This window comes from Micromonospora sp. WMMA1947, from assembly GCF_027497355.1.
Classification (GTDB): Bacteria; Actinomycetota; Actinomycetes; order Mycobacteriales; family Micromonosporaceae; genus Micromonospora.
Map to the genome: position 1 here is coordinate 513616 of NZ_CP114909.1, position 112482 is coordinate 626097.

Genomic DNA, 112482 nt, shown 5'->3' on the forward strand with positions numbered 1-112482 from the left:
CCACCGCCGACTTGATCGTGCCCTGGAACGCCGGGCCGGCCTCGGTGACGCCGAGGTGCAGTGGGTAGTCGCACTGCTCGGCCAGCTGCCGGTACGCCCGGATCATCACCACCGGGTCGTTGTGCTTGACCGAGATCTTGATGTCCCGGAAGCCGTGCTCCTCGAACAGCGAGCACTCCCACAGCGCCGACTCCACCAGCGCCTCGGCGGTGGCCTTGCCGTACTTGGCCAGCAGGCGCTTGTCCAGCGAGCCCGCGTTCACGCCGATCCGGATCGGCACGCCCGCGTCGCCGGCGGCCCGCGCGATCTCCTTGACCTTGTCGTCGAACTGCCGGATGTTGCCCGGGTTCACCCGCACCGCGGCGCAGCCGGCGTCGATCGCCGCGAAGACGTACTTGGGCTGGAAGTGGATGTCGGCGATCACCGGGATCTGCGACTTGCGCGCGATCGCGGGCAGCGCCTCCACGTCGTCCTGCGACGGCACGGCGACCCGGACGATCTGGCAGCCGGACGCGGTCAGCTCGGCGATCTGCTGGAGCGTGGCGTTGACGTCGGCGGTGAGGGTGGTGGTCATGGACTGCACCGAGACCGGCGCGCCACCACCGACCGGCACCGAACCGACCATGATCTGGCGGCTGGCCCGGCGCGGGGCCAGCGGCGGCGGCGGTACGGGGGGCATACCGAGACTGACAGCGGTCACTTCAGGCACTCACCTTGAGAAGAGCGTGATGGGGTTGATGACATCGGCGGTGACTGTCAGCAGCGTGAACGCGCCACCGATCAGGATCACCGCGTACGTGAAGGGCATGAGTTTGAGGTAGTCGACCCGGCCGGGGTCCCGGCGGCCGATGCGCGCGTAGAGCCAGGACCGTGCCCGTTCGAACCAGGCGATGGCGATGTGTCCGCCGTCCAGCGGAAGCAGCGGCAGCAGGTTGAACACGCCGATGAAGAAGTTCAGCGACACGAACAGCATGAAGAACACCAGCCAGGCGTTGTTCTCCACGGCCTCGCCGCCGAGCCGGCTGGCGCCGACCACGCTGATCGGGGTGTCCATGTCACGCTCGCCGCCGGTGATCGCGTTCCACAACGCGGGCACCTTCTGCGGGATGCGCTGCATGGCGTGCGCGGTCTGCACCGCCATGGTGCCGGTGAAGTCGGCGGTGGCGCCGAACGCGGCGATCGGGCCGTACTCGACCCGCGGCGGGGTGCTCGGCCGCAGGGCCACGCCGAGCGCGGAGACCGACGAGGTGGCGCCCTTCGGGTCGTCCAGCGGCGGGCGCTGCACGGCGGCCAGGTCGACCCGGGCCTCCTGCGACCGGCCGTCGCGCTCGAAGGTGACGGTGGCCGCGCCGGGCGGGGTGGCCCGGACCACGTCGAGCATGTCGCCCCAGGTGGAGACCGGCTTGCCGTTCACCGCGGTGATCCGGTCGCCGTCCTTGAGCTGGGCCTTCTCGGCCGGGCTGGCCGGGTCGTCGGCCTGGCAGGCGCGGGCCGCGTTCTCCACCACGACACAGGGGGCCAGCGCGATCACAGCGGGCTCCGCCTTGAAGCCGTCCTCGGTGGAGGGGAACTTCGGGTTCGGCAGGCCGGCGGTGATCGCGATGATCCAGAGCGCGATCAGGGCCAGCGCGAAATGGGTGATCGAGCCGGCGGACATCACGATCGTCCGCTTCCAGACCGGGTAGCGCCACATCGCGCGCTTCTCGTCCCCGGGCTCGACGTCGTCGTCCTGCGGCGTCATGCCGACGATCTTGCAGAAGCCGCCGAGCGGAATGCCCTTGATGCCGTACTCGGTCTCGCCCCGCTTGAACGACCACAGCGTCGGGCCGAAGCCGACGAAGTAGCGGGTGACCTTCATCCCGAACGCCTTGGCGGTCAGCATGTGCCCCGCCTCGTGCAGGCTCACCGAGATGAGAATCGCCAGGGCGAACAGCACCACCCCGAGCAGATAGCTCATCGAGCTCCTTCCACCGACCCGACGATGATCTCCTGGGCGTGCGCCCGTGCCCACGACTCGGCGGCGAGCACGTCCTCGACGGTACCTGGTTCGTCGAAATCGGGTGCGTCCTCCAGCACCCGCTGGAGGGTGTCGACGATCCCGAGGAACGGCAGCCGGCCCGCGACGAACGCGGCCACGCACTCCTCGTTCGCCGCGTTGTAGATCGCCGGGCGGCAGCGTCCCGCCTCACCCGCCGCCTTGGCCAGCGCGACCGCCGGGAACGCCGCGTCGTCCAGCGGGAAGAACTCCCAGGTGTGGGCAGTGGTCCAGTCCACCGCGGCGGCGGCGCCGGGCACGCGGTCCGGCCAGCCGATGCCCAGCGCGATCGGCAGCCGCATGTCCGGCGGGCTGACCTGGGCCAGCGTCGAGCCGTCGGTGAACTCGACCATCGAGTGGATCACCGACTGCGGGTGGACCATCACCTCGATGTCGGCGTACGGCACGTCGAACAGCTCGTGCGCCTCGATCACCTCCAGCGCCTTGTTGACCATCGTGGCGGAGTTGATCGTGACGACCGGGCCCATGTTCCAGGTCGGGTGCGCCAGCGCCTGCTCCGGCGTGACAGCGGTCAGCTCGTCGCGCCGCCGCCCCCGGAACGGGCCGCCGCTGGCGGTGACCACCAGCCGCCGCACCTCGCCCCGGGCGCCGCCGCGCAGGCACTGCGCCAGCGCCGAGTGCTCGGAGTCCACCGGGACGATCTGCCCCGGTCGCGAGACGGCGGCCTTGACCAGCGGGCCGCCGGCGACGAGGGACTCCTTGTTGGCCAGGGCGAGGGTACGCCCGGCGTGCAGCGCGGCCAGCGTCGGCGGCAGGCCCAGCGAGCCGACCACGCCGTTGAGCACCACGTCGCACGGCCACTGCGCCAGCTCGGTCATCGCGTCCGGCCCGGCCACGATCTTGGGCAGTTTGAAGTCACCGCTGGCCCAGCCGCGCTTGCTCGCCTCGGCGTAGAACGCGAGCTGAAGATCCTGCGCGGCGGACGCGCGGGCCACACCGACCGCCTCCACGCCCAGCTCCAGCGCCTGCGCGGCGAGCAACTCCACGTTGCCGCCACCCGCGCCGAGGGCAACCACCCGGAAGCGGTCCGGGTTGCGCTTGACGATGTCGATGGCCTGGGTGCCGATCGAGCCGGTCGAACCGAGCAGCACGAGGTCTCGGGGAGTGGTCACCGGACCATTGTTCCCCAGCGCCTCACCCCGGTTCGTCCCGGAGTGCCCGGCGACATGATCGACTCCACTTCACCGAGGTGACGGCATCCCAGGCGCCGCGATGCCACCACTTCGGCGAACTGGTGTCGATCACGCCTGCGGCGCCTCCTCGTCGAGCAGGTCGGCCGGGTCGACGCTGAACTCGAACGGCTGCCGCATCACGAACGTCGTACCGGCGGCCGCGGCCGCAAGCGGCCGGTACTCGCCGTCGACCAGTTCGTAGAGGGCAAGCGCCGGCACCCGGTTACGCAGGTCGACCCGGAGGAAGTACGGCACACCGGCGGTCGCGTACTCCCGAGGCCTGTCGATCACGCCTGACGGCGCGATCTCCCCCACCAGCAGCGCGTCCTCGATTGTGACGGCGCGGAGACCACCGGCCGGGTGTCGCAGCACCGCCAGATCGGGAATGAACAGGTCGTCAGCGGAGACCAGGTTGACGGACCGGCAGCCCCACCGGCCGGCGGCCCGCGCCGCCCTCCCGATCAGGTACGCGAGATGGAGATGCGCCGTACGCCGGTCGACGCCGCTGCCCGGCGTGACGATCACACAGCCGCGCAGCACCTCGATCCTCGGGCCGTTGTTCTCCGGCAGCAGGTCGAGTGCCGCCGCGGCCGTCCAGGGCTGGTCAAGGCACCCCAAAAGATCCAACGGCTCGGCACCTTGGCGGCGTGCGAGTTCGCCGGCCGGGACGGCAGCCGTGCCGGGCAGGACGGGACTCCGCTCCGCGTCACTCGACGTGCCTCCGCTCACCGAAGACACCCTTTCTCCTCGACCAGGCCGAGCCGGATGCTCGGAGTCGAGCTTCACCCGTTCTCGTGCCGTCGCTCGCACAGATGGTGCGTCCCGGTGGCGAACCGACGCGCTCAGACGAGCAAGGTCCGGTCGTGGAGGAAGGCGAGAACGTCCTGTCTCTGCTGCGGCGTGAGTTCTGCCAAGGGCACGATCAGCGCTCGCCCTCCCGACAGTCGCACCAGCAACTGGCCGTGGACCTGTTCGACGGCGGACACGGCGGACCACCACACCAGCGTGTGGCCCTCCGGGCTCTCGCACCGCAACCCCTCGTCCGAGAGGTTCCAGCGGGCCGCAACGGAGCCCCACTGCCAGGCCGCCCCCACCGCACGGTGCAGCATCACGGCCGGGGCGAGGAACCAGCAGAGCACGGCCCCACCCGCCAGCGCAGCGGCGACGAGGCGGGGCTCCACGACGAGCGTGAAGACCGACAGCAGCGCCAGCGTGCCGCCCACCCATCGATAGGGCAGGACCACGCCCCGCAGGAGCCGGCGCCACGCCACGGTGAACGGCCCCCGCTCGGGCGCGGCCTCGAACTCGATCAGCACGACGTACGGTAAACCGCGCCCACGCCCGGCGATCTCCGCCGAACGGTCAGGCGGGGCTGTCGCTGCGGGATGAGGCTACGGGGACGCGATCGTCCCGTCTGGCGCGGTGAGGTGCTCCAGATGTTCCAACGGCAGGTGCGAGGGCTGCCACTCCAGGAACAGCGCGGTGGCGTCGTCGTCGAGCTGGTCCTGCTGGTAGGCGAGGACGGCGCGCACCAGCCGGCGCATCGTCTCCGGGCTGGGCAGCCGCTCGTTGAGGGCACGCTCGACGAAGTCGACGAGCCGGTCCAGCCCGAACCGTTCCCCGTCGTCGCCCCGGGCGTCGGTGATGCCGTCGGTGTAGGCGAGGATGCGGTCGCCCGGGTGCAGCGCCTCCTCGTGCGCCCGCGGGCGCCGCGTCGACAGGTTGCCCAGCCCGAGCGGCAGCGCGGTCGGTCCGGGCAGTGCCCGGACGGCCTTGCCGTCCCGCAGCAGCATGGCGCCGGGGTGGCCGGCGTTGATGGTCCGCAGCACGCCGGTCCGCCGGTCGAGTTCGGCGAGCAGCGCGGTCGCGAACAGGCCGGGGTGTTCGGAGCGGACCCACCTGTCGATGCTGATCGCCGTGTCGACCAGGTCGAGACCGGTACGCCGGGCGTTGCGGTACGCGCTGACCACGAGCGAGGCCAACGCGCTCGCCTTGATCCCGTGCCCGCAGGTGTCGAAGAGCCCGACGCTGAGCACGTCACCGTTGAGCGCGTAGTCGAAGATGTCCCCGCCGACGTCGTAACACGGTTCGAGGATGGCGGTGATCACCAGCTCGTCCGTCGCGAAGGTCAGCGGCGGCAGCAGCCCCCACACGGTCTCGGCGGCGACCTGCATCGGCAGGCGGCGGCGGATCCGTTCCACGACGTCGCCGTAGAGCCGGCGGTTCACCAGGACCTGAGCGACGGCGACCGCCACCTCCCAGGCCGGCCGGTCCAGCGCGGGGTCGCCGGCGCGCGACGACACGATTTCCAGCGCCCCCAGCCGTTCGCAGCCGAGCAGCAGGGGCACCCAGAGCCGGTCCGGGCGGTCGGGGGCGCGCTGCACCTGCAGGCCGGTGAACGCCCGGCCGGCCAGCGTCGTCTCGATCGTGAGTTCGTCCCGGGGCGCGCCCGCGCCGACCAGGGGTACGAGCGAGGACTGCGTGTAGTCGGCCAGGTAGATCACGATGTCGGTGGCCCCGATGACGGGCGCGACCCGGTTCACCAGGAGCGACAGGTCGTCCGGACCGCCCCGGGCGGCGTGGAGGTGCAGCCAGCGCGCTGCGTCGCCACCATCGACCATCCGTGCCTCCCCCGGGTCCCCACCACCGTAGGAGGCCGAGGGCGAACTGCCAACGGCACGGCTCAGGCCGGACGTTCCAGGACGAACGTTTCAACCTCGGCACCGCCGTACCAGTCGGTGCGCACGCCCACGTGCGTCATGCCGAGGCGCCGGGCCACCGCCATCGACGGGTCATTCCCGGCCATCACCACCGCATACACCCTCGGGGTGCCGGTGGCGAACTCGCGTTCCAGCACCGCGCGGGCCGCCTCGGTGGCGTAGCCGTTGCCCTGGGCGTCGGGGTGCAGGTGCCAGCCGACCTCGATGTCGTCGGTCAGCGTGACGCCGTCGCGTCCCGGCAGCGGCTTGAGCAGGATGCTCCCCGCCACCGGTCCGCCGTCGCGCGGCTCGATCGCCCACAGGCCCCAGCGACCGTCGTACGGCGCCCAGCGTTCGTGCCAGGAGCGGACCCGCTCGAGCGCCTCGGACGGGTCGGTCATCCGCCCCTTGCCGCCGCCCAGCCAGCGCATCACCTCGTCCCGGGAGTAGATGTCGTAGATCCGGGCCAGGTCGTCCGGAGACTCGGTCCAGTCCCGGAGCACCAGCCGGTCGGTCGTGGCGATCGTCATGCCGCCGGATCGTAATGCGTGGCGCGGGGCCGTACGGGGAACGAGAGGGCGATGGGCGACGGGTGGGATCGGACGAAGCGGATCACGGCTGCGGCGTTCCGGCCGGTCCGCGGCCGGGACCTGTCGCTGCACGCCGCCGCGATCACCTTCTACGGCGCGATCGCCGTGGTGCCGGTGGCGCTGCTGGCGATCTGGCTGACCGGACTGCTCGCCGGAGCGGACCGGGTGCGACGGCTGACCGGGTACGCGATCGACACGCTGCCCACCGAGATCGGCGCGCACCGGGCGGCGGCCGCGCTCGTCGAGGCCGGGCTGGGGCTGACGCCGCTGCTGGCGCTGGCCTCGCTGCTGCCCGCGTCCCTCTACGGGGAAGGTCTGCGCCGCGCCTTCGTCTCGGTGGCCGAGCCGCGCGCCGAGTCCGGCGCGCTGGTCGGCTGGCGCGGTCGCCTGCTGCTGCTCCCGCTGCTGGCGCCCGCCCCGGTGCTGCTGCTGTCGATCCTGCTCGGGCTGCCGATGACCACACGGCTGGTACGCCAGGGCGGCTGGGTCGGCGCGCTCGGCGTGGTGCTGTCGTTCCTCGCGGTGTGGCTGGTGCTCACGCCGGTGCTGATCTGGGTGTTCCGGGTGGTCGGCCCGGCCTCCCCGGACTGGCTCGCCACAGTGGCCCTGGGCTCGTTCACGGCGGCGAACCTGTCCGGCTTCGTGCACGGCTTCGTGCTGTTCTGCTCGCTGCCGCTGGACCTGGGCGTGCCGTTCGGTGGGTTCGACGAAATCGGCGGCGGCGTGGCGGTGCTGCTCTGGCTGTACCTGTTCCACGTGATCGTGCTGTCCGGCTACTCGGCCACGCTGGCGGCGAGCCGGTGGCGGGCCACCCGGGAGGCGGCCCGCGCCTGACGGCGGGAGGTCAGCGCCGGAACGGGCCGCGCACCTCGTACGTGATGCCGCCGGTGCCGGCCCGGGCGCCGCTGGTGCCGCGCTGCGAGGAGAAGTAGAGCCGGCTGCCGTCCGGGGAGAACGCCGGTCCGGTGATCTCCGACTCGGACTGCCCGAGCAGCCGCACGAACGGTGCCACCACACCGGCCGGCGTGATCACGTTGATCTCCATGTTGCCGCCGTCCTCGGCCACGTAGAGGTCACCACCGGCGGTACCGGTGATGTTGTCGACGCCGGTCAGCGGGGCGGCACCGGCCGGCACCAGCGAGTCGTCGTACGCGAGGTCGAGCCGCTGGTTCACCGCGTCGTACGCCCACACCCGGTTGTCCCCCTTGGTGGTGAACCAGCAGGTGTCGTCGGCGTACCAGCAGCCCTCGCCGCCGTCGAACGTCTGCGCCGCGGCCACCTGGTAGCGGGTGGGCATCGGGAAGCCGTCGCGGTCCGGCAGGTCCCGCCAGGTCACCGGCCCGGTAACCTGGCCGTCCGGGGCGCAGAGCACCTGCACCTTGCCGGTGCGCAGGTCGCCCCAGGTGTCCGGGACGAACCGGTAGAAGCAGCCGTCGCCCTCGTCCTCGGTCAGATAGACCACCCGCCGCTGCGGGTCGCAGGCCGCCGCCTCGTGCTTGAAGCGGCCCATCCGGGTCCGCTCCTCACCGGCCCGGCCGCCCTCCGGCCACGTCTCGAACACGCGGCCCAGCGGCACCTCCTCGCAGGACAACCAGGTCCCCCACGGGGTCGGGCCCCCGGCGCAGTTGACGTTCGTGCCGCCGAGGATCCGGTACGCGGCGGTGATCGCGCCGTCCGCGGCGAACCGCAACGCCGAGGCGCCACCGACGAGCGGCACCTCCGAGTTGGAGACGTAGGTCCAGCCGTCGCCGGACGGGAAGCAGGCGCCGCCGTCCGGCGCCGGGTGCCAGGTGTACGAGGTGCCGGCGACCCGCTGCCCGGAACGGGCGATCACCCGGCTGGTGAAGCCGGCCGGCAACTGGAGACCGTTGGCGTCGGCGGCCAGCAGGTCGCCGTACGGGCCGGGGCCGGGCTGGGCGGGCTGGGCCGGGGCGGCCGCGGCGGCCCAGAGACCACCGGCGAAAGCGGCGGCGCCACCGACGGCTGTGGCACGCAGGACGGTACGACGGTCCATCGGGGATTACCTCCCGGAGGCGGTGGGTGTCCCGTCGACGGTAGGACGGAAATGCATCGACAACTGCCACTATAGGGTGAACGCCCGGTGACGGCCGTCCGGCGTCAGAGGCCCTCGACGTACCGCTTGGCGTCGGCGAGCGACATGTGCGTGTGCTCCCGTACCACCTTGACCGCCTGGATCTTCTTTCCCCGGTGCAGCAGCCGCGCGGCCTCGGCCCGGACCGCGTCGTCGACGCTCTTTCCCGGTGCCGTAGCGCCCGGCGACAAGGTCCCGCCCGAGGCCAGCGCGTCGACCGCCTGCTTCGCCTCCAGCAGCGACCACCCGGTGTGCTCCCGTAGCAGCTTGACCGCCTCGACCTGACGACCCGCGTGGATCAGGCGGAGCACCTCGGCCTGCCCGCCGCCGGCCGGGCGATCCGGGGCGATCAGGTCCCGGGGACGGTCGCGCCGCAGCACGAGCAGGAGCAGGAACACCACCACGACGAGCGCCACCGCGAGCGCGATCTGGACAGCCGGGGACATGCCCGGAACGGTAGCGCCCCAGGGCGAACCCTCCCGCCGGGGACCGCCCGCCGCTAGGGTCGCGGCATGAGCGAACGCCCCAGGAGCGACGCGAGTGAGCTGCCGTCCCGCGCCGACGTCGTGATCGTCGGCGCCGGGCACAACGGCCTGGTCTCGGCGATCCTGCTGGCCCGCGCCGGCCTGGACGTCCTCGTGCTGGAGGCGTCAGGGGTGATCGGCGGCGCCACGCGCACCGAGAACCCGTTCCCGAAGGTGCCGGGGCTGCGTCACTCCACCGGGTCGTACCTGCTGGGGCTGATGCCGCCGGAGCTGCTGGCCACGCTCGACGTGAGCATCCCGGTGCTGCGCCGCGACCCGCACTACTTCCTGCCCACGCCGGGCGGGCTCGGCTCGCCGTACCTGCTGGCCGGCAGCGACGTGGCGGCGAGCCGGCGGCAGCTCGCGGAGATGTTCTCCCCCGCCGACGTCGCCGCCGACGACGCGCTGCACGCCGAGCTGGCCCAGCTGCGGGAGGATCTCGCCCCGGCGTGGCTGGCCGAGCCGCTGCCGGTCGAGGAGACCGCCGAGCGCTACGTGCGGCCCGCGCTGCGGCAGGTCTTCGTCGACCTGGTGCGCGGCTCGGTCGCCGACCACCTGGCCCGCTTCGACTTCCGCTCCGAGCTGCTGGTCAGCATGTACGCGGTCACCGACGGCCTGTCCGGGCTCAACGCCGGCCCGGACGACCCCGGCACCGGTCACAACTTCCTCGTGCACAACATGTGCCGGCTCCCGGGCGCGGACGGCACCTGGATGATCACTCGGGGCGGCATGGGCACCGTGTCGCGCACGTTCGCCGAGGCCGCCGTGCGCGCCGGGGCGCGGATCGTGGCCGACGCGCCGGTCACCGCGATCCGGCTGGCCGGAGGCGCCGCCGCCGGGGTGACGCTCGCCGACGGCTGGGAGGTGGACGCCCCGGTGATGCTCGGCGCCTGTGACCCGTACCGGCTGATGGAGCTGCTGCCCGACGGCGCGCTGCCGGCGGAACTCGGCGCGCGGATGGCGGCGGTCCGCCGCACCGGCACCACGCTCAAGCTCAACCTGGCGCTGACCGGGCTGCCGCGCTTCTCCTGCCTGCCGGCCGACGCGCCGAGCCCGTTCGGCTCGACCATCCACCTGCTGCCCGGCTCGGCCTCGCTCGTCGGCGACGGCGGCGAGTCCCCGATGGCGGCGCTGCGCGGCATGTGGGCGGACGTGCGGGCCGGGCGGCTGCCGGAGGAGCCGACGATCGAGTGGTACCTGCACACGACTGTCGACCCGTCGCTCTCGGACGATGCGGGGCACCACTCGTCGGCGCTGTTCGTGCAGTCGGTCCCCTACGAACTGGCCGGCACCACCTGGGACGCGGCGCTGCCCGGCTACGTGCAGCGGCTGATCGCAATCTGCGAGCGGTACGCCCCGGGCGCCGGTGACCTCGTCGCGGACGCGGTGCCGCTGCCGCCGCCCGGCATCGAGGCGCACTTCGGCATCACCGGCGGGCACATCCACCACGTCGACAACACGGTGTCGTTCACCGACCGGATGCCGTACGCGACGGGGGTGGACGGGGTGTACGCGGGCAGCGCCGGCTGCCACCCGGCGGGCAGCGTGATCGGCGCCGCCGGGCACAACGCCGCCCGCCGCATCCTCGCCGAGATGTAAGGAAGGGCCCCTTGTTAACGCCTCCGGTAGAGGAAGGGCCCCTTCTTAACAGCCGCTCACGGCGTCTCGGGCGCCTCCTGGCCCGCGGGCGGGAGATCGCCCGGCCCGCGCACCAGGTAGACGCCGACCAGCAGCAGGTACGCCAGCAGGCTCAGCACCGGGTCGACGAACACGATCGCGAACGCGACCAGGTAGAGCAGCGGACCGAGGCGGAACCGCCGGGCCACCGCCCGCGCCAGTCGCGGGTCCAGACCGGGGTGCAGCAGCCCGCGGCGGCGTGCCCACCACCAGCTCAGGTTGAAGAAGAGCGCCTCGCCGAGCACCACACCCGCGTACAACGCGGCGGTCAGCCGCTGGTCGCGGACCGTGCCGCGCAGGTTGTCCGCGAGCAGGTCGGCGGTGAACGGGATCGCCGCCACGAACATCAGCAGCAGCAGGTTCAGCACCAGCAGCATCTGGTCGACCCGGCGGACGTAGCGCCACATGTTGTGGTGGGTCAGCCAGACCTGGCCGACGATGGCGAAGGTGATCACGTACGCCAGGTAGGCCCGCCACTCCTGCACGAGCACCGCGGCCAGCCCGTCGTCCTGCGGCAGGTCCGGGTCGAACGCCAGCAGCTCGACGGCCATCAGGGTGAGCACGATGGCGATCACCGCGTCGCTGAACGCCTCCACCCGCGAGGCGTCGCGCGCCATCTCGCTGCCGCGCCCGAACCGGTACGCCGGTTCCCTGTCCGCACCCGTCACGCCGCCCCCTCACGACCGATGGTCGCGTGCCGGGGGCGGCGGGCGGGGCGGAACTCGTCAGATGGCCGCTTCCCCGGCCGGCGCCGGGGTCTCCGCGTCGGCGCGGTGCGCGCGGATCTTGTGCCCGACGCTGGTCAGGCAGCGCCCGCTGGCCAGGTCGAACTTCCAGCCGTGCAGCTGGCAGGTGAGCTGGTCGCCGTCGACGATGCCGAACCGGCTCAGGTCCGCCTTCAGGTGCGGGCAGCGCCGCTGCACCACCCAGCCGTCGAGCGTGATGTCCTCGGCGTCGACCGCCCGCTCGTGCTCGTCGTACCAGCCCTCGGCGTACTGGAGACGCTCCTCGGACAGGCACTTGAAGAAGGCGTAGACGAACTCGTTGTACTGGCCGATCCGGGCCGCGGAGAAGCGGCAGGACAGGAAGAGCGAGTTGACCCAGTCCACCTCGCCGATGTGCAGCAGGTGCTCGATCAGCGCCCGCTCGGTACGGAAGCGGTAGCGCACCTTCTCGTCCGCGTACGGCCGGACCTCCTTGCCCGGGAAGTCCACCACGATCGACTCGACCTCGGACCCGTCGTAGCCGACCAGGTCGAAGCGGACCGGCCCGCCGACGCCCTTGGCCAGGTAGATCGACTCGTCCAGCAGCGGCTCGATCCGGCGCTTCATCTCGCCCAGCACGTCGACCTCGGGGTGCCGCCAGGACGCCTTCTCCGCCTCGATGACGCCGCGCTTGCGCTCCCGCATCTCCTCCAGGTGGGCGACCTTGTTCGCGAAGAACTCCTCCACCGGCACCGGGTGCGTGGTGGTGGCGCCCTCGGTGGTGATCTCCGAGACGCTGCCCGGCAGCAGCACGATGCCGTTGGTGCCGCCGACCTTGGCGTACTCGGAGAGGAACACCGACTGGTCGGGGAAGATGTTGCCCTCGTCGCCGAAGATGTCGTTGAACTGCCACAGCTCGTCGTCGAGGAAGCACGGCGGGCCGGCGATCGGGAAGACGTGGTCGGCCTTCAGGTCGTCGATGTAGCGCCAGGTGCGGTCGAACTGCCGGTCCCGCTTCTGCTTGCCGAACGCGGTCTTCGCCGCCTGCGGCAGCTCGTAGACCATCGGGTACCAGATCGCGCCGGAGAACTGCAGCATGTGCGCGTGCACGTGGCCCAGCTCGGCGAACACGCTCAGGTCGGTCGGGCGGGCGTCGTTCTGGTTGAGCAGCCGGACGCCGTCGTACTCGACCCAGAGCGAGGAGTCGCCGATCGGGCCGTCGGTCGGGCTGGTCAGCGCCTGGATCATGATCTTCAGGCCGCCGGGCAGCTCCACGACCTGCTCGTTCGGGGCCTTGAGGAACTTGGTGAAGCCCAACTCCCGGAACTCGTCCTCCATCTCCGAGGTGGGGAACTCGGGGAGCAGGACGGTGGCGTCCTTCGACACGAAGTCACGCAGGTGCTTCGCGTCGAAGTGGTCCCGGTGCAGGTGCGACACGTACAGGTAGTCGACCTGGCCGAGGGTCGCCCAGTCGAGCAGGGAGTTGTCCGGGAAGGGGAACCACGAGGCGAAGTAGGCGGGGTTGACCCACGGGTCGCACAGGATGCTGCCCGCAGCCGTGTCGATCCGCATGCTGGCATGCCCCGTACCGGTCACTCGCACCGCAGTCCTCCTCAAAAAGACATCAAGGTGTACGTCAAGACGCTACCGGAGGCAGTGTGCTCGCCGTTCCGCGACGCCGGTAGTGCCCTTCCGCCCCGGCCGCTACGGGACCAACGGCCCGGGCCGGCCGGCGTGCCGCTGTCGCCCGGCCGGGTCATCCCCGGCACAGGAGGTCGGACCCTGCGCCGGGCCCGGTTGGGGGCGTGCCAGACTGATCGGAGATCCGATCGCGAGGGAAGGACCGACAGTGGCAGGAGACGAGCCGGTAACCGCGCCAGATCAGCACAAGCCCGGGCACCGCAAGTCCGGACGGATCGGTGCGGTGCTGTCGGCGGTGGCCTTGGTTCTGATGGCGTTCTGCGGGATCGAGGAGGGCCGGGTGGAGCACCTCTGGCTGTTCGGGATCGCCGGACTGCTGATCGCCATCGTCATCGGCGACGCCGTGCTGCGCCGCAACGGCCTGCGGTCCTGACGCGCGGCGCCCACGGTAGTGCGCGAAGGGCCCGCCCCCTCGTCGGGGGCGGGCCCTTCGTCGTCTCGTGCGGGCGGGGTCAGCGGCCGAGCAGGATGTCCTGCACGTCCTTGAGCGCGGCGTCGACCTCGGCCTCGAAGTAGCCACCGGGCACCAGCCCGAAGCGCAGCGTGTCGAGTTCCTTCGGGTTCACCGGCATCGGGTTGCGCCCCTGCATGCCGCCGAGCAGCGTCTCGAAGAACCGGTCGACCTGGTCCGGGTCGTACCCGCTGCCGAACCGGCGGACCTGGAAGCTGCGGCGGATCTGGTCGACCCGGTGCAGGTCGCTGCCGGGCGGGCCGGCCATCGGCGGCCCCACCATGGGGGGACCGGCGACCGGCGGGCCCACGAGCGGAGGGCCGGTCATCGAGGGGCCCGGGCCGTAGCCCTGGTCCGGCGGCCCGTAGCCCGGGTCCGGCGGACCGTAACCCGGGTCGGGTTGGCCGTAGCCGGGCTCCGGTGCGCCGTAGCCCTGCTGCGGCAACGCCGGCGGACCGCCGGGGCCACGACCGCGCAGCTCGCGGTCGGGCATGCGGATCTCCGCGGTCATGTCGGCACGCCCGCGCCGGCCGGCCTCGAACCCGTCGAAGCGCTCCTCCTGGCCGTACCCGCTGTCCGGTGGGCCGTAGCCACCCGGGCCGCTGTCCGGCGGGCCGTACCCACCGGGACCGTTGTCCGGGCCGTACCCGCCGGGGCCGTTGTCCGGGCCGTAGCCGCCCGGGCCGGGCGGCAGGCCGCGCGGCGGCGGGCCGCCGTGCCCCATCGGCGCGCCCGGGCCCATCGGGCCGGGACCACCCGGGCCGCGCGGGCCGTCGTAGCCGCCGCGCGGGCCGTCGTAGCCACCGGCGAACGCCCCGGTCGGTTCGTCGTAGCGGTTGCCGTAGCGGTCGGCCGGCGGGCCGGGCTGAGGCGGCATCTGCCGGGGCGGCATCGGCGGCTGCGGCACCGGCGACAGGCCCCTGTCGTCGCGCATCGGCGGGCCGAGCCGGTCGGCCATCCGCGGGTCGCCACCGCGCCCGGCGGGTGCGCCACCGCGCTCCTCCAGCTCGGCGAGCTGCCGCTCGACCCGGTCGAGGTGCAGGTCGACCTGCCACTCGTCGTAGCCGTTGAACCGGACCCGGAAGACGACGTCGTGGACCTCCTGGGAGGCCACGGGCGCGCCCACCGGCTGGCCGTCGAGTGTCGCCTCGACCCGGTCCAGGAAGGCGTCGACCTCGTCGACCTTGTAGCCCCGGCGGAGCGCCTTACGCCGGAAACGCTGACCCTGACTCGCCACTATGTCTCCTGGTCTCGTACCGCTACGCCGTTGCCGCGCGTGAGTCGCCGTCCGTGTCCTCGGCGGCGGCGAGCTGCCCACAGGCCCCGTCGATCTCGCGCCCCCGGGTGTCGCGCACCGTGGTCGACACCCCGGCGTCGCGCAACCGCCGGACGAACTCCCGCTCGACCGGCTTCGGGCTGGCGTCCCAGCGGCTGCCCGGAGTCGGGTTGAGCGGGATCAGGTTCACGTGGGCCAGCTTGCCGGCCAGTAGCCGCCCGAGCAGATCGGCTCTCCACGGCTGATCGTTCACGTCCTTGATCATCGCGTATTCGATGGACACGCGACGCCCCGTCGTGGCCGCGTAGTCCCACGCCGCGTCCAGCACCTCGGACACCTTCCAGCGCTGGTTGACCGGGACGAGTTCGTCGCGCAGCTCATCATCGGGGGCGTGCAGCGACAACGCAAGGGTCACCGAGAGGTCTTCGCTGGCCAGTCGGCGGATCGCCGGCACCAGGCCGACCGTCGAGACGGTGATGTGCCGCTGCGACAGCCCCAGCCCTTCCGGCGCCGGGGCGACCAGCCGGCGGATCGCCGCCACCACCCGCGAGTAGTTCGCGAGCGGCTCGCCCATGCCCATGAACACCACGTGCGACAGCCGCGGCGGCGACCCGGCCACCACGCCGGAGGCGGCCACCCCGGCCAGGTAGACCGCCTGGTCGACGATCTCGGCGGTGGACAGGTTGCGGGTCAGCCCGGCCTGGCCGGTGGCGCAGAACGGGCAGGCCATGCCGCAGCCGGCCTGGCTGGAGATGCAGACGGTCACCCGGTCCGGGTAGCCCATCAGCACGCTCTCCACCAGCGAGCCGTCGTGCAGCCGCCAGAGCGCCTTGCGCGTCGCGCCGTCGTCGCAGGCCAGCTCGCGTACCGGGGTCAGCAGGGTGGGCAGCAGCGCACCCGCCAGCCGCTCCCGGGTCGCCGCCGGCAGGTCGGTCATCCGCTCCGGGTCGCGCACCAGGCGGCCGAAGTAGTGGTTGGAGACCTGCTTGGCGCGGAACGCGGGCTCGCCCAGCTCGGCGACGAGCGCCTGCCGGCCCGGCAGGTCCAGGTCAGCGAGGTGGCGGGGAGGCATCGCGGGCTTGCGGCCGCGGGCGTCGGGGTCTACGGAGATCAGCGGGAGGCTCGTCATGGCGCGTCCAGTCTGACACGCTCCCGCCCGGACGCACCCGTCCGTACGTGTCGAATCGCCCCCGGCCGGCCGGGCCGCGTCGGCTCGCCGCCGTGATTCATGCCTCAGCCCACCACCGGGACGAAGACCGCGAGCAGCAGGTACGCCACCGGCACGGCGAACAGGATCGAGTCGAGCCGGTCCATCAGACCGCCGTGCCCGGGCAGCAGGTTACTCATGTCCTTGACGCCGAGATCCCGCTTGATCATCGACTCGGCGAGGTCACCGAGCACCGCCGAGACGGAAATCGCCATCCCGAACAGCGCCCCCCACCAGGGGGCCACGTCGAACAACGCCCACAGCAGCGCCGCGCTGCCCGCCGCCGCGGCGGCCACCGAGCCGGCGAAGCCCTCCCAGGACTTCTTCGGGCTGATCGTGGGCGCCATCGGGTGCTTGCCGAACGACACGCCCGCGGCGTACCCGCCGGTGTCGGAGAGCACCACCGCCGCCAGCGTCACCAGCACACGCAGGTGCCCGTCGCCGGGCGCCGCCGCGAGCATGGCCGCGAACCCGGCGAGGAACGGCACGTACACCGCGATCAGGGTGGCCGCGGTGAGGTCGCGCTGGTAGTTGCCGGGCCCGTCGCCGAGCCGCCAGATCATCGTGCCCAGCACCGTCACCAGCAGGCCGAGGCAGAGCGCGTCGGGGCCCGCGTACCAGGCCAGGCCCACGGTGATCACGCCACCGGCGACCAGCGGCGCCAGCGGCGGGTGGGCACCGCTGCGGCGGACCGCGCGGGCCATCTCCCAGATGCCGATCCCGACAGCGGTCGCCAGCACGGCGAGGAACGCCGGCATGAAGAAGAACAGCGGCACCACGACCGCCGCGCCGAGGGCCACCCCGACGCCGATCGCGGCCGGCAGGTTACGCCCGGCCCGGGACGTCGTCGGCTCGGTGGTCGGCGGACGCTCGGCGCTCGCCCGTCGGCGTCCCGGCCCGCGGCGGCCGGCCGGCGGCTCCGGCGCGGGCTCGTCGCGTACCGCCGGGATCTGCTCGGTGGGCTCGTCGCGCACCGGCGCGATCTGCGCGGTCGGGTACTCGTCGTCGCGGGCCGGCTCACCCCACGGGCCGTCGTGCCGCGGCTCGTCGCGCCGGCCGCGGTCGCCGGCCGGCGGTCCGTCGTACCGGCCCGGGCCGTCGTGGTGCCGCGAGGTCGTCGGGTACGGCCCGGCGTACGTGTCCGGGCCGGCGTACGTGTCCGGGCCTCCGCCGGGGCGGGCGTAGGTGTCCGGCTCGGCGGGGTGGGTGTGCGCGGCCGGGCCGGGCCGCCAGGGGCCGGGCTCCAGGTCGGTGTCCGGCCAGGGCAGGGCCGGGGCGGCCGGGCGGTCCCAGCCACGCGACTCGGTGTTGCCGTAGGGGTCGGGGTGGGACATCACGCACCGGCAGCCGGTACGAGAGCCACCACATGACGCAAGACCAAGACCATCCCCTACCGGCGTGAGACTTCCTGTTTACCGACCGACGGCCGGGCGACTCCCGCCGTTCACCCCGTGGTGGTCGGGAATCGTGCCGAGCCTACTGCACCCGCCGCGACGCCGAGGGTGTGCGCCGCCGGGCACGACGACGGCACCGGGCCGCCGCCCCGGCGGGCGACGGCGCGCGGTGCCGTTCGAGGTACGCGGGTGCTCAGACCTCGAGCAGCTCGCTCTCCTTGTGCTTGACCAGCTCGTCGACTCCGCCGACGAAGCGCTGGGTCAGGTCGTCCAGCTCCTTCTCCGCGCGCCGGCCCTCGTCCTCGCCGACCTCGCCGTCCTTGACCAGGCGGTCCAGCTCTTCCTTGGCCTTGCGGCGGATGTTGCGGACGGCGACCTTGGCCTCCTCGCCCTTCTGCCGGGCGACCTTGATCATGTCGCGGCGCCGCTCCTCGGTCATCTGCGGCAGGACGATGCGGAGCTGGTTGCCCTCGTTGTTCGGGTTGGCCCCGAGGTCCGAGTCGCGGATCGCCTTCTCCATGGCGCCCAGCTGCGAGTTGTCGTACGGCTTGATGATCACCATGCGCGGCTCGGGCACCGCGATGGACGCCATCTGCGGCAGCGGGGTCGGGCTGCCGTAGTAGTCGATCACGATCCGGGAGAACATGGCGGCGTTGGCGCGTCCGGTACGGATACCGCCGAACTCCTCCTTGGCGTGCTCGATGGCACGCTCCATCTTCTCCTCCGCCTCGAGGAGGGTGTCGTCGATCACCGGTCTCCTCGCCTCCTTCTGTCGCTCGTCGGGTGTGGTGCGGGTGCTGCCGTGGCAGAGGGACCGCTGCCGGTCCGGCGGGCCGGTCAGGCGGTGATCAGGGTGCCGATCTTCTCGCCGCCGACGGCCCGGACGATGGTGTCGTCGCCCTGGGCGCCGAAGACCAGCATCGGCAGGCCGTTCTCCATGCAGAGGCTGAACGCGGCGGCGTCAGCCACCCGAAGGTTACGGCGCAGCACCTCGGAGAAGGTGATCGAGTCGAGCTTGCTCGCGGTCGGGTCGATCCGGGGGTCGGCGGTGTAGACCGCGTCCACGCCGTTCTTGCTCATCAGCACCACGTCCGCGCGGATCTCCAGCGCCCGCTGGGCGGCCACCGTGTCGGTGGAGAAGTACGGCATGCCGGCGCCGGCGCCGAAGATGACCACGCGGCCCTTCTCCAGGTGGCGGATCGCGCGCAGCGGGATGTACGGCTCGGCGACCTGGGCCATCGTGATGGCGCTCTGCACCCGGGTCTCGATGCCCTCCTTCTCCAGGAAGTCCTGAAGGGCCAGGCAGTTCATGACCGTGCCGAGCATGCCCATGTAGTCGGCGCGGGCGCGGTCCATGCCCCGCTTCTGCAGCTCGGCGCCGCGGAAGAAGTTGCCGCCGCCGACCACCACCGACACCTGCACGCCGCGGCGTACCACGGTGGCGATCTGGCGGGCGATGCCCTGCACGACGTCGGGGTCGACGCCGATCGCGCCGCCGCCGAAGACCTCACCGGAGAGCTTCAGCACCACCCGGCGGGACCGACCGGGCGGAGGGGCGGTCGGGTCCTCCGCCGCCAGGCTCCGGTCACTCACAACCTGCGTCATCCGCCCCGCCCCTTCTCCCCGCGCATCGCGCGAGCGTCGCGTACGTGCCCCTGCCGACCCTATGTGACGAGGAGGCCGCGGTGCCTGTCGCGTACACCGGCGGCCTCCTCGTCGACGTTCTCCCCTGTGCCCGGGCCGGACGGCCCGGTGCGGCGGCTCAGGCCTGGCCGACCTCGAACCGCAGGAAGCGGGTCACCTCGATGCCGGCGTCGGCCAGCACCTGCTTGACGGTCTTCTTGTTGTCGGCGACCGACGACTGCTCCAGCAGGACGAAGTCCTTGAAGAAGGCGTTGACCCGGCCCTCGACGATCTTCGGCAGCGCCGCCTCGGGCTTGTTCTCCTCGCGGGCGGTCTGCTCGGCGATGCGCCGCTCGGACTCGACGGTCTCGGCCGGCACCTCGTCGCGGGTGAGGTACTTCGGCCGCATCGCGGCGATCTGCATGGCCACGGCGCGGGCGTCGGCGTCGGCCGCCTCGTCCGACTTGCCGGTGAACTCGACCAGCACGCCGACCGCCGGGGGCAGGTCCTGGCTCTTGCGGTGCATGTAGACCGCGGTGGTGCCGTCCAGCTTGGCGAAGCGGTTGAGCACCAGCTTCTCGCCGATCTTGGCGGACTGCTCCTGGATCAGGTCGGCCACGCTCTTGCCGTCGATGGTGCTGGCGAGCAGCTCCTCGGCGTTGGTGGCGCCGCTGGCCACGCCGTGCTCGACCAGCTGCTGGGCCAGCGCGATGAAGGCGTCGTTCTTGGCGACGAAGTCGGTCTCGCAGTTGAGCTCGAGCAGCGCCTGGCCGGAGTGGGCGATCAGGCCGTTGGCGGCGGTGCGCCCGGCCCGCTTGCCGACGTCCTTGGCGCCCTTGACGCGCAGGATCTCGACGGCCTTGTCGAAGTCGCCCTCGGCCTCGGTCAGCGCCTTCTTGGAGTCCATCATGCCGGCGCCGGTGAGGTCGCGGAGCTTCTTGACGTCCGCGGCGGTGAAGTTGGACATGACTCTCTCTTCGGTGTCAGTGAGGTGGTCTGGGGTGCTGGTTACCCGGTTCCGGGCCGGTTCTGCCCGGCGTACCCGTCGCGTCCCCACCGCCGGGAGTCCGGACGGTGGGGACGCGACGGCGAGATCACTCCGCGGAGGCGGTCGCCGGCTGCTCGGCGGCCGGCGCGGCGGCGGGCTGCTCGGCGGCGGCGGGCTGCTCGTCGGCCTTCTTCGGCTCCTCGAGCAGCTCGCGCTCCCACTCGGCCAGCGGCTCGTCGGCGCCGACCTGACCGGCCTCGGGCTTCTCGTCCGCGCCCCGGTTACGGCCGGAACGGGCGATCAGACCGTCGGCGACGGCGGCGGCGACGACCTTGGTCAGCAGCTCGGCCGAGCGGATGGCGTCGTCGTTGCCCGGGATCGGGAAGTCGACCTCGTCCGGGTCGCAGTTGGTGTCGAGCACCGCGATCACCGGGATGCCCAGCTTGCGGGCCTCGTCGACGGCGATGTGCTCCTTCTTGGTGTCGACGATCCAGACCGCGGCCGGGAGCTTCTGCATGTCCCGCAGACCACCGAGGGTCTTGGTGAGCTTGATCTTCTCGCGGGAGAGCTGGAGCGTCTCCTTCTTGGTGTAACCGGCGGCGGTGCCGCTCAGGTCACCCAGGGCCTCCAGCTCCTTCATCCGCTGCAGCCGCTTGTACACGGTCTGGAAGTTGGTCAGCATGCCACCGAGCCAGCGGTGGTTGACGTACGGCTGGCCGACCCGGGTCGCCTGCTCGGCGATGGCCTCCTGGGCCTGCTTCTTGGTGCCGACGAACAGGATGCTGCCGCCACCGGCGACGGTGGTGCGGACGAACTCGTACGCCTTCTCGATGTAGTCGAGCGTCTGGCGCAGGTCGATGATGTAGATACCGTTGCGCTCGGTGAAGATGAAGCGCTTCATCTTCGGGTTCCAGCGCCGGGTCTGGTGCCCGAAGTGCACACCGCTTTCCAGCAGCTGACGCATGGTCACGACGGCCATGGTGGGTTACTCCTACTTTGTCCCTGGTTGTCCGTCCGGCCGGCGGCCGGACGCCTGGCGCCCGATCGCCGGCCAGGGTGGGCCCGATACGTCAGACCGGGACCAGGGAGGCCGTCGCCCCACGGAGAAGACCGTGGAGAGGGCACGCGAGGTCGACCGCGCGAGGCGGTCGCCAGTCGACCAGTGTACGCGCCCTCTCCGCTGTCCGGCCCCCGGGTGCGGAGCACGCCCGCGCGGCTCGGTCAGCCGGCGGCGAGCGCGGCGGCCACGAACAGCACCAGGCCGACGGTCAGGTATGCCGTCGGCGGGCGAAGCCAGCCCCGGCTGCCGTCGGCCAGCGCCAGCCCGCCGGTGCGCAGCCCGTACAGGCCGGTGCCGAAGATCGGCAGCCCCACCACCAGGAACATGCCCACCACGACGTGCGACGTCGACACCGGGTCACCGAACAGGCCGTGCAGCAACACCCGCACCGCCGGCACCTCCAGCACCAGCACCAGCACCGCCAGCAGGATCGCCAGCGCCGGACGACGCGTCCGGTAGACACCGTCGCCGGGCGGCGGCCCGTCCGGACGCGGCAGCACCGCGGGCATCGGACCGGTCGGCATCTCGAGGGGGTTCGGGGTCGCCGCCGGCTGCGCGGGGCCGCCCGGCCGCTCACCGATCCGCAGCGGGGTGGCCTCGCCGGGGTTCAGCCGCGCCGCGGCGGTCGCTTCGGCTCCGCCGTCGATACCCGGCGCCGGCTCGACGACCGGGTAGCCGCCGATCGGGCTGAGCCGGGGCTTGTCGACGCCGCCGACAGTGCTCCGGGCGTCGGCGCCCACGCCGCCGGCCGGGTCGCTGCCGTGAGCGATGAGGCCGTACGGGTCGGCGCCCACCGGTGCGGCGCCGGTCAGCGGGGCGGTCGCCGGCGCACCCAGCGAACTCGACAGCGGGTTGCCGTGCGCGGCGGTGCCGAGCGCGTCCACGCCGCTGCGGGACACCGCGCCGAGCGGGTCGGCCGCCGCCTCGCGCGCCGCGCGACGGCCGGCGCGCGATCCGGGCAGCTCGCCGGAGACCTCCGGGTCGTCCGGCCGCTGCGACCGCCAGCTGCTCGTGTCGTCCACCAGCGGATCGGCGGCGGAGTACCGGCCCGGCTCGGCGTACCGGCTGTCACCGGCGCGCTGCTCGGGGGTGCGGTAGTCGTCGTCGCGGTAGCGGGGCTCGCCCGAAGCGCGCCAGTCCGACTCGTATCCGCGGTCGCCCCATCGCGACCCCTGCTCATCCTCGGAGTAGTTCCGTCGTCCGTCCACGACCGGCACGGTATGCGACGGGCACCAGCCGCGCCATTCGGGTCGCCTGCGGATCGGCCCAGGTCAGCGCCGACATCGCCGGGTCGCCGACGGGACACGGTCAGTAGCCGTACCGGGCCTGTGCGACCACGCCGTCGCGGCGGCGCGTGTTCGGGATACCGTGCTCCGGCTCACCGCACGAGAACGGGGTAATGGCGATGACGGCACGACCCACTACGCGCCTGCTGCTGGCGGCCACGACACTGATCCTGATCGCCGGGTGCGCGCCGGAGCCGGCGACGCGGCCGAAGTCCGGTGCTTCTCCGGTGGGCGCGCCGTCGCCGGTCACCCGCAAACTGCGGATGCCGGAAACGCTGCTCGGCCTGACGAAGAACATGGATCGCGTGGCCATCGAAGGGGCCAAGCGGCACCTCGACACCCTGAAGCGTGAAGTCGACCCGGCCACCAGTGCCGTCGGCTGGGCGTACGGCGGGCACGGCCCGGACGCCGACATGGTGTTCATCACGGGCGTGTCCGGCACCGTCACCGACCAGCAGGGGTTGGTCGAGCGCGCGCTGAGCCCGTACCGCGTCGGTGCCCGCGAAGATGTCGATGCCGGCCGGCTGGGCGGCACGGCCCGCTGCGGCCAGGGGCGGACCGAATTGAAGAGCTACCTCGTCGTCTGCGCCTGGGCCGACCCTCAGACCCTGGGTGTCGTCGCTTTCCTCTCGTCCCGCCCGATCGGCGACCGGACAGCGCAGTTCCTCGACGTGCGCGAAGCGATGACCGAGACCGCCGGGTGAACGGCACGCGCTAACACATCGGACGGGTGATCGCGAGCCCGTCCACAGGCGGCACCTTGTCCACAGGGAGTCCCTTCACGGCGCCCCTGACCCCAGCCTCCGGTCGCATCCTGGCCGGCATGACGAACCGGAACCGAGCCGTCGGGGCGTACGGCGAGCGGTGCGCGCTACGGCACCTGATCGAGACGGGCCTGCGCCCGGTCGCCCGCAACTGGCGCTGCCCCGAGGGCGAGATCGACATCATCGCCTGGGAGGGGCCGGTCCTCGCCATCTGCGAGGTCAAGACCCGCCGCACCGAGCAGTTCGGCTCGCCCGCCGAGGCCGTCGTACCGGCCAAGGCCCGCCGGCTGCGCGGCCTGGCCGCGCGCTGGCTCGCCGAGACCGGAACCACCGCCGACGAGGTCCGCTTCGACGTGCTCTCCGTCCGGCTCCCGCTCACCGGCCCCGCCCGGGTCGAGCACCTCCGCGGCGCGTTCTGACATGGGGTACGCGAAAGTGCTGAGCGTCGGCCTGGCCGGAGTCGCCGGGCATCTCGTCGAGGTCGAGGCCGACCTGGCTCCCGGACTGCCCGCCGTGATCATCTCCGGCCTGCCCGACACCGCCCTGCACGAAGCGCGCGACCGGGTCCGCGCCGCGATCGTCAACTCCGGTCAGAAGTGGCCCAACCGCCGCATCACCCTCAACCTCCTCCCCGCCACCCTGCCCAAGTACGGCTCGGCGTTCGACCTCGCCATCGCGCTCGCCGTCCTGGCCGGGTCGGGTGAGCTGCCACCGGTCGCCCTGGACGCCACAGTGGTGCTCGGCGAACTCGGCCTCGACGGCGCGGTACGCCCCGTCCGCGGCACGCTGCCGATGGTCGCCGCGGCCGCCCGCGCCGGGCACACCCGTGTCGTCGTACCGGCCGGCAACGCCGCCGAGGCGGCGGTCATCCCGGGCGTACGGGTGCACGCGGTCGACACCCTGCACCGGCTCGTCGCCCACGTCCGCGACGGCATCCCGCTGCTCGCCCCACCCGCCCACGTTCCGGCCGACGGGCCGGCCGGGCCTGACCTCGTCGACGTGGCCGGGCAGCCGCTCGGGCGGCGTGCCCTGGAGATCGCCGCCGCCGGTGGCCACCACCTCGCGCTGTTCGGTCCACCCGGCGCCGGCAAGACCATGCTCGCCGAGCGGTTGCCGTCGATCCTGCCCGCACTGGGCGACGAGGCAGCCCTGGAGGTCACCGCGCTGCACTCGATCGCCGGGCTGCTGCCACCCGGCGGCGGGCTGCTGCGCCGTCCCCCGTTCCAGGCGCCGCACCACACCGCCACCGTGCCCGCGCTCGTCGGAGGCGGCTCCGGGCTGGCCCGGCCCGGCGCGGTGTCGCTCGCCCACCGCGGGGTCCTGTTCCTGGACGAGGCGCCCGAGTTCGGCAAGGGCGCGCTGGAGGCGTTGCGGCAGCCGCTGGAGAGCGGCCGGGTCCGGGTGGCGCGAACCCGAGGCGCCACCGAGTATCCGGCCCGCACCCAGCTGGTGCTGGCGGCAAACCCCTGCCCCTGCGCGAAACCCTCCGGTGACGTGGACTGCGAGTGCGCGCCGCTGGCCCGGCGACGCTACCTGGGGCGGTTGTCGGGTCCGCTGCTCGACCGGGTGGACGTGCAGGTCCAGCTGAAGGCGGTGCGCGCGGCGGAGCTGCTGAGCACCGACTCCGCGCACGAGTCCTCGGCCACCGTCGCCGCCCGGGTCGTCGCCGCGCGGCATGCCGCCGCCGATCGCTGGGCTGCCACCGGGCACCGGGTGAACGCCGACGTCCCCGGCCCGTACCTGCGCCGGCCGCCGTGGCACCTGCCCGCCCGGGTCACCCGGGATCTGCGCCACCGGCTCGACACCGGTTCGCTGTCCGCGCGCGGCTACGACCGCGTACTCCGGCTCGCCTGGACCATCGCCGACCTGGACGGGCGGGACCGGCCCGGCCGCGACGACGTCGCGGAGGCCGTCCAGCTCAGGACCGGGGAGGTCGCGTGAGCGCCGACGAGCAGCGGCTGGCGCGGGTCGCGCTCACCTGGCTCGCCGAGCCCGGCACCCGGTCGGTGTACGCCCTGGTCGAGCGGATCGGCCCGGTCGCCGCGCTCGACCTGCTGCTGTCCGGCGAGGCGCCGGAACGGACTCTGCGCTCGGCCGTGGCGGCGCGGGGCGCCTCCGGCGACGCCCGGGCGGTCGCGGCCGACGCGCTGGCCCGTGGCGAACGGCTCGGGGCCCGGCTGGTCACCCCCGACGACGACGAGTGGCCCGCCCAGGTCCGCGACCTGCGCCGCCTGGCGCTGTCAGGGGCCACCCGGCGGGTCGACGTGGAGACCGACCCGCCGCTCTGCTTCTGGGTACGCGGAGCATGGCCGCTCGGTGAGGCGCTGGCGCGCTCGGTGGCGGTGGTCGGCGCCCGGGCGGCCACCCCCTACGGCGCGCACATCGCCACCGAGCTGGGCTACGGCCTGGCCGACCGGGAGTGGACAGTGGTGTCCGGTGGGGCGTTCGGCATCGACGCCGCCGCGCATCGCGGGGCGCTGACGGCGGGCGGGCGCACCGTCGCCGTGCTCGCCTGCGGCGTGGACCGCCCGTACCCGATGGGCAACGCCGCGCTGTTCGACCGGATCGCCGAAACCGGCCTGCTGGTGAGCGAGTGGCTTCCGGGCGCGGAGCCGCTGCGGCCCCGGTTCCTCATCCGCAACCGGGTCATAGCGGCGGCGACGAACGGCACGGTTCTCGTGGAGGCCGCCGCCCGCAGCGGCGCCACCCAGACGCTCAACCGGGCGCTCGGCCTGCGCCGCCCGGCGATGGTGGTGCCCGGGCCGGTCACGTCAGCGATGTCCGTCGGTGGGCACGAGGTGCTGCGGGAACGGCCGGAGGCCCGGCTGGTCACGAACGTCGCACACGTGCTGGAGGAAGTGGGACGCATCGGATACGACCTCGCCCCGCCCGCCCGGGCACCGGAACGCCCCCGGGACCGGCTCGACGAGGAGGCCACCCAGGTGCTGGAGGCGCTGCCCCGCCGCCGGGCCCTCGACCTGGAGAGCATCGCCGCGCGGGCGGGCGTCGACCTGCGTACCGCCATGCGCAAACTGTCCATGCTGGAGGAGCTGGCGATGGTGGTACGCCGCGACGACGGATACGCGCTCGCGCCACCATCACCGACCGCCCGCACGTGAACGCGTCAGTCGCCCTCGAACCGGATCTCGGCGTCGCGGCGCTCGGCACATCGGCGGACGAGCCGGGCCAGCCGGTGGACGTGGTCGACCTCCGCCGGCGCCCGCGCCACCTCCGCCAGGCACCGCAGCTCGGCGAGCAGGTGCGGCATCCGTTCGGCGCCCACGGCCAGCTCACCGAGCGGGTCGACGCGGTCCAGCAGCGGGGTCCGACCCCCGCCGCGGACACGTTTGAGCAGGTCGAGCAGGACATCCTGCGGGTCCGCCACGACCTCGATCGAGACGTACACGGGTCGGCGACGGTGGTCACCCGCCGACACCTGCCGGTAGAGGACGGCGTCCACTCCCACTCTCGGCCCTCCTCGTACCGGGCGTCACCGTCGCGGGGGACGCACTGGCCTGATCGCGGCCGGATCAACCCTCCGTCGGGGCCGGCTCGGCCACGCTGCCCGCCGGTTGCCGCACCGGAGCGTGCCGCAGCACGAGTTTCCCCTGTCCAGACCCGCTTCTGCTACCCCGCTCAGCGCGCCGTCACATATCCCTGGCCGGAACCCAAGCGGCCGACGTGGCCGACGGCACACGGCTGTCGCCGGCCAATGCCCGAAGGCGGAGCGGCGGCCGGACGACGGCACGACCGGGCGACGGCACGACGAGGGCGGCGCGTCGGCGGCGGCACGGCGAGGCGGGGCCGGCGGCACGGCGAACGGCGGCGCTCCGGCCTTACCCTGAGGCGGTGATCGGTGTCCGCCTCCCGCGCCGCGACCGCGTACGCCCGGACCGGGTCCCGCGATGAGCAGGCGGCAGCGCGGCACGCGGGACGCGCACGAGGAGCTACCCGCCTCGATGCGCGAGGCGGTGGACGACTTCGCCGACCACCTGTCGCGGGTCCGCAACCGCTCCGTCCACACCGTCCGGGCGTACGTCACGGATCTGGTGTCGCTGCTCGACCACGCGGTCCGGATGGGCTGTGCCGAGCTGCCCGAGCTGGACCTCGCCGTGGTGCGCAGCTGGCTGGCGAAACAGCGGACCATGGGTGCGGCCCGGACGACGATGGCGCGGCGCGCGGCCGCAGCCCGGACGTTCAGCGCCTGGGCACACCGGACCGGCCTGCTCGCCGACGACGTGGCGGCCCCGCTGGCCAGCCCTCGCGCGCGGCGGGAACTGCCCACGGTGCTGCGCGCCGACCAGGCGGCCGCCCTGGTGGAGGCCCCGTCTCGGCAGCGCCCGGGCCAGCCCGGGGCCGACAGCTCGACGGTCCACCCCGACGGGGCCGGGCTCGGACCCGACCACGGAACGGCCGCCGGACGGGCAGCCGGCGAACGGGCATCCGCCCGCCCGGCCGGCGACGGCCCGCCTGACGCGGTGCTGCTGCGCGACCGGCTGCTGCTCGAACTGCTCTACGGCACCGGGGTACGCATCAGCGAGGCGTGCGGTCTGGACGTCACCGACGTCGACCAGGCCCGCCGGGTGGTACGCGTGCTGGGCAAGGGCGGACGGGAACGCTCGGTGCCCTACGGGGTGCCGGCCCAGCGGGCGCTCGACGCCTGGCTGCGCGACGGACGACCCGCCCTGCTGGCCCCGGGCTCGGGCCGGGCGCTGCTGCTCGGGGCGCGAGGCGGGCGGCTCAACCCGACCACCGCGCGGCGGATCGTGTCCGGGTGGGCCGGGGCCGCCGGGGTGCCGAGGGTGACTCCGCACGGGCTGCGCCACTCGGCCGCGACGCACCTGCTCGAAGGCGGCGCTGACCTGCGCGCCGTGCAGGAGCTGCTGGGGCACTCGTCGCTCGCCAGCACCCAGATCTACACGCACGTCTCGGTCGAGCGGCTCCGCGCCGCGTACCGGCAGGCCCACCCCCGCGCCTGACCGCCACGGGCGCGCAGGCAGCGTCGGTGGAACGGTCAGCGGGCGGAATCCGGCCGGCGCATGATCCATCTCGGGCTAGGATCGGTGGATGACGGTGCCGCAGCCGCCCGAGCCGATTCCCGGGGCTCGGCTGCTCTTCTCCCTCGATCCGTCCGTCAGCCATCTCAACCACGGCTCGTTCGGCGCCGTACCGATCGCCGTGCAGCGTGCCCAGCAGCGCCTGCGTGACGAGATGGAGGCCAACCCGCTGCGGTTCTTCACGCAGGGCCTGGTCGACCGGATCGCCCACGCCCGGCGGCACCTGGCCGCGTTCCTCGGCGCCGACCCGGACGGCACCACGCTCGTCGGCAACGCCACCACCGGTGCGGCGGTGGTGCTGCAGTCGCTGGCGCTGCGCCCCGGCGACGAGATCGTGACCACCGACCACGGGTACGGGGCGGTGGCGCTGTCGGTCGCCCGGGAGTGCGCCCGCACCGGAGCGGTGTCCCGCACCCTGCCGGTGCCGTTGACCGCCACCGACGAGGAGGTGGTCGAGATCGTCCGCGACGGGCTGCGTCCGGGGCGTACCAAGCTGCTGATCGTCGACCAGCTCACCTCGCCGACCGCCCGGCTGTTCCCGACCGCGGCGATCGTCGCGGTGGCCCGGGAGCGGGGCGTGCCGGTGCTGGTGGACGCCGCCCACGCGCCCGGCATGCTGCCCGCCACCGTCGCGTCCGTCGGCGCCGACTTCTGGGTCGGCAACCTGCACAAGTGGGCGTACGCGCCACGCGGCACCGCCGCGCTCGTGGTGGCGCCGCAGTGGCGGGAGAAGATCCAGCCGCTCGTCGTCTCGTGGGAGCAGGACAGCGGCTTCCCGGTCCGGGTCGAGTGGCAGGCGACGCTCGACTACACGGGTTGGCTGGCCGCGCCGGTGGGCCTGTTCACGTTGCGCAGCCTCGGCGTCGACCGGGTACGCGCGCACAACGCGGCGCTGGCCGCGTACGGCCAACGGGTCGTCGGGGACGCGCTCGGTGTGGCGCCGGAGCGGCTGCCGGAGCCCGGCGGACCGGCGGTCGCCATGCGGCTCGTGCCGCTGCCGCCCGGTGTCGCGACGACGCTGGACGCGGCCCGGGAGCTGCGGACCCGGATCGCCGACCGGCTCTCCGCCGAGGTGTCGATCGCCGGTTGGAACGGGCGCGGCTACCTGCGGTTGTGCGGCCAAGTCTACAACACCCCCGACGAGTACGACCGGCTGGCCGTCCGGCTGCCCACGCTGCTCGCCCAGAGCTGAGCCCGCGCGCCGCCGACCGGCGCAGCGGCCGATCAGCCGGCGACAACCGCGGAACTGTCGGGGACGGGGTGCAGCGGCAGCAACCGAACCCGACCGAGCCCGAGCAGGGCCAGCGGGTCGAGGTACTCCGCGTCGCGCCGCAGTCCCCAGTGCAGGCACGCCGCCTCCACGCACCCGGGATGCCCGGCGAGCAGGTCACCGACGGGCGTGCCGGCCTCCACCAGGGCGCCGGCGGTGACCCGGGAGCGGACCGGCTCGTAGGTGGTGCGCAACCCGTCGGGATGGCCGACGGTGAGCACCGGCCGACCGGCGACCGTACCGGCGAACAGGACGATCCCGGCGCCGGCCGCCAGCACCGGCGCACCGGGCGCGGCCGCGAGGTCGACGCCCCGGTGCCCGGACAGCCAGGGCTGCGGCGGCGGGTCGAACCGCCGCACCACCCGGGGCGCACCCGGCAGCGGCCACCGGAATCGCCCACCGGGCGCGGCCCGACGTCCCGCCCCCGAGACACCCGCCATCGGGTCACCGGCGGTCGAGGCACCCCCCGAGGAACCGGGGAACGGCCCGGCCACGGACGAGTAGGCACCTGCCGCAGAACCGGCGAACGGCCCGGCCACGAACGAATGGGCACCGGTCCAGGACGACAGCGGCCCGGCCGAGGACGACAGCACCACCCGGGACGGCGTGGAGGCGCCCGGCAGGCAAGCCGCGAGGAACAGCACCGACAGCACGGCCCGGCCGGCCGGAGAGATCGAGATACGCACGCCGGCCACCCTGCCGGCCCCGGGCACCGTCCCGCGAAGCCCGCACGAGCGCCCTGTGGACGAGGCACCGACTGTGGACGGGCGCCGAAATCGGGGCCGATCTGCTACGGCCGGGACGCCTATGCTGGCCGGGTGACGAAGGACTGGTACGCCTGGCACAGCGACTACGACCAGCCCGAGTCCGCGCTGGCCCGGCGACTCGCCGAGGTGCGGCAGCGTGTCGCCGACGCGCTCGACGCCGCACCACCCGGCCCGCTGCGCGCGCTGAGTCTCTGCGCGGGTCAGGGCCGCGACCTGATTCCGGTGCTGGCCAGCCACCCCCGGGGCGGCGACGTGACCGCCCGCCTGGTCGAGCTGGACGCCCGTAACGCCGACCTGGCCCGCCGTGCCGCCGCCGACGCGGGGCTCACCGGCGTGGAGGTGGTGACCGGGGACGCCTCGCTGACCGACCGCTACGCCGATCTGGCCCCGGCGGATCTGGTGCTGGTCTGCGGCATCTTCGGCAACATCACCGACGACGACATCCGGGCCACGGTGCGGCACTGCGCCTCGCTCTGCGCCACCGGCGGCACGGTGCTGTGGACGCGGCACCGCCGCGAGCCGGACCTCGTGCCGGTCATCTGCGAGTGGTTCGCCGAGGAGGGCTTCGAGCCGGTGGCGGTGAACAGCCCCGCCGACGGGGTGGGCGTCGGCGCGCACCGCTTCACCGGCACGCCCCGCCCGTTGGCGGCGGGGGTGCGGATGTTCACGTTCGTGGGCTACGACGTGCTGGAGCGGACGGAGCAGTCATGACCACAGTGGACGACGTCAGCCGGCCCTCCCGGGTGGCCGGGCCGGACGAGGCGATCAGCACCGAGGAGCTCCAGCTCGCCGCGCGCAACCACGGCATCCCGCTGGAGGCGCTGCGGTACGACGTGACCCCGGCGGGCCTGCACTACCTGCTCATCCACTACGACATCCCGGACGTCGACCCGTCCGCGTACGCACTGAGCGTGTCCGGCGCGGTCGAGCGTCCACTGCGGCTGGACCTGGCGGCGCTGCGCGACCGGCCCCGGGTGACCCACCGCGTGACGTTGGAGTGCGCCGGCAACGGCCGGGCGCTGCTGCACCCCCGTCCGGTCAGCCAGCCCTGGCTGGTGGAGGCGGTGGGCAACGCCGAGTGGACCGGTACGCCGCTGGCACCGCTGCTGCGTGAGGCCGGCCTGTCCGGCGACGCGGTGGACGTGGTGTTCACCGGCGCGGACCACGGGGTGGAGCGCGGCGTCGAGCAGGACTACCAGCGGGCGCTGCCGGTGGCCGACGCGCTGCGCGAGGAGGTGCTGCTGGCGTACGAGATGAACGGCGCTCCCCTGCTGCCGCAGCACGGCGCGCCGCTGCGCCTGATCGTGCCCGGCTGGTACGGCATGGCGCACGTGAAGTGGCTGCGCGACATCACGGTGACGACCGAGCCGTTCGACGGCTACCAGAACGCGGTTGCCTACCGGCTGCGGCGCGACGCCGACGACCCGGGCGTGCCGGTGACCCGGATCGAGCCGCGTGCGCTGGTGCGCCCGCCCGGTTTCCCGGATTTCATGTCCCGCACCCGGGTGCTGCGGCCCGGGCCGTGCACTCTGGACGGCCGGGCCTGGTCCGGCCACGCGCCGGTGACCTCGGTCGAGGTGACGACGGACGGCGGCGAGACGTGGACACCGGCGGTGCTGGACGAGCCGTCCGGGGGCCAGTGGGCCTGGCGCCGGTGGTCGGTGAGCTGGACGGCGACCCCGGGGCGGTACGTGCTGGGCGCCCGGGCGACCGACGCGTCGGGGCGTACCCAGCCGGTCGAGCAGCCGTGGAACCGGGGCGGGTTCGCGAACAACCTGGTGCAGCGGGTCGAGGTGGTAGTGCCGGCGCAGTGATCCGGCGCCCGGTCAGCTCCCGAATCCGGAATCTGCGGGAAGCGAGATGTCGGGCTTTTCGAGCTCTTCCACATTGACGTCCTTGAACGTCATTACTCGAACATTCTTGACGAAACGGGCAGGACGGTACATGTCCCACACCCAGGCGTCGTGCATCTCGACCTCGAAGTAGACCTCGCCGTCGGAGTTGCGCACGTGCAGGTCGACCTGGTTCGCCAGGTAGAAACGGCGCTCGGTCTCCACCACGTAGGAGAACTGGCGGACGATGTCGCGGTACTCCCGGTAGAGCTGCAGCTCCATCTCGGTCTCGTACTTCTCGAGATCTTCCGCGCTCATCGCACTCCGCCTTCCATGACCACATCTTCCCCCACTGACGCCGGAGGTCGCGGCTGCTCGCCCAACGCCACGCCGACGGTACCCCCTGACGCGCCGCAGTGCCCCATCGGCTCGTCCGGGCGCCCGGCGAACGCGCCGGGGCCGAGACCCGGCAGCCCGGCCGCGGGCTCGGGCGGCGCCACGCCGGCGCCGTCGCCCGCCGGGCGGCGGGCGCGGGGAGGCCGACCGTCCCGTCCGGAGACGGCAGCCACGTTCACGTACGAGAAGCGGTGTTCCCGGCAGGGCCCGAGCGCACGCAGGGCCGCGCTGTGCTCGGCGGTGATGTAGCCCTTGTGCTCGGCGAAGCCGTAGCCGGGGAACCGCCCGTCCAGTTCCACCATCATCCGGTCCCGGGTGACCTTCGCCAGCACGCTCGCCGCCGCGACGCACGCGGCCACCCGATCACCCTTCCAGACCGCCAGGCCCGGCACGTCCAGCCCGTCGACGCCGAAGCCGTCGGTCAGCACGTACTCCGGGCGGGTGGTCAGCGAGGCGAGCGCCCGGCGCATCGCGGCGAGGTTGCACACGTGCAGCCCGCGGGCGTCGACCTCCTCGGCCGGGATGACCACCACGGCGTACGCCAGGGCCCGCGCCACCACCTCGTCGTAGACGCGCTCGCGGGCGGCGGCGGTGAGCAGCTTCGAATCGGCCAGCTCGTCGATCTCGCCGCGCCGGCCCTCGGGCAGGATCGCGGCGGCGGCCACGAGCGGCCCGGCGCAGGCGCCCCGGCCGGCCTCGTCGGCGCCCGCCACGTGCCGGAAGCCACGCCGCTGCAGGGCGCGCTCCAGCGCGTAGAGGCCGCCGTCGCGGCGGACCACGGTGCGCGGCGGGGTCAGCATGCGCCGCCTCCCGCCAGCACCGCGCCGAGCCGGCCGGGCAGGTCCGGCGGGTAGTAGCGCTCGGCCGAGGCGGCCAGCTCGGCCACCGGCCACCAGCGGTGCCCGTGCACGCTCGCCCGTTCGACGTCGTTGAAGCCGGCCGTGTCGACCTCCCAGCCCGTCACCCGGACCAGGTAGAACTGCTGCTCCTGGCGGTACCAGACACCGTCGAACGGGAACTCGACCGTGTCCGCCCAGACCGGCGCGCCCAGCTCGGCCGGGGCCAGCCGCAGGCCGGTCTCCTCGGCCAGTTCCCGGGCGGCGCCGTCAGCCGGGGACTCCCCCGGGTCCAGCCCGCCGCCGGGGGTGAACCAGTAGCGGTGACCCGGCCGGGCCGGATCACTGCCCTGGAACAGCAGCACCCGGTCGGACGCGTCGACCAGCAGCACCCGGGCCGCGCGACGAGGGGTGTAGACGGTCACCGCACCAGCCTGCCAGACGCCTGCGACGAACGACCACGCCCTCCCGCCGCCGGCCGGAGCCCGGCGTGCCGGCGCGTGGCGCGGGCCTGCTCAGGGATTGGGGATCCCGTCGAACTGCTCCGGAACGCTGAGCCAGGTCGCGCGGCTGACCGGCCAGAAGATGGTGAAGGCCCGGCCGACGACCTCGCCCTCGGGGATGGTCGCCACGTTGATGTCCTCGCCGGACTGCTGCCAGTGCTCCAGCGAGTCGCCGGACGCCTCCCGGTGGTCACCCATGACCCACAGGCGCCCCTTCGGCACCGTGATGTCGAAGTCCTGGTCGGCGGGCTTGTTGCCGGGGAAGATGAACGGCTCGTCGATCGGCTTGCCGTTGATGACCAGCCGCTCCTGGCCGCTGGTGCGGTCGCAGCAGACCACGTGATCGCCGCCGACGCCGATGACCCGCTTGATGAAGTCCTCGCCGTCGGGGTTGCCGCTCCACTCGGTGGGCGCCTTGAAGACGATCACCTCACCCCGGTGGGGGGAGCGGAAGTCGTAGACCAGCTTGTTGACAAGCACCCGATCGTCGATCTTGAGGGTGTTCTCCATGGACGGCGACGGGATGAAGAAGGTCTGCAGCACGAAGGCACGCACCAGCACCGCGACCAGGATCGCCACGCCCAGGAGGATGGGCAGCTCCTTCCAGAAGGAGCTGCGGGGCTTCTCGGTCTGCTCGTCGATCACGGGTGGAGCCTACGTCGCCGGGTACGGCGCGGTCGCCCCGAACCCGCCAGAACGGTGAGCGTCGCTGCGACCGGGAGGATCAGGACGACGCCGCCGACCGGGTCGGGATCCACCGGCACCGGCACCGCCGGCGCGGCGTCCGAGCGGGGCACGCTGGTGAACGTCTCCGGTACGGGCAGACCGGTCCACCGCTGCGACGGCCAGACGATCATGAAGGCGCGGCCGACCACGTTCTCGATCGGCACCGGCCCCTGACATCGGGCGTCCTGCGAGACCAGCCGGTGGTCGCCCATCACGAAGATCTGCCCGGGCGGCACCACCACCTCGGTGAACTGCCGGGACCGGCACTCCTTGGGATTGGGCGGCAACTCGACCGGGGAGTCCTCGAAGAGGTACGCCTGCTCGTCCAGCGGTACCCCGTTGACCACCACCCGGCCGTCGTCGCAGCACCAGATCTTGTCGCCCGGCACCCCGATGACGCGCTTGATGAAGTCCTTCTCGCCGGGGCGGCTGACGCCCACCAGATCGCCGAGTGTGCGGCCGACCCGCCCGGCGAAGTTGGCCGGCGGCGCGGGCGCCTCCTGGGCGACCCAGCGGTCGGTGCCCCGGAACACCACCACCTCGCCGCGGACCGGGTCGCGGACGTCGTAGACGACCTTGTTGACGAGCACCCGGTCGCCGACGAGCAGCGTGTTCTCCATCGACCCGGAGGGGATGAAGAACGCCTGGAGCAGGAACGTGCGGATCAGCACCGCGAGGCAGAACGCCACGATCAGCAGCAGCGGCAGCTCCTGCCAGAGCGGCATCTGCCGGCGGCCGCGGCGGGCCCGCCGACGCCAGGGATCGACGGTGCCGTCCTCGTCAACCATCTGCACCATGCCACTCTCCGGTCCGCGGAAACGACACTACCGCCCGGGAGTCCCCTCGGAGACCCCACGGGCGGTAGTGGACCGTTTCGCACCGTCCGGCTGCGCCCGTACCGACCAGGGTAGTGCGGTCCGGTCGATACGACATCCGCGCAGCTCGGGCGGCGTGGCGTACGGAATTCAGTTCGCCGGCTGCTTCTCCCGCAGCTCCTTGATCTTGGCCTTCTTGCCGCGCAGCTCGCGCAGGTAGTAGAGCTTGGCGCGACGCACGTCACCGCGGGTCACGACCTCGATCCGGTCGATGCCCGGGCCGTTGAGCGGGTAGGTCCGCTCCACGCCGACACCGAAGCTGACCTTGCGGACCGAGAAGGTCTCGCGCAGGCCGTCACCCTGGCGGCGGATGACGACGCCCTGGAAGATCTGGACCCGGGACCGGTTGCCCTCGACGACCCGCGCGTGCACCTTGACGGTGTCACCGGCACGGAAGTCGGGCAGGTCGGTACGCTTCGACTGGGCGTCAAGGGCGTCCAGGATGTTCATCGCTGCGTCCTCGTGAGGCTCACGGCGCATCGTCAGTCGATGCGCGGATGGGTGATTCTGACCCCCGGGTGGTGACCGGCGTGGCCGGCCCGGTCGAGGGTCCTCGCAGCCGCCCACGGCGCGGACGGATGCGGCAACCCCTCTACTTTGCCACATGCCCCGGTGGCGAGGAAAATCCGCCCCGGTCCAGCGCCGCCCGGTCCCGCTTGTCGAGCGTCTCCGGGGGCAGTGCGGCGATCATGTCGGGACGCCGGGCCGCGGTCCGCAGCAACGACTCGTCCCGCCGCCAGCGATCGATCCTGGCGTGGTCGCCGGAGCGCAGCACCTCGGGCACGTCCAGCTCGCGCCAGCTCGCCGGCTTCGTGTAGAGCGGGGCCTCCAGCAGCCCGTGCGCGTGCGACTCCTCGTCCAGCGACCCGGCGTTGCCGAGCACACCGGGCAGCAGCCGGGTGACCGCCTCCAGGATCACCAGCACGGCCACCTCGCCGCCGAACAGCACGTAGTCACCGAGGGAGACCTCGGTCACCGGCATCCGGGTCGCGGCGTGGTCCAGCACCCGCTGGTCGATGCCCTCGTACCGGCCGCAGGCGAACAGCAGGTGCGACTCGGCGGCCAGCTCGTGCGCGAGGGCCTGGGTGAACGGGACGCCCGCGGGCGACGGTACGAGCAGCCGGGGCAGTGTGTGCCCGTCCGGGCTCAGCTCGTCGGGCGCCAGCGCGTCCAACGCCTCACCCCACGGCTCCGGCCGCATGACCATGCCGGGACCGCCGCCGTAGGGCGTGTCGTCGACGGTGCGGTGCACGTCGTGGGTCCAGGTCCGCAGATCGTGTACGGCCAGCCGCAGCGTGCCGTTCGCCCGGGCCTTGCCGATGAGCGACAGGTCCAGCGGGGCGAAGTACTCGGGGAAGATCGACACGATGTCGACGCGCATGCGACGGCTCCAGCTAGAGGTCGAGCAGGCCGCCGGGCAGGTCGACGACGACGCGACCGCCGGCCAGATCCACCTCGGGCACGATCGCCTTGACGAACGGGACCAGCGCGGTACGCCCCTCGGGGCGCCGCAGCACCAGCATGTCGGACGCGGGCGCGTGGTCGATGCGGGCCACCTCGCCCACGTGCTCGCCGTCGCGGGTGACCACGGCGAGCCCGACCAGCTGGTGGTCGTGGAACTCCTCCGGGTCCTCCGGCGGGGCGACGTCGGCGCTGTCCACGCCGAGCAGCGTGTTGCGCAGCGCCTCGGCGACGTCGCGCTCCAGCACGCCCTCGAAGGCCACCAGCAGGCGGCCCTGGTGCCAGCGGGCCGCCTCGACGGTGAGTGTCGGCGGCACCCGCCAGGCGCCGGGCTCCGACGGGGTGACCCCCGGTTCGGTGGTCAACACCGAACCGGGGGCGAACCGTGCTTCGGGCTCGTCGGTACGCACCTCCACGGTGACCTCACCGCGGATGCCGTGCGGCTTACCGATCCGGCCGACGACGAGAAGCATCAGTACGAGTCGACGATGTCGACGCGTACCCCACGCCCGCCGATGGAGCCGATCACCTGGCGCAGCGCCTTGGCGGTCCGGCCGGACCGCCCGATCACCGTACCGAGGTCCTCGGGGTGCACGCGGACTTCGAGGCGCTTGCCCCGACGGGAGTCGACCATGCGCACCCGGACGTCGTCCGGGTGGTCGACGATGCCCTTGACCAGGTGCTCCAGAGCGGGACGCAGCGGCATGTCAGGCCTGCTCGCCGGACTCGGCACCGGTCTGCTCCTCGGCCTTGGCCTCGGCCTTCGGCTCCTCCGCCTTGGCGGCGGCCTTCTTGGCCGGCTTGGCCGGGGTGTCCGCCACGCCGGCGGCGGCCTTCGCCTCGGCCTCGTACGCCGCCTTGCGGTCGGCCCGCTCGGGGGCGACCTTGAGCGGCGGCGGCGCGGGCAGGCCCTTGAACTTCTGCCAGTCACCGGTCAGCTCCAGCAGGCGCTGCACGGCCTCGCTCGGCTGGGCGCCGACCGAGAGCCAGTACTGGACCCGCTCCGACTTGACCTCGATCACCGAAGGGTCTTCCTTCGGCTGGTACACACCGACGAACTCGATCGCGCGACCGTCACGCTTGGTGCGCGAGTCGGCGACGACGATGCGGTACTGCGGGTTGCGGATCTTGCCCATCCGCAGGAGCCGGATCTTTACGGCCACAGTTGTTTCGCTCCTGTTGCGATCTCACCGGCCCGTACGGGCGGTGTGGCGGGTGAGCGCCGACCGGCACAGTGGGGTTTGGGCCGGAGACTGCTCGGTGAACTGGCGACGCGCCCGGGTTAGAGGGCGCCGGACGCGTGCCGGATACCAGCGAACCATTCTGCCAGATCCGGACCGGAACTCTCACACCGGACCCGGACACCACGCCCGGGCCGGGCCGGGCCGTGACCGACAACACCGCTTCAGCGCACCGGCGGGCGGTCCCACCCCGGCGGAAGTTCGTCCGGTACGTCCCATTCCGCGGGTGGAGTGAAGTCGCACCATGTGCCGTCGAACGGGAACTCCCCCGCCTCCGCGATCCGGATCACCCGCTCGCCCTCGGCGCGTACCGCCTTCTCGTCGGTCACCCAGTAGTGCTCCGGGAACGCCAGCCGCTCGGCGAACTCGTCCTCGTCCTTCCACTCCCAGCTGCGGTCCGGGTACACCACCACGTCGAGGTCCTGGTCGACCATGTCGACGCCGGCCACCGCGCCGTCGTCCCAGCGGACGCCGGGCTCCTCCAGGTTGACGTACCAGTTCTGGAAGCGGCCGGCGGCGTCGCGGAACCACCAGACCGAGTGGGCCGCGCCCGTGGGCAGGAACTTCAGCACCGGCGGCCCGTTCCACAGCCCCTGCGCGAGCCGGTAGGACGACGTCACCCACTCGGCGAACGGCACGGCCCGCATGCCCAGGCCGGCCTCCGTCACCTCGTGCGCGACGGGCGCTGTCCGCGCCACCCAGAGCAGCAGGCCGCGCTCGTCGTCGGAGACCACGCGGGCCGACCGGACCCAGCCGATCCGGCCGTGCCGAACGTTCCGGTGCAGGATCAGCCGCCCCGGCGCGAACCGGCCGGCCGGATCGCCGGGCCGCATCTCAGTACGCGCGGGCGAGGATCGCCACCAGGTCGGGCTCGTCCTCCGAGTCCGGCACCGAGCCGTCGGCGCGTACCAGGCAGCGGACCGTCACGCCCTGGCCGTTCGCCTCGGCCTCGCCCTCGACACCGACCGCCGACCACGGCACCCGCGCCCAGCCGGTGGCGGACGCCTCGATCGCCTCGGCCAGCGTCGACACCTCGACGGTGCGGGACCGGCGGAACTCCAGCGCCTGGTCGTGCAGCGCCCGCTGGTCGGCCTCCAGCGCGGCCAGGACCGCGCCGACCACGTCGGCCACCGGCGTCGGGGCCTTCGAGCCGTCCGTACGCCGGACCACGACCGCGTTGCCGGCGGCCAGGTCACGCGGGCCGACCTCGACGCGGACCGGGTAGCCGCGCAGCTCGGCGTCGACGGCCCGGCGGCCGAACGCGGTGTCGGTCCGGTCGTCCAGCGCCACCCGCACCCCGGCGTCCCGCAGCGCGTCGCACAGCTTGGCCGCCGCCTGGCTCACGCCCTCGCCGTCCTTGACGACCATCACGTACGCCTGGACCGGCGCCAGCTTCGGCGGCACCCGCAGCCCGTTGTCGTCGCCGTGGCACATGATCAGACCACCGAGCATCCGGGTGGAGGTGCCCCAGGACGTGGTCCACGCGTGCTCCCGGCCGCCCTCGGCCGAGGAGTAGCTGATGTCGAACGCCTTGGCGAAGTTCTGGCCCAACTCGTGGCTGGTGCCCAGCTGCAGCGCCTTGCCGTCGCCCATCATGCCCTCGCACGTGTACGTGGCGGTGGCGCCGGCGAAGCGCTCCCGGGCGGTCTTCAGGCCGACCACCACCGGGATGCCGAGCACGTTGACCATCAGGTCCTCGTACGCCTCGTGCAGGATCCGCCGCGCGTAGGCGCGGGCGTCCTCACGGGTCGCGTGCGCGGTGTGCCCCTCCTGCCAGAGGAACTCGCTGGTGCGCAGGAAGATCCGCGGGCGCAGCTCCCACCGGACCACGTTCGCCCACTGGTTGAGCAGCAGCGGCAGGTCACGGTACGAGTCGATCCACTTGGCCATGAACTCGCCGATGACCGTCTCGCTCGTGGGGCGCACCACCACCGGCTCGGCGAGCTGCTTGCCGCCACCGTGCGTGACGACCGCCAGCTCCGGCGAGAAGCCCTCGACGTGCTCGGCCTCCCGCTTGAGGTAGCTCTCCGGGATGAACAGCGGGAAGTACGCGTTCTCCGCGCCGGCCGCCTTGATCCGGGCGTCCATCTCGGCCTGCATCCGCTCCCAGATGGCGTAGCCGGCCGGTCGGATCACCATGGTCCCCCGGACCGGGCCGTTGTCGGCCAGCTTCGCCTTGGCGATCAGGTCCTGGTACCAGCGGGGAAAGTCCTCCGCACGGGGAGTGAGCACGCGTGCCATGACCGCACATCCTATGCGTCCCGTGACGGGTCGGCGCAGCCGGGCGCGCCCGCACTACCATCTGCCGTCATGCTTCCCCCCGACCTCGACCCGGCACCGGCGCTGGCCCCGCTCGCCGCCCGGTGGGTGGCCTGGGTGGCCGCCCACCGGCAGCCGGTCAACCCGCTCAAGGACACCACCGGCCGGCACGGCGGGCGGCACCAGCCCGACGACGTGTGGTTCCTCGCGGGCACGCAGGGCGGAAGGGTCAGCCGGCGCTGCGTGGTGCCGGCGGGTCGCCCCCTGTTCTTCCCGGCGATCTGCTGCTGGACGTTCGGCCGCCGGGACGACCCGGTCCCGCCGATGCCCCACGCCGAGGGGCACGCCGAACTGGACGGGGTCGCGGTGCCGGTGCGGGCGGCGGGCTCCCCCGCCTCGTTCCCCGTCCGGGGGTTCTTCAACAACGTCGTCACCGCGTGGCCGTGGCCGGTGCACGTCTCCTGCTGGGGCCTGTGGGGTCTGGTGCCGCCGCCCGCGCCGGGAACGCACCGCCTGACCTTCGCCGGCCACGACGGCGGACGGCTCCGGGTCGAGGCGGAGTACGAACTCGAGGTGCGCTGAACCGCGACCGTAGACTTCGATCACCATGCCTAAGCCGAGAAACGCCACTCCGGTGCGCGACACGATCGTCGACGCCGCCCGTTCGCTGACCGTCACGACCGGCTGGGCCGGGGTCCGGATGGGTGCGGTCGCGAGCGCGGCGGGGGTGAGCCGGCAGACGGTCTACAACGAGTTCGGCACCAAGGCGGGCCTGGGCGAGGCGCTGGCCCGGTACGAGGTGGACCGGTTCGTCGGCCAGGTCCGGTCCGCGCTCGACGAGCACGACGCCGACGTCCGCGCGGCCGCGTACGCGGCGATCCACCGCACCCTCGCCTCGGCCGCCGAGAACCCGCTGGTGCGGGCGGTCCTGACGAGCACACCGGGCGGCTCGGAGGAGCTGTTGCCCTATCTGACCACCCGGTCCGAGTTGGTGCTCGCCGAGGCCGCGCGGGCGCTGCTGGAGTGGACCGGCGAACGCCTGCCCGGCGCCGATCCGGCAGCCCTGGCGTTCGCGGCGGACAGCGTCGTACGCCTGGTGGTGAGCCACATCGTGTTGCCCGGTGGCCCTGTCGACGAGACCGCCGACCGGCTGGCCGACCTGGCGGTGCGCCTGTTCCTGACGGCGGCGACGGCCCGCTAGACCGATGACCCGCCCGGCTGGCCGCCCGCGATGACGACGGCCGGCCGGCGAGCGACCCGGTCCGTCAGCGGACGACCCGGCCGCGCAGCACGATCCGGCTGGGCGTCCGGACCACGCGCAGGTCGCGGCGCGGGTCCTCGGGGTAGACCACCAGGTCGGCGAGGCCGCCCTCGACCAGGCCGGGGAAGCCGAGCCACTCCCGGGCCCGCCAGGAGGCGGCGGCGAGCACGTCCGGCGCGGACATCCCGGCCTGCTCGTGCAGCAGCAGCATCTCCTCGGCCGCCAGGCCGTGGTCGATACCGCCACCCGCGTCGGTGCCGACGTAGATCGGCACGCCCGCCTCGTGCGCGGCGCGCACCACCTCGGGGAAGCGGTCGCGCAGGGCGAGCATGTGGTCGGCGTACCCGGGGAACTTGGGCCGGGCCTGCTCCGCGATGTGGCCGAACGTCCGGATGTTGATCATGGTGGGGACCAACGCGGTGCCCTGCCGGGCCATCAGGTCGATCAGGTCGAGGCTCAGCCCGGTGCCGTGCTCCACCGAGTCCACCCCGGCCCGCACCATGATCTCCACCGCCGACTCGGAGAACGTGTGCACCGCCGCGCGTACCCCGGCGGCGTGCGCGGCGGCGACCGCCGCGGTCATCGTGTCGGCGTCCCAGGCCGGCGCCAGGTCGCCCACTCCCCTGTCGATCCAGTCGCCGACCAGCTTGACCCAGCCGTTGCCGGCCGCGGCCTGCGCGGCCACCGTCGCGGCGACCTCCGCCGCGCCGACCTCCACGCCGATGTCGCGCAGGTAGCGCTTCGGCGGCGCGACGTGCCGGCCCGCGCGGGCCAGTCGCGGCAGGTCCGGCTCGTCCTCCAGTTCGGGGTACGGGTACGGCGAGCCGGCGTCGCGGATCGCCAGCACGCCCGCGTCCCGGTCGATCCGGGCCAGGTCCCGTGCCTGGTCGAGAGAGGTGATCGGGCTGCCGCCGCGGGCGATGCCGATGTGGCAGTGGGCGTCGGTCAGGCCGGGCAGCACGAAGCCGCCGTCGGCCACCGTCTCGGCGCCGGGCACCGGTTCGAAGGTGACCCGGTCGCCGACCAGCCAGACGTCCCGGACCTCGTCGTCGGGAAGGAACACACCGCGCACGTGCAGAGCCATGTGCACAGTCCTACCCGATCAGCCCTCCTCGCCGGCGAGCAGGTCGTTGCGGCGCGCGGTCAGCGCCGGCAGATCGATCGAGACCTTCCACGGCCGCTCGGTGACGAACACGTCGTCTGTCTGACCGACCTGCTTGTACTCGAGGTTGGCGCCGAGCGCGTACTCGGTCAGCGTGATCTTCTCCTTGATGGGGTCGAGCACCCAGTAGGAGCGGACGCCCGCGTACGCGTAGACCCTGGCCTTGTCGTACATGTCGCGGAAGGTGGAGGTCGGCGAGATGACCTCGACGGCGAGCACCGCGTCCTCGACCGGCAGCGGGCTGCGGTTGGCGTTACCCCGCACGACCGCGACGACGTCCGGCCGGGGCTCGTTCCGGTGGTCGACCCGCATCGACAGGTCGATGCCGACCTGGTACTCCTTCGGGCAGTTCACGCGAAGCGCGAGTAGTAACTCGACACACATGTCCTGGTGCAGCAGAGTGGGCGACGGCACGATCAACCTTCCGTTGATCAGTTCGTACGGAAGGTCCTTGGGCAGCTCGCCCAGGTCGTCGACCGTCCACTCGTGCCGCTCCGGCAGGATCGGGGCCGCGGTCATTGACATCTCCTTCCAGGGGGCGACATCACCCTAAGAGACAGCGATGTCGCCCACCGTCACCGACACGCTAGCGGGAGCCCTTGTCGCCACCCTTGCCCAGCTTGTTGAAGTCGATCTTCGGGAGCTTGAAGCCCGGCGGCAGGCCCTGCCCACCGGCCAGGTCGCCCGGGTCCAGGCCCGGCGGGAGCTGCGGCATGCCGCCCGGGAAGCCGCCCGGCATCCCGGCGCCGGTACGCGGCCGGCCGCCGCCCTTCGTACCCTTGCGCTTGTTCTTCGGCGACTTGGTCGCCTTGCGCCGCCCGCCGCCGGGCAGGCCCATCATGCCGCCCATCTGCTTCATCATCTTCTGCGCGTCGGCGAAGCGGTTGAGCAGCTGGTTGACGTCCATGACGGTGACGCCGGAGCCGTTCGCGATGCGGGCCCGGCGGGAGCCGTTGATGATCTTCGGGTTGGTGCGCTCGGCCGGGGTCATCGACCTGATGATCGCGGTGACCCGGTCGAAGTGCTTGTCGTCCAGCTCGGCGAGCTGGTCCTTCATCTGCCCCATGCCCGGCATCATGGCCAGCACGTTGGCGATCGGACCCATCCGCCGGACCGCGATGAGCTGATCGAGGAAGTCCTCCAGCGTGAAGGTCTCCCCGCCCATCAGCTTGGCGGTCATCTTCTCCTTCTGATCGGAGTCGAAGGCCGCCTCGGCCTGCTCGATCAGAGTGAGGACGTCGCCCATGCCGAGGATCCGGCTGGCCATCCGGTCCGGGTGGAAGACGTCGAAGTCCTCCAGCTTCTCGCCGGTGGAGGCGAACAGGATCGGCTGGCCGGTCACCTCGCGGACGGAGAGCGCGGCACCACCGCGGGCGTCACCGTCGAGCTTGGACAGCACCACGCCGGTGATGCCCACGCCGTCGCGGAACGCCTCGGCGGTGCGCACCGCGTCCTGGCCGACCATGGCGTCGATGACGAAGATGACCTCGTCGGGCTGGACCGCGTCGCGGATGTTCGCGGCCTGCTGCATCATCTCGGTGTCGATACCGAGCCGGCCGGCGGTGTCGACGATGACGATGTCCCGGGCGGCGCGGCGGGCGTGCTCGATCGAGTCGCGGGCCACCTGCACCGGGTCGCCGACGCCGTTGCCGGGCGCCGGGGCGTACACCTCGACCCCGGCCCGGCCACCGAGCACCTGGAGCTGCCCGACGGCGTTGGGACGCTGGAGGTCGGCGGCGACGAGCAGCGGCTGGTGGCCCTGGCTCTTGAGCCAGCGGGCCAGCTTGCCGGCGAGCGTCGTCTTGCCGGAACCCTGGAGACCGGCCAGCATGATCACGGTCGGCGGCTGCTTGGCGAACTGGAGCCGCCGCCCCTCGCCACCGAGGATGTTGATCAGCTCCTCGTTGACGATCTTGACGATCTGCTGCGCCGGGTTGAGCGCCTGGGAGACCTCGGCGCCGCGCGCCCGCTCCTTGACGTTCGCGATGAAGCCCTTGACCACCGGCAGGGCGACGTCGGCCTCCAGCAACGCCATCCGGATCTCGCGCGCGGTGGCGTCGATGTCGGCGTCGGTGAGCCGGCCCTTGCCGCGGAGCTTGGTGAAGATCCCGGACAGGCGGTCACTCAAGGTGTCAAACACGCGAACATCCCGTTTGTCGTTTTCGGCGGGCACATGCTGCCGGGCCGGTGGTCCAGCCCACCGTTAGGGTAGCCCGCCGCCCACCCGCCCGCTCCGGCCCGGCGGCCCGTTCCGCTACACGGCGGCGAGGACGGCGGCCTCGATCCGGGCCCGTTCCTCGTCCGAGGGCCAGCCACCGACCAGGTAGAACGCGTCCACCACGTCGCCGCCGAGCGTCGAGATCCGGGCGGCCCGCACCTGGGCGCCCGCCTCGTCCAGCGCGCAGGTGATCCGGTACAGCAGTCCGGCCGCGTCGGCGGCCCGCAGCTCCAGCAGGACCGCGTCGGTGGCCGCCTCCCGGTGCCACACCACGCGCGGCGCGGCGCCCTGGCTGCGCGCCGCCAGGGCTCGGCCGCGCAGCCGCTGGATGACCGAGACGTCACCGCCGACCGCGCGGCGCAGGTCGGCGCTGAGCGCGATCGGGTCCGGGGCCAGCCCGTAACGCGGCTGCACCCGGCACTGCACCAGGGCCCGGCCGTCGACGGTGGCGGCGTCCGCGGAGATCACCTCCAGGCGGTGCAGCGCCAGGCACCCGGCCACCGTCGCGAGCAGCCCGCGCCGGTCGGCGGCGGCCACCGCCACCCGGTCCTCCCCCAGGTGTACGACAGGCAGCGGCCCGGCCACGAGCGCCGGGTCGGGGGCCGGTGGGGCGGGCACCACGCCGGTGTCCAGCGTGGTCCGTACCCGGCTCACCAGTTCGGCGATCAGCCGGCCCTTCCAGCCGGACCAGGCGGCCGGGCCGGTGGCGGCGGCGTCGGCGCGGACCAGGGCGTGCAGGAGTTCCAGCGTGCCGGTGTCGCCGACGCGCTCGGCGACCCCGGCGACGGTCTTCGGGTCGGACAGGTCACGCCGGGTGGCCACGTCGGGCAGCAGCAGGTGCAGCCGGACCAGCGTGCCGATGAGCGCCGCCTCCTCCGGCGGCAGCCCGATCCGGGTGGCCACCGCCTCGGCCAGCGGCGCGCCGACGGCCGAGTGGTCCCCGTCCAGCCCTTTGCCGATGTCGTGCAGGAACGCGCCGAGCAGCAGCAGGTCGGGGCGTTCCACGTCGCGGGTGTGCCGGCTCGCCTCGTACGCGGTCTGCACCAGGTGCCGGTCGAGCGTGAACCGGTGCACCGGGTTGTGCTGGGGCAGGCTGCGCATCCGGGTCCACTCGGGCAGCCAGCGGTCGATCAGCCCGTACCTGTCGCAGGTCTCCCAGGCGGGCACCAGGCCGGGACCGGCGCCGAGCAGGGTGATCAGCGCGTCGCGGGCCGCCGGTGGCCAGGGCGCGGGCAGCGGCGGGCAGTACGCGGCCAGCCACTCGCAGGTGGCACGCGCGATCGGCAGCCGGGTGGTGGCGGCAGCGGCGGCCACACGCAGCGACAGGCTGGGGTCGGGGCGGGCCCCGATGGCGGTGCGGGCGAGCACGAGTTCGCCGTCCTGCTCCACCACGTCCCGGGCGACCGGGCGGCGCAGCGGACGGCCGGGCGCGGCGCGGTGCCGGCCGGAGCGGAGCCGGTCGGCGGCCCGCCAGGCGTCGTCGAGGGCGTGGCTGACGGTGCGGGCGTCGCCGGCGACCAGCCGCAGCAGCGCGTCGCCGTCCTCGGCTCCGAGCAGGCGTGCCACGCCGTCGCGTTCCTGGGCGACCAGGCGGTCGACGCGGCGGCCCACCTGCTGGTGCAGCGCGTCGCGGGTGTCCAGCAGCCGCCGGTGCGCCGCGTGTACGGCGGGGCGGAGCGCGTCGGTGACCCCGGCGGTGGCGATGGCGTGCAGGATGCCCACGTCGCGCAGCCCGCCGGCCGCCTCCTTGAGGTCGCCCTCGAGCAGGAACGCCAGTTCGCCGTGCGCCTCCCAGCGGGTCGCGGTGATCTCGCGCAGGCCGGGGAGCTGGCGGATCGCGGTCCGCCGCCAGTGGTCGGTGGCGGTACGGGCGAGCTGGTCGGTGAGCGCCGGGTCGCCCGCCACGTGCCGGGCGTCGAGCAGGCCGAGGGCGACCTTGACGTCGTCGTGGGCCACCGACAGCGCCTCGGCGACGGTGCGGACCGAGTGGTCGAGCCGCAGCCCGGCGTCCCAGATCGGATACCAGAGCGACGCGGCCAGTTCGTCGATGCCGGGTACCCCGGCGTGCAGCAGCACCAGGTCGAGGTCGCCGTAGGGGGCGCACTGGCGGCGGCCCAGCCCGCCCACCGCGACGAGCGCGACGCCGTGGCGGTCCGGGAAGGCCCGGCGCAGCCAGGCGTCGAGCGCGTCGGCCCGGGCGGACCGGGCGGCCGCGCCGACGCCCCCGGGTACGCCGGCGACCTCGTTGACCACGGGCGCGCCGTCCCCGGTGGGGGCGGCGGCCGTGGTCAACGAGGTCACGTCGGCGGGTCCGGCGATCAGAGGGCGTCGAGCCCGCGCTCGCCGGTGCGTACCCGGACGACCTCCTCGACGCCGGTCACCCAGACCTTGCCGTCGCCGATCTTGCCGGTCCGGGCGGCGCCGACGATCGCGTCCACGATCTTGTCGACGTCCATCTCGTCGGTGAGCACCTCGACCCGGATCTTGGGCAGGAACTCGACCGTGTACTCGGCACCCCGGTAGACCTCGGTGTGCCCCTTCTGCCGGCCGTAGCCCTGGACCTCGCTGACGGTCAGCCCGGCCACGCCGAGCGCGTGCAGGGCCTCCTTCACCGCGTCCAGCTGGTACGGCTTGATGACCGCGGTCACCAGCTTCATGTCCAACCCCTCCATCCCAGGAACGTTAACCGGCGACCTTCTCGCTGACCGGCGCGGACTCGTCGGGCTCGACGGCGGGCTCCGCCCCCGGCTTGCCGGCGCCGATCCCGGCCATCGCGAACGCGCCACCGCTGCTGCCCGTGGTGGGCGACAGGTCGTAGCCGCTCTCCGCGTGCTCGGTGATGTCGATGCCGTCGACCTCGGCCTCGGCGGAGACCCGGAGACCGATCGTCTTGTCGATCACGAAGCCCAGGGCGAAGGCGACCACGAAGGAGTAGACGCTGACGATCAGCGCGCTGATCGCCTGCTTGCCGAGCAGCGTGGCGTCGCCGCCGACGAACAGGCCGTCGGTCTCCACCAGCGAGCTGACCGAGGCGGTGCCGAACAGGCCGATCCAGAGGCAGCCGATCCAGCCGCCGACGAAGTGCACGCCGACCACGTCGAGGGAGTCGTCGTAGCCGAGCCGGTACTTCAGACCGACCGCGACGGCGCAGACCGCACCGGCCACCACACCCAGCAGCACCGCTGCGGCCGGGGTGATGAACGCACAGGCCGGGGTGATCGCGACCAGACCGGCGATGGCGCCGGACGAGGCGCCGACCAGGGTCGGCTTGCCGTCGCGCACCCACTCCACCACGATCCAGCCGAGCAGCGCCGCGGCGGTGGCGACCTGGGTGTTGATGAACGCCAGCGCGGTGACCCCGTCGGCGGTCAGCTCGGAGCCGGCGTTGAAGCCGAACCAGCCGAACCACAGCAGCGCGGCGCCGAGGGCGACCATCGGGACGTTGTGCGGCTTCATGCTCTCGCGCGGCCAGCCGACCCGCTTGCCGAGCACGAGCACCAGCGCGAGCGCCGCCGCACCGGCGTTGATGTGCACAGCGGTACCACCGGCGAAGTCCAGCGCGCCGATGTCGCCGCCGATCAGCCCGCCGCCCCAGACCATGTGGGCGACCGGGAAGTAGACCAGGGTGGCCCAGCCGAACGCGAACAGCAGCCAGCCGGCGAACTTCACCCGGTCGGACAGCGCGCCGCTGATCAGCGCCACGGTGATGATCGCGAACATCATCTGGAAGGCGATGAAGACGTAGATCGGGATACCCGTCTCGCCCCACAGGTCGTTCTCGCCGACGAAGGTCTTGGTGCCCAGGTACTGGCCCAGGTCACCCCAGAACTTGCCGCCCTCGCCGAAGGCGACGGTGAAGCCGTAGAAAAGCCACAGGATGCTGACGAGCCCGATGGACGAGAAGCTCATCATCATCATGTTCAGAACGCCCTTGGACCGGTTCAGCCCGCCGTAGAACAGCGCGAGACCGGGGGTCATGAGCAGCACGAGGGCAGTCGAGACAAGCAACCAGGCAGTGTTCCCGGTGTCGATCTCCACGCTGCCTCCTCTCGTTGTCGTATTCCTCCCTCCGACTGAGACCTGGCAGCATCGCCCGTCAGCCGGTTGCGCGGAAGCTTTGTCGCCGGCTGTTTCCTTCAGCGACACCGCGCGATTTCCGACGCGTGACGGGTTGTTTCCGGCGTGTGAAGAACGCCGATCTTGGTCAGCGGAGCGCAGCCTCCAGCTGGTGCCGCTCGTAGTCGAGCAGCCGCAGGTCACGCATAGGGCGACGCAGGTGGCCCTTGTGGACGATCCGGACGAACGCCGGTTCACCGGCGGCGGCCATCCGCCGGATGCCCTCGACGTGGTCGACGATGCGCTTGCGGATGGTCCGGATGAGCCGGTGCCGGTCGCGCGGGATCAGCCCGTAGGCGTCGGCGAACAGGCGCAGCCGGCGCGGCCGGTCGGGGTGCTTCCAGCCGAGCGTGATCGAGTCGCGGTCGGAGAAGATCGGCACCCAGGTCCAGGCCGCGTACGCCACGTCGTAGATGCGGGCGCCGGGCGAGGCGAGGTCGAAGTCGATCAGCCCGAGCGTGCCGTCCGGGCGCCAGATCACGTTGTGCGGCGCGGCGTCGTGGTGGCAGATGACCTCGGTGTCCGGCGGGGGCGGCCCGAAGGAGCGCCAGACCGCGCCGGGCGGCGGGGTGAAACCGTACTGCGCGTCGTGGAACATCCGCAGCATGGTGGCCACCGTGACCAGGGCCTCGTCGGTGACCCAGTGCGGGGCCAGCGGGTACTCCCCGCACTCCCCCTCCAGGTACGACAGAACCTCCCGGTTGCGCTCGTCCATGCCGAGTGCCCGGGGCGCGCCGGTGAATCCGACGTACTCCAGGTGGCGCAGCAGCGCGTGCACGGAGGGCGTCCACGGGCCGGCGTTGCGCCGGACCGTGTCTCCCACACGGACCACGGTGCTCACGTTCCCGCCGTGCAGCGGGATCTCCTGCGAAGTCACGTACGGTCTCCCGAGGCGTGGCGACGGGTGGCTGGGGTCGCGCCACCCCGCGTAGGCGCGATCGTCAGTCGTCACGGGAGAGGCTACGCGTCCCGGGCGAGCGGCTCGGTGCCGAGCAACGCGTCGACGAACTGTGCCGGGTCGAACGGGGCCAGGTCGTCCTTGCCCTCGCCGAGGCCGACGAGCTTGACCGGGATGCCGAGCTTGCGCTGCACGGCGATCACGATGCCGCCCTTGGCCGTCCCGTCGAGCTTGGTCAGCACCACGCCGGTGACGTTCACCGCCTCGGTGAAGACCCGCGCCTGCTCCAGCCCGTTCTGGCCGGTGGTGGCGTCGAGGATCAGCAGCGTCTCGTCGATCGGGCCGTGCTTCTCCACCACCCGCTTGACCTTGCCCAGCTCGTCCATCAGGCCGATCTTGTTCTGCAGCCGGCCGGCGGTGTCGATGAGCACGGTGTCGACGCCGGTGTCGATGCCGCGCTTGACCGCGTCGAACGCGACGCTGGCCGGGTCGGCGGCCTCGGGCCCGCGGACCGTCTCGGCGCCCACCCGGCCGCCCCAGGTCTCCAGCTGGTCGGCGGCGGCGGCCCGGAACGTGTCGGCCGCGCCGAGGAGCACGCTGCGGCCGTCCGCGACGAGCACCCGGGCGATCTTGCCGCAGGTGGTGGTCTTGCCGGCGCCGTTGACGCCGACCACGAGCACGACCGCCGGGACGCCCTCCTTCGGCGCGGTGCGCAGCGAGCGGTCCAGGCTCGGGTCGAGCGCGTTCACCAGCTCGGCGGCGAGCAGCGCGCGCAGCTCCTCCCCGGTCCGGGTGCCGAGCACCCGGGTCCGCTCGCGCAGCCGGTCGACGATCTCCCGGGTCGCGTCGATGCCGACGTCGGCGGTGATCAGGCTGTCCTCGATCTCCTCCCAGGTGTCCTCGTCCAGCCGGTCGCGGCTGAGCAGGCCGAGCAGGCCCTTGCCGAAGACGTTCTGCGAGCGGGACAGCCGCGAGCGCAGCCGGACCAGCCGGCCGGCGGTCGGCTCCGGGACCTCGACCTGCGGCACCTCGACCGGAGGGGCCGGCGGCGCCTCGACCACCACACCGGTGGTGAGTTCCGCCTCCGGGGCCTCGACCGGCGGACCGGCCAGGTCCTCCTCCGTCCGGGTGTCGACCTCCGTGCGCGGCAGCGGCGGCTGCGGGCGCCGGCGCAGCCGGGGCACCACGAGGCTCAGGCCGCCGATGATCAGCACGCCGAGCAGGGCGAGAGCGACGAGGAGGTATTCCGTCATGCCCGAAATCCTGTCAGATGCCGGCGACGGCGTCCCACTCACCGCCTCGGCACGCGAACAACCTGCGGGTACGCTCACACCGGAAGGCGTACCGCAACCGCCGGCCGGGTAGGGATCAGCCGTAACGATCTTGTCGGAGGTGTGTCGTGCCCGGTTCCCGCCTGCTCATCGGCCCGCTGCTGCGGCGGGTCGTCGACACGCGGGCGACCGTCTGGGTGGAGACCAGTTCACCTGCCGTCGTCACCGTCCGCACGGCCGACGGCGCCACCGGCAGCGCGCCCACCTTCTCCGCGTACGACCACCACTACGCGATCGTCGTGGTGAGCGGGCTCACCCCGGACAGCGCCACCACGTACGAGGTGCTGATCGACGACGAGGTGGCGTGGCCGCTGCCGGACTCGTCGTTCCCGCCCAGCGTGATCCGGACCCGCGCGCTCGACGACGCCGACCAGCCGGTACGCCTGTTGTTCGGCTCGTGCCGGGAGACCACCCAGCACTCCACCGCGCGGAAGCTGCCGCCCGACGCGCTCGACGCGTACGCCCGGCGGGTGATGGCCGCGCCCGAGCAGGCCGTGCTGCCCGACCTGCTGGTGCTGCTCGGCGACCAGGTGTACGCGGACGAGACCTCGCCGACCGTGCGGCGGCTGCTGAAGCGTCGCCGCAAGCGGCCGAAGGACGCCCCGGCGACGCAGGTGGTGAGCTTCGACGAGTACACCAAGCTCTACCTGGAGTCGTGGCGCGACCCGGAGATCCGCTGGCTGCTCTCCACGGTGCCGAGCGTGATGATCTTCGACGACCACGAGGTGATCGACGACTGGAACACCTCGCAGTCGTGGCGCGCGGACATGCGCGAGCAGCCGTGGTGGGCCGAACGGATCCGCAGCGGTCTCGCCTCCTACTGGGTCTACCAGCACCTGGGCAACCTGAGCCCGGACGAGATCGCCGCCGACCCGGTGTACGCGAAGGTGGTCGCCGCCGAGGACGCCACGGGTGTGCTGCACGAGTTCGGCGAGCGGGTCGACAAGGAGGCCGACCTGGCGCACGACACCGAGCGCTGGCGGGCCGTGCAGTACCAGTGGAGCTACGCGCTGGACCTGGGCCGCACCCGCCTGGTCATGCTGGACAACCGGTCCAGCCGGGTGCTCCTGCCCGGCAGCCGGGCGATGCTGCCGCCGGGCGAGTGGTCGTGGTTCCTCGACCAGGCCCACGGCACCTACGACCACCTGGTGGTGGGCAGCTCGCTGCCGTGGCTGCTGCCGCCGGGCATCCACCACGTCGAGGCGTGGAACGAACGCCTGGCCGACTCGAGCCGCCCCTGGGTGGCCCGGCTATCCGAGCAGATCCGCCGGGCCCTGGACCTGGAGCACTGGGCGGCGTTCCGGCGCTCGTTCGAGGCGCTGGGCGAACTGTTCGCGCGGCTGGGCAGCGGCACCGCGCCGCGCACCGGGGCGCGGGTGGGCGCCGGGCCGGCGTACGCGCGACCGGCGTCGATCAGCGTGCTCTCCGGTGACGTGCACCACTCGTACGTGGCGCGGGCCCGGTTCGCCGACCGCGACGTCCGCACGCCGGTGCACCAGCTCACCTGTTCACCGATCCACAACCAGGTACCGGCCGGCATGCGACCGCTGATGACGCTGGGCTGGAGTCCGGGGCCGGCCGGGGCGACGCGGGCGCTGGCGCGCTCGGCCGGGGTCCGCCGCCCGGCGGTGCGGTGGCGGAAGCTGGCCGGGCCCTACTTCGGCAACGCGGTGGCCACGCTCACGCACCAGGGTCGCCGGGCCGCCGTGGTGATCGAGGGCACGACCAGCGAGGGCGAGCTGCGACCGGTGGCGCAACAGCAACTGAGCGGCGACGACTGAGTACCCTCTGGGCGTGGACGAGACGCTGCGCGCCGTGGAGCACGAGTTGACCGCGTTGCTGCGCCGCGGACGGGCGCTCTCCTGGGAGATCGCCCGGGAGGTCCACCCGAACCTGGAACCGAACGCGTACGGCCTGCTGCTCTGGCTGCGCCGCTCCGGGTCGATCCGGCTCACCGACCTGGCCGCGAAGCTGGGCATCGGCAAGGGCACGCTCAGCCGCCAGATCGGCGGGCTGGAGGCGCTGGGCCTGGTACGCCGCGATCCGGACCCGACGGACCGGCGTGCGGCCCAGCTCAGCCTGACCGAGGAGGGCACCCGGCGGTTCGACGCCGCCCGGGCCGCCCGACTCGGACAAATCCGACGTTCGCTTGAAAGCTGGCCGACCGAGGACGTGGCGGACTTCGCCCGCCTGATGCACCGCTTCAACGAGTCGCTCTGAGCCTTCCGGCGGGGAACAATCCGTACCCGGCACCGGTTGTTGCTCAAGGCAACGACTTCTGAGGTTGCCCGAGGCAACCTTTCCCCCGTTCCGGAGGCAACCCACGATGACTCAGGCGACTGCGCCCGCACGGGCGACCGGCGTCGACATGTCCCACCGGCAGATCCTGGAGGCACTCTCCGGCCTGCTGCTGGGCATGTTCGTCGCCATCCTCTCCTCCACGGTCGTCTCCAACGCGCTGCCGCGGATCATCACGGACCTGCGCGGCGGCCAGTCGGCGTACACCTGGGTGGTCACCTCGACGCTGCTGGCGACCACCGCGACCACGCCCATCTGGGGCAAGCTGTCCGACCTGTTCAGCAAGAAGCTGCTGGTCCAGATCTCCCTGGTGGTCTTCGTGCTGGGCTCGGTGCTCGCCGGGCAGGCACAGACCACCGGCGAGCTGATCGCCTGCCGGGTCGTGCAGGGCGTCGGCGCGGGCGGCCTCACCGCCCTGGCCCAGGTGATCATGGCGACGATGATCGCCCCGCGCGAGCGCGGCCGGTACAGCGGCTACCTCGGCGCGGTCATGGCCGTCGGCACCATCGGCGGCCCGCTGATCGGCGGCGTGATCGTGGACACCTCCTGGCTCGGCTGGCGCTGGTGCTTCTACGTCGGCGTGCCGTTCGCCGTGCTCGCCCTGATCGTGCTCCAGCGGACGCTGCGCCTGCCGGTGGTCAAGCGCGAAGTGAAGATCGACTGGTGGGGGGCCACCCTCATCACCGCCGCCGTCTCGCTGCTGCTCGTCTGGATCACGCTGGCCGGTGACAGGTACGACTGGATCTCCTGGCAGAGCGGCGTGCTGGTGGCCGGCGCGGCGGTGCTCGGCGCGCTCGCCACCCGGGTCGAGAAGCGCGCCACGGACCCGATGATCCCGCCGCACCTGTTCCGCAACCGCACCATCACCCTCGCCGTGATCGCCAGCATCGCGGTCGGCGTCGGCATGTTCGGCGCCTCGGTCTTCCTCGGGCAGTACTTTCAGATCAGCCGCGGCGCCAGCCCGACCATGTCCGGCCTGATGACGCTGCCGATGATCGGCGGCCTGCTGGTCTCCTCGACGGTGGTCGGCCGGATCATCACCAGCACCGGCCGCTGGAAGAGCTGGTTGGTCATCGGCTCGGTGCTGCTCACCGCCGGCTTCGCGCTGATGGGCACCATGCGCGCCGACACCCCGTACTGGCACCTCGCCGTGTTCATGGCGCTGATCGGTCTCGGCGTCGGCATGAGCATGCAGAACCTGGTGCTCGCCGTGCAGAACACGGTCCGCCCGGACGAGCTCGGCGCGGCCAGCTCGGTGGTGGCGTTCTTCCGCAGCCTCGGCGGCGCGATCGGCGTCAGCGCGCTCGGCGCGGTGCTCGGGCACCGGGTCACCGGCTACATGGCCGACGGCCTGAGCCGCCTCGGCGTCCCGGCCTCCGGGTCGGGTGGCGGCGGTCTGCCGGACGTGCACACGCTGCCCGGCCCGATCCGGACCGTGGTCGAGGCCGCGTACGGGCACGCCGCCGGTGACATCTTCCTGGCCGCCGCCCCGTTCGGGCTGCTCGCCCTCGTCGCGGTGATCCTCATCCGGGAGGTGCCGCTGCGCCGCTCCAACGCCGAGCCGGTCCCCGCCGGGCAGGAGACGGCCGAGGCCGTCGCGGCCGGAACGCGGCACTGACGATGGACGCCGCGGAACGTGAGCGGTACGGCCCGCGGACCCGTCCGCTGCCCTACGAACGGGGTACGGACGGGCCGCGGGTGGTGCTGGTCGGCGTGGACGGCAGCCGCACCTCGATGCGCGCCGCCGCGTACGCCGCCGGACTGGCCCGGCGGCAGGGCGCGACGCTGGTGGCGGTCTTCGTCAGCTCGCCCACGTCGTACAGCGCGATGCTCTCCGGCGTGGTGGCCGGGGCGGTCCAGCAGACCCACGACGAGCTGGCCGACGAGCTGCGCGCGGAGTGCCGGCGCGGGGCCGAGGAACTGGACCTGCCGGTGACGTTCCTGTGCCGGCGCGGCGACGCGTACACCGAGCTGTGCCGGGCCGCCGACGAGCACCGCGCCGACATGGTCGTGGTCGGTTCGTCCGAGCAGGCCGGGCACAAGCTGGTCGGCTCGGTCGCCACCCGGCTGGTCCGCACCGGCCGCTGGCCCGTCGTCGTGGTCCCCTGAGAGGTAAGGAGGGGCCCCCTGTTAACGCCTCGCGTTGTACAAGGGGCCCCTCTTAACATCTGCGCCCATGACCTGGAGAGCACCCGAGATCGACCGCCGCCACGAGCCTTTCGTCGCCGACGAGCGCACCATGCTGCAGGGCTGGCTCGACCTGCACCGCGACACCCTGGTGCACAAGTGCGCCGGGCTGACCGCCGAGCAACTGCGCACGCCCAGCGTGGAGCCGTCCGGCCTGACCCTGCTCGGCCTGGTCCGGCACATGGCCGACGTGGAGCGCTGGTGGTTCCGCATCCGCGCCGGCGGGCAGGACGTGCCCACGCTGTACGACTACAGCACCGACCCGGACGCCGACCACAACGACATCGCCGACGCCGACCCGGCCGAGGCGTTCGCCACCCTGCGGGCCGAGATCGAGGCAGCCGACCGGGCCGTCGCCGAGCTGCCGCTGGAGCACACCTTCGAGCACCGTCGGGGCGACACCGTCAACGAGATCAGCCTGCGCTGGGTGTACGTGCACATGATCGAGGAGTACGCCCGGCACAACGGCCACGCCGACCTGATCCGGGAGCGCATCGACGGCGTCACCGGCTGCTGACCGGCTCAGTACGCCAGCGCCGCCCGCAGGTACCGCAGGTCGGCCGGGCCGCTCCAACGGTGCGCGGACAGACCCGCCACCCGGGCCCCGGCCACCGCGCGGTCCTCGTCGTCGACGAACAGCACCCGCCCCGGTGGCGTCTCCAGCGCCTCGCAGGCGGCCTGGAAGTACTCCTTCGCCGGCTTGTGCACCCCGACGACCGAGGAGTTGACGATCACGTCCAGCTCGCCGGTCAGGTCCAGCGCGGCCAGGTCGGCGTCGAGCAGGTCGGTGGCGTTAGTGCCGAGCCCGACCCGGATGCCCGCGGCCCGCACCTCGCGGACGAACGCCAGCACCTCCGGGTCGACCTCGCCGCGGTAGCTCTGCCACTCCTGGACCGCCGCACGGGCCCGATCCACGCCGACCGCGGGGGTCAGCGCGTCGGCCACGCTCACCATCCACTGGGCGTGGCTGACCTGGCCGGTCAGCACCGGCTGGAGCAGTCCCCAGGACATCGCGATCTCACCGAGGACACCCTCGGTCAGCCCGTACTCCCGCTCGACGCCGGCGGCCACCGCCGGGTCCCAGCGGCGCAGCACGCCGTCGAAGTCCAGCAGGAGCGCCGTGGCGCGTTCCCGAGTCACTCGCTCGTCACCTGTTCCTCGTCGTCGGCCCGGTTGAGCCGCTGGCTGATCACCTGGGTCACACCGGCGCGCATGGTCACTCCGTAGAGCGCGTCGGCGATCTCCATGGTCCGCTTCTGGTGCGTGATCACGATGAGCTGGCTCTTCTCCCGCAACTGCGCCAGCAGCGTGATCAGGCGGCCCAGGTTCACGTCGTCGAGCGCCGCCTCCACCTCGTCCATGATGTAGAACGGGCTGGGCCGGGCGCGGAAGATCGCCACGAGCATCGCCACCGCGGTCAGCGACCGCTCCCCGCCGGAGAGCAGCGAGAGCCGCTTGATCTTCTTGCCCGGAGGGCGGGCCTCGACCTCGACACCGGTGGTGAGCAGGTCCTCCGGGTCGGTGAGCACCAGCCGGCCCTCGCCGCCGGGGAACAGCACCGTGAAGACCTGCTCGAACTCCCGGGCGGTGTCCTCGAAGGCGCTGGCGAAGACCTCCAGGATCCGGTCGTCCACGTCCTTGACCACGGTGAGCAGGTCGCGCCGCGTGGCCTTGAGGTCCTCCAGCTGCTCGGAGAGGAACTTGAAGCGCTCCTCCAGCGCCGCGAACTCCTCCAGCGCGAGCGGATTCACCTTGCCCAGCAGGGCCAGTTCCCGCTCCGCCTTGGCGGCCCGCTTCTCCTGCACCGGGCGCTCGTAGCGGACCGGCTCCGGCACCGGCCGGCCGTCCTTCTCGGCGAGCGCCACGTCCGCGTCGGTGGGCGGCACCAGCCGGTCCGGGCCGTACTCGGCGACGAGCGTGGCCACGTCCAGCCCGAAGTCCTCGGCGGCCTTCGCCTCCAGCTGCTCGATGCGCATCCGCTGCTCGGCGCGGGCCACCTCGTCGCGGTGCACCTGGCTGGTGAGCCGCTCCAGCTCGGCGGCGAGGCGCTTGGCCGCGCCGCGTACCTCGGACAGCTCGGCCTCGCGGGCGGCGCGTTCGCGGGCGACGGCGTCGCGGTGCTCCTCGGCCCGGGCGATGGAGACGGTGAGCCGGGTGAGCGCCTCGCGGGCGCCGCCGACCACGGCCCGGGCGATCTGGGCGCCGCGGGTGCGGGCCGCGCGCCGGGCCGCGGCGCGCTCCCGCGCCGCGCGTTCGGCGGTGGCCTGCCGGGCCAGCGAGTCGGCCCGTCCGGCGATCGAGGCCACCCGTTCCTCGGCGGTACGCACCGCGAGCCGGACCTCCATCTCGTTCTGCCGTGCCTGCGGCACCATGGCGGCGAGCTGGTCCCGCTCCTCGGTGGACGGTTCGGCGTCGATCGGGGTGGCCTCGGCCAGCCGCAGCCGTTCCTCCAACTCGGCCAGTGCCGCCAGATCCCGTTCCCGGGCCGCCTCGGCGCGGGCCCGGGACTCGCCGAGCCGGTCGGTCTCCGCCTTGGCCGAGCGGGCGGCGGCGCCCAGTTCGGCCAGGCGCCGCGCGGCGGCGTTGCGGTGGCTCTCCGCCTCCCGCTTGGCGGCGGCCGCGTGCTGCACGGCCTCCTTGGCGGCGGCCACCTCGGCGCGCGCCTCGGCGAGCTGTTCGCGCAGCTCGGCGGCGGTGCGTTCGGCGGTGGCCCGGTTGGTCCGCGCCTCCTCGACGGCGGCCTGCACCTCGATGAAGCTGGGCGCCTTGGCCGACCCGCCCGCCGCCGCGTACGCACCGACCACGTCGCCGTCGGGGGTGACCGCGCGCAGCTCCGGGTTCGCGGCCACGAGCGCGGACGCGGCGGCAAGGTCGTCGACGAGCGCCACGTCGCGCAGCGCCCGGTGCACGGCCGGGCGGATCGCGGGCGAGCACTCCACCAGGTCCGGGGCCCAGCGGGCGCCCTCGGGCAGCTTCGGGCGCAGCGCGTCGGCGGAGCCGTCCATGCCCGGCCCGGCGGGGCTGCCGACGAGCAGCCCGGCCCGGCCGGCGTCGGAGATCTTGAGCAGCCGCATCGCCTCGACCGCTTCGTCCACGCCGCTGACCGCCACCGCGTCGGCCAGGCCGCCCAGCGCGGCGGCGAGCGCCGCCTCGTCACCGGGCGCGACGGTGAGCAGCCCGGCGAGGCTGCCGAGCAGGCCGGGCACCTGGTCGGCGCGGGCCAGCAGTTCCCCGGCGCCGTCCTTGCGGCGCAGGCCCATGGCGAGCGCCTCCTCGCGGGCCTTCCAGGTGGCGGCGTCCTTCTCGGCGGCGCGCTCCCCGTCGGCAAGGCTGCGCACCGCGGCCTGGGCCCGCTCGTGGACGGCCACCGCCTCGTCGTGCCGGGCGTCCAGGTCGGCGTTGTCCCGGTCCGCCTCGGTCGACTGTTCGGCTACCGCGTCCAGATCGGCCTGCGCCTTCTCGGCCCGGCTCATCGCGTCGGTGTGCGCGGCGGCGAGCCGTTCGATCTCCTCGCCGGCGCTCGTGGTCCGCGCCCGGGCAGAGTTGACCTGCCCGGTGAGGCGGGCCAGCCCTTCCCGCCGGTCGGCGATAGCCTTGGCCGCGGCGACCAGTTCCCGTTCGGCGGCGGCGAGCTGGCGTTCCAGTTCCTGGCGGTGCTCGACCGCCTCGGCCAGCCGGATCTGGTCGTCGGTGAGCGCGGCCCGCAGCTCCTCCTCCTGCTCGCGGATCCGCCGCGACTCCGCCTCCAGCTGCTCCGGGTCGCGTCCGGGGCGCTCGTCGTCACCGGCGGCGCTGAGGTGACGCAGCCGTTCCCGGGCCAGTTGCTCGATCGAGCGGAACCGCTCCTGGAGGGCGGAGAGGCGGTACCAGGTGTCCTGCGCCGCCGCGAGCAGCGGGGCGTCCTCGGCCAGCGCCGCCTCCAGCTCGCCGAGGCGGCCCTGCACCTCGCCGTGCTCGGCCTCGACCAGCTCGCGCCGCTCGCGCAGCGCGGTCTCGTCGGCGATCTCCCGGTCCAGCGTGGTCCGCAGCGTGTGCAGGTCGTCGGCGAGCAGCCGCAGCCGGGCGTCGCGCAGGTTGGCCTGGATCCCGGCGGCGCGGCGGGCCACCTCGGCCTGCCGGCCCAGCGGCTTGAGCTGGCGGCGCAGCTCCGCCGTGAGGTCGGTCAGGCGGTTGAGGTTGGTCTGCATCGCGTCGAGCTTCCGCAGCGCCTTCTCCTTGCGCTTGCGGTGCTTGAGGACGCCTGCCGCCTCCTCGATGAACGCGCGCCGGTCCTCCGGCTTGGCGTGCAGCATGCCGTCGAGCCGGCCCTGCCCGACGATGATGTGCATCTCCCGGCCGATGCCGGAGTCGGACAGCAGCTCCTGGATGTCGAGCAGGCGGCAGGAGTCGCCGTTGATCTCGTACTCGCTCTCGCCGGAGCGGAACATCCGGCGGGTGATGGAGACCTCGGTGTACTCGATCGGCAGCGCGCCGTCGGTGTTGTCGATGGTGAGGGTGACCTCGGCCCGGCCCAGCGGCGCCCGCCCGGCGGTGCCGGCGAAGATGACGTCCTCCATCTTGCCGCCGCGCAGCGCCTTGGCGCCCTGCTCGCCGAGCACCCAGGCGATGGCGTCGACGACGTTGGACTTGCCGGAGCCGTTCGGGCCCACCACGCAGGTGATCCCGGGCTCCAGCTTCAACGTCGTGGCGGAGGCGAAGGATTTGAATCCCTTCACCGTCAGGCTCTTGAGATGCACCTTCTCGATCCTCGTCCGGTGGCCGCCGTACCGTCGCCGGCTGCGCGGACCTGGTGAACCCGCAGACTAACCCGGGACCGGGACGCCGTCGCCACGCGACCCACCCGAGGGCCCTGCTGTCCGCTTTCCGCCCGGCGGTCGCGGACGGAACGGAAATGCATGATCACAATTACCGGGCGCAATTCCGGGCGGTTCCGCAAGATCGAGAATTGCGGCGCCGCCGACGAAAAGGGGTACGTACATGGCTGCGCGCCGGCACTTGAGTGTCGGCGCGCTTTTCGGTGTGGTGCGATTCAGTTTTCCGGGAACTGGAGATCAGGTCAGCGCGGGCTCGGCCAGACGGAGGAGGTCATCCGCCTCCGCCGCTGCCGCCGCAAGCCGATCGTTGTCGGCGCGCAGACGCGTGATCTCGAACTCCAGTGCCTGAACCCTGGCACGCAGTCGGGTGACCTCGTCGAGCAGGCGCCGGTCGGGCGCTGCACTTACGTGGCCGTAGAGGGCCTTCGCCATGCTGACTCCTTGATGTGCGCTGCCGGAAAGGCCGGCCAACGCGCGCCCATGATGTTCGCGGCTGCCATTCCCACTGCATCGGGGCATGGCTGGGCGCGACTGGCGACACCTACATATTGAGCCGAAACCCCCTCCTTCGTCAAGTTGACCAAGGCCGTAGATCATCTCCACGTCGGCCGGTCCACTCGCCGGGGGGCTGCCAGAAGGCGCGGACACGCTCTGTCCGGACGCCTTTACTGTACGCCGGAAATGTGTGAACGACTCATCCTCGCCGCCGGCTTCGCCTTAACTCTTTCTTAGCCACGTTGCCGCAGCTCCGAGCGCACCCGTAGCGTCACCCGGGCCCGCAACCGACCCGTGGAGGGGACAGGCGTGTACCGCTGGAACGACCCGATCGAACCGGAGGGCGCCCGCCGGCGTCCCGAGCCGCCGACCGACGAGGGTCCGGCGTGGCTCAGCGACCGGCCCGAACCGCGGTCGTCGTACCTGTTCGGGGACGCCGCGCAGCAGCCGCCCGCCGGCTCCTACCCGCCGCCCCGCGACCGGTGGAACGGCGAGGAGCAGCCCACCACCGCGTGGCAGGGCCAGGAGCCCGCGTGGCAGGGCCAGGAGCCCGCGTGGCAGGGCCACGAGCAGCCCGCGGCCTGGCCGGGCCGGGAACAGCCCGCCTGGCAGGGCCACGACCAGCCGGCCGGCGGCTGGGAGCAGCCCGCCGCGACCTGGCAGCCGGCGACCGACGCCCCGGCCGACGACCGGCGGCGCCCGAAGCGGCGCCTGTCCCGGCCGTTGGTGATCGGCGGGGCCGCCGCCGCGGCGACGCTCGTGGTGAGCCTCGGCGTGGGCGCCGTCCTGCTGCCCGGCGACGACCAGGGCACGAAGCGCACCTCCGCCGACGCGCCGGTGGCCGCCGCGCCGCAGGCGCCCGACGGGACCGAGGAGGGGCCCGCCGACGCGCTCGCCCCCGAGTCGGCCAGCCCGTCGGCCGTACCGACCACCGCCGCGCCGAGTCCGTCGAAGAAGGCCACCCCGAAGCCGAGCCGCAGCACCGCCCCGTCGCGGCAGCAGGAGCGCAGCAGCGCACCGAGCGGCGGCGGGTCGAGCGGATCGAGCGGCGGCTCCACGAGCACCAAGGCCACCGCCACGACCGGGCTCAGTGCCGAACTCCAGAAGGTCGTCACGATCGTCAACCAGGAGCGGGCGAAGGCCGGCTGCAAGGCGCTGACCGTGAACGCCAAGCTGAACCTGGCCGCCCAGCGGCACAGCCAGGACCAGGCCGACCACAAGAAGATGGACCACACGGGCAGCGACGGCAGCCAGCCCTGGGACCGGGTCAAGGCGGCCGGCTACAGCTACCGCATGGTGGGCGAGAACGTGGCCTGGAACTACCAGACCCCGGCGGCGGTCATGGAGGGCTGGATGAACTCCGAGGGCCACCGCAAGAACATCCTCAACTGCTCGTACACCCAGATCGGGGTGGGCGTGGCGCGCAGCAACGGGCCGTACTGGACGCAGGTCTTCGCCACCCCGGCCTGACCGCGCGTCGTGACCGGCCCGGCGCTCGTTGACCCATCGGGGGCGGCGCCGGGCCGCCCGCGTCCGGGGAGCTGTCGATGCGGATCCGGCCGGGGTGGGCCGTGCCGCGCTCCCGGCCGGCTCACGTCCGCCGACGTGGCCCGCGCCGGGGCGTGGCGCTCGCGCTGATCGCGCTGCTGATCGCTCCGGTGCCGGCGTGCCGCCGGCCGCTCACCCCGCCCGGTGCGCCCACGCCCTGGCCGGCCGCGCAGGCCGGCAGCTGGCGGTGGCAGTGGCAGCTCACCGCCCCGGTGGACGTCGCTGTCGACGCCGACGTCTTCCTCCTCGACCCGGTGGCGGCCACCTCGGCCGAGACCGCGGCGCTGCGCGAGCGGGGCCGCCGGCTGGTCTGCCACGTCCGGGTCGGGACGTACGCCGCCGGCGACCCGGACGCCACCCGCTTCCCCGCCGCCGTACGCGGCGCGGCGGTGCCGGGGCGACCGGGGACCCGTTTCCTGGACGTACGGCGCTGGGACGCGCTCTCGCCGGTGCTGGCCGACCGGTTCCGGCTGTGCCGGGGCAAGGGCTTCGGCGCGGTGGCGCTGGCCGACGCGGACGGCTACCGGTACCGCTCCGGTTTCCCGCTGGACTTCGACGACCAGTTGCTGTTCAACCGCCGGCTGACCGGGCTGGCCCGCAAGCTCGACCTCTCCCCCGGTCTGGTCGACGACGTGGCGCAGGTGGCCGCGCTGGCGCCCGACTTCGACTTCGCGGTCAACCAGGAGTGCGTACGCCGCCGCGAGTGCGCGAAGCTGCTGCCGTTCGTCGACGCCGGCAAGCCGGTCTTCCACGTCGAGTACACGGGCGAGCCGGCGGACTTCTGCGTCACCTCGGTCGGCTACGGCTTCGCCTCGATCCGCAAGGACCGGCAGCTGGACTCGTGGCGGGAGCCGTGCGCGTTGCCGTGACACCGCGGCGCCCCCGCCCGTCGGCAAGCGGGGGCGCCGGGGTACGGGCTCAGCCGGTGGGCGCGCCGGTGGCCGGGGTGGTGGCCTCCCCGCCGCGCGGCGACGGCACCCCCGCGTGTTCCGCGCTCAGCGGGGTGGCCAGGTCCTCCAGCGACCTGCCCTCGGCCTTGACGCCGAGCGTCAGCTCCACCAGCCCACCGATGATCATGACGGTGGCGCCGATGACGAACGCCAGCACCGTCTGACCGACCTCGCCGCTGCCGACCAGCTTGGCGAAGAGGAGCGGGCCGGTGATGCCACCGGCGGCGGTGCCGATCGCGTAGAAGAACGCGATCGCCATGGCCCGGGTCTCCATCGGGAAGATCTCGCTGACCGTCAGGTACGCGGCGCTCGCGCCCGCCGAGGCGAAGAACAGCACCGCGCACCAGCAGGCGGTCATGGTCACCGCGCTCAGCACGCCGGAGTGGAACAGCCAGGCGGTGCCGAGCAGCAGCACGCCCGAGCCGATGTACGACCCGGCGATCATCGGCACCCGGCCCACGGTGTCGAACAGCCGGCCCAGCAGCAGCGGGCCGAGCAGGTTGCCGACCGCGATCACCGCGAAGTAGTAGCCGCTGTTGCCGGGCGGGACGTCGAAGAACGTCTCCAGGATCTGGGCGAACCCGAACGTGATCGCGTTGTAGAGGAACGCCTGGCCGATGAAGAGCGCGAAGCCCAGCGTGGCCCGTTTCGGGTAGCGGCGGAACAGCGTCCGGGCGATCTCCAGGAAGTTCGTGCTCTTCCGCTGCCGGATCTCGATGTAGTTGTCCGCCTCGGCGAGGTCCTTGCCGGTCTCCCGTCTCACCTCGGCCTCGACCGAGTCCACGAGGCGGTTGGCCTCGTCGGCGTGGCCGTGGATGAACAGCCACCGTGGGCTCTCCGGTACGTGCCGGCGGACCAGCAGGATCACCACGCCGAGCACCGCGCCCAGGCCGAACGCCACCCGCCAGCCGAGGTTCGTCGGGAGGCCGTTGAGCAGCGGTACGGTCAGCAGCGCGCCGAGCGCCGCGCCGAGCCAGAAGGTGCCGTTGATGATGATGTCGATGCGGCCGCGGTGGCGGGCCGGGATCAGCTCGTCGATCGCCGAGTTGATGGCGGCGTACTCACCGCCGATGCCCATGCCGGTGAGGAAGCGGAACAGGAAGAACCACCAGGTGTCGAACGACAGCGCGGTGAGCGCGGTGGCGACCAGGTACAGCCCGAGCGTCAGCAGGAACAGCTTCTTGCGGCCGAACCGGTCGGTGAGCCACCCGAACAGGAGCGCACCGGTGCAGGCGCCCGCCACGTAGAGCGCGGCGGCCAGGCCGGTGACCTGGCTCTGGGTGATGTCCAGGCCGCTGCCGGGCTCGGCGAGCGTGCCGGAGAGGTTGCCGACGATCGTCACCTCGAGCCCGTCGAGGATCCAGACGGTGCCCAGACCGATGACGATCATCCAGTGCCAGCGGGACCACGGCAGCCGGTCGAGGCGGGCCGGGACGTTGGTCCGTACGGTGCCGGTGGCGGCGTCGGTGCTCACGACGCCCTCCGGGGGGATGCGGAGGCCGGGGCACGACGGGCCGCCGGCGATAGCTCTTCGTCCATGGCCGCCCACATGCCCCGGCGCCCGGTGGGTTAATCCCGGCTACCCGGCTTGACACTCCACGACGGCGCCGACACTCCAGGTGACGCCATGACTGAAGAGATGAACGGAGAAGCGATATACCTGAGAGTCATAACTATGACTCTCAGGTATATCGCTCAATAGTGGATGCCGTCTCCGCCGCCGGCACAGGCTGGACCGGGCGTCAAGGCACGACGGCCAGCTCCGGTGCCGGGGCGGGCGGCGGCTCGACCGCAGGGACAGGCCGGCGGCGGCGCATGAAGCGCGGTGCCCACCAGTTCGCGTCGCCCAGCAGCGTCATCACCGAGGGCAGCACGACCGCCCGGATGATCGTGGCGTCCAGCAGGATCGCCGCCGCCAGGCCGATGCCGAGCTGCTTGAAATCGATCATGCTGAGCGTGGCGAAGATGGAGAACACCGCCACCATCACCACCGCCGCGCTGGTCACCACACCGGCCGAGGAGGTGATGCCGTGCGCCACCGCCTCCCGGTTGGGCATGCCCCGGTCGACCGCCTCGCGGATCCGGCTGACCACGAAGACGTGGTAGTCCATGGACAGTCCGAAGAGGACCACGAACAGGAACAGCGGCAGCCAGGTGACGATCGCGTCCATCGAGGTGAAGCCGAGCAGCCCTTCCGCCCAGGTGCTCTGGAAGACCAGCACCAGCAGCCCGTACGCGGCGCCGGCGGAGAGCAGGTTGAGCATGATCGAGGTCAGCGCCACCACCACCGACCGGAACGTCCACGCCATCACCAGGAACGTCAGCGCCAGCACGAACGCCGCGACGATCGGCAGCTTCGCCCAGATGTGGGCGGCGTAGTCCTCGCTGGCGGCCACGCCGCCGCCGACCGCGAACTCCACGCCCGGGATCCCGCCGAGCGTGGCCGGGACCAGGTCCTCGCGCAGCTCGTGCAGCGACCGGGACGCCTCGTCCGAGCGGCTGGCGTGCGGTGTGGCCACCTCGAGCACCGACACCCGCCGGTCCGCCGACACCTGGATCTCCGGGCCGTCCCCCTCGGCCGGCGCGAAGAGCGGGTCGGCGGCGGTGCGGCCGGCCAGGTCGGTGAGCGCGGCCCGCACCCGGTCGGCCTGCTCGGCGGGCGCGCGCACGGCCACGGTGTGGCTGGTGCCGTTGCTCGGGAAGGCCGCGGTGAGCCGGTCGTACGCCTGCATGGCCGGCGTGGTGCGCGGCACGTCCTCCGCGCCGGGGAACTTCAGCTTCATGCCGAGCGCGGGTGCGGCCAGCGCGAGCAGCAGCGCGACCGAGATCAGCAGCGTGGCCACCGGCGCGCGCAGCGCCGGCTTGAGCACCGCCGGCCAGAACCGGGGCCGGGCCGGCTGCCCGTCCCGCCCGGTGCGCGGCGCGGTGAGGCGCCACAGCAGCGGCACCCGCGGCCGGTCGACCCAGCGGCCGAGCTTCGCCAGCAGTGCCGGCAGCACGGTCAGGGAGCCGATCACGGCGACCGCGACCACCAGGATCGAGCCGACCGCCAGCGAGGAGAAGATCGCGTCCTGGGCGAGCAGCAGACCGCCCATCGAGATGATCACGGCGGTGCCGGAGACCACCACGGCGTGCCCGGAGGTCTCCGCGGCGATCTCCACCGCGTCCAGGCCGGATCGGCCCTTCGCCCGTTCCTCCCGCTCCCGCCGCACGTAGAACAGCGAGTAGTCCACCCCGACCGCCATGCCGATCAGCAGGATGACGCTCGCCGTGGTGTCGGTGGCCGGCACCAGGTGCGAGGCGAGTGTGGAGAGACCCATCGCGGCGGCCACCGAGGAGAGCGCCAGCAGCACCGGCACCCCGGCGGCGATCAGCGCGCCGAACGCGATGATCAGGATCGCCAGCGTCACCGGGAGGCTGAGCAGCTCGGCGCGCTTGAAGTCCTTGCCGAGCGTGTCGTCGAGCGCCTTGTCGATCGACGGACCGCCGACCTGCTCCACCCGCAGCTGCGGGTGCGCGTCCTGCACCTTCGCGGTGGTGTCCCGCAGCGGCTGCACCCGGTCCCCGGCAGTGCCCGGGTCGCCGGACATGGTGATCGGCACCAGCAGCGCGGTGCCGTCGCGCGACGGCATCGGCGTACCGATCGAGGCCACGCCGTCGACCTGCCGCAGCCGGTCCGCCGCGTCCTGCGCCGCGGCCTTCGCGGCAGCCTGGTCGAGCGCACCCGAGCGGGCGGTGATCAGCACGTTCTCGGTCGCCGGCCGGTCGAACCCGCCACTGTCGACGATCAGCTGTGCCCGTCCGAACTCGCCGATCGCCTGATCCTCGTCGGTGGCCTCGTTCAGCCCGGCGGCGCTGCCGCCCACGAAACACACCGCCACGAAGACCACCCACAACGCGATCGCGCGCCACGGATGCTCCGCACTCCACCGTGCCAGCCGCACGGTCACCGGTCGCCTGCCCATGTCCCGGGTTCCACCCTCCTGATGCCGGCCCTGTGCCGACCCCAGATGACGCTAGGCAGCAGGCGGGGCCCCGACATCGGGGAACGGCCCCCGCTCGTCCCCGATCCGCCGGGCGAGGTCCGCACGGCCGGAACCGGCCGCGCGGACCGGGCGGAAAAGGGCATCTCCGGGTACGCTCCGGCGCGTCTCCGGGGACCGTCGGGCGATGCACACCGGCGCAACCCCGAATCGGCTCGGGGTCATCCCCGGAGGGTGCCCCGGGGCCGCGGCTGGCATCGCGGGCAACTGTAGGAGGACCGGTTCATGAACGCCTCCCGCCGGATCGGCGCGCCGCAGCGCGGGCAGGGCTCACCCTCCCGGCCGTACGCGTTCAGCGACCGGTCGAAGTAGCCGCTCTCGCCGTTGACGTTCACGTACAGCTCGTCGAAGCTGGTGCCGCCCTGCTTGATCGCCTCGGCGAGCACGTCCCGCACGTGCCCGAGCAGCCGCAGCGCGGCCGGGCGGGTCAGCGCGTCGGCCGGCCGGGCGCCGTGCAGCTTCGCCCGCCACAGGGCCTCGTCGGCGTAGATGTTGCCCACCCCGGAGATCAGCGTCTGGTCGAGCAGCGCGCGTTTGATCTCCGTACGTTTGCGCCGCAGCGCCGCCACGAACGCCTCGTCGGAGAACTCCGGGTCCATCGGATCGCGGGCGATGTGGGCGATCTCGGCGGGCAACTCCGCCCCGCCTTCGGAGACGGACAGCCCGCCGAACGTGCGCTGATCGACGAAGCGCAGCTCCGGCCCGTCGTCGGCGAACCGGAACCGGACCCGCAGGTGCAGTTCGTCAGCCGCGCCGACCGGCTGCAGCAGCAGCTGGCCGGACATGCCGAGGTGGCCGATCACCGCGTCGCCGCTGTCCAGCGGCAGCCAGAGGTACTTGCCCCGGCGCCGCACACCGGTGACCGTCCGGCCGGCGAGCACGTCGGCGAAGTGCGCGCCACCAGGCGCGTGCCGGCGTACCGCCCGCGGGTGCCGCACCTCGACGGCGGCGATCCGCCGGCCGATCACCCACTGGGCGAGTCCCAGCCGGACGGTCTCGACCTCGGGCAGCTCAGGCACGGCCGGCGCCCGCCTCGACGTCGGTCGTGTCGTCGCGGGCCTGCGACTCGTGCCGGGCCTGCGACTCGTGCCGGGCCTGCGCCTCCGCGTCCGCCTCGGCCTGCGCCTCCGCCTCGGCCTGCTCGGTGAGCGTCCGCCAGGCCGACTCGGCCGCGCGCTGCTCGGCCTCCTTCTTGCTGCGTCCCTCCGCGCCGCCGTAGCGGTTGCCGGCCACCACCACCCAGGCGGTGAACGTCTTGAGGTGGTCCGGCCCGGTGCCCTCGATCCGGTACTCGGGCACGCCCAGTCCGAGCGCGGCGGTCAGCTCCTGGAGGCTGGTCTTCCAGTCCAGCGCCGCGCCCCGGCCCGCCGACTCGGCCATCAGCGGGTCGAACAGCCGGTGGATGACGATGGCCGCGGTGTCCAGGCCGTACTGGAGGTAGATCGCGCCGAGCAGCGCCTCCAGCGTGTCGGCCAGGATGCTCGCCTTGTCCCGTCCGCCGGTCGCCTCCTCGCCCTTGCCGAGCAGCAGGTACGCGCCCAGCCCGTCCGGGCCCAGGCCACGCGCCACGTCGGCGAGCGCCCGCATGTTGACGACGCTGGCGCGCAGCTTCGCCAGCTGCCCCTCGGGCAGGTCGGGGTGGTTGTGGAACAGCGCTGTGGTGATCACCACGCCGAGCACCGAGTCGCCCAGGAACTCCAGCCGCTCGTTCGTGGGCAGGCCGCCGTTCTCGTACGCGTACGAACGGTGGGTCAGCGCGCGTTCCAGCAGGTCCGGGTCGAGCGACACCCCGAAGGCCGCCTCCAGGTGGCCGACGGGAGCACGCCGCCGCTTGTCGTTGGTCATGGTGCTACCTCGGTGTCGTGTCGGTCAGGTGCGAGATCGTGCGGGATGTCGGCGAGCAGGGAACGGACCGTCCCGGCGGCGTCACGGCGCCACAGGTGGGCGGCGAGCGCGATACCGGAGGCGACGTCCTCGGAGCCGGCCGCGCCGTGGCACACGACCACGGTGCCGCCGACCCCGAGCAGAGCCGCGGCGCGCGGGGCGCCGCCGCGTGCGGGTGGGCCGCCGGCCATGGCGTACGCGCCCTCGATGGCCTTGAGCAGGACGTTTCCGGTGAAGCCGTCGGTCACCACGACGTCGGCGCGGGCGCCGAGCGAGATGTCGTACCCCTCGACCAGGCCGACGTAGCGGCCGTCGCAGGGCAGCGGCGCGGCGGCGAGCGCGGGCGCGGCGACGCGGCGCAACCGGTCGCCCTTGCCCGTCTCGAGGCCGACGGAGAGCAGTCCGACGCGGGGTGCGGTGACGGCGTGGGCCACCGACGCGTAGGCGGCGCCGAGGAGGGCGTGCCGGGCCAGCGTGGCCGGGCCGGGTTCGAGCGTGCCGCCCACGTCGAGCAGCACCACCGGCCCCTCGACGGCGGGCAGCGTGGCGGCGAGCGCGGGACGGCGTATCCCGGTCCAGCGGCCGAGGCCGAGCGCGGCGGCGGTGACAGTGGCGCCGGTCGAACCGGCGGAGACGACCGCGTCGGCGAGTCCGTCGCGGACGGCCTGCACGGCGGTGCGTACCGTGCTCTCGCCGCGGGCGGCGGTGGGATGGTCGGCCATGCCGACGACGGTCCGCACCGGGCGGACCGTGACCCGGGCGCGCTGGGCCGGGTCGAGCGCACCGATCAGCGCGTCGGCCACCTCGATCGGGCCGACGAGCATCAGGTGCAGGGCGGGATCCGTGCGTACCGCTCGCAGAGCGCCGTCAACCACGACGGCGGGAGCATCGTCCCCGCCGAGGAGGTCGACGGCGATCCGCGCGGTGCCCGGCTCCGACGGTCCGCCGACCATGAGCCGGTCGGCGGTGGCGGGAGCCGGGGCACCGGGCGAGAGCCTTGGTGCGCGCGTCACCCGACCGGTGGTCGGGGACGTCACTCGGCGGCCGGATCAGACGTCGAGGACCTGACGGCCGTTGTAGGTGCCGCAGACGGAGCAGGCGGCGTGCGGCAGCTTGGCCGACTTGCACTGCGGGCAGGCCACGGTCGCCACCGCCGAGGCCTTCCAGTTCGCCCGGCGGGCGCGGGTGTTGCTGCGCGACATCTTGCGCTTGGGGACGGCCACGGTTCTTACTCCTCTGTACGGGTCAGTTGCGTCAGGCTCGCCCAACGCGGGTCGACCTGCTGATGGCTGTGGTCGGCCGGCAGATCGTCCCAGTGCACCCCACACTCGGGGCACAGGCCTGGGCAGTCCTCCCGGCAGAGCGGGTTCGTCGGCAGCGCCAGCACCACCGCGTCCCGCAACGCCGGTTCCAGGTCGATCAGATCGCCCTGCATCCGGCCCACCTCGTCCTCCTCGGTCGTGTCGTCCGTGGTGCTGTTCTCGTACGCGTACAGCTCCTGGATCGTCACGGCCAACGAGTCGTCGATCTCGCGCAGGCAGCGGCCGCACTCGCCCTTGACGGGACCGGTGACGGTCCCGGAGACGAGTACGCCCTCGGACACCGACTCCAACCTCAGGTCGAGGTCGAGGTCCGCGCCCTCCGGCACGCCGATCAACTCCACGCCGAGGTCCGCCGGTGCCGGCACGACCCGCTTGTGCGTACGCAACGCGCCAGGTCGGCGCGGCAGTTCCCTCGTGTCGAGGACCAGCGGCGACCTGGGGTTGAGTGTGCTCGGCGAGTGTTTGGGCATAGTCAGACTCCGGCCGTTGAGAGGCCGACAAAGAAGGTTACCTGCCAGGTGGGCGGACCGTCGAACCGGGGGTTCGCCTCCGGCGCGACGGCAGCCGGCTGTCGGCGACCGGCCCGCGCGCCGCTCAGAAGGGTAGCGGGCGGTCCGCCTCGTCCCCGGCGAAGGTGCCGATCTCCCGCAGCGCGTGCATCTTGTCCCGGCCGCGCTCTATCGAGGCCAGCGCCCGGGTGAGGAACTGCTCGAAGTTCGCCAGCGCGGTGTCGACGTAGTCGTCCACCTCCTCGCGGAGGCGCTGCGCCTCGGCCCGCGCCTCGGCGATGATCCGGGCGCCCTCGTGCTCGGCCGAGACGGTGATCTCGTTGACCGAGACGAGCCGGGCGTGTTCCGCCTCACCCTCGCTGATGATCCGGTCGGCCTCGCGCTTGCCGGCCTCCATGATCTTGTCCCGCTCCTCCAGCAGCGCCGCGGCCCGGCGCAGGTCGGCGGGAAGCTCCGCGCGCAGCTCGTCGAGCGCGGCGATCATCTCGCCGCGGTCGACCATGCAGTTGTTGCGCGACATCGGGACGGAGCGGGCCTGCTCCACCATGGCGATCATTTCGTCGATGCGATCGAGCGGGTCCACCGGTACCTCACTCCTGTCTTCGTCGGCCGCTCTCCATCATGCGGCCTCGCGCCCGGTCCCGGCGCTGCAGACATCATGTCGCGCCCGAGCCACAAGCACCCCACCCGCCCCACCCGGCGCGTCGCCCACCCCCGGCGGAGGGTCAGGGGCGGAGGCGGGCAGAGAGCTGCTCGCGGACCAGGTCGGGGACGTGGGCGGAGATGTCGCCGCCCCACTTCGCCACGTCCTTGATCAGGCTGGACGAGATGAACGAGTAGAGCGGGTTGGTCGGCATGAACAGCGTCTCCACGCCGGCCAGGCCGATGTTCATCTGGGCCATCTGCAGCTCGTAGTCGAAGTCGCTCACCGCACGCAGGCCCTTGATCAGCACACTCGCCTGCTGCGCGCGGCAGAAGTCGACGAGCAGGCCGCGGAACGACTCCACCCGGACGTTGTCGTACGAGGCGGTGACCTCGTGGAGCATGTCGATCCGCTCCTCGACCGTGAACAGGCCCTGCTTCGACTGGTTGACCAGCACTCCGACGATCACCTCGTCGAACAGCCGGCTGGCCCGGCCGATGATGTCGAGGTGTCCGTTGGTGACCGGGTCGAACGAGCCTGGGCACACCGCACGTCTCATGATCGGCGACCGTACCAAAGAGTGGTCTCGCCGTAACGTCTGCTGCGCTCCGGAGTGACACCTTCCACCCACGTGACCGGTCCGGTACGGCTGGACCGCTCGACGACCACCAGGGCGTCCGGGGCGAGCCACCCGCCGTCGACCAGCGCCGCCAGCATCGCGGTGATCTCGGCGTCCGGCACCGCGTACGGCGGATCGGCGAAAACCACGTCGTACGGCCCGCCGTCGGGGCCGGCCGCCAGCACGCCGGCGACCTTGCCGGTGACCAGGCGGGCGGCCGGCGCGGCCCGCAGCGCGGCGATGTTCTCCCGGATCACCCGGGCGGCCCGCGCGTCGGACTCGACGAGCAGCACGTGGGCCGCGCCCCGCGACAGCGCCTCCAGACCGACCGCGCCGGAACCCGCGTACAGGTCGGCGAAACGGGCCCCGTCCAGGTCGACATGGGAGTCCACGGCGCTGAACAGCGCCTCGCGGACCCGGTCGGAGGTGGGCCGGGTGCCGGCACCCGGTGGCGCGGCGATCCGCCGGCCGCCGAGCGTGCCGGCCACGATCCGGGTCACCGTCGCTCCCTGCGCATGCCCCGACGCTACGCGACGCCGCGAGGCGGGCACGACGTACCCGGCGCGACGATCGGTGACTCGACGTACATCAATGATCTCGAATACATAACGGACCCTTTACGACCCTTCGATCACGGTGACGCCCGCACTGTCGATCTCGCTAGGGTCTGGCCCGATTGCCGAGCGGACGCGTGGCTCCGGTCCCACCGCCCGGTCTCTCCCATCCTCCCCTCGTCAGGAGTAGGCGTGAACCGTCTCCACCTCCGGCGTGCCGCCGTCCTCACCGCCGGCGCGCTGCTCGGCCTCGCGGGCGTCGGCACCGTCGCCGGCCCGGCCGCCGCCCACCACCCCGAACCGTCCGGCAGCTACTGCGCCGCCGAGAACGGCACCGTCACCGTGACCTGGTCGGTGATCAGCAGCGAGACCGACATCTCCGGCCGCATCACCACTGTCGAATCCACGGTGCCCGGCCCGATCAGCGGCGGGCTGGCGGTCGGCGCGGAACTCAAGCCGGCCGGCCAGGGCCCGCTGACCGGCACCCAGACCCACACGTTCGCCGGCCCGATCCCGGAGCTGAAGCTGACCGTGGCCGCGCACTGGGAGCGGGGCCGCAAGTCGCACGACGGCCAGCGCACGGTGGTGGCCCGTCCGGGTCGCGACTGCGCGACGCAGAGCCCGTCACCGTCGCCCAGTACGCCGTCGAGCCCCACCCCCACGCCGAGCACGCCCGCCTCGCCGACCCCGACGCCGTCGGCGTCCGTCCCGCCGAGCCCGTCCACCCCGCCGACGCCGTCCGCCCCGCCGGCCGAGCCCGCCGAACCGGTCTTCAAGCTGGACCAGGACTGCGACTCGATGACCTTCATCGTGGAGAACCCGGCCGACGGCATCGCCTTCACCGCCACGTTCACCACCGAGAAGGGCGAGAGCAGGAAGCTCGTCTCCGAACCGGGCAAGTCCGGCTCGGTCGAGTTCGCGGCGTACCGGGGCCTCACGGTCACCGTGAAGTACGACGTGCTCGAAGAGTCCGAGACCATTCCGTACACCGCGCCGCGGGACTGCTCCGGGCAGGGCGGCGGCCTGCCGGTCACCGGCCCGGCCGTGGGCGCCGTCGCCGGTGGCGCGACGCTGCTGCTGGCCGCCGGCGCGGTGCTGTTCGTGGTGTCCCGTCGCCGCCGGATCCGCTTCACCGCCTGATCCGCCGATCTCGCTGATCCGCACCGAGGGCGCGTCGACCACCCGGTCGGCGCGCCCTCGCCGTGGGTACGGCGGTCAGACCGCGTCGAGCACCGACGTGATCGCGACCGGATCGACCTCGGCCTGGTTGGTCAGCAGGACGAGCCGCTCGTCGGAGCCGGGCAGCCAGGCGGCGAACGCCTTGTAGCCACCGTTGTCCCCGGAGTGGTGCAGCGCCCGCCGGCCGGCCAGCGGGCCGACGAAGAACCCGTAGCCGTACGCCTCGTCGGGCCGCCCGGTCGGCGCGTGCGGTGCGGTCATCGCCGCCACCGAGGCCGGGGCGAGCAGCCGGCCCCGGCGCGGTACGTCGAGCCAGGTGAGCAGGTCCGCCCCGGTGCACCAGACGTCACCCGCGCCCATGCTGACGGTCTCCAGGTCCCACGACGGCACCGGCCGGCCGCTCTCGTGTCCGGTCGCCACGTCCGGCCGCCCGTCGCCGGCACCGGCGAAGCTGCCCGTCATGCCCAGCGGCGCGAAGACCTCCTCGGCGAGGAAATCGGCGTACGGCCGGTCGGCCACCCGCTCGACGGTCCGGGCCAGCAACACGTAGCCGGGGCTGCTGTAGTGCCACCCGGTTCCGGGCCGGAACAGTGGCGGCAGCGCCGCGAACCGGTCGAGCAGGTCGTCCGGCTCGGCCGGCCCGTGCAGGTCGATCGCCGGGTAGTCCTCCCAGTGGCCCAGGCCGGACGTGTGGGTGAGCAGGTGGTGCAGCGTGATGCCGGACCACTGCGGCGGCGGCGTGCCGGGCAGCCACCGGGTGACCGGGTCGGACAGGCTCACCGCTCCCCGCTCGGCGAGCAGCAGCACCGCCACTGCGGCCATCTGCTTGCTGATCGAGGCGATCTGGAACCGCGTCGCCGGGGTGCAGCGCCGGCCGGACGCCTCGTCGGCGACTCCGGCGACCCGGTCCACCAGAAGCTCGTCACCTCGGGCCAGAAGCAGCACACCGCGTTCGGGTGATGGTGTCGACATCTGCGCGAGCCTAGGCACACGACGTGCGTGCCGCTGCCCCGCGACCGCGCCGGCCGCCGTCAGCCCTTCTCCAGGTATTCGGCGCGTTCCTCGTCGACGAGCGCGGCCACCGACGCCGCCAGCGCCGGGTGCCGGGCCAGATCCGGGTCGTCCTCGACCAGTTCGATCGCCTCGGCCCGCGCGTCGCGGATCAGCTCGGCGTCGCGCAGCAACGACAGCAGCCGCAGGTGCGAGCGCCGGCCGGACTGGGTCGCGCCGAGCACGTCACCCTCGCGGCGCTGCTCCAGGTCGAGTTCGGCGAGCTTGAACCCGTCGGTGGTGGAGGCCACCGCGTCCAGCCGCTCCCGCGCGGACGAACCCTCGGCCGCCTCGGTCACCAGCAGGCAGAGACCGGCCGCCGAACCCCGGCCGACCCGGCCGCGCAACTGGTGCAGCTGGGAGACGCCGAACCGGTCGGCGTCCAGCACGATCATCACCGTCGCGTTCGGCACGTTCACGCCGACCTCGACCACAGTGGTCGCGACGAGCACGTCCAGCTCGCCGTCGGCGAAGGCGCGCATCACCGTGTCCTTCTCGTCGGCCGGCAGCCGCCCGTGCAGCACCCCGATCCGCAGCCCGTGCAGCGGCCCCTCGGCCAGCAGCGGCGCCACCTCGGTCACCGCCAGCGGCGGCCGGCGGCCGTTGTCGTCCTCCCGCGGCGCCTCCTCGTCCGACACCGGGCCCTCGCCGATGCGCGGGCACACCACGTACGCCTGGTGGCCCTTGGCGACCTCCTCGCGCAGCCGGCGCCAGGCCCGGTCGAGGAACGCCGGCTTCTCGGCGGCCGGGACCACGTGCGAGGCGATCGGCGAGCGGCCCTGCGGTAGCTGGGACAGCGTGGAGGTCTCCAGATCGCCGTAGACGGTCATGGCCACGGTGCGCGGGATCGGGGTGGCCGTCATGACCAGCACGTGCGGCGGCTGCTCGGCCTTGGCGCGCAGCGCGTCGCGCTGCTCCACGCCGAAGCGGTGCTGCTCGTCCACCACCACCAGGCCGAGGTCGTGGAAGTCGACGCCCTCGTAGAGCAGGGCGTGCGTGCCGAGCACGATGCCGGCGCGGCCCTCGGCCACCTCGGCCAGTGCCCGGCGCCGGGCCGCCGCGCCGAGCGAGCCGGTGATCAGCTCCACCCGCGTGGCGTCGTCGGCGGCACCCAGCTCACCGGCCCGGCCGAGCGGGCCGAGCAGGTCGAGGATGCCCCGGTGGTGCTGGGCGGCGAGCACCTCGGTCGGGGCCAGCAGCGCGGCCTGCCCACCGGCGTCGACCACCTGGAGCATGGCGCGCAGCGCGACCACCGTCTTGCCGGAACCCACCTCGCCCTGGAGCAGCCGGTGCATCGGGTGCGCCCGGGCCAGGTCGGCGGCGATCTCCCGCCCGACGACCTGCTGGCCGGAGGTCAGCTCGTACGGCAGCCGGGCGTCGAACGCGTCGAGCAGCCCGCCCGCCTTCGCCGGCCGGGCCCGCCCCGGCGACGCCGCCGCCCGGTGCTTGCGCTGCACCAGCGTGAGCTGCACGGCGAACGCCTCGTCCCACTTCAGCCGGCGGCGGGCCCGGTAGAGCGCCTCCTTGCTGGTCGGACGGTGGATCTCGCGCAGCGCGGTGCCGATGTCGGCCAGGTTGCGGGTGGCCCGCACGGTGGCCGGCAACGGGTCCTCGGGCGGGGTGAACGTGTCGAGCACGACGCGCACGCAGCGGGCGATCACCCAAGTCGGCACCGCCGCCGCGGCCGGGTAGACCGGGATCAGCGCCCCGGCGAACTCCTCGACCTCCTCGTTCGCCGCCGCCTCGCCCTCGCCGCCCTCGCCGAGCAGGACGTACTCCGGGCCGTTGAGCTGGCGCTTCCCCCGGAACTCGGTCACCTTGCCGGCGAACAACCCCCACCGGCCCGGCCGCAGCTCCCGCTCCCGCCACGCCTGGTTGCCGAAGAACGTGCAGGTGAGCACGCCGCCGGAGCCGTCGCCGACGGTCACCTCCAGCAGGTTGCCGCGCCGCTGACGCATCGGGCGGACCGCGGTGCGCTGCACCTGGGCCAGCACCGTGACCTGCTCCCCCACGTCGAGCGAACGGATGTCGGTGTGCTCGCCGCGTTCGTCGTACCGGCGCGGGAAGTGGTAGATCAGGTCGCCCGCGGTGTGCAGGTCGAGGTGCCCGGCCAGCGCCTTCGCGGTGCGATCGCCGACCAGCTTCTTCAGCGGCGTGTCCACGGTGGCCGCTTCACTCGTCATTCGACCCCCACCAGGAGCGGATAGTGCGGCTGCCCGCCCTCGTACGCCTGCACCTCGACGAACGGCCAGGCCCCCTCGACATGCGCGCGGACCCGGTCGGCCAGCCCGGCCGGCGCGTCAGCGCCGCAGAGCAGCGTGACCAGTTCGCCGCCACCGCCGAGCATCCGGTCCACCACGGCGGTGCAGGTGTCGACCAGATCCTGCCCGATCAGGTGCACCTCGCCCTCGACCAGGGCCAGCACGTCACCCGGGCGGGCCGGCCCGGCGACCGTCAGTGCCTCCCGGGCGGCATGGCAGACCTCCGCGTACCGGCAGGCGCCGGCCGCCTCGGCCATCGCGATCACGTCGTCCTCGAACCGCCGCTTCGGATCGCGGACGGCCAGCGCCGCGAGCGCCTGCACCGGCGAGCGGGTGGGCACCACGCTCACCTTCACGCCGAGGCCGTGCGCCTCCCGGGCGGCCGCGCTCGCCACCGACTGCGTGTTCGGGTCGTTCGGCAGCACCACCACCCGGGCGGCGCCGGTGGCCCGGATCGCGTCGAGCAGCTCACCCGTGGACGGGTTGGCGGGCACCACCACGGCACCCTCGGCGGCGAACAGCTCCGCGATGCCCGCGCCGGTGGCCACCACCACGGCGGCCCGCCCCTCGGGCAGCGGCACCTGCGGCGCCGGGGCGGCCTGGTCGGCGAAGCGGGTCACGCTGATCCGGTGCGGACGGCCGGCGACCACGCCCGCCTCGACCGCCGCCCCGATGTCGTTGACGTGCACGTGCACGTTCCAGGTGCCGGCGCCGTCGCCGACGATCGCCAGGGAGTCGCCGAGCGCGTCCAGTTCGGCACGCAGCCGCGCCACCGCCTCGTCGCCTGCCTCGAGCAGATACTGCACCTCGTAGGCGTACGCGTCGGAACCGCTCTCCCGCACCGCCGTGGCCGGCGCGCGGCGGGCGGGTGGCGCGGGCACCGGCTGCCCCGGGCTCTCCCCCGTGATCACCTCGACCAGCGCGTCCAGCAGCAGGCACAGGCCGCGCCCGCCGGCGTCGACCACGCCCGCGCGGGCCAGCTCCGGCAACTGCTCGGGGGTACGCGCCAGCGCGTGCGCCGCCGCCTCGGCCGCGGCCCGGGCCACGGCGCGCAGGTCGTCGCTGTCCGCCCGGCGGGCCGCGTGCGCCGCGGCGGCCACCACGCTGAGCAGCGTGCCCTCGACCGGCCGGGCCACCGCGGCGTACGCGGCGGTGGTGGCGTCGGCCAGCGCGTCGGCGAGCTGCCGCCCGCGCACCGCGGGCACGGCGGCGAGCGTGTCGGCGAGACCGCGCAGGATCTGCGAGAGGATCACGCCGGAGTTGCCGCGCGCCCCGAGCAGCGCGCCCCGGGCCATCAGCCGCAGCGCGTGCCCGTGCGGGGTGTGCCCGTCGTCGGGGAGCGTGCCGAGGTCCATGGCCAGCGCCTGCTGGGCCGAGGTGAGCGTGAGCACCAGGTTGGTGCCGGTGTCGCCGTCGGGCACCGGATAGACGTTGAGGTCGTCGATCTCGCCCTGGTGGGCGCGGAGGGCTGTGAGCCCGCTCGCGCACCAGCGGCGTACCGCTGCGGCGTCGAGGGTCTCCAGCACGTCGGGAAGCCTACTGGCGCACACCGACACGCGCCGGGGTCGGCCGCCGCGTGTCCGCCCCGGCCGACGGCCCGGCCGGGACGCCGGTACGCTGGGTGGGCTCGCGAAAGGGCCGGTTGGGCGTACCGACTGTCATCGGGTAACCTGACCAGGTTGCCCGGGCAGCGCCTGGCGGCGACCTCATGAACGTTTCAATCCCAGGAGTATCCCGTGGCTAGCGTGTGCGACGTCTGTGGCAAGGGGCCGGGCTTCGGCCACAACGTGTCCCACTCGCACCGGCGGACCAACCGCCGCTGGAACCCGAACATCCAGTCGGTGCGCACCCCGGCCGGTGGCGGCAACACCAAGAAGTTGAAGGTCTGCACCTCGTGCATCAAGGCCGGCAAGGTCACCCGCGCCTGACGCGGTAGCGCCACCGGAACATCGTCGGTCGCCGGCGGATCCCTTCGGGGTCCGCCGGCTTCTGTCGTGTCCCGGCGGCCCGTCGCCCGGTATCCACCGACCCGCGCCGCACCCCTGACCGACCGTACGGCGACCCACTGGTACGAGCCGGTTAGGGTGCTGCTGCGCCGGCCTTCCGGTTTCCGGCGCGAGCCGTGGGGAGGGTGACCGGTGGACCTCGATCTGGGTCGCGAGCAACTGGTGGTCGTGGGCGCGTCGTTCGGCTCACTGAGCTGGTTCGACCAGCACCTGCCGGCCGGCACCGTGGTGCTCGTCGAGGAGCCGGACGTGATCGCCCGCCGCGGCCTGGCCCGGTTCGCCGAGCGGCTGCCGATGATCGGGCGCCTCGTCGCCGCCGAGTACCAGACCGGCTTCGACCCCGACGACCTGCTCGCCCGCGAGCCCGCCCTGGCCGACGCCCGGCTGGTCCTGCCCGGCCTGGAGTACGCGGTCGGGGCCGCCGCCCGGCTCGCCGAACGGCTCGGGCTGCCCGGCGCCGGCGCGGAGGCCGCGGACGTCTTCTCCGACAAGCACCGGATGCGGCTGCTCGCCGACCGGATCGGGCTGGCCAACCCCGCCTACGAGCTGGTCGACGACCCGGCGCGGGCGATGGAGTTCGCGCAGGCGCACGGCGGCCGGTGCGTGCTCAAGCCCACCCGCCGCTCCGGCAGCCTGGGCGTGCAGCTGATCACCGACCCGGCCGAGGTGCCGGCCCGCTGGGCGGCCAGCGCCGCCCCGCCCGACCCGGACGAGGCCACCGAGCGCGGCCTGCCCACCGGTGTGCTGGTCGAGGAACTGCTCGTCGGCTCCGAGCACAGCGTGGAGCTGCTCGTGGCCGAGGGCGACGTGGTCTTCGCCAACGTCACGGACAAGCGGATCGCCGGCGGGCGCTACCCGGTCGAGACCGGCCACACCGTGCCGTCCGCGCTGCCCGCCGACGCGCGTGACGCGCTGCGCGCCGCCGCGGTACGCCTCGCCGAGGCGTCCGGCTTCCGGAGCGGCGTGCTGCACAGCGAGTGGATCCTCGCCGACGGGGTGCCGACGCTGGTGGAGTGCGCGGCCCGGATGCCGGGCGACATGATCCCGGCGCTCATCTCGATCGCCTACGAGCGGGAGTTCATCGAGGCGTACCTGCGGATCCTGCGCGGTGAACGCCCGGCGCTGCCGGCGCGGGCGACCGGCGCGGCGGCGGTCGAGTTCCTGATCGCGCCGCCCGGCCGGGTCACCGCCGTGGACGGCAGGCGCGACGCGCTGCGCGCGCCGGGCGTGCTCGACGTGCAGGTGGAGACGAAGGTCGGTCAGACAGTGCCGGAGCTGCTCTCCTCGGCGCACCGCAGCGGGCACCTGATGGCCTGGGGCGCGACCCCGGACGAGGCGGCGGACGCCGCGCGTCGCGCCGCCGGGGCGATCCGCATCTCGGTGGGCTAGAGGGTACGGCCGAACGACAGGCAGCCCGGGGCGTCCTTGTAGAAGCCGAAGTTCGGGATCAGCTCGTAGCCCGCCGAGGTGTACATGGCGATCGCCTCGGGTTGCTTGTCGCCGCACTCCAGCACGATCCGCTTGCGGCCGTGGTCGCGGGCGGACCGCTCGACCGCGCCGAGCACCGCGCGGGCCACGCCCCGGCCCCGGGCCGCCGGGTCGGTGTACATCCGCTTCAGCTCGGCCGTGTCGCCGTCCTCGCCGTGACTGCGCCAGCCGCCGCAGCCCACCGGACGCCCGTCCAGGTAGGCGACGAGGAACACGCCCTCCGGCGGGGTGAACTCGGCCGCGTCGACGGGGGTCTCGTCGCCGCTGCCGCCGTACCGGGCGCCGAGGTCGGCCAGCGCCGCCCGGATCAGCGCCTGCGACTCGGGCGCGTCGAAGCGCCGCTCCCGGATCTCGATCTCGCTCACCGTGCCAGGTTACGACCGCCGCGGGCCCGGCCCCGGCCCGGCGGCCCGCGGTCGGACGCAGATCACTCCGCCGTGCCGCGGCTGTGCCGGCTATTCCGCTCTGCGGCGGCTGTGCCGGCTATTCCGCTCTGCGGAAGTGGTCCCAGCCGCGCGGGCCGCTGTAGGCGGCGCCGTCGACGGTGACCCCGGCGCCGGCCGCCACCCGCCCGACCGGCCGCCACCCGTCGGGCAGCGCGGCGTCCGCCGGGAACGTCGCCGCCAGCGCGTGGTCCTCGCCGCCGGCCAGGATCCAGGTGTACGGGTCGACGCCGAGCGCCTGCGCCGCGTCCCGCATCTGCCGGGGCACCTCGAACGCCTCGCGGCTCAGGTCGATCGCCACGCCGCTGGCGGTCGCCACGTGCCCGAGGTCGGCCAGCAGCCCGTCCGACACGTCGATCATGGCGGTGGCCCCGGCGGCGGCTGCGGCCGGTCCGGCGGCGTACGGCACCTCGGGGCGGCGGAACGCCTCGACCAGCAGGCGGGGCGTGCGGAAGCCCCGGGAGAGCACGGTGTAGCCCGCCGCCGACCAGCCGGTACGCCCGGCCAGCGCCACCACGTCGCCGGACCGGGCGCCGGAGCGGACCACCGGGGCGCGGCCGGCCAGGTCGCCGAGCGCCGTCACCGCGATGGTGAGCGTCGGGCTGCCGGACATGTCCCCGCCGACCACGCTCGCGCCGACGAGCGCCGCCTCCGCGCCCAGCCCGTCGGCCAGCTCCTCGGCCCAGGCCGGGTCCAGCTCGGCCGGCATGCAGAGCGCGACGAGCAGCGCGGTCGGGGTGGCGCCCATGGCGGCGATGTCGGCGAGGTTGGCCGCCGCCGCCCGGTGTCCCACGTCCCGCGCCGACGACCAGTCCCGGCGGAAGTGCCGCCCCTCCACCAGCACGTCGGTCGAGGCGACCACCCGCCGGTCCGGCGCCGCCACCACCGCGCCGTCGTCGCCGGGGCCGAGCAGGCAGCTCTGTCCCTGTGCCAGCCGGGCGGTCACCCGGTCGATCAGGCCGAACTCGCCGACATCAGTGACAGTCATTCCGTCCCCTCGCTCCGCTGCGTCGTTCCGCACGTCCCACCCCTGTCCGTACCGGCGTGTGCTCGCTCACCGCGTCCGACCGGCAACCGATAGGGATCACGGCCGCTCAGTACGGTAGTTTCACCCTTCGGGTCGCCCGGAGGCGACGGACGGAGGTCGAGTCGTGGTACAGGCGTACATCCTCATCCAGACCGAGGTCGGCCGGGCGCGTGACGTGGCCGGTCTGATCGCGGACCTGGCCGGCGTGGTACGGGTCGACGCCGTCACCGGGCCGTACGACGTGGTAGTGCTCACCGAGGCGAACACCGTCGACGAGCTCGGCAAACTCATCGTCAGCAAGGTGCAGATGGTGCCCGGCATCACCCGCACCCTCACGTGTTCGGTGGTGCGGCTGTAAGTGGACGAGAAGGACACCTCCCCCCGCCGGGACGGCGCCACCCGCCGTGCCGCACTCTGGGCGACGCTCGTCGCGCTGCCGGTGACCCTGGCGGTCGCCGGGTTCACGTTCGCCAAGCTGGCCCCGGAGTCGCCGGACGCCGCGCCGAGCGCGTCGGCGAGCCCTCGGGCGCAGTCCAGCGCGCCGGTGGAGATGCCCGCCCCGGCGCTGGCCGAGCGCCCGACCGTCGTCTGCCGGGCACTGATGTCGCAGCTCCCGGACAGCGTGCGTGACCTGGCGCAGCGACCGGTGACCGCGGGCCCGGAGCAGAACGCCGCGTACGGCGACCCGGCGCTGACGGTGGCCTGCGGTGGCAGCCCGGCGCAGTTCCCGCCCACCGACGAGGTGTGGACGGTCAACCAGGTCTGCTGGCACGCGGCGCAGGAGGCCGACGCCACGGTGCTGACCACGGTCGATCGGGAGACGCCGATCCGGGTCCGGGTGCCGAAGTCGTACGAGACGCCGCTGCAGTGGGTGACCTCGATCTCCGAGACGATCGTCAGCTCGGTCCCCTCGGCGAAGCAGGCCCCCTCGGGCTGCTCCGCCTGACGCCCGGCCGGACATCCGGCCGGGCGCCGAGCAACGGTCAGCGGCCGGCGCGGCGGTGCAGGGCGGTACGGATCAGCCGGTTGACCAGCTTCGGATACTCCAGCCCACTGGCCGACCACATCCGCGGGAACATCGACGTCGGGGTGAAGCCCGGCATCGTGTTGATCTCGTTGAGGTAGACGTCCATCTGCGGGGTCACGAAGAAGTCGACACGGGCCAGGCCGGAGCAGTCGAGCGCGGTGAACGCCCGGGTGGCGTAGTCGCGCACCTGCCGGGCCACCGGCTCGGGCAGGTCGGCCGGTACGTCGTACTCGCAGACCTCGTCGGCGAAGATGTACTTGGCCTCGAAGTCGTACCAGTCGCGGTCGCCGATCATCCGCACCTCGGCGAGCACGGAGGCCTCCGGCGCGCCGCCCGCCTCGCCCTCCAGCACACCGCACTCGATCTCGCGGCCGACCACGGCGCCCTCGACGAGCACCTTGCTGTCGATCTCCCGCGCGGTGACGAGCGCGGCGTCCAGGTCCGCCCAGTCGTCGACCTTGGTGATGCCGAACGAGGAACCGGCCCGGGACGGCTTGACGAAGACGGGCAGCCCGAGGCGCTCCTTGTCCTCCTCGCTCAGTGACATCCCGGCGCGCAGAACCGCGTACGGGCCGACCGGGATGCCCTCGGCGGCGCAGAGCTTCTTGGTGAACTCCTTGTCCATCGCCGCAGCGGAGGCGAAGACGTTCGCCCCGACGTAGGGGATGTCGGCCATCTCCAGCATCCCCTGGATGGTGCCGTCCTCGCCGTACGCGCCGTGCAGCACCGGGAAGACCACGTCCACGTCGGCCAGCGCCACCGGACCCTGGGCCGGGTCGAGGACCATCAGGCCGCCGACGGCGGGGTCGGCGCGCAGCACCAGTTCGGCGCCGGAGCCGGCGGTGATCTCGGGCAGTTTGCGGTCGGCGATGGCGAGCCCGCTCGGGTCGCCGCTGGCGAGCACCCACTGGCCCTGCCGGGTGATGCCGACCGGCACCACCTCGAACTCGTCCGGGTCCAGCGCGGCCAGCACGCTGCCGGCGCTGACGCAGGAGATGCCGTGCTCGGGGCTGCGGCCGCCGAAGACGATCGCCACACGGGTCTTGCCTGGGGTGGTCATGGTCACCTCATCGTTCGCGACTGCGGCTGGCCGTGCTCGCCGGTGGCGCTCACCCGACTGACCTTACTGTGCGTTGCCGCAAGCGGTGGTCGTTACCCGGGGAGACACGGAGTCGCGTGGCAAACGGTCAGGAAGACCTATACAGGGAGTAACGGAACGGCCGGCCTCAGAGGACCGGGTGCCGGGGCCGGCGGCCGACCGCGATGACCTTCACGCGTTGCCGGCCGGCCCGCACCATGCCCAGCGCCATGAACGCGCCGGCGATCCGGTCGGCGGCCTCGCGGCTGCTCGCGCCGACCACCTGGCGGCGGCGTTCCGGGCTGGTCCGTTCGTCACGCCGGGTGCCGTCCGGTGGACGCACGTCGGTCAGGACCACCAGGAACCTGGTCACCGCGGAACCCCTCCCCGTCTCGTGGACCGGCAGGGGCACGCGGCGGTCGGATCGTGGGGGAGTGAAGAATCCGACCACCGCGCGCCCCATCCCCTCCGGTCGCTCACCACCACCGTCGCCACGACAACCGGCGGTGAGGACGCCGTCACACAGTGACAGGTTTACCGGCATGAATGCAACTCTCATCGACTTTCTCTCATGCCCGCTTTCCCGCCGGATGTGCGACCATCGATGCATGGCGCCGAAGACCGCCCGGGCCCGACGGCTCGGCATCGCCCTGCGGACCCACCGGGAGGCCGCCGGCCTCACCCTGGAGGCCGCGGCCGACGAGATCAACAGCACCCGGAGCACGTTGTCCCGCTACGAGAACGCGCAGACGCTGGTCAGTCCGGCCACCGTGCGCGCGCTGCTGACCAGCTACGGCGTGGGTCCGGCCGACATCGCCGCGGCGGTCGAGCTGGCGAAGGACGCGCGCAAGCCGGGCTGGTGGGTGTCCTATTCGTACCTGCTGGACCAGCGCACCATCGACTTCATCGCGCTGGAGGCCGAGGCGACGGGCATCGCGAACTTCGAACCGTCGGTGGTGCCCGGCCTGCTCCAGACCGCCGACTACATCCGCGGCGTGATGCGCGGCGGTCCCCACACGCTCACCGACGAGCAGGTGGAGCAGCGGGTCCAGCTACGGCTGGACCGCCAGCAGCGGCTCTCCGGCGCCGAGCCGCCGATCCTCGACGCCATCATCGACGAGGGCGCGCTGCTGCGCCCGGTCGGCGACCGCTCGGTCATGTCCGGCCAGCTCCAGCACCTGCTGAAGATGGCCGAACTGCCGAACGTCACGGTGCAGGTGATCCCGCTGGCCGCCGGCTACCACCGGGGCACCCGGGGCTCGCTGCACATCCTGGAGTTCGCCGACCCGGAGGACCCGATCATCGCCTCGGTGGAGACCGTCGCCGGGCAGATGGTCCTCGACCGGCCGGGTGACCTGCGCACCTGCGCCAAGATCATGGAGCACCTGCGGACCGTGGCGCTGAGCCCCGCGGCCAGCCGGGACCAGCTCCTCCGCCTGCTGAACGAGAGGTGACCAGATGAACGGCACGAATCCCGCACCGGCCCGCTGGCGCAAGAGCAGCCACAGTGGCGACGAGGGCGCGTGCGTGGAGATGGCGCCGCTGCCCGCAGCGGTGGCTGTCCGCGACTCGAAGGACCCGGCCGGCCCGGTGCTGATGTTCCCGCCGCACGCCTGGGCGGCGTTCACCGCCGCGCCGCCGCGCGCCTGAGCCCGCCCGCCACCGCACCGACCGCCACCGCGCGCCTGAGCCGGCCGGCAGGCGACGTCAGCCGAGTGGGGCGGCGGCGGTGACGGTCCCGCGGATCGCCTCCAGCGCCGCGATGGCCACCCCCCGCGCGCCGGCCATGTCCCGGTCCGGCACCAGCGCGAACGTGGCCACCGCGCGCTGCTCCTCCCGGAGCACCGTGTGCTCGGCGACAGCGGCGAGGAACCAGTCCCGGAACTCCGGCGCCGCCTCCACCACGCCCCCGCCGACGAAGTACGCGTGCGGGTCGGTGAAGTTGGCCGCGATGGTGAACAGCCGCCCCAGCGCCTTGGCCTGCTGGCCGAACACCTGACGGGCCAGCGGGTCGCCACGTTCGCCGTAGCCGCGCAGCAGCTTCGCCGCCCGGTCCGGCTCCTGTGCCGCGAGCGGATGCTCCGGGTGCCGGGCCAGCCAGTACGGCAGCAGGTTGCGCCGGATCGCGGTGAGCGAGGCGACGCTCTCCGCGTCCCCGGTGAAGCCGCAGGCGCAGACCGGTGCCGCCTGGTCCGGCTCGACCAGGCCGTCCAGCGGGATGTGCACGTGCCCGAACTCGCCGGCCATGCCGGCCGCGCCGCTGACCACCCGGCCGGACTCCACCACGCCCCCGCCGAGCCCGGTGCCGACGATCGCCGACACCGACGACCGGGCCATCGCCTCGGTGCCGAAGTGCACGTGGTGGGCGTAGAGCGCGGCGGCGTTGCCGTCGTTCGCGTACACCACGGGCAGGCCCAGCCGCCGCTCCAGCGCGGTGCGCACGTCGAAGCCCCGCCAGGCGGGCTGGGAGAAGTTCGTCGAGCCGCGCGAGGAGATCACGCCGGTGGCGCTGGCCGGGCCGGGCGTGTCCAGCCCGATCGCGCGGACCAGGTCACGCGGTACGCCGGTGTGGGCCAGGACGCCGTCGAACGCCCGCGCCAGCGCCTCCACCGCCGCCACCGGGCCGGCGCCGACGTCGCTCGGGATCTCCAGCAGCCCGTCCACCAGGAACCGGCCGTCGACGGTCAGCACCGTGGCGTTGTCACTAGGGCGTGTCCTGTCGATCATGTAGTGGTTGATCGTTGACGATGTGCCGGTGGTGCGTCGTGGTGAGTTGACCGATGAGGCGTGGGCGGTGATCGCGCCGCTGCTACCGGAACCTGGTGGGGCGCGGGGGCGGTGGCGGGATCACCGTCAGGTCATCAACGGGATCTTGTGGAAGCTGCGTACGGGTGCGCCGTGGCGTGACCTGCCGGAACGCTTCGGGCCGTGGAAGACCTGCCACGAACGGCTGCGCCGCTGGACCGCTGATGGGACATGGGATCGGGTCCTGGCCGCGGCGCAGGTGCATGACGACGGCACGCCGGTGCAGTGGACGATCAGCATCGACTCGTCGATCGTGCGGGCGCACCAGCATGCCGCTGGCGCCCGCAAAAAGGGGGCTCCCCGGCAAGTGCGGCGACGCCTGGTGCGCAGGATGGCGAGGCCATCGGCCGGTCCCGCGGCGGGTTGAGCACGAAGATTCACCTCGCGGTCGACGGACGCGGACGGCCGCTGTCGATCCTGCTCACCCCCGGCCAAGCCGGCGACAACCCGCAGCTGTTGGCGCTGCTGGACGCGATCCGCGTCAACGAGCCCGGGCCGGGGCGGCCCCGCAAGCGACCGGAGGTGCTGATCGCGGACAAGGGCTATGCACATGACTCGACCCGGCGAGCCCTGCGACAACGCGGGATCCGGCACGTCATCCCGGAACGCAGCGACCAGGTCGCTCGCCGGGCCGCCAAGGGCAGCCACGGCGGGCGACCACCGGCCTTCGACAAGGCGATCTACAAGAAGCGCAACGTCGTGGAACGCTGCTTCAACCGGCTCAAGCAGTGGCGTGACCTGGCAACTCGATACGCCAAACGTGCATCCCTCTACCGAGCCGGCCTCGTCCTGATCGCTGCCGTCATCTGGCTCCCATGATCGACAGGACACGCCCTAGTGCCCCCGTTGTCCAGCCCCACCACCACCGGCACACCTGCGCTGCCCACCGCCACCGCCTCCCGCCGCGCCTGACCCGAGGCTAGTTCCCGTCCGGGCCACCCGCCATGCCCCGGCGGGACTCCCCCGCCATGGTCAGCCGGGGCGGCGGGCGGTCACCGCTGTGGCCTCGCGCTCCTCGTCGCGGACCACCGCCGGTTCCAGCCCGGCGGCGGCGAACACGACGCACAGCTCCGGGGCCTGCGCCACGCTCGCCTCGACCACGACGTGCCCGCCCGGGGCGAGCCACTGCGCCGCGCCGGAGGCGACCCGGCGCAGCACGGCCAGACCGTCCGCGCCGCCGTCCAGCGCCACCGGGGCCTCGTACAGGCGCGCCTCGGCCGGCAGCGAGGCCACCGCGGCGCTCGGCACGTACGGCGCGTTCGCCACCACCAGGTCCAGCGTCCCGCGCCGGCCGGCCGGTACCGCGTCGAACAGGTCGCCCTCGTAGACCGGGACGCCCAGCGGTTCGAGGTTGCGCCGGGCGCAGGCCACCGCCACCGGGTCGATGTCGGCGGCGGCCAGCCAGCGGGGCGCCAGCCGCTCGTGCAGCACCACCGCGGCGGCGCCGGAGCCGCAGCACAGGTCGAGCACCGCCGGCGCCGGCCCGGCGAGCGCCGTCGCCGCGTCGACGAGCAGGGCGGTACGACCGCGCGGCACGAAGACGCCCGGGTGCACGGCGATCCGCCGGCCGCAGAACTCGGCCCAGCCGAGCAGGTGCTCGAGCGGCAGGCCGGCGACCCGACGGTCGGCCAGCCGGGTCAGCGACTGCGCCGAGTCGGCGGCGGCGATCAGCAGGTCCGCCTCGTCCTCGGCGAAGACGCAACCGGCGGCGCGCAGCCGCCGGACGAGGGCGGGACGGTCGGGGGTGAACACGGTGGATGCCATGGCAAGCCTTTCGGGAAGCGCTCGTCGGCGCCCCCGGCGTCGCCTCAGCCCCGAGGCGACGCGGACTCGGAGGGAGCGCCGGTCCTCTGCTTGTGGATCGGACTCACCTCCTCGGGTCGGGGCCGCACGGGCCGTGGCTGCCCGTCACCATAGCCCAGCGGCCGATACGCCGTCAGTCCGCCGCGTCGAGCGCCGCCGCCACGTCGGCGAGCAGGTCGTCGGTGTCCTCGACGCCGCAGGAGAAACGCACGAAGCCCGGCGCCGTGTCGTCGCCCCACTGGGCCCGCCGGTCGGCTGTGGTGTGCAGGCCGCCGAACGAGGTGGCGGCGGCCACCAGCCGGGCCGCGCCGAGGAACCGGGCCACCCGGCCCTCGTCGCCCAGGTCGAACGAGAGCACACCGGGCACGCGCCGCATCTGGGCCGACGCGACCGGGTACGCCGGATCCTCGGGCCAGCCGGGCCAGCGGACCCCGGTGACGTCCGGCCGGGCCGCGAGCAGATCGGCCAGCGCCCGCGCGTTGGCGGTCTGCCGGGCCAGCCGCAGGTCGAGCGTGGCCAGCGAACGGTGCGCCAGCCAGCAGTCGAACGCGCCGGGCACCCCGCCGGTGGCGTTGCGCCACGTGGTCACCGCGTCCCGCAGCCCGGCGTCGCGGGTCGCCAGGTAGCCCAGCAGCAGGTCGGAGTGGCCGGTCAGCGCCTTGGTGCCGGAGGCGACCACCACGTCCGCGCCGAGGTCCAGCGGGCGCTGCCCGAGCGGCGTGGCGGTGGTGTTGTCCACCGCCACCAGCGCACCGGCGGCGTGCGCGGCGGCGGCCACCGCGCGCACGTCGACGACGTCCAGGCCGGGGTTCGCCGGGGTCTCCAGCAGCACCAGCCGTACGCCGTCGAACGACGGGTACGGCCCGGCCGTCGGCACGAGCACCACGCGTACGCCGAGCTGTTCCAGCGTGCCCGAGGCGAACGCGCGCACCGAGTAGTAGCCGTCGGCGGGCAGCAGCACGGTGTCGCCGGGGCGCAGCAGTGTCAGCAACAGCCCGGTGATGGCCGCCTGGCCGCTGGCGAAGACCCGGCAGTCGCCGCCCTCCAGCTCGCCGACCGCGGTCTCCAGCAGCCGCCGGGTGGGGTTGTCGGGCCGCCCGTACCCGTTCGTCGCCGCGGACGGGCCGCGCTCCGGGTCCAGGTGGTACGGCGCCGCGAAGACCGGGCCGGGCAGGAACGGCTGCCCGGGTACCGCGTCCGGCAGGCCGGCGTGCACGCTGCGCGTGCCGTCACCCCAGTGCTCGCTGCTCATCCCGGCTCCGCTCACTCGTACGACTCGGGCTTGGCGGTACGGCTCATCAGCGCGTCCACCGCCAGGCGCGGATCCATCCCCTCGTGGCAGATCCGCTCGATCTGCTCGGTGATCGGCATCTCCACCCCGTGCGCGCGGGCCAGGTCGCGGATGGCCAGGCAGCTCTTGACGCCCTCGGCGGTCTGCCGGGTGGCCGCCTGGGCCTGTTCCAGCGTCTCGCCCCGGCCCAGGTGCTCGCCGAAGGTGCGGTTGCGGGCCATCGGCGACGAGCAGGAGGCGACCAGGTCGCCCATGCCGGCCAGCCCGGCGAACGTGATCGGGTCGGCCCCGAGCGCCACGCCCAGCCGGGCGGTCTCGGCGAGCCCCCGGGTCATCAGCATGGCCCGGGTGTTGTCGCCGAAGCCCATCGCGGTGGCGATGCCGTACGCCAGCGCGATCACGTTCTTGACCGCGCCGCCCAGCTCGCAGCCGATCACGTCGTCGTTCGTGTACGGGCGGAAGTACGGCGTACGGATGGACGCCTGCACCAGCGCGGTCCGGCGGCTGTCGGCGCCGGCGACCACGGTGGCGGCCGGCTGCTCGGCGGCGATCTCGGGGGCCAGGTTGGGCCCGGAGACGACCACCACCCGGTCGGCGGGCACCCCGGCGGTCTCCGTGATCACCTGGCTCATCCGCTTGGTGGTGCCCAGCTCGATGCCCTTCATCAGCGACACGAGCGTGGCGTCCGGCGCCAGGTACGGCGTCCAGTCGGCGAGGTTGCCGCGCAGCGTCTGCGAGGGCACCGAGAGCACGACCACCTCGGCTCCCTCGATCGCCTCGGCGGCGTCGCCGGTGGCTGTCACCCGCTCGGGCAGGCGGATCCCCGGCAGGTACTCCGGGTTGTGCCGCCCGGTCCGGATCGCCTCGGCCACGGCGGCCCGGCGGGCCAGGACCGTCACGTCCCGCCCGGCGTCGGCGAGGATCTTGGCGAACGCGGTCCCCCAGGAACCGGCGCCCAGCACGGCGACGTGCCCGCTCATTCGGTGACCTCCCGGGTGCCGGTGCGGGCGGGCCGCTGCCAGAGCGGCGGTGGTGTGCCGCCGCGGATCTCCGCGACCAGATCCCGGATGCGCAGCATGATGGTGTCCGTCATCTCCTCCAGGATCGGCCGGGTCGGCGTGGCGCCGGCCCAGGGGCTCAGGTCCACCGGCGGCCCGGCGATCACCGTCACCGGCGTGCGCGGGCGCAGCCCGAACCGGGCCGTACGCGGGTCGAACATCCGTTCCGGGCCGACCATGGCGATCGGGACCACCGGGGCGCCGGTGGCGAGCGCCAGCCGGGCCGCGCCGGTCTTGCCCTTCATCGGCCACAGGTCCGGCTCCCGGGTGGTGGTGCCCTCCGGGTAGATCACCACGGCGCCGCCCTCGGCCAGCGCGGCGACGAGCTTGTCCAGCGACTTGACCGCCTCGACGGTGCCCCGCTCGACCGGGATCTGCTGGCACCGGTGCAGGATCGCGCCGACCACCGGCACCCGGAACACGCTGGCCTTGCCGAGGAAGCGCGGCCAGCGCCCGGCGTCGTAGATGTAGTGCGCCACCACGAGCGGGTCGGCGTGCGAGATGTGGTTCGGCACGAGGATCACACCGCCGTCGTGGCGCAGGTGCTCCATGCCCCGCCAGGTGCGCCGGGTCCAGACGGTCATCAGCGGCTTCACCAGCACCACGGCGAGCCGTCGCCAGAACCCCAGCCTGCGCCGTGCCACAGTGCCTCCTCGATCCGCCCTCGCGCCCCGGCACAGAATCATGCCTGTTCGCCCCCGCTGCGGCCAGTGCGGGTGTCGGCGCTCCCGCTGGCAGGATGGTCGGCGTGTCTGAGGCCCGCTGGACCGTGGTGATGCCGGTGAAGCGCCTTCCGGCGGCGAAGAGCCGTCTGCGGGGCGCGCTGCCCGGCGTACCCCACGAGGAGCTGGCGCTGGCCCTGGCGGCCGACACGCTGCGCGCGGTGCGGGCGTGCCCGGCGGTCGCCGGGGTGCTCGTGGTCACCGACGACCCGCGGGTGGCCGCGGCGGCCGGCGCGGCGGGCGCCCGCGTCGCGAGCGACCCCGGCGGCGGCCTGAACGCGGCGTTCCGGCACGGCGCGGCGGTCGCCGGGCCGCGCGCCGCCGTGGCCGGCCTGACCGCCGACCTGCCGGCGCTGCGACCGGCCGACCTGGCCGCCGCCCTGCGTGCCACCCAGGGGGTACGCGGGTTCGTGGCGGACGCCCCCGGCGGAGGCACGGTGCTGCTCGCCGCGCCGGCCGGGGCGCCGCTGGCGCCGCGGTTCGGGCCCGGCTCGGCCGCGGCGCACGCGGCGGGCGGGGCGCTGCCGCTCGCCGGGGACTGGCCCAGCCTGCGCCGCGACGTGGACACCCCGGCGGACCTGGCCGACGCCGCCGGGCTGGGCGTGGGGCCGCGCACCGCCGCGCTGCTGGCCCGGGTCGCCGGGGCGGTCCGGTACGGTGCTGGCATGCAGGGCACGGTGGCGACCTACGACGCGTCGACCCGCAGCGGTGTGCTGCTGCTCGACGACGGCACCGAACTGGCGTTCCCGGCCCGCGCGTTCGACGCCTCCGGGCTGCGGCTGCTCCGTCTGGGGCAGCGTGTCCGGATCGAGCGGGACGCCGACGGCGAGGTGGTCCGGGTGACCTTGCCGACGATGGCGTGAACAACCTGGCCCGAGTTCATTTTCCGTTCACCCTTATCGGGGAATCATGAGGTGGTGAGCACCCCTCGCGAGCACCCCGACGGCCCGCCGCCGATCCTCGACCCCGGCACGCCCCGCAACGGCCGCCCCACCCGCGGCTCGGACGGGCGGTTCCGCCAGACCCGGCCCCCGGAGGAGCGCCTCGGCGCCGATCCGGACGCGACCGCCGCCACCGGGCTGGACGAGCCGCTGGACCCGGTCGAGGGTCCCGGCCCGGCCGACGGGACCGCCGCGGACGCCGGGCCACCGACCACGCCGCCGCTGCCGGAGGACCGCTTCCTCAACCGGGAGCTGTCCTGGCTCGACTTCAACGCCCGGGTGCTGGCGCTCGCCGAGGATCCGCGCACCCCGCTGCTGGAACGGGCGAAGTTCCTGGCCATCTTCGCCAGCAACCTCGACGAGTTCTACATGGTCCGCGTGGCCGGGCTGAAGCGGCGGCTCTCCGCCGGCCTGCCGGTACGCGGCGGTGACCGGCTGCCGCTGCGCACCCAGCTCGACCTGATCACCTCCAAGGCCGCCGGCCTGGTCGCCCGGCACGCCGCCTGCCTCGTCGACGACGTGCTGCCGAAGCTCGCCGCCGAGGAGATCCGCATACTGCGCTGGAGCGACCTGGACGACGCCGAGCGGGAACGGCTGCGCACCTGGTTCCGGGAGCACATCTTCCCGGTGCTCACCCCGCTGGCGGTCGACCCGGCGCACCCGTTCCCGTACATCTCCGGCCGGTCGCTGAACCTGGCCGTGTCGGTACGCGACCCGGACGGCGGCTCGGAGCTGTTCGCCCGGGTGAAGGTGCCGAACAACGTGCCCCGGTTCGTCCGGGTGCACCGCGACCAGCCGGGCGTGCGGTTCCTGCCGGTCGAGGACCTCATCTCGGTGCACCTCGGCCAGTTGTTCTCCGGCATGCAGGTGGTCGAGTGCCACCTGTTCCGGGTGACCCGCAACGCCGAGGTGGAGGTGGACGAGGACCGCGACGAGGACCTCCTCCAGGCGCTGGAACGGGAGCTGGCCCGGCGCCGGTTCGGCCCGCCGGTACGCCTCGAGGTCGCCGCCTCGATCTCCGACCACATGCTGGAGCTGCTGGTCCGCGAGCTGGACATGGACGGCCACGACGTGTTGCGCGTACGCGGCCTGCTCGACCTCTCCGCGCTCTGGCAGGTCTACGGCGAGGCGGACCGGCCCGACCTGAAGGACCCGTCGTTCGTGCCGGCCACCCATCCGCGTCTGGCAGAGGGTGAGGTGCCGCGCAGCGTCTTCGCCACGCTGCGCGACGGCGACGTGCTGGTGCACCACCCGTACCACTCGTTCGCCACCAGCGTGCAGCGCTTCGTCGAGCAGGCGGCGGCCGACCCGAACGTGCTCGCCATCAAGCAGACGCTCTACCGCACCAGCGGCGACTCCCCGATCGTCGACGCGCTCGTCGACGCGGCCGCGGCCGGCAAGCAGGTGGTGGTGCTGGTCGAGCTGAAGGCGCGCTTCGACGAGGTGGCGAACATCGGCTGGGCGCGCACGCTGGAACGGGCCGGCTGTCACGTCGTCTACGGCCTGGTGGGGCTCAAGACGCACTGCAAGACCGCGCTGGTGGTACGCCAGGAGGGCAACCAGATCCGCCGCTACTGCCACATCGGCACCGGCAACTACCACCCGAAGACGGCCCGGCTCTACGAGGACTTCGGCATGCTCACCGCCGACCCGGAGATCGGCGCCGACCTGACCGACCTGTTCAACGTGCTCACCGGCTACAGCCGGCAGACCGCGTTCCGGCGGCTGCTGGTGGCGCCGCAGGGCATCCGCAGCGGCCTGATCGAGCGCATCGACAGGGAGATCGAGCACGTCCGGCTGGGCATGCCCGGGCTGGTGCAGTTCAAGGTGAACTCCCTGGTGGACGAGGAGATCACCGACGCGCTCTACCGGGCGTCGCGGGCAGGCGTGCACGTCGACCTGCTGATCCGCGGCATGTGCACGTTGCGGCCGGGCGTGCCGGGCCTGTCGGAGAACATCCGGGTCCGCTCGATCCTCGGCCGGTTCCTGGAACACTCCCGGATCTTCCGGTTCGGCAACAACGGCGACGCCGAGTTCTGGATGGGCTCGGCCGACCTGATGCACCGCAACCTGGACCGCCGGGTGGAGGCGCTGGTGCAGGTGAGCGACCCGGTGGCCCGGGCCGAGCTGGACCACGTCCTCACCGCCGCGTTCGACAGCGACGTGGACGCGTTCGAACTGGCCGCGGACGGCACCTGGCACCGGCGAACCGGGGACGGCGACGTGCCGCTGACCCACCTCCAGGATCTGTTGCTGCGCCGGGTCGGCGGCCGGGCGGACTGACCGGGCCGTGGCGCGTGCCGGGCGGGCATACGGTGAGCGGGTGAGCGACGACGAACCGGTACGGATCCGGGCTGCCGGCGGCGTGGTGTGGCGCCCGGGTCCGGCCGGCGTCGAGGTCTGCCTGGTGCACCGCCCCCGGTACGGCGACTGGTCGCTGCCGAAGGGCAAGCTGGACCGCGACGAGCATCCGCTGGTGGCGGCCGTCCGCGAGGTGGCCGAGGAGACCGACGTCCGGGCCGTGCCGCAGGTCCGCCTGCCCACGGTCCGCTACCGCAGCGAGGGGCACGCCAAGGCGGTCGACTACTGGTCCATGCGGGCGGCGGGCACTGGCGGTTTCCAGCCCGGCACCGAGGTCGACGACGTGGCCTGGTTCCCGGTCGACGACGCGGTACGCCGGGTCAGCTACCCGCACGACGCCGAGGTGATCGCCGCGTTCGCGGCGCTGCCGCCGGTCACCGCGACGGTGCTGCTGGTCCGGCACGCGCACGCCGGCAAGCGCGGCACCTGGACCGGCCCGGACCACGGCCGCCCACTGGACGAGCAGGGGTGGACGCAGGCGCGGGCGCTGGTCCCGCTCGTCGCGCTGGTCCGCCCGGCCCGCCTGTTCTCCGCCTCGGCCCGGCGCTGCGTGCAGACGCTGGACCCGTCGGCGGCCCGGCTGGACCTGCCGATCGAGGTCTGCGGCGACTTCGACGAGCCGGCGCCGGGCCAGCAGGTCGAGGAGTGCGCGCTCGCCGCCGCGGCCCGGCTGACCACGCTGGCGCAGGCCGTCGGGACGGTCGCGGTGTGCAGCCAGGGCAAGGTGATCCCGGGTGCGCTGGAACGCCTCACCGGCCGCGTGGGCGAGGACTTCACCACCGCGAAGGGCGGCGGCTGGCTGTTGCCGTTCGCCGGCGACCGGCTCGTGCTGCCCGACCGGTTGTGAGGCGGGCGGCGGCGGTTCAGGGCAGCGTGACGGTGAGCGTCACCGGCAGGTGGTCGCTGGCCTCGGTGCGCGGTGCGCGTACCTCGCCGGCGGTCAGGCCCGGCGAGGTGAAGACGTGGTCGATCTGGGTGCGGGGGTCGTCGGCCGGGCTCGTCCGCAGCGGCCGGGCCGCGGCCAGCGCGTCCACCAGCCCGGTGCGGGTGAACTCGGCGAACGCCGCGTCGTCCGGCTCGGTGTTCAGGTCGCCGCCCAGCACCAGTGGACGGCCGTTCGCGTACCGCCCGGCGAACGCGGCCACCTCGCCCGCCTGCTCGACCGGATCCCGGCCGGGCGGCGGCTGCAGGTGCGTGGCCACCACGGCCAGTTCCCGGCCGCCGAGGTCGAGCGTGACGCCGAGCGCCTGCGCCCCGGTCGGCGCGCCGTGCGCCCTCAGCCGCCGGGTCTGCCCGGACCGCATCGGGAAACGGCTCAGCACCGCGTCGCCCCAGACCGGATCGGCGGCGGGCGCGAAGACGTACGGCATCTCCAGCCGCCCGGCCAGCAACGCCAGCGTGTCGTGGCCGCCGTTGAGCCACCAGCCCCGGTCGACCTCGCTGAGCAGCACCACGTCCGCGCCGCGCAACTCCCGGGCCACCGCGTCCAGGTCCAGCCGGCCGTCCAGGCCGAACCCCATCCGGATGTTGTACGCCGCCACCCGTACCGTCGCCGTGGCGCTCGTGGCGCGGGCCGGTGCCGGCGGCACGTGCAGCGCGGCGGCGAGCCCGGCCAGCGCGGTGAGCCCCGCCAGGGCAGCGATCCGGACCGGGGCGGGCAGCACCGGGCCGGGAACCGCCGCGCCGGACGACGCCGGGGCGGGCCGGAGAGGCGCCGTAGCCGCCACCAGAGCCACCAGGACGGCCGTGGCGACCGGCGCCCAGCCGTTGGGGTACCCCAGGTCGTAGGCGGCGTAGTAGGCCACCGTGGCCACCGCGAACACCAGCATCCCGAGCGCCGCCGCCCGCCCGCGCCGCGCCCCCGCCCGCCCGCCGTCCGCGTCTCGTCCGTCGGTGGCGGCGGCCCGGTCGGCGGCCGCGTCGGTGAGCGCCAGGCAGCCGCCGAGACCGGCGGCGGTCAGCAGGTACGCCGGGACGAGAAGCCCGGTCACGAACAGCACCGACCCGGCGAGCAGCGCCAACGGCCACAGCACCCGCGCCACGTGCGCCGGTGCCCGGAACAACGCCGCCGCGAGGAACAGCAGCACCGCGAGCGCGCCCAGCAGGTGTCCGCCGGCCGGGCGGGCGAGGCCCGGGAAGCCGGGCGATCCGGTGCCGGCGGCGGCGCTCCAGAGCGCCGGGGCGAGCGCCACCTGACCGGCCAGCAGCAGCGCCGGCCCGCACAGCAACCAGGCCCGGCGACCCGGGACAGGCACGCGCCGCCCGGCGTCGCCGTCGGCCGCACCGGCCGTTCCCGCCGCGTCGCCGCTCCCCCGCTCCCGCCGTACCGCCACCGATGCGGCCAGGAACACCAGCACCAGCAGGGCGCTCAGGCTCCAGGCGAGCGCACCGCCACGCCACACCAGGTCCTCGGTGCCGAGCAGGGCGTGCCCGACCGCGTTCCCGGCCAGGCCGAGCGCCAGCCCGGCGACCGGGCGCGGCACGGTCGCGGCCACGGCGGCGAGCCAGACCAGGCCGGCGAGCAGCCCGGCGCAGGCCAGCCAGAGCTGGGCCGGGCCACCGGGTTGCGCGGTCAGCGCCAGCCGGGCCGCGGCCAGCACACCGGCCGCGACGAGACCGACCGGGGCGGGGCCGACGCGGCGTACGAGCGTGGGCGCGCCGAGGGCGAGCAGGAACCAGCCGAGCGCGAACGCGCCGAGCAACTCTGCGGGCGTCTCGGCGGCCCGGCCGAACAGGGTGATGACCGACGGGAGCCAGACCCGCAGCACGTCCAGCAGGACCGCGACACCGAGCGCGAGCGTGAGGGTGGAGAGGTGACGGTGCCGCACGGGCGCCTCTTCTCGTGACCGACGGGGGATTTCGGCACGGCGATTCTGCGGGGCGCGACGGCGGGCGGTCAACGGCGTACCCGTGCGAAAGGGCGCCCACCGCGAACGGTGGGCGCCCTTTCGTGGGCCGTCCGGTCAGCGCCGGGTGGCGGCCTTCTTGGCCGGTGCCTTCTTCGCGGGCGCCTTCTTGGCCGCCGTGGTCTTCTTGGCCGTGGCGGACTTCGCCGCGGTCGTCTTCTTGGCGGCAGTGGTCTTCTTGGCCGCGGTGGACTTCGCCGCGGTCGTCTTCTTCGCCGCCGTGGTCTTGGTCGCGGCGGCCTTCTTCGCCGGCGCGGCCTTCTTGGTAGCGGTGGTCTTGGTGGCCTTCGCCGCCGTGGTCTTCTTCGCGGCCCCGGTGGTCTTCGCCGCCGTGGTCTTCTTCGCGGCGCCGGTGGTCTTCTTCGCGGCGGCGGTGTCCTTGGGCACCTTGCCGCTGGCCACCATCTCCTTGAAGCCCGCGCCCGCCCGGAACGTCGGGACGGAGGTCTTCTTGACCTTCACCGCCTCGCCGGTCCGTGGATTGCGCGCTGTTCGGGCTCCCCGGACGCGCTTCTCGAACGCTCCGAAACCGGTGATCGCCACCTTCTCGCCCTTGGTGACCGCCGCCTGGACCTCAGCGAGAACCGCGTCGAGCGCGGCCGTCGCCGTCTTCCGGTCCCCCAGGCGAACGGCGAGCGCCTCGATGAGCTCGGCCTTGTTCACGACTTCCTCCCGATTGTGCAACTGACTCGACGCGAGCCATTCTGCGCGCACGGTATGCCCTGTGCTGCCTGGACACAAACATTCGGTGGAAAAAAGCCCTTGTGTCGCAACGGATTCGCCCCCACCAGCGAGGCCGGTGGGGGCGAAATGCGGTCTGCGGTCAGGCTACCGACGGCAGGAACGACGGCCGGGACGCCTCGAAGGCGCTGATGTCGGCCTCGTGCCGGAGGGTGAGTCCAATGTCATCCAAGCCCTCCATCAACCGCCAGCGGCTGTGGTCGTCCAGCGGGAAGGCCCAGGTGGCGTCACCGGCGTGGACCTGGCGGGAGGCGAGGTCGACAGTGATCGGAGTGCTCGGCTCCGATTCCACGAGATCCCACAATTCTTCCACGGCTTTCAATTCCAGCTCGACCGGAAGGAGGCCTTCCTTGAGCGCGTTGCCGCGGAAGATGTCGCCGAAGCGAGGCGAGATGACGGCCCGGAAGCCCCAGTCCCGCAGCGCCCAGACGGCATGCTCCCGGGAGGATCCGGTGCCGAACTCGGGACCGGCGATCAGAATCGACGCACCCGAATGAGCCGGATCGTTGAGGACGAATGACTTGTCCTCCCGCCACGCGCTGAACAGCCCGTCGGCGAAACCGGTCCGGGTCACCCGCTTGAGGTACACCGCCGGGATGATCTGGTCGGTGTCCACGTTGGATCGGCGCAGCGGCACGGCGGTGCCCGTGTGGGTGGTGAACTTGTCCATCTCTCGGCTGCCCTTCTACAGGTCGGCGGGAGCGGCCAGGCGGCCGACGACCGCGGTGGCGGCGGCGACCGGCGGGGACACCAGGTGCGTACGCCCGCCCCGGCCCTGCCGTCCCTCGAAGTTGCGGTTGGAGGTCGAGGCGGAGCGCTGGCCCGGCTTCAGGGTGTCCGGGTTCATGCCCAGACACATCGAGCAGCCGGCGAAGCGCCACTCGGCGCCGGCGTCGGTGAAGACCTTGTCCAGCCCTTCGATCTCGGCCGCCTCCCGGACCGCGGCGGAGCCGGGGACCACCAGCATGCGTACGCCGTCGGCGACCCGCCGTCCGCGCAGCACCTCGGCGGCGGCCCGCAGGTCCTCCAGGCGGCCGTTGGTGCAGGAGCCGACGAACACCACGTCCACGGCGAGGTCGCGCAGCGGGGTGCCCGGGGTGAGGTCCATGTACTCCAGCGCGCGCCGGGCGGCGACCCGCTCCGGCTCGGTGACGAACTCCTCCGGGTCCGGCACGGTGGCGCCCAGCGGCGCGCCCTGCCCGGGGTTGGTGCCCCAGGTGACGAACGGCGTGATCCGGCTCGCGTCGAGGGTGACCTCGGTGTCGAAGGTCGCGCCCTCGTCGGTGGGCAGCGTCCGCCAGTACTCCAGCGCCGCGTCCCAGTCGTCGCCCTGGGGCGCGTTGGGCCGGCCCTTCAGGTACGCGAACGTGGTCTCGTCCGGCGCGATCATGCCGGCCTTGGCGCCCCACTCGATGGACATGTTCGCGATCGTCATCCGCCCCTCCATCGAGAGGTCGCGGATCGCCTCGCCCCGGTACTCGACGATGTGACCACGCCCACCGCCGGTGCCGACCTGCGTGATCAGCGCGAGCACCAGGTCCTTGGCGGTGACGCCGGGGCCCAGCTCGCCGACGACGTTCACGGCCATGGTCTTCGGGCGGGCCTGCGGCAGCGTCTGCGTGGCCAGGACGTGTTCGACCTCACTGGTGCCGATGCCGAACGCCAGCGCTCCGAAGGCGCCGTGGGTCGCGGTGTGCGAGTCGCCGCACACGATCGTCATGCCGGGCTGGGTGAGGCCCAGCTGCGGGCCGATGACGTGCACGATGCCCTGGTTGTCGTCGCCCAGCGGGTGCAGGCGGATGCCGAACTCGGCGCAGTTGCGGCGCAGCGTCTCGATCTGGGTGCGGGAGGTGGGATCCGCGATCGTGAGCAGGTCGCCGCGCCGGGAGCGGAACGCCGGGTCGTCGTACCCGGTCGGGGTGTTGTGGTCCTCGGTCGCGATCGTCAGGTCGGTACGGCGGACCCCGCGCCCGGCCAGACGCAGCCCGTCGAACGCCTGCGGGCTGGTCACCTCGTGCAGCAGGTGCAGGTCGATGAAGAGCAGGTCCGGCTCGCCGTCGGCGGCGCGGACCACGTGTGCGTCCCAGACCTTCTCGGCCAGGGTCCTCGGTTGAGTGACTCCCACCATCTGGACATCCTAAATTCTGGGAGGTAAATTTCGGCTTGTGGGACACAGTATGAGCGGTGTCGGCGTTCTCGACAAGGCGGTGGTCATCCTGGCCGCCTGTGTCGACGGCGCCAGCCTGGCCGAACTCGTTGAACGCACCAAGCTGCCCCGGGCCACCGCGCACCGGCTGGCACAGGCGCTGGAGATACACCGGATGCTCGTCCGGGACACCCAGGGGCGCTGGCGCCCGGGTCCACGCCTGGGCGAGCTGGCCAACGCGGCCCCGGACGTGCTCCTCACCGCCGCCGAGCCGCTGCTCGCCGCGCTACGGGACGCCACCGGCGAAAGCGCCCAGCTCTACCTGCGCCGCGCCGACGAGCGGATCTGTGTGGCCGCCGCCGAGCGCGCCAGCGGCCTGCGGGACACCGTCCCGGTCGGCTCGGTACTGCCGATGACCGCCGGGTCGGCGGCGCAGATCCTGCTCGCCTGGGAGCCCCCGGAGGCGGTCATGCCGCTGCTCCCCCGCTCCAAGTTCACCGGCCGCACGCTGGCCGAGGTGCGGCGGCGCGGGTGGGCCCAGAGCGTGGCCGAGCGGGAGGCGGGTGTGGCAAGCGTCTCAGCGCCGATCCGCGACCGCACCGGGCGGGTGATCGCCGCGATCAGCATCTCCGGCCCGATCGAGCGCCTCGGCCGCCGCCCCGGCGAACGCCACGCCATGGCCGTCGTCCGAGCCGGCCAGCGCCTCTCCGGCCTCTGACCGCCCAGCCGCGAGGCCGCCCCCACCCCGGTGATCAAGGAGTTTGGGGCGGATTTCGGTGGCTCCGAGGACACAAATTCCTTGATCAACGAGGCGGTCGGGCGGAGTGGGGGCCGGGGCGGGGTGAGGAATGCGAACGGCCCGCCTCGCGGATGCGAGACGGGCCGTTCGTGGATGTAGCCCCGACCGGATTCGAACCGGCGCTACCGCCTTGAGAGGGCGGCGTCCTGGGCCGCTAGACGACGGGGCCAGGCACTTTTCCTGCTTCACCACCCTGCCGGGCGGCGTGGCAGTAGTCTAGCGGCATCCCGTCCGGCACCACGGAGGGGGGTCACCCCCTGCGGACGTGGCCAGGACAGCAGAAAGCCCGCCCCGAAGAACGGGACGGGCTGTCGGTGCTGTAGCCCCGACCGGATTCGAACCGGCGCTACCGCCTTGAGAGGGCGGCGTCCTGGGCCGCTAGACGACGGGGCCAGAACCTTCGTGCATTCCGCCGGCGTGAGCTGACGGGATCCAGCGTCCGGGGCTCTTGCGAACCCGCGGCTGCGCTGGGGTACCAGGACTCGAACCTAGACTAACTGAACCAGAATCAGTCGGGCTGCCAATTACCCCATACCCCATTGGCCCCTTGCGGCGCCGGGAATGAACTTTACCCTCCCGGTGCCGACAGGCCAAATCCAACCCCTCGAAACCCACCTGACCAGCGGAAACGAGGCATCGGAGCGAATCAGGCGACAGGGACCACCGGGTTGCTGAGCTCCCCGATCCCCTGGATCCGCACGGTGACCGTATCCCCCTCGGTGAGCGGACTAACCCCCGCCGGCGTGCCGGTCAGGATCACGTCGCCGGGCAGCAGCGTCATCACGTGCGAGATGTACGACACCAGGCCGGGTACGTCGAACACCATGTCCTTGGTCCGGCCGAGCTGGCGCACCTCCATCTCCTCCGGATTGCGACCCACCTCACACCGGATCTCCAGGTCGCTGACGTCGAGACCGGTGGTGATCCACGGCCCGATCGGGCAGAACGAGTCGAAGCCCTTGGCGCGGGTCCACTGCCCGTCGGAGCGCTGGAGGTCCCGGGCGGTGACGTCGTTGGCGCAGGTGTAGCCGAAGATGGCCCGTTCGGCGGCGGCCCGGTCGGCCCGGCGGGCACCCGGGGCGCCGATCACCACGGCGAGTTCCGCCTCGTGCTCGACCTGCTTGGAGAAGATCGGCAGCCGGATGGCGTCGCGGGGGCCGATCACCGACGTGGACGGCTTGAGGAAGAGCAGCGGCTCCTTCGGCACCTCGCTGCCGTGCTCGGCGGCGTGCTCGGCGTAGTTACGGCCGACACAGACCACCTTGCTGGGCAGGATCGGCGACAGCAGCCGGACGTCGGAAAGCGCCCAGCGGGCGCCGGAGAACTGGATCTGCCCGAACGGGTGGCCCTCGATCTCGGCGATGGTCAGGCCCTGCGGCCCGGCCTCCGGCTCGCCCTCGACGGCTCCGAACGACATTCCCTTGGCATGAGCGAAACGAGCGATACGCACCCGGCCAATCTATCCCCGCCCGCGCGGCGCCCGGCGGACACCGGCGGGCGGCACGCCCGGCCGCCGCGCGCCGGGCCCTCGCCGGCCCCTGGCGGCACCGGATCGGCAGGGGCCGGCAGGGTACGCGTGATCGCGCCGGACGGGGCGGGAATGGCGGCTTCGTACCCACCCGGCGGCCCCCGGCCCATAGCTTCGGGTCCGGAGGTTCGTTGGTATGCCTGCATCGAGACGACACCAGAGGGCCCTGGCAGTGTTCGTGAACTGCCTCGGCGTCATCGCCGCCGTACCGGCGCTGTCCCCGGCGACGCCCGGCGCCGCCGCCGCCCGTCCAGTCCCGGCACCGGCTGTCATCCCGGGTGCCGCGGCCACCCCGATCCCGACCGGCGTGCCGGCGGTGCCCCCGGCGGTGCCGACCACCGGCCCGGCGCCGGTCCGGCCGTCGATGCCCCCGGTCAGCGTGGCGGTGGGCGCGTCGGGCACCCCGGCACCGGGTTACCGGATCGAGGTCCGCAACGCCGGCACGGCGCCGGTCGACACCATGGTCCGGCAGGAACTGCCGAACGGGTCGCGGGCCACCACGGTGACCGGCGGTGGGCGGACCAGCCGCCCCGCCGGCACGAGCGCCGGTGAGGTGACCTGGCGGCTGCGCCTGCCGGCGAAGAGCACCACCACGTTGCACACCGCGCTGTCCGTCCCCGGTCCCGGCCGCTCGGTGACGGCACCCACCTGCGTCTACGGCACGGACGGCACGCGCCCGTTCGACTGCGCCACGGCCACGTGGGTGGGCGCCGCGACGGCCCCGGCGGCGCAGGTCACCGCCGCTCCGGCCTGGCGGCGGCCGCCGGTGCTGCTGGCCGCGTTCACCGCGCTGCTGGTGGTCACCGCCGGTGTGGTGTGGTGGGCGCTCCGGCGCCGCCGCCGGCGCACGGCGGCGGGAGGCGTCGCCCTGCACACCGGCGCCCCCGAAGGCGGCGTGCCCGGCCTGGGCATGCCGGGCGGAGCCGGCCCCGGCCGGGGCGGAACGGGCCACGGCGGAGCAGGCCAGGGTGCGCAAGGCCACAGCGGGCCGGCCGAGCGCGGCACCGTCTACCCGCGTACGGCGGTGCCGTCGCCCGCGAGCCGTCGTCGCCGGCCGCCGGTGTGGCTCGTGGTCGGCGTGGCGGCGGCCGTGCTGGCCGGTGTGGTCGGCGCGGCGGCCTGGTCGGCCACGCAGCGGGTGGCCGCGATGGACACCACCAAGCAGCCGACGAGCGGCGCGTGGGTGGGCAGCAGCGTCACCGGCGCGCTGGGTCAGCCGCTGCGCGAGACCGCGTTCGAGTTCACCGTCTACCGCATGAGCTGCGGCACCGACGTCCTGCCGGCGGCACCGGGCGGGGGGCGGCCGTGCCTGGCCACGGTCGGGGTGCGCAACCTCACCAACGAGGAGCAGACCTGGCACGGGCAGTTGCAGCGCGCGTACCTGCCGAGCGGGAACTGGGTGGCCGCCGACGAGGACGCGACCCGGGTGGCGAACCTGGGCCGGGACGTCTTCTCCCAGCCGGTGGCCGCCGGGCGGCGGGTGCTGCTGCCGCTGGTGTTCACCATGCGCGGCGACGAGCCGCCGAAACGGTTGGAGCTGCGCAGCGGCGTCTTCTCGGCGGGCGTGCGGGTGGACGTGGCGTGATCCGGGCACGGGCGGCGGTCGTACCCTGGGGTGTGTGACTGCCGCCCTCGCCCCCGCGCTCGACCTGGCCGACTGGCAGGCGCGCCGGCACGCCCACGAGGCGCGGGTGGACGCCTGGCTGACGCCGCACCTGGCCCGCCGCCGCACCGGGGTGAAGCACCCGGTGGAGGACTTCCTGTTCACCTACTACTCGCACCGCCCGGCGCAGCTGCGCCGCTGGCACCCGGGCGCGGGCGTGGTGCTGCGCGACGCCGACCCGGCCGGTTTCGGCCCGGACTACACGGCGGGCGCCGCCGGGCTCACCCTCGACACCGATCGGGTACGCGCGCGGCGCGCCGAGTCGATCGCCTGGATCCGTACGCTGCTCGCGGCGACCGCCGGACGCCCGGCGCAGTTCGGCTGTTTCGGCATGCACGAGTGGGCGATGGTCTACCGGCAGACCCAGGAGCAGGTTCGGCACAACGCCTGGCCGCTGCGGCTGAGCCCGGCGGCGACGGCGGCGGTGGTCGAGGAGCGCAGCGTGCGGTGCAGCCACTTCGACGCGTTCCGGTTCTTCACCGCGCCGGCCCGGCCGCTCAACGTGCTCCAGCCGACCCGGGAGGGCCAGCACGCGCTGGAGCAGCCGGGCTGCTTGCACGCCAACATGGATCTCTACAAGTGGGCGTACAAGCTGTCGCCGCTGGTGCCGTCGGAGCTGGTGGCGGACTGTTTCGCGCTGGCCCGGGAGATCCGGGCGCTGGACATGCGGGCCAGCCCGTACGACCTGGCCGACCTGGGCTACCCGCCGGTGCCTGTGGAGACGCCGGAGGGCCGGGCCGAGTACGCCGCCGCCCAGCGCGGGTTCGCCGAGCGGGCCGCCGGGTTGCGGGCACGGCTGCTGGCCGCGCTGGACCGGGCCGTGCCGGCCGACCGCCGCTGAGCGCGGGGCCGGCCGGCGCGGGGATCAGTTCGCGGCGCAGGTCACCGCCGGGGCCGGGCTCGGGACGGCACCGTCGGCCAGGAACCCGAACGTGGTCTGGGCGGCCGGGGCCAGCGTGCCGTTCCAGCTCGCGTTCCGGGCGGTCACTGTGGTTCCGCTCTGCGTCACGTCGGCGCTCCACGCCTGGCTGACCCGCTGGCCGGCGGCGAGCGGGAAGCGCACGGTCCAGCCGGCGATCGGCGCGGCGCCGTCGTTGCGGACGGTCACCTCACCCTGGAAGCCGCCCGGCCACTGACCGGCGATCCGCCAGGTGGCGGTGCAGCCACCGGCCGGGGGCGTCGGACCGACGGTGGGCGACGGGCTGGTCGTCGGTGACGGGCTGAGCGTCGGTGAGGGGCTGACGGTGGGCGACGAGGTGGGGCTGACGGTCGGGGACGTGGTCGGACCGGGCGTGGTGCGGCCCAGCGCGGCGACCAGCGCCGGGTACCACCTGTCGGCCATCTTCTGGTCCCCGGCCGCGTTCGGGTGCACGCCGTCGTACGTGTCGGTGGCGGTGCTGAACCCGGTCCACTGGTCGACCACCACGATCGGCGAGGCGGCGGTGGTCTTCCCGGCCGCCCAGCCGTCGACGAGCGCGTTGAGCGCCACGGTCCGCTGGCCGCACTCGGGGCAGCTCGCCGGGTTCATCGGGATGATCTTCGCGACCAGCACCGTCGTGGCCGGGTTGGCGGCCCGCATCTGGTCCACCAGCTTCGAGTACGCGGCCAGGACGGTGGCGGGCGCGATGTTGCTCCACACGTCGTTGGTGCCGAAGTGCATGAGCACGACGTCCGGCCGGGTGGCGGCCAGCCAGCCAGGCAGCAGGTTCTGGTTGGCCACGTTGGTGGCGAGGTAGCCGCCGTGCCCCTCGTTGTCGCCGTCGTACGGCACGCCGCAGCCCTGCGGCCCGAGCGTGCCGACGAAGTCGATGTCGGTGTGGCCGGTGGACTGGAGGCGGTTCCAGAGCATCGCCCGCCAGCAGCCGGGCGACCCGGTGATGGAGTCGCCCAGCGGCATGACGCGGACCGGGGTGGCCGCCGCGGCGGCCGGAGGCGTGGTGGTGGTGAGGGCGAGGCCGAGGGCGAGCACCGGTAGCAGCGCGGCGAGCGCGGTCAGCGCGGCGCGCAGGGGGTTTCGGGACATGCGCAAGGGACTCCTGTCACTGTGGACGTGGTGGTCGGTGACGGCCCTGAAGCTCCCGTACGCATTGAAGCGCTTCGACGCCTCCGGCTCAACCCTCCGGGTGTCCCCGGTGCCGGTTCCACTCCGGAGCGAGGATCGACATGACAGTGGCGTCCACCCAGTCGTCGCCGTCGCGCAGCACCTGCCGCAGCGTCCCCTCGGCGACGAAGCCCACCTTCTCGTAGGCGCGCCGGGCACGCGGGTTGAACGCGAACACCTCCAGCCCGATGCGGTGCAGGCCGAGCTGCTCGAAGCCGTACCCGACGATCAGCCGGACCGCCTCGGTGCCGAGGCCGCGGTCGCGGCCGCCGGGGCCGATCAGCGTGCGGAAGTTGCAGCTCGCGTTGGCCCGGTCCCACTCGTTGAGGACCACCTCGCCGACGCAGGTGCCGCTCGCCCGGTCCACCACCGCGAGGTCGAGCCGGTCGTCCTGGCTGTTGCGGGTGCCGTACCAGGCCCGCAGCCGGGACGGCTCGAACGTCTCGCCGGCCGGGCTGCCGGTCAGCCGGACCACCTCCGGGTCGGTCAGGATCTCGGCGAGCGCCGGCAGGTCGTCGTCCTGGAACGGGCGCAGCACCACACGCTCGCCGGTGAGCGTGGGCTTGACGGAGAAGGCGATCACGTGGCGAAATTCTCCGGGCGGCGCGCTCGGCGGCTCAACAGATTTTCGGTCAGTCGCCGTCCACTCTGCGGTCGCGTTTGCGCTGGGACTGGCGCTTCTTCTCGGCCAGGCGGCGCTCCTTCGCGCCACGGGAGGGGCGGGTCGGGCGGCGCGCCTTCGGCGGCGGGGCGACGGCCTCGCGCAGCAGCGCGGCCATCCGCTCGCGGGCCGCCTCCCGGTTGGCCAGCTGGGCGCGGTGCTCGCTGGCGGTCACAGTGAGCACACCGCCGACCAGCCGGCCGGCCAGCCGGGCCAGCGCCCGTTCCCGCAGTGTCTCCGGCACGCTCGGCGAGCCGCCCAGGTCGAAGCTCAGCTCCACCCGGGAGTCGGTGGTGTTCACTCCCTGCCCGCCCGGCCCGGACGAGCGGGAGAACCGCTCCCGCAGCTCGGCGGCGGGCACCACGAGCCGATCGGTGACCCGCAGTCCGTCGTCCACTCCCCGAGGCTAGCGCCCGGCGCGGTGACTCGGGGTGGGGGTGGCGCTCGGCGTGGGACCGGTCCGTTCCTCGCCGCCGCCGGACGCCGCGTACGCGGCCGCGCCGACGAGCAGCAGGGCGATCACGGCGAGCTTGACGACCACGCCCCGGATCGCGAGCCAGGCGTTGCGCCGGGCGCCGGGGACGCTGGTCCGGATCGTCTGGTAGTCCGTCCAGCCACGCTTCGCACGCGCGAAGGACGCGCCGACACCGGCGCCGATGACAAGGCCCACCAGGAGGAGGGCCGCAATGACAGCTTGCTCCACCTCCGCCAGTATCCATACTCAGCGTAATATTTCTATGCCCCAATGATCCCACGCCGGATATCCGACACTTCGCACCGATCTTGCGACGCTTGTGCAGGTCAACGCCGCGCGGCGCGCCCGGCCGGCGCCGCGCGGGCGGGCGGTCGCGCCCGTACGACTCAGCCGCCCCGGCCGATGATCGTGTCGGCGGTCTGCTGGACCTGGTCGATCGGGATGGCGAAGCCGATGCCGATGGACCCGTTGCCGTCGATGGTGGCGATCGCGGTGTTCACGCCGACCACCTCACCGCGCGCGTTCACCAGCGGTCCGCCGGAGTTGCCCGGGTTGATCGAGGCGTCGGTCTGCACCGCCGTGTGCCGGCCGTTGCCGATCCGTACCTGCCGGTTGAGCGCGCTGACGATGCCGGCGGTGACCGTGCCCGCGAGCCCGAGCGGCGACCCGACCGCGAGCACCGGCTCCCCCACCCGCGTCGAGTTCGCCTTCGCGAGCGGCAACGGCGGCAACCCGGCCGACGCGGGCACCCGGAGCACGGCCAGGTCGCTGGCCGGTTCCCGGCCCACCACCTCGGCCGGGAAACGCCGTCCGTCCGATGTCTCCACCGTCACCGCGCCGGAACCGCCCCGGGCCAGGATGTGGTCGTTGGTGACGATGTGCTGCTCGTTGTCGATGGCGAATCCGGAGCCGGACGCGGACGCGCCGGAGCGGCCCCCGACCATCACCGAGACCACCCCGGGCACCGTCTTGCCGGCGGCGGTGACCAGCTCTGCCGGCACCGGCGCGGCGGACGCCGCGGTCGGACCCGGCGCGCCCCGGTCGGCCGCCCAGGTGCCGGCCGCCGCGCCGGAGACGGTGGAGAGCGCCACCACCGCCGCCACGCTCAACAGCCGGTGCCGTAGGCTCCGCCGCCCGGCCTCCGGCCCACCCCCGGGTACGTCCCGGTGGCCGCGCCCGTCCGGGTCCAGCTCCGGCGAGACGAACCACGGACCGCGTGGCTCGCCGAGTCCGGTCTGCACTGCCATGCTGGCTCCTCACGTGTCGTGCGGTAGTGGTGTGCGGGTCAGGGCAGGCGGGAGAACCACCGCAGCGAACCGGCCGCGGCTCCCATGGCCAGGACCAGTCCGAGGCCGATGAAGCGGGCCGAGATGTCCTGCCGCTCGGTGCGGTAGCCGACCGAGGTGCCGATGTCCTCGTAGACGTCCTTCAGCTCGGCGGTGGTGGACGCCTCGTGGAAGCCGCCGCCGGTCTGCTCGGCGACCGCTCGCAGCGTCTGGCCGTCCACCGGCACCTGGATCGCCCGGCCACCCCTGTCGACCGAGCCGCCCGGGGTGCCGAAGGAGATGGTGTGCACCGGCACCTTCGCGGCGACGGCCTGGTCGGCGGCCTCCATCGGGTCCATGCCGGAGGTGTTCGCGCCGTCGGAGAGGATGATGATCCGGGCCGGTGGCGGATCCTTGGCGGCGGTGGCGTCCAGGCTCTTGACCGCGCCCAGCGAGGTGCTGATCGCCTCGCCGATGGCGGTGCCCTGCACGCCGGTGATGCCTTCGGCCAGCCGCCCGATCCCGTCGTGCAGCGCCTCCCGGTCGGTGCTCGGCGGCACCAGCACGGCCGCGCTGCCGGCGAACGCGACGAGCCCGACGTTGAACTCGTCCGGGAGCCCGTCGACGAACCGGCGGCCCGCCTCCTTGGCCGCGCTCAACCGGTCCGGGTCCACGTCACCGGCGAGCATCGAGGTGGAGACGTCCACCGCCACCATCACGGTGGCCCGCTCCCGGGGCACCCGCACCTCCGCCTCGGGCCGGGCGAACCCGACCACCAGCAGCGCGAGCATGCCGAGGAACAGGCCCGCCGGGACGTGCCGCCGCCAGGCCGGGCGGCGCGGGGCGACCCGGTCGAGCAGGCGCAGGTTGGTGAAGCGCACCGCGTACCGGCTCTGCCGCCGTTGCAGCACCAGATAGCCGGCGACGAGCGCGACGACGGCGAGCAGCAGCCAGAGACGGGCGGGTGACTGCCAGGTCATGCGACACCTCCGCGGGCGGCGGCCGGCACGGTGGCCAGGCGGCGCTGCTCGTGCACGTACCGGACGACGTCCGCACACCAGTCCCGGTCGGTGCGCAGCGCCAGGTGGGTCGCGCCGGCCCGGCGCAGCGTGCGGCGTACCTGGTCGCGCTGCTCGGCGGCGGCGCGGGCGTACCGCTCGCGCAGGCCCGGGTCGCCGGTCCACACCTCGCGGTGCCGGCCGCTCTCCGGGTCGACGAGCGTGATCAGGCCGACGTCCGGCAGTTCCAGCTCGCGCGGGTCGGTCACCTCGACCGCGAGCACCTGGTGGCGTACCGCGAGGCGGCGCAGCGCGGCCGCCCACGGCGGCGGCGCGGCGTCCGGGTCGTCGGGCAGCTCGTCGAGGAAGTCGGAGACGATCACCACGAGCCCGCGCCGGGTGGCCACGCGCTGGAGGCCGTCCAGCCCGTCGACCAGGCCCGGCGCCGCGTCCCGCGGGCCCGCGCCGGCCGCGCCCGCGCCGCCGGAGTCCGGCAGGTCGCCGGTACGCGGGGCGCCGAGCAGCGCGCGGAGCAGCCCGAGCAGATGGGTGCGCCCGCTGCGGGCCGGGAACCGGCGCAGCCCGTCCGAGGTGAGCACCTGAGCGCCGAGCCGGTTGCCGACCCCGGCGGTGAGGAAGCCGACCGCCGCGACGGCGGCCACCGCCAGTTCCCGTTTGTCCAGCGTGGACGTGCCGTACTCCATGCTGGGGCTGGCGTCGACGAGCAGCCAGGTGGTCAGTTCCCGGTCCGCGTCGACCTCCCGTACGTGCGGCACCGTGGTCCGGGCGGTGACCGCCCAGTCCATCCGTCGTACCTCGTCCTCGCCGGGCCGGTACTCGCGGCTGCCGGCCGCCTCGCTGCCGGGACCGGGGAGCAGCCCCCGGTACCGCCCGTGCAGCAGGCCGTCGAGCCGTCGGGTCACCGTCAGCTCCAGCCGGCGCAGCCGCTGGTCCGGGGCGAGGTCGGCGAGCCCCGGTTCGGCTCCGCCGGTCATGCCGCCGCCAGGTCGTTCATCGTCTCGGTGGGGCCGTTCACCAGCCGGGGCGGCGGCACCGCCTCGATCACGCGGCGCACCACGTCCTCGCCGGAGATCCCGTCGGCGATCGCGTCGAAGGAGAGCACGAGCCGGTGCGCCAGCACGTCCACCGCCAGTTCCCGGATGTCCTCGGGGAGCACGTAGTCCCGTCCGTGGATCAGCGCCTGCGCTCGGGCGGCGGCCACCAGGCCGAGCGTGGCCCGGGGGCTGGCCCCGTACGCCAGCAGGGGCGCGACGTCGGGCAGGCCGAAGCGTTCCGGGTCGCGGGTGGCGAGGATGAGCC

Annotated in this window: 113 protein-coding genes, 3 tRNA genes and 1 pseudogene (2 of these 117 cut by a window edge); 35 read left to right on the top strand and 82 right to left on the bottom strand. The window is 73.5% G+C overall.

Annotated elements, in window-relative coordinates:
• From ispG to O7604_RS02435, 7 genes are all read right to left on the bottom strand, one after another.
• Positions 1-700 carry the 5' portion of a flavodoxin-dependent (E)-4-hydroxy-3-methylbut-2-enyl-diphosphate synthase gene (gene ispG / locus O7604_RS02405; protein ID WP_073830326.1) on the bottom strand. Its footprint begins 476 nt before the window's first position, so only the first 700 of its 1176 coding nucleotides appear in the window; its start codon is at positions 698-700; the stop codon falls past the left edge of the window.
• Positions 701-709: 9 nt separating this feature from the next.
• Positions 710-1957: a site-2 protease family protein gene (locus O7604_RS02410; protein ID WP_281578745.1), complete on the bottom strand. Its 1248-nt coding sequence runs from the start codon at positions 1955-1957 to the stop codon at positions 710-712.
• Positions 1954-3168, bottom strand: a complete 1215-nt coding sequence (gene dxr / locus O7604_RS02415) for a 1-deoxy-D-xylulose-5-phosphate reductoisomerase (RefSeq protein ID WP_281578746.1) — start codon at positions 3166-3168, stop codon at positions 1954-1956. The genes O7604_RS02410 and dxr overlap by 4 nt, the downstream gene beginning before the upstream one ends.
• Positions 3169-3297: 129 nt before the next feature.
• A complete protein-coding gene (locus O7604_RS02420; protein WP_228531728.1) occupies positions 3298-3855 on the bottom strand; it encodes a Uma2 family endonuclease in 558 nt (185 codons plus the stop codon).
• 215 nt (positions 3856-4070) lie between these two features.
• A complete protein-coding gene (locus tag O7604_RS02425; protein ID WP_194799746.1) occupies positions 4071-4544 on the bottom strand; it encodes a YcxB family protein in 474 nt (157 codons plus the stop codon).
• Between the two features lie 75 nt (positions 4545-4619).
• Positions 4620-5849: a PP2C family protein-serine/threonine phosphatase gene (locus O7604_RS02430; protein WP_281578747.1), complete on the bottom strand. Its 1230-nt coding sequence runs from the start codon at positions 5847-5849 to the stop codon at positions 4620-4622.
• Positions 5850-5911: 62 nt separating this feature from the next.
• A complete protein-coding gene (locus O7604_RS02435) occupies positions 5912-6457 on the bottom strand; it encodes a GNAT family N-acetyltransferase (protein WP_281578748.1) in 546 nt (181 codons plus the stop codon).
• 51 nt (positions 6458-6508) lie between these two features.
• On the opposite strand from O7604_RS02435, the gene O7604_RS02440 reads away from it, so the two are divergent.
• Positions 6509-7351, top strand: a complete 843-nt coding sequence (locus O7604_RS02440; protein ID WP_281578749.1) for a YhjD/YihY/BrkB family envelope integrity protein — start codon at positions 6509-6511, stop codon at positions 7349-7351.
• Between the two features lie 10 nt (positions 7352-7361).
• On the opposite strand, the gene O7604_RS02445 is transcribed toward O7604_RS02440, so the two are convergent.
• A complete protein-coding gene (locus tag O7604_RS02445) occupies positions 7362-8531 on the bottom strand; it encodes an alkaline phosphatase PhoX (RefSeq protein ID WP_281578750.1) in 1170 nt (389 codons plus the stop codon).
• Between the two features lie 104 nt (positions 8532-8635).
• Complete coding sequence (locus tag O7604_RS02450) at positions 8636-9055, bottom strand: 50S ribosomal protein L7/L12 (RefSeq protein ID WP_281578751.1); 420 nt, start codon at positions 9053-9055, stop codon at positions 8636-8638.
• Between the two features lie 66 nt (positions 9056-9121).
• On the opposite strand from O7604_RS02450, the gene O7604_RS02455 reads away from it, so the two are divergent.
• Entirely contained in the window at positions 9122-10732 is a 1611-nt protein-coding gene (locus tag O7604_RS02455; protein WP_281578752.1) for an NAD(P)/FAD-dependent oxidoreductase, read from the top strand.
• 56 nt (positions 10733-10788) lie between these two features.
• Here the strand turns inward: O7604_RS02455 and O7604_RS02460 are convergent, their stop codons facing one another.
• Both O7604_RS02460 and O7604_RS02465 read right to left on the bottom strand, forming a co-directional pair.
• The gene (locus O7604_RS02460; protein ID WP_281580029.1) at positions 10789-11427 is read right to left on the bottom strand and encodes a TMEM175 family protein; all 639 of its coding nucleotides are present in this window, start codon (positions 11425-11427) and stop codon (positions 10789-10791) included.
• 108 nt (positions 11428-11535) lie between these two features.
• On the bottom strand, positions 11536-13116 hold the full coding sequence (locus O7604_RS02465; RefSeq protein WP_269701456.1) for a Rieske 2Fe-2S domain-containing protein: 1581 nt from the start codon (positions 13114-13116) through the stop codon (positions 11536-11538).
• 247 nt (positions 13117-13363) lie between these two features.
• On the opposite strand from O7604_RS02465, the gene O7604_RS02470 reads away from it, so the two are divergent.
• Positions 13364-13588: a hypothetical protein gene (locus tag O7604_RS02470; RefSeq protein ID WP_269701457.1), complete on the top strand. Its 225-nt coding sequence runs from the start codon at positions 13364-13366 to the stop codon at positions 13586-13588.
• Between the two features lie 79 nt (positions 13589-13667).
• Here the strand turns inward: O7604_RS02470 and O7604_RS02475 are convergent, their stop codons facing one another.
• The 8 genes from O7604_RS02475 to O7604_RS02510 form a co-directional block, all read right to left on the bottom strand.
• A complete protein-coding gene (locus tag O7604_RS02475; RefSeq protein ID WP_269701458.1) occupies positions 13668-14903 on the bottom strand; it encodes a DivIVA domain-containing protein in 1236 nt (411 codons plus the stop codon).
• 22 nt (positions 14904-14925) lie between these two features.
• Positions 14926-16071, bottom strand: a complete 1146-nt coding sequence (gene rlmN, locus O7604_RS02480) for a 23S rRNA (adenine(2503)-C(2))-methyltransferase RlmN (protein ID WP_281578753.1) — start codon at positions 16069-16071, stop codon at positions 14926-14928.
• Between the two features lie 104 nt (positions 16072-16175).
• Positions 16176-17483: a phosphatidate cytidylyltransferase gene (locus O7604_RS02485; RefSeq protein WP_281578754.1), complete on the bottom strand. Its 1308-nt coding sequence runs from the start codon at positions 17481-17483 to the stop codon at positions 16176-16178.
• 253 nt (positions 17484-17736) lie between these two features.
• Complete coding sequence (gene frr, locus O7604_RS02490; RefSeq protein WP_269701461.1) at positions 17737-18294, bottom strand: ribosome recycling factor; 558 nt, start codon at positions 18292-18294, stop codon at positions 17737-17739.
• A gap of 86 nt (positions 18295-18380) precedes the next feature.
• Positions 18381-19148 (bottom strand): UMP kinase, encoded by a 768-nt coding sequence (gene pyrH, locus O7604_RS02495; protein WP_013284607.1) that lies wholly within the window; start codon positions 19146-19148, stop codon positions 18381-18383.
• A gap of 157 nt (positions 19149-19305) precedes the next feature.
• On the bottom strand, positions 19306-20133 hold the full coding sequence (gene tsf / locus O7604_RS02500; RefSeq protein WP_269701462.1) for a translation elongation factor Ts: 828 nt from the start codon (positions 20131-20133) through the stop codon (positions 19306-19308).
• Positions 20134-20260: 127 nt separating this feature from the next.
• Positions 20261-21133, bottom strand: coding sequence for a 30S ribosomal protein S2 (gene rpsB, locus O7604_RS02505; protein WP_269701463.1), 873 nt, complete (start codon positions 21131-21133; stop codon positions 20261-20263).
• A gap of 242 nt (positions 21134-21375) precedes the next feature.
• Complete coding sequence (locus tag O7604_RS02510; protein WP_281578755.1) at positions 21376-22422, bottom strand: hypothetical protein; 1047 nt, start codon at positions 22420-22422, stop codon at positions 21376-21378.
• A 191-nt stretch (positions 22423-22613) separates the two neighbouring features.
• Here O7604_RS02510 and O7604_RS02515 point away from each other — a divergent pair, with 191 nt between their 5' ends.
• The 4 genes from O7604_RS02515 to O7604_RS02530 all read left to right on the top strand — a co-directional run bounded on the left by O7604_RS02515 (position 22614) and on the right by O7604_RS02530 (position 26383).
• Positions 22614-23204, top strand: a complete 591-nt coding sequence (locus O7604_RS02515) for a hypothetical protein (RefSeq protein WP_281578756.1) — start codon at positions 22614-22616, stop codon at positions 23202-23204.
• Between the two features lie 119 nt (positions 23205-23323).
• Positions 23324-23683, top strand: a complete 360-nt coding sequence (locus tag O7604_RS02520; protein ID WP_064447257.1) for a YraN family protein — start codon at positions 23324-23326, stop codon at positions 23681-23683.
• A 1-nt stretch (position 23684) separates the two neighbouring features.
• Positions 23685-25205 (top strand): YifB family Mg chelatase-like AAA ATPase, encoded by a 1521-nt coding sequence (locus tag O7604_RS02525; protein ID WP_281578757.1) that lies wholly within the window; start codon positions 23685-23687, stop codon positions 25203-25205.
• Positions 25202-26383, top strand: a complete 1182-nt coding sequence (locus O7604_RS02530) for a DNA-processing protein DprA (RefSeq protein ID WP_281578758.1) — start codon at positions 25202-25204, stop codon at positions 26381-26383. Before O7604_RS02525 ends, O7604_RS02530 begins: the two co-directional genes overlap by 4 nt.
• A 5-nt stretch (positions 26384-26388) precedes the next feature.
• Here O7604_RS02530 and O7604_RS02535 read toward each other — a convergent pair whose 3' ends face one another.
• Entirely contained in the window at positions 26389-26730 is a 342-nt protein-coding gene (locus O7604_RS02535) for a hypothetical protein (protein WP_281578759.1), read from the bottom strand.
• A 439-nt stretch (positions 26731-27169) separates the two neighbouring features.
• On the opposite strand from O7604_RS02535, the gene O7604_RS02540 reads away from it, so the two are divergent.
• Together O7604_RS02540 and O7604_RS02545 are read left to right on the top strand one after the other, a co-directional pair.
• Positions 27170-28243, top strand: coding sequence for a tyrosine recombinase XerC (locus O7604_RS02540; RefSeq protein WP_281578760.1), 1074 nt, complete (start codon positions 27170-27172; stop codon positions 28241-28243).
• A gap of 88 nt (positions 28244-28331) precedes the next feature.
• The gene (locus O7604_RS02545) at positions 28332-29513 is read left to right on the top strand and encodes an aminotransferase class V-fold PLP-dependent enzyme (protein WP_281578761.1); all 1182 of its coding nucleotides are present in this window, start codon (positions 28332-28334) and stop codon (positions 29511-29513) included.
• A 32-nt stretch (positions 29514-29545) separates the two neighbouring features.
• Here the strand turns inward: O7604_RS02545 and O7604_RS02550 are convergent, their stop codons facing one another.
• Positions 29546-30277 carry a M23 family metallopeptidase gene (locus tag O7604_RS02550; RefSeq protein WP_281578762.1) on the bottom strand — a complete coding sequence of 244 codons (732 nt, stop codon included), beginning with the start codon at positions 30275-30277 and terminating at the stop codon, positions 29546-29548.
• 132 nt (positions 30278-30409) lie between these two features.
• Between O7604_RS02550 and O7604_RS02555 the strand changes: the two genes are divergently transcribed.
• On the top strand, positions 30410-31069 hold the full coding sequence (locus O7604_RS02555; protein WP_281578763.1) for a methyltransferase domain-containing protein: 660 nt from the start codon (positions 30410-30412) through the stop codon (positions 31067-31069).
• Positions 31066-32172 carry a sulfite oxidase gene (locus tag O7604_RS02560; protein ID WP_281578764.1) on the top strand — a complete coding sequence of 369 codons (1107 nt, stop codon included), beginning with the start codon at positions 31066-31068 and terminating at the stop codon, positions 32170-32172. The genes O7604_RS02555 and O7604_RS02560 overlap by 4 nt, the downstream gene beginning before the upstream one ends.
• A gap of 12 nt (positions 32173-32184) precedes the next feature.
• Here O7604_RS02560 and O7604_RS02565 read toward each other — a convergent pair whose 3' ends face one another.
• From O7604_RS02565 to proS, 12 genes are all read right to left on the bottom strand, one after another.
• Positions 32185-32508 carry a DUF2469 domain-containing protein gene (locus O7604_RS02565; protein WP_011905215.1) on the bottom strand — a complete coding sequence of 108 codons (324 nt, stop codon included), beginning with the start codon at positions 32506-32508 and terminating at the stop codon, positions 32185-32187.
• On the bottom strand, positions 32505-33386 hold the full coding sequence (locus O7604_RS02570; protein WP_269701482.1) for a ribonuclease HII: 882 nt from the start codon (positions 33384-33386) through the stop codon (positions 32505-32507). The genes O7604_RS02565 and O7604_RS02570 overlap by 4 nt, the downstream gene beginning before the upstream one ends.
• Positions 33380-33847 carry an NUDIX hydrolase gene (locus O7604_RS02575; RefSeq protein WP_269701483.1) on the bottom strand — a complete coding sequence of 156 codons (468 nt, stop codon included), beginning with the start codon at positions 33845-33847 and terminating at the stop codon, positions 33380-33382. Before O7604_RS02575 ends, O7604_RS02570 begins: the two co-directional genes overlap by 7 nt.
• Positions 33848-33937: 90 nt before the next feature.
• On the bottom strand, positions 33938-34570 hold the full coding sequence (gene lepB, locus O7604_RS02580) for a signal peptidase I (protein ID WP_269701485.1): 633 nt from the start codon (positions 34568-34570) through the stop codon (positions 33938-33940).
• On the bottom strand, positions 34567-35448 hold the full coding sequence (lepB, locus tag O7604_RS02585; RefSeq protein ID WP_281578765.1) for a signal peptidase I: 882 nt from the start codon (positions 35446-35448) through the stop codon (positions 34567-34569). Before lepB (O7604_RS02585) ends, lepB (O7604_RS02580) begins: the two co-directional genes overlap by 4 nt.
• Before the next feature lie 168 nt (positions 35449-35616).
• Positions 35617-35976, bottom strand: a complete 360-nt coding sequence (rplS, locus tag O7604_RS02590; RefSeq protein ID WP_013284591.1) for a 50S ribosomal protein L19 — start codon at positions 35974-35976, stop codon at positions 35617-35619.
• A gap of 142 nt (positions 35977-36118) precedes the next feature.
• Positions 36119-36907 carry a tRNA (guanosine(37)-N1)-methyltransferase TrmD gene (gene trmD / locus O7604_RS02595; RefSeq protein WP_269701489.1) on the bottom strand — a complete coding sequence of 263 codons (789 nt, stop codon included), beginning with the start codon at positions 36905-36907 and terminating at the stop codon, positions 36119-36121.
• Between the two features lie 13 nt (positions 36908-36920).
• The gene (rimM, locus tag O7604_RS02600; RefSeq protein ID WP_030500802.1) at positions 36921-37460 is read right to left on the bottom strand and encodes a ribosome maturation factor RimM; all 540 of its coding nucleotides are present in this window, start codon (positions 37458-37460) and stop codon (positions 36921-36923) included.
• Positions 37460-37720 (bottom strand): RNA-binding protein, encoded by a 261-nt coding sequence (locus O7604_RS02605; protein ID WP_026268109.1) that lies wholly within the window; start codon positions 37718-37720, stop codon positions 37460-37462. The genes rimM and O7604_RS02605 overlap by 1 nt, the downstream gene beginning before the upstream one ends.
• Positions 37695-38150, bottom strand: a complete 456-nt coding sequence (gene rpsP / locus O7604_RS02610; RefSeq protein ID WP_269701490.1) for a 30S ribosomal protein S16 — start codon at positions 38148-38150, stop codon at positions 37695-37697. The genes O7604_RS02605 and rpsP overlap by 26 nt, the downstream gene beginning before the upstream one ends.
• Positions 38151-38392: 242 nt before the next feature.
• A complete protein-coding gene (locus O7604_RS02615) occupies positions 38393-39061 on the bottom strand; it encodes a DUF402 domain-containing protein (RefSeq protein ID WP_269701491.1) in 669 nt (222 codons plus the stop codon).
• A gap of 1 nt (position 39062) precedes the next feature.
• A complete protein-coding gene (gene proS, locus O7604_RS02620) occupies positions 39063-40469 on the bottom strand; it encodes a proline--tRNA ligase (RefSeq protein ID WP_281578766.1) in 1407 nt (468 codons plus the stop codon).
• Positions 40470-40538: 69 nt separating this feature from the next.
• Here proS and O7604_RS02625 point away from each other — a divergent pair, with 69 nt between their 5' ends.
• Entirely contained in the window at positions 40539-41069 is a 531-nt protein-coding gene (locus O7604_RS02625; RefSeq protein WP_269701493.1) for a hypothetical protein, read from the top strand.
• 25 nt (positions 41070-41094) lie between these two features.
• On the top strand, positions 41095-41688 hold the full coding sequence (locus tag O7604_RS02630) for a TetR family transcriptional regulator (protein WP_269701495.1): 594 nt from the start codon (positions 41095-41097) through the stop codon (positions 41686-41688).
• A gap of 64 nt (positions 41689-41752) precedes the next feature.
• Here the strand turns inward: O7604_RS02630 and O7604_RS02635 are convergent, their stop codons facing one another.
• The 8 genes from O7604_RS02635 to ftsY all read right to left on the bottom strand — a co-directional run bounded on the left by O7604_RS02635 (position 41753) and on the right by ftsY (position 51395).
• Entirely contained in the window at positions 41753-42832 is a 1080-nt protein-coding gene (locus O7604_RS02635) for an amidohydrolase family protein (protein ID WP_269701497.1), read from the bottom strand.
• 18 nt (positions 42833-42850) lie between these two features.
• Positions 42851-43429, bottom strand: coding sequence for a Uma2 family endonuclease (locus O7604_RS02640; protein ID WP_269701498.1), 579 nt, complete (start codon positions 43427-43429; stop codon positions 42851-42853).
• A gap of 67 nt (positions 43430-43496) precedes the next feature.
• Positions 43497-45050 carry a signal recognition particle protein gene (gene ffh, locus O7604_RS02645; protein ID WP_269701500.1) on the bottom strand — a complete coding sequence of 518 codons (1554 nt, stop codon included), beginning with the start codon at positions 45048-45050 and terminating at the stop codon, positions 43497-43499.
• 114 nt (positions 45051-45164) lie between these two features.
• The gene (locus O7604_RS02650) at positions 45165-47429 is read right to left on the bottom strand and encodes a [protein-PII] uridylyltransferase (protein ID WP_269701502.1); all 2265 of its coding nucleotides are present in this window, start codon (positions 47427-47429) and stop codon (positions 45165-45167) included.
• Between the two features lie 17 nt (positions 47430-47446).
• Complete coding sequence (locus O7604_RS02655; RefSeq protein WP_013284578.1) at positions 47447-47785, bottom strand: P-II family nitrogen regulator; 339 nt, start codon at positions 47783-47785, stop codon at positions 47447-47449.
• A 25-nt stretch (positions 47786-47810) separates the two neighbouring features.
• On the bottom strand, positions 47811-49166 hold the full coding sequence (locus O7604_RS02660; RefSeq protein ID WP_269701504.1) for an ammonium transporter: 1356 nt from the start codon (positions 49164-49166) through the stop codon (positions 47811-47813).
• A gap of 166 nt (positions 49167-49332) precedes the next feature.
• Positions 49333-50196 (bottom strand): aminoglycoside phosphotransferase family protein, encoded by an 864-nt coding sequence (locus O7604_RS02665; protein WP_269701506.1) that lies wholly within the window; start codon positions 50194-50196, stop codon positions 49333-49335.
• An 8-nt stretch (positions 50197-50204) separates the two neighbouring features.
• Positions 50205-51395: a signal recognition particle-docking protein FtsY gene (ftsY, locus tag O7604_RS02670; RefSeq protein WP_269701508.1), complete on the bottom strand. Its 1191-nt coding sequence runs from the start codon at positions 51393-51395 to the stop codon at positions 50205-50207.
• A gap of 146 nt (positions 51396-51541) precedes the next feature.
• On the opposite strand from ftsY, the gene O7604_RS02675 reads away from it, so the two are divergent.
• From O7604_RS02675 to O7604_RS02695, 5 genes are all read left to right on the top strand, one after another.
• Positions 51542-53254, top strand: a complete 1713-nt coding sequence (locus tag O7604_RS02675) for an alkaline phosphatase D family protein (RefSeq protein WP_269701510.1) — start codon at positions 51542-51544, stop codon at positions 53252-53254.
• 13 nt (positions 53255-53267) lie between these two features.
• Complete coding sequence (locus O7604_RS02680) at positions 53268-53693, top strand: MarR family transcriptional regulator (RefSeq protein ID WP_269701512.1); 426 nt, start codon at positions 53268-53270, stop codon at positions 53691-53693.
• A 106-nt stretch (positions 53694-53799) separates the two neighbouring features.
• The gene (locus tag O7604_RS02685; protein ID WP_281578767.1) at positions 53800-55389 is read left to right on the top strand and encodes an MDR family MFS transporter; all 1590 of its coding nucleotides are present in this window, start codon (positions 53800-53802) and stop codon (positions 55387-55389) included.
• Between the two features lie 2 nt (positions 55390-55391).
• Entirely contained in the window at positions 55392-55880 is a 489-nt protein-coding gene (locus O7604_RS02690) for a universal stress protein (RefSeq protein ID WP_091419539.1), read from the top strand.
• A 67-nt stretch (positions 55881-55947) separates the two neighbouring features.
• Positions 55948-56475: a DinB family protein gene (locus tag O7604_RS02695; RefSeq protein ID WP_281578768.1), complete on the top strand. Its 528-nt coding sequence runs from the start codon at positions 55948-55950 to the stop codon at positions 56473-56475.
• 5 nt (positions 56476-56480) lie between these two features.
• Here O7604_RS02695 and O7604_RS02700 read toward each other — a convergent pair whose 3' ends face one another.
• From O7604_RS02700 to O7604_RS02710, 3 genes are all read right to left on the bottom strand, one after another.
• Complete coding sequence (locus O7604_RS02700; RefSeq protein ID WP_281578769.1) at positions 56481-57098, bottom strand: HAD-IA family hydrolase; 618 nt, start codon at positions 57096-57098, stop codon at positions 56481-56483.
• Positions 57095-60694: a chromosome segregation protein SMC gene (gene smc / locus O7604_RS02705; RefSeq protein ID WP_269701522.1), complete on the bottom strand. Its 3600-nt coding sequence runs from the start codon at positions 60692-60694 to the stop codon at positions 57095-57097. Before smc ends, O7604_RS02700 begins: the two co-directional genes overlap by 4 nt.
• Before the next feature lie 315 nt (positions 60695-61009).
• Positions 61010-61204, bottom strand: coding sequence for a hypothetical protein (locus O7604_RS02710; protein ID WP_013284566.1), 195 nt, complete (start codon positions 61202-61204; stop codon positions 61010-61012).
• Positions 61205-61576: 372 nt separating this feature from the next.
• Between O7604_RS02710 and O7604_RS02715 the strand changes: the two genes are divergently transcribed.
• A complete protein-coding gene (locus O7604_RS02715) occupies positions 61577-62737 on the top strand; it encodes a CAP domain-containing protein (RefSeq protein WP_281578770.1) in 1161 nt (386 codons plus the stop codon).
• A gap of 77 nt (positions 62738-62814) precedes the next feature.
• The gene (locus O7604_RS02720) at positions 62815-63684 is read left to right on the top strand and encodes an endo alpha-1,4 polygalactosaminidase (RefSeq protein ID WP_281578771.1); all 870 of its coding nucleotides are present in this window, start codon (positions 62815-62817) and stop codon (positions 63682-63684) included.
• A 49-nt stretch (positions 63685-63733) separates the two neighbouring features.
• Here the strand turns inward: O7604_RS02720 and O7604_RS02725 are convergent, their stop codons facing one another.
• From O7604_RS02725 to rsmD, 10 genes are all read right to left on the bottom strand, one after another.
• Positions 63734-65239, bottom strand: coding sequence for an MFS transporter (locus tag O7604_RS02725; protein WP_269701527.1), 1506 nt, complete (start codon positions 65237-65239; stop codon positions 63734-63736).
• A 268-nt stretch (positions 65240-65507) separates the two neighbouring features.
• On the bottom strand, positions 65508-67730 hold the full coding sequence (locus O7604_RS02730) for an MMPL family transporter (RefSeq protein WP_281578772.1): 2223 nt from the start codon (positions 67728-67730) through the stop codon (positions 65508-65510).
• 239 nt (positions 67731-67969) lie between these two features.
• Positions 67970-68827: a bifunctional DNA-formamidopyrimidine glycosylase/DNA-(apurinic or apyrimidinic site) lyase gene (gene mutM / locus O7604_RS02735; protein WP_281578773.1), complete on the bottom strand. Its 858-nt coding sequence runs from the start codon at positions 68825-68827 to the stop codon at positions 67970-67972.
• Positions 68820-69653 carry a ribonuclease III gene (gene rnc / locus O7604_RS02740; protein WP_281578774.1) on the bottom strand — a complete coding sequence of 278 codons (834 nt, stop codon included), beginning with the start codon at positions 69651-69653 and terminating at the stop codon, positions 68820-68822. Before rnc ends, mutM begins: the two co-directional genes overlap by 8 nt.
• Positions 69650-70645, bottom strand: coding sequence for a phosphate acyltransferase PlsX (locus O7604_RS02745; RefSeq protein ID WP_269706901.1), 996 nt, complete (start codon positions 70643-70645; stop codon positions 69650-69652). Before O7604_RS02745 ends, rnc begins: the two co-directional genes overlap by 4 nt.
• Positions 70646-70741: 96 nt before the next feature.
• Entirely contained in the window at positions 70742-70915 is a 174-nt protein-coding gene (rpmF, locus tag O7604_RS02750) for a 50S ribosomal protein L32 (protein ID WP_269701532.1), read from the bottom strand.
• Between the two features lie 5 nt (positions 70916-70920).
• The gene (locus O7604_RS02755; protein ID WP_135243737.1) at positions 70921-71484 is read right to left on the bottom strand and encodes a YceD family protein; all 564 of its coding nucleotides are present in this window, start codon (positions 71482-71484) and stop codon (positions 70921-70923) included.
• A 124-nt stretch (positions 71485-71608) separates the two neighbouring features.
• On the bottom strand, positions 71609-72106 hold the full coding sequence (locus tag O7604_RS02760; RefSeq protein ID WP_269701534.1) for a hypothetical protein: 498 nt from the start codon (positions 72104-72106) through the stop codon (positions 71609-71611).
• Between the two features lie 142 nt (positions 72107-72248).
• A complete protein-coding gene (gene coaD, locus O7604_RS02765) occupies positions 72249-72725 on the bottom strand; it encodes a pantetheine-phosphate adenylyltransferase (protein WP_269701535.1) in 477 nt (158 codons plus the stop codon).
• Complete coding sequence (rsmD, locus tag O7604_RS02770; protein ID WP_269701536.1) at positions 72722-73285, bottom strand: 16S rRNA (guanine(966)-N(2))-methyltransferase RsmD; 564 nt, start codon at positions 73283-73285, stop codon at positions 72722-72724. The genes coaD and rsmD overlap by 4 nt, the downstream gene beginning before the upstream one ends.
• Positions 73286-73531: 246 nt before the next feature.
• Between rsmD and O7604_RS02775 the strand changes: the two genes are divergently transcribed.
• On the top strand, positions 73532-74479 hold the full coding sequence (locus tag O7604_RS02775; RefSeq protein ID WP_281578775.1) for a cell wall anchor protein: 948 nt from the start codon (positions 73532-73534) through the stop codon (positions 74477-74479).
• Positions 74480-74554: 75 nt separating this feature from the next.
• Here the strand turns inward: O7604_RS02775 and O7604_RS02780 are convergent, their stop codons facing one another.
• From O7604_RS02780 to O7604_RS02790, 3 genes are read right to left on the bottom strand one after another with little or no spacing between them, the layout of a single operon-like run.
• Positions 74555-75490 carry a serine hydrolase domain-containing protein gene (locus O7604_RS02780; protein ID WP_281578776.1) on the bottom strand — a complete coding sequence of 312 codons (936 nt, stop codon included), beginning with the start codon at positions 75488-75490 and terminating at the stop codon, positions 74555-74557.
• A gap of 59 nt (positions 75491-75549) precedes the next feature.
• Positions 75550-77751, bottom strand: coding sequence for an ATP-dependent DNA helicase RecG (gene recG / locus O7604_RS02785; RefSeq protein ID WP_281578777.1), 2202 nt, complete (start codon positions 77749-77751; stop codon positions 75550-75552).
• On the bottom strand, positions 77748-79355 hold the full coding sequence (locus tag O7604_RS02790; protein ID WP_281578778.1) for a DAK2 domain-containing protein: 1608 nt from the start codon (positions 79353-79355) through the stop codon (positions 77748-77750). The genes recG and O7604_RS02790 overlap by 4 nt, the downstream gene beginning before the upstream one ends.
• Before the next feature lie 210 nt (positions 79356-79565).
• Here O7604_RS02790 and rpmB point away from each other — a divergent pair, with 210 nt between their 5' ends.
• A complete protein-coding gene (rpmB, locus tag O7604_RS02795) occupies positions 79566-79757 on the top strand; it encodes a 50S ribosomal protein L28 (protein WP_011905179.1) in 192 nt (63 codons plus the stop codon).
• A 210-nt stretch (positions 79758-79967) separates the two neighbouring features.
• Positions 79968-81224, top strand: coding sequence for an ATP-grasp domain-containing protein (locus O7604_RS02800; protein WP_281578779.1), 1257 nt, complete (start codon positions 79968-79970; stop codon positions 81222-81224).
• Here the strand turns inward: O7604_RS02800 and O7604_RS02805 are convergent.
• Together O7604_RS02805 and O7604_RS02810 are read right to left on the bottom strand one after the other, a co-directional pair.
• Positions 81221-81688: a GNAT family N-acetyltransferase gene (locus tag O7604_RS02805; RefSeq protein WP_269701545.1), complete on the bottom strand. Its 468-nt coding sequence runs from the start codon at positions 81686-81688 to the stop codon at positions 81221-81223. The two genes, O7604_RS02800 and O7604_RS02805, sit on opposite strands and share 4 nt — an antisense overlap.
• Before the next feature lie 118 nt (positions 81689-81806).
• Positions 81807-82754, bottom strand: a complete 948-nt coding sequence (locus O7604_RS02810; RefSeq protein WP_269701546.1) for a thiamine-phosphate kinase — start codon at positions 82752-82754, stop codon at positions 81807-81809.
• Positions 82755-82917: 163 nt separating this feature from the next.
• Between O7604_RS02810 and O7604_RS02815 the strand changes: the two genes are divergently transcribed.
• Together O7604_RS02815 and O7604_RS02820 are read left to right on the top strand one after the other, a co-directional pair.
• Complete coding sequence (locus O7604_RS02815; protein ID WP_013284547.1) at positions 82918-83151, top strand: Lrp/AsnC ligand binding domain-containing protein; 234 nt, start codon at positions 82918-82920, stop codon at positions 83149-83151.
• Positions 83152-83739 carry a DUF3515 domain-containing protein gene (locus O7604_RS02820; protein ID WP_269701548.1) on the top strand — a complete coding sequence of 196 codons (588 nt, stop codon included), beginning with the start codon at positions 83152-83154 and terminating at the stop codon, positions 83737-83739.
• Positions 83740-83776: 37 nt separating this feature from the next.
• On the opposite strand, the gene O7604_RS02825 is transcribed toward O7604_RS02820, so the two are convergent.
• Both O7604_RS02825 and O7604_RS02830 read right to left on the bottom strand, forming a co-directional pair.
• A complete protein-coding gene (locus O7604_RS02825) occupies positions 83777-84880 on the bottom strand; it encodes a D-alanine--D-alanine ligase family protein (RefSeq protein ID WP_091420221.1) in 1104 nt (367 codons plus the stop codon).
• A gap of 166 nt (positions 84881-85046) precedes the next feature.
• Positions 85047-85271, bottom strand: coding sequence for a hypothetical protein (locus O7604_RS02830; RefSeq protein ID WP_269701551.1), 225 nt, complete (start codon positions 85269-85271; stop codon positions 85047-85049).
• A 235-nt stretch (positions 85272-85506) separates the two neighbouring features.
• On the opposite strand from O7604_RS02830, the gene O7604_RS02835 reads away from it, so the two are divergent.
• The gene (locus O7604_RS02835; RefSeq protein ID WP_269701553.1) at positions 85507-86352 is read left to right on the top strand and encodes a helix-turn-helix transcriptional regulator; all 846 of its coding nucleotides are present in this window, start codon (positions 85507-85509) and stop codon (positions 86350-86352) included.
• Positions 86353-86356: 4 nt separating this feature from the next.
• On the top strand, positions 86357-86548 hold the full coding sequence (locus tag O7604_RS02840; RefSeq protein ID WP_269701554.1) for a DUF397 domain-containing protein: 192 nt from the start codon (positions 86357-86359) through the stop codon (positions 86546-86548).
• Positions 86549-86605: 57 nt separating this feature from the next.
• On the opposite strand, the gene O7604_RS02845 is transcribed toward O7604_RS02840, so the two are convergent.
• A complete protein-coding gene (locus tag O7604_RS02845; RefSeq protein ID WP_281578780.1) occupies positions 86606-87625 on the bottom strand; it encodes an ROK family protein in 1020 nt (339 codons plus the stop codon).
• Between the two features lie 31 nt (positions 87626-87656).
• On the opposite strand from O7604_RS02845, the gene O7604_RS02850 reads away from it, so the two are divergent.
• Positions 87657-88522, top strand: a protein-coding gene (locus O7604_RS02850; protein WP_269706856.1) for an IS5 family transposase whose coding sequence is annotated in 2 segments (ribosomal slippage) — positions 87657-87990 and positions 87990-88522 — 867 coding nt in all. Because the reading frame shifts where the segments join, the coding sequence is not laid out codon by codon here.
• A 153-nt stretch (positions 88523-88675) separates the two neighbouring features.
• Here O7604_RS02850 and O7604_RS02855 read toward each other — a convergent pair.
• The 4 genes from O7604_RS02855 to O7604_RS02870 all read right to left on the bottom strand — a co-directional run bounded on the left by O7604_RS02855 (position 88676) and on the right by O7604_RS02870 (position 92499).
• A complete protein-coding gene (locus O7604_RS02855) occupies positions 88676-89467 on the bottom strand; it encodes a putative protein N(5)-glutamine methyltransferase (protein WP_281578781.1) in 792 nt (263 codons plus the stop codon).
• Between the two features lie 172 nt (positions 89468-89639).
• Positions 89640-90758, bottom strand: coding sequence for a cystathionine gamma-lyase (locus tag O7604_RS02860; RefSeq protein ID WP_281578782.1), 1119 nt, complete (start codon positions 90756-90758; stop codon positions 89640-89642).
• 11 nt (positions 90759-90769) lie between these two features.
• Positions 90770-91777, bottom strand: a complete 1008-nt coding sequence (locus O7604_RS02865) for an NAD(P)H-dependent glycerol-3-phosphate dehydrogenase (RefSeq protein WP_269701558.1) — start codon at positions 91775-91777, stop codon at positions 90770-90772.
• A complete protein-coding gene (locus O7604_RS02870; protein ID WP_269701560.1) occupies positions 91774-92499 on the bottom strand; it encodes a lysophospholipid acyltransferase family protein in 726 nt (241 codons plus the stop codon). Before O7604_RS02870 ends, O7604_RS02865 begins: the two co-directional genes overlap by 4 nt.
• A gap of 95 nt (positions 92500-92594) precedes the next feature.
• Between O7604_RS02870 and cofC the strand changes: the two are divergent.
• The 4 genes and pseudogenes from cofC to O7604_RS02890 form a co-directional block, all read left to right on the top strand.
• Positions 92595-93203, top strand: a pseudogene (gene cofC, locus O7604_RS02875) (2-phospho-L-lactate guanylyltransferase); the annotation flags it as partial.
• 39 nt (positions 93204-93242) lie between these two features.
• Positions 93243-93440, top strand: coding sequence for a cold-shock protein (locus O7604_RS02880; RefSeq protein ID WP_043330566.1), 198 nt, complete (start codon positions 93243-93245; stop codon positions 93438-93440).
• 54 nt (positions 93441-93494) lie between these two features.
• Positions 93495-95801 (top strand): RNA degradosome polyphosphate kinase, encoded by a 2307-nt coding sequence (locus O7604_RS02885; RefSeq protein ID WP_269701562.1) that lies wholly within the window; start codon positions 93495-93497, stop codon positions 95799-95801.
• A gap of 7 nt (positions 95802-95808) precedes the next feature.
• Positions 95809-96726 (top strand): NUDIX hydrolase, encoded by a 918-nt coding sequence (locus O7604_RS02890; protein ID WP_269701564.1) that lies wholly within the window; start codon positions 95809-95811, stop codon positions 96724-96726.
• A 16-nt stretch (positions 96727-96742) separates the two neighbouring features.
• Here O7604_RS02890 and O7604_RS02895 read toward each other — a convergent pair whose 3' ends face one another.
• The 4 genes from O7604_RS02895 to leuC all read right to left on the bottom strand — a co-directional run bounded on the left by O7604_RS02895 (position 96743) and on the right by leuC (position 101654).
• Positions 96743-98707, bottom strand: coding sequence for an endonuclease/exonuclease/phosphatase family protein (locus tag O7604_RS02895; RefSeq protein ID WP_281578783.1), 1965 nt, complete (start codon positions 98705-98707; stop codon positions 96743-96745).
• Positions 98708-98842: 135 nt separating this feature from the next.
• Entirely contained in the window at positions 98843-99448 is a 606-nt protein-coding gene (locus O7604_RS02900) for an HU family DNA-binding protein (protein WP_332367298.1), read from the bottom strand.
• Positions 99449-99608: 160 nt separating this feature from the next.
• Positions 99609-100196, bottom strand: coding sequence for a 3-isopropylmalate dehydratase small subunit (gene leuD, locus O7604_RS02905; protein ID WP_269701568.1), 588 nt, complete (start codon positions 100194-100196; stop codon positions 99609-99611).
• Between the two features lie 15 nt (positions 100197-100211).
• Entirely contained in the window at positions 100212-101654 is a 1443-nt protein-coding gene (gene leuC / locus O7604_RS02910) for a 3-isopropylmalate dehydratase large subunit (protein ID WP_269701570.1), read from the bottom strand.
• 49 nt (positions 101655-101703) lie between these two features.
• On the opposite strand from leuC, the gene O7604_RS02915 reads away from it, so the two are divergent.
• The gene (locus O7604_RS02915; RefSeq protein WP_013284529.1) at positions 101704-102390 is read left to right on the top strand and encodes an IclR family transcriptional regulator; all 687 of its coding nucleotides are present in this window, start codon (positions 101704-101706) and stop codon (positions 102388-102390) included.
• 177 nt (positions 102391-102567) lie between these two features.
• Here the strand turns inward: O7604_RS02915 and O7604_RS02920 are convergent.
• From O7604_RS02920 to O7604_RS02935, 4 genes are all read right to left on the bottom strand, one after another.
• A tRNA-Glu gene (locus tag O7604_RS02920) sits at positions 102568-102640 on the bottom strand.
• A 151-nt stretch (positions 102641-102791) separates the two neighbouring features.
• Positions 102792-102864 (bottom strand) — tRNA-Glu (locus O7604_RS02925).
• A gap of 74 nt (positions 102865-102938) precedes the next feature.
• Positions 102939-103010: transfer RNA gene (locus tag O7604_RS02930), tRNA-Gln, on the bottom strand.
• A gap of 107 nt (positions 103011-103117) precedes the next feature.
• Positions 103118-103921 (bottom strand): fumarylacetoacetate hydrolase family protein, encoded by an 804-nt coding sequence (locus O7604_RS02935; RefSeq protein WP_269701572.1) that lies wholly within the window; start codon positions 103919-103921, stop codon positions 103118-103120.
• Positions 103922-104135: 214 nt separating this feature from the next.
• On the opposite strand from O7604_RS02935, the gene O7604_RS02940 reads away from it, so the two are divergent.
• Together O7604_RS02940 and O7604_RS02945 are read left to right on the top strand one after the other, a co-directional pair.
• Positions 104136-105584 (top strand): hypothetical protein, encoded by a 1449-nt coding sequence (locus O7604_RS02940; RefSeq protein ID WP_281578784.1) that lies wholly within the window; start codon positions 104136-104138, stop codon positions 105582-105584.
• 34 nt (positions 105585-105618) lie between these two features.
• Positions 105619-106503, top strand: coding sequence for a 3-methyladenine DNA glycosylase (locus O7604_RS02945; RefSeq protein WP_269701576.1), 885 nt, complete (start codon positions 105619-105621; stop codon positions 106501-106503).
• Positions 106504-106527: 24 nt separating this feature from the next.
• Here the strand turns inward: O7604_RS02945 and O7604_RS02950 are convergent, their stop codons facing one another.
• The 8 genes from O7604_RS02950 to O7604_RS02985 all read right to left on the bottom strand — a co-directional run.
• Positions 106528-107685, bottom strand: a complete 1158-nt coding sequence (locus tag O7604_RS02950; RefSeq protein ID WP_269701578.1) for a cellulose binding domain-containing protein — start codon at positions 107683-107685, stop codon at positions 106528-106530.
• A gap of 88 nt (positions 107686-107773) precedes the next feature.
• Complete coding sequence (locus O7604_RS02955; RefSeq protein ID WP_269701580.1) at positions 107774-108346, bottom strand: GNAT family protein; 573 nt, start codon at positions 108344-108346, stop codon at positions 107774-107776.
• Between the two features lie 49 nt (positions 108347-108395).
• Complete coding sequence (arfB, locus tag O7604_RS02960; RefSeq protein WP_030270056.1) at positions 108396-108821, bottom strand: alternative ribosome rescue aminoacyl-tRNA hydrolase ArfB; 426 nt, start codon at positions 108819-108821, stop codon at positions 108396-108398.
• Between the two features lie 9 nt (positions 108822-108830).
• Entirely contained in the window at positions 108831-109127 is a 297-nt protein-coding gene (locus O7604_RS02965; protein ID WP_281578785.1) for a hypothetical protein, read from the bottom strand.
• 158 nt (positions 109128-109285) lie between these two features.
• The gene (locus tag O7604_RS02970; protein WP_281578786.1) at positions 109286-110146 is read right to left on the bottom strand and encodes a trypsin-like peptidase domain-containing protein; all 861 of its coding nucleotides are present in this window, start codon (positions 110144-110146) and stop codon (positions 109286-109288) included.
• A gap of 38 nt (positions 110147-110184) precedes the next feature.
• Positions 110185-111144: a VWA domain-containing protein gene (locus O7604_RS02975; protein ID WP_269701584.1), complete on the bottom strand. Its 960-nt coding sequence runs from the start codon at positions 111142-111144 to the stop codon at positions 110185-110187.
• Positions 111141-112157 carry a DUF58 domain-containing protein gene (locus tag O7604_RS02980; protein ID WP_269701586.1) on the bottom strand — a complete coding sequence of 339 codons (1017 nt, stop codon included), beginning with the start codon at positions 112155-112157 and terminating at the stop codon, positions 111141-111143. Before O7604_RS02980 ends, O7604_RS02975 begins: the two co-directional genes overlap by 4 nt.
• On the bottom strand, positions 112154-112482 hold the 3' portion of the coding sequence (locus O7604_RS02985) for a MoxR family ATPase (protein WP_269701587.1). The gene runs 721 nt beyond the window's last position; only the last 329 of its 1050 coding nucleotides appear in the window; its start codon lies beyond the right edge, outside the window; its stop codon occupies positions 112154-112156. Before O7604_RS02985 ends, O7604_RS02980 begins: the two co-directional genes overlap by 4 nt.

What these genes read in the sequence shown, in the direction of transcription:
- O7604_RS02410 (WP_281578745.1), bottom strand. Translation starts at nt 1,957, where the DNA reads ATGAGCTATCTGCTCGGGGTGGTGCTGTTCGCCCTGGCGATTCTCATC.
- O7604_RS02430 (WP_281578747.1), bottom strand. Translation starts at nt 5,849, where the DNA reads ATGGTCGATGGTGGCGACGCAGCGCGCTGGCTGCACCTCCACGCCGCC.
- O7604_RS02435 (WP_281578748.1), bottom strand. Translation starts at nt 6,457, where the DNA reads ATGACGATCGCCACGACCGACCGGCTGGTGCTCCGGGACTGGACCGAG.
- O7604_RS02440 (WP_281578749.1), top strand. Translation starts at nt 6,509, where the DNA reads ATGGGCGACGGGTGGGATCGGACGAAGCGGATCACGGCTGCGGCGTTC.
- O7604_RS02445 (WP_281578750.1), bottom strand. Translation starts at nt 8,531, where the DNA reads ATGGACCGTCGTACCGTCCTGCGTGCCACAGCCGTCGGTGGCGCCGCC.
- O7604_RS02450 (WP_281578751.1), bottom strand. Translation starts at nt 9,055, where the DNA reads ATGTCCCCGGCTGTCCAGATCGCGCTCGCGGTGGCGCTCGTCGTGGTG.
- O7604_RS02455 (WP_281578752.1), top strand. Translation starts at nt 9,122, where the DNA reads ATGAGCGAACGCCCCAGGAGCGACGCGAGTGAGCTGCCGTCCCGCGCC.
- O7604_RS02460 (WP_281580029.1), bottom strand. Translation starts at nt 11,427, where the DNA reads ATGGCGCGCGACGCCTCGCGGGTGGAGGCGTTCAGCGACGCGGTGATC.
- rlmN (WP_281578753.1), bottom strand. Translation starts at nt 16,071, where the DNA reads ATGACGAGCCTCCCGCTGATCTCCGTAGACCCCGACGCCCGCGGCCGC.
- O7604_RS02485 (WP_281578754.1), bottom strand. Translation starts at nt 17,483, where the DNA reads ATGTCCCACCCCGACCCCTACGGCAACACCGAGTCGCGTGGCTGGGAC.
- pyrH (WP_013284607.1), bottom strand. Translation starts at nt 19,148, where the DNA reads ATGACGCAGGTTGTGAGTGACCGGAGCCTGGCGGCGGAGGACCCGACC.
- tsf (WP_269701462.1), bottom strand. Translation starts at nt 20,133, where the DNA reads ATGTCCAACTTCACCGCCGCGGACGTCAAGAAGCTCCGCGACCTCACC.
- rpsB (WP_269701463.1), bottom strand. Translation starts at nt 21,133, where the DNA reads ATGGCCGTCGTGACCATGCGTCAGCTGCTGGAAAGCGGTGTGCACTTC.
- O7604_RS02515 (WP_281578756.1), top strand. Translation starts at nt 22,614, where the DNA reads ATGGCGATGACGGCACGACCCACTACGCGCCTGCTGCTGGCGGCCACG.
- O7604_RS02520 (WP_064447257.1), top strand. Translation starts at nt 23,324, where the DNA reads ATGACGAACCGGAACCGAGCCGTCGGGGCGTACGGCGAGCGGTGCGCG.
- O7604_RS02525 (WP_281578757.1), top strand. Translation starts at nt 23,685, where the DNA reads ATGGGGTACGCGAAAGTGCTGAGCGTCGGCCTGGCCGGAGTCGCCGGG.
- O7604_RS02540 (WP_281578760.1), top strand. Translation starts at nt 27,170, where the DNA reads ATGAGCAGGCGGCAGCGCGGCACGCGGGACGCGCACGAGGAGCTACCC.
- O7604_RS02545 (WP_281578761.1), top strand. Translation starts at nt 28,332, where the DNA reads ATGACGGTGCCGCAGCCGCCCGAGCCGATTCCCGGGGCTCGGCTGCTC.
- O7604_RS02560 (WP_281578764.1), top strand. Translation starts at nt 31,066, where the DNA reads ATGACCACAGTGGACGACGTCAGCCGGCCCTCCCGGGTGGCCGGGCCG.
- O7604_RS02565 (WP_011905215.1), bottom strand. Translation starts at nt 32,508, where the DNA reads ATGAGCGCGGAAGATCTCGAGAAGTACGAGACCGAGATGGAGCTGCAG.
- O7604_RS02570 (WP_269701482.1), bottom strand. Translation starts at nt 33,386, where the DNA reads ATGCTGACCCCGCCGCGCACCGTGGTCCGCCGCGACGGCGGCCTCTAC.
- lepB (WP_281578765.1), bottom strand. Translation starts at nt 35,448, where the DNA reads ATGGTGCAGATGGTTGACGAGGACGGCACCGTCGATCCCTGGCGTCGG.
- rplS (WP_013284591.1), bottom strand. Translation starts at nt 35,976, where the DNA reads ATGAACATCCTGGACGCCCTTGACGCCCAGTCGAAGCGTACCGACCTG.
- trmD (WP_269701489.1), bottom strand. Translation starts at nt 36,907, where the DNA reads ATGCGCGTCGACATCGTGTCGATCTTCCCCGAGTACTTCGCCCCGCTG.
- rimM (WP_030500802.1), bottom strand. Translation starts at nt 37,460, where the DNA reads ATGCTTCTCGTCGTCGGCCGGATCGGTAAGCCGCACGGCATCCGCGGT.
- O7604_RS02615 (WP_269701491.1), bottom strand. Translation starts at nt 39,061, where the DNA reads ATGCGGCCCGGCGATCCGGCCGGCCGGTTCGCGCCGGGGCGGCTGATC.
- proS (WP_281578766.1), bottom strand. Translation starts at nt 40,469, where the DNA reads ATGGCACGCGTGCTCACTCCCCGTGCGGAGGACTTTCCCCGCTGGTAC.
- O7604_RS02625 (WP_269701493.1), top strand. Translation starts at nt 40,539, where the DNA reads ATGCTTCCCCCCGACCTCGACCCGGCACCGGCGCTGGCCCCGCTCGCC.
- O7604_RS02630 (WP_269701495.1), top strand. Translation starts at nt 41,095, where the DNA reads ATGCCTAAGCCGAGAAACGCCACTCCGGTGCGCGACACGATCGTCGAC.
- O7604_RS02635 (WP_269701497.1), bottom strand. Translation starts at nt 42,832, where the DNA reads ATGGCTCTGCACGTGCGCGGTGTGTTCCTTCCCGACGACGAGGTCCGG.
- O7604_RS02640 (WP_269701498.1), bottom strand. Translation starts at nt 43,429, where the DNA reads ATGACCGCGGCCCCGATCCTGCCGGAGCGGCACGAGTGGACGGTCGAC.
- O7604_RS02655 (WP_013284578.1), bottom strand. Translation starts at nt 47,785, where the DNA reads ATGAAGCTGGTGACCGCGGTCATCAAGCCGTACCAGCTGGACGCGGTG.
- ftsY (WP_269701508.1), bottom strand. Translation starts at nt 51,395, where the DNA reads ATGACGGAATACCTCCTCGTCGCTCTCGCCCTGCTCGGCGTGCTGATC.
- O7604_RS02685 (WP_281578767.1), top strand. Translation starts at nt 53,800, where the DNA reads ATGACTCAGGCGACTGCGCCCGCACGGGCGACCGGCGTCGACATGTCC.
- O7604_RS02690 (WP_091419539.1), top strand. Translation starts at nt 55,392, where the DNA reads ATGGACGCCGCGGAACGTGAGCGGTACGGCCCGCGGACCCGTCCGCTG.
- O7604_RS02695 (WP_281578768.1), top strand. Translation starts at nt 55,948, where the DNA reads ATGACCTGGAGAGCACCCGAGATCGACCGCCGCCACGAGCCTTTCGTC.
- O7604_RS02710 (WP_013284566.1), bottom strand. Translation starts at nt 61,204, where the DNA reads ATGGCGAAGGCCCTCTACGGCCACGTAAGTGCAGCGCCCGACCGGCGC.
- O7604_RS02720 (WP_281578771.1), top strand. Translation starts at nt 62,815, where the DNA reads ATGCGGATCCGGCCGGGGTGGGCCGTGCCGCGCTCCCGGCCGGCTCAC.
- O7604_RS02730 (WP_281578772.1), bottom strand. Translation starts at nt 67,730, where the DNA reads ATGGGCAGGCGACCGGTGACCGTGCGGCTGGCACGGTGGAGTGCGGAG.
- rnc (WP_281578774.1), bottom strand. Translation starts at nt 69,653, where the DNA reads ATGACCAACGACAAGCGGCGGCGTGCTCCCGTCGGCCACCTGGAGGCG.
- O7604_RS02745 (WP_269706901.1), bottom strand. Translation starts at nt 70,645, where the DNA reads ATGGTCGGCGGACCGTCGGAGCCGGGCACCGCGCGGATCGCCGTCGAC.
- O7604_RS02755 (WP_135243737.1), bottom strand. Translation starts at nt 71,484, where the DNA reads ATGCCCAAACACTCGCCGAGCACACTCAACCCCAGGTCGCCGCTGGTC.
- coaD (WP_269701535.1), bottom strand. Translation starts at nt 72,725, where the DNA reads ATGAGACGTGCGGTGTGCCCAGGCTCGTTCGACCCGGTCACCAACGGA.
- O7604_RS02780 (WP_281578776.1), bottom strand. Translation starts at nt 75,490, where the DNA reads ATGTCGACACCATCACCCGAACGCGGTGTGCTGCTTCTGGCCCGAGGT.
- recG (WP_281578777.1), bottom strand. Translation starts at nt 77,751, where the DNA reads ATGACGAGTGAAGCGGCCACCGTGGACACGCCGCTGAAGAAGCTGGTC.
- O7604_RS02810 (WP_269701546.1), bottom strand. Translation starts at nt 82,754, where the DNA reads ATGACTGTCACTGATGTCGGCGAGTTCGGCCTGATCGACCGGGTGACC.
- O7604_RS02825 (WP_091420221.1), bottom strand. Translation starts at nt 84,880, where the DNA reads ATGACCACCCCAGGCAAGACCCGTGTGGCGATCGTCTTCGGCGGCCGC.
- O7604_RS02835 (WP_269701553.1), top strand. Translation starts at nt 85,507, where the DNA reads ATGGCGCCGAAGACCGCCCGGGCCCGACGGCTCGGCATCGCCCTGCGG.
- O7604_RS02840 (WP_269701554.1), top strand. Translation starts at nt 86,357, where the DNA reads ATGAACGGCACGAATCCCGCACCGGCCCGCTGGCGCAAGAGCAGCCAC.
- O7604_RS02845 (WP_281578780.1), bottom strand. Translation starts at nt 87,625, where the DNA reads ATGATCGACAGGACACGCCCTAGTGACAACGCCACGGTGCTGACCGTC.
- O7604_RS02855 (WP_281578781.1), bottom strand. Translation starts at nt 89,467, where the DNA reads ATGGCATCCACCGTGTTCACCCCCGACCGTCCCGCCCTCGTCCGGCGG.
- O7604_RS02860 (WP_281578782.1), bottom strand. Translation starts at nt 90,758, where the DNA reads ATGAGCAGCGAGCACTGGGGTGACGGCACGCGCAGCGTGCACGCCGGC.
- O7604_RS02865 (WP_269701558.1), bottom strand. Translation starts at nt 91,777, where the DNA reads ATGAGCGGGCACGTCGCCGTGCTGGGCGCCGGTTCCTGGGGGACCGCG.
- O7604_RS02880 (WP_043330566.1), top strand. Translation starts at nt 93,243, where the DNA reads ATGCAGGGCACGGTGGCGACCTACGACGCGTCGACCCGCAGCGGTGTG.
- leuD (WP_269701568.1), bottom strand. Translation starts at nt 100,196, where the DNA reads ATGGACAAGTTCACCACCCACACGGGCACCGCCGTGCCGCTGCGCCGA.
- leuC (WP_269701570.1), bottom strand. Translation starts at nt 101,654, where the DNA reads ATGGTGGGAGTCACTCAACCGAGGACCCTGGCCGAGAAGGTCTGGGAC.
- O7604_RS02915 (WP_013284529.1), top strand. Translation starts at nt 101,704, where the DNA reads ATGAGCGGTGTCGGCGTTCTCGACAAGGCGGTGGTCATCCTGGCCGCC.
- O7604_RS02940 (WP_281578784.1), top strand. Translation starts at nt 104,136, where the DNA reads ATGCCTGCATCGAGACGACACCAGAGGGCCCTGGCAGTGTTCGTGAAC.
- O7604_RS02950 (WP_269701578.1), bottom strand. Translation starts at nt 107,685, where the DNA reads ATGTCCCGAAACCCCCTGCGCGCCGCGCTGACCGCGCTCGCCGCGCTG.
- O7604_RS02970 (WP_281578786.1), bottom strand. Translation starts at nt 110,146, where the DNA reads ATGGCAGTGCAGACCGGACTCGGCGAGCCACGCGGTCCGTGGTTCGTC.
- O7604_RS02975 (WP_269701584.1), bottom strand. Translation starts at nt 111,144, where the DNA reads ATGACCTGGCAGTCACCCGCCCGTCTCTGGCTGCTGCTCGCCGTCGTC.
- O7604_RS02980 (WP_269701586.1), bottom strand. Translation starts at nt 112,157, where the DNA reads ATGACCGGCGGAGCCGAACCGGGGCTCGCCGACCTCGCCCCGGACCAG.